At 73.2% G+C, this 114007-nt stretch carries 102 protein-coding genes, 1 tRNA gene and 2 pseudogenes (2 of these 105 cut by a window edge); 35 read left to right on the top strand and 70 right to left on the bottom strand.

From position 1 onward, the window contains the following. Positions 1-614, top strand: the 3' portion of a protein-coding gene (locus IPJ95_18785) for a DUF4097 family beta strand repeat protein (protein MBK7925648.1). It extends 157 nt beyond the left edge of the window; 614 of the gene's 771 nt are visible here — the last part of the coding sequence; its start codon lies off the left edge, out of view; the stop codon is at positions 612-614. Positions 615-672: 58 nt separating this feature from the next. On the opposite strand, the gene IPJ95_18780 is transcribed toward IPJ95_18785, so the two are convergent. Both IPJ95_18780 and IPJ95_18775 read right to left on the bottom strand, forming a co-directional pair. Next, positions 673-2010, bottom strand: a complete 1338-nt coding sequence (locus IPJ95_18780; GenBank protein MBK7925647.1) for an amino acid permease — start codon at positions 2008-2010, stop codon at positions 673-675. A 42-nt stretch (positions 2011-2052) separates the two neighbouring features. Beyond that, positions 2053-3654 (bottom strand): response regulator, encoded by a 1602-nt coding sequence (locus IPJ95_18775; GenBank protein MBK7925646.1) that lies wholly within the window; start codon positions 3652-3654, stop codon positions 2053-2055. 137 nt (positions 3655-3791) lie between these two features. On the opposite strand from IPJ95_18775, the gene IPJ95_18770 reads away from it, so the two are divergent. The 18 genes from IPJ95_18770 to IPJ95_18685 all read left to right on the top strand — a co-directional run bounded on the left by IPJ95_18770 (position 3792) and on the right by IPJ95_18685 (position 29568). After that, the gene (locus IPJ95_18770) at positions 3792-4271 is read left to right on the top strand and encodes an Lrp/AsnC family transcriptional regulator (GenBank protein MBK7925645.1); all 480 of its coding nucleotides are present in this window, start codon (positions 3792-3794) and stop codon (positions 4269-4271) included. After that, positions 4261-5223: an EamA family transporter gene (locus IPJ95_18765; protein MBK7925644.1), complete on the top strand. Its 963-nt coding sequence runs from the start codon at positions 4261-4263 to the stop codon at positions 5221-5223. Before IPJ95_18770 ends, IPJ95_18765 begins: the two co-directional genes overlap by 11 nt. A 195-nt stretch (positions 5224-5418) precedes the next feature. After that, positions 5419-6957 (top strand): sigma 54-interacting transcriptional regulator, encoded by a 1539-nt coding sequence (locus IPJ95_18760; protein ID MBK7925643.1) that lies wholly within the window; start codon positions 5419-5421, stop codon positions 6955-6957. Between the two features lie 221 nt (positions 6958-7178). Then, positions 7179-7775: a hypothetical protein gene (locus tag IPJ95_18755; GenBank protein ID MBK7925642.1), complete on the top strand. Its 597-nt coding sequence runs from the start codon at positions 7179-7181 to the stop codon at positions 7773-7775. Positions 7776-8086: 311 nt separating this feature from the next. After that, positions 8087-12658, top strand: coding sequence for an Ig-like domain-containing protein (locus tag IPJ95_18750; GenBank protein ID MBK7925641.1), 4572 nt, complete (start codon positions 8087-8089; stop codon positions 12656-12658). Then, a complete protein-coding gene (locus IPJ95_18745) occupies positions 12619-13827 on the top strand; it encodes a hypothetical protein (protein MBK7925640.1) in 1209 nt (402 codons plus the stop codon). The genes IPJ95_18750 and IPJ95_18745 overlap by 40 nt, the downstream gene beginning before the upstream one ends. Positions 13828-13846: 19 nt before the next feature. Beyond that, positions 13847-16123 carry a penicillin-binding protein 1C gene (pbpC, locus tag IPJ95_18740; protein MBK7925639.1) on the top strand — a complete coding sequence of 759 codons (2277 nt, stop codon included), beginning with the start codon at positions 13847-13849 and terminating at the stop codon, positions 16121-16123. A 51-nt stretch (positions 16124-16174) separates the two neighbouring features. Beyond that, a complete protein-coding gene (gene argG / locus IPJ95_18735; protein ID MBK7925638.1) occupies positions 16175-17359 on the top strand; it encodes an argininosuccinate synthase in 1185 nt (394 codons plus the stop codon). An 88-nt stretch (positions 17360-17447) separates the two neighbouring features. Next, positions 17448-18530, top strand: a complete 1083-nt coding sequence (locus IPJ95_18730) for a hypothetical protein (protein MBK7925637.1) — start codon at positions 17448-17450, stop codon at positions 18528-18530. A 5-nt stretch (positions 18531-18535) separates the two neighbouring features. Next, positions 18536-19582: an N-acetyl-gamma-glutamyl-phosphate reductase gene (gene argC / locus IPJ95_18725; GenBank protein ID MBK7925636.1), complete on the top strand. Its 1047-nt coding sequence runs from the start codon at positions 18536-18538 to the stop codon at positions 19580-19582. Positions 19583-19610: 28 nt separating this feature from the next. Then, positions 19611-20627, top strand: a complete 1017-nt coding sequence (locus IPJ95_18720; protein MBK7925635.1) for an N-acetylornithine carbamoyltransferase — start codon at positions 19611-19613, stop codon at positions 20625-20627. Between the two features lie 36 nt (positions 20628-20663). Next, positions 20664-21599 carry an acetylglutamate kinase gene (gene argB / locus IPJ95_18715; protein MBK7925634.1) on the top strand — a complete coding sequence of 312 codons (936 nt, stop codon included), beginning with the start codon at positions 20664-20666 and terminating at the stop codon, positions 21597-21599. Continuing rightward, on the top strand, positions 21577-22653 hold the full coding sequence (locus tag IPJ95_18710; protein ID MBK7925633.1) for a M20/M25/M40 family metallo-hydrolase: 1077 nt from the start codon (positions 21577-21579) through the stop codon (positions 22651-22653). Before argB ends, IPJ95_18710 begins: the two co-directional genes overlap by 23 nt. Then, on the top strand, positions 22650-24095 hold the full coding sequence (locus IPJ95_18705) for an argininosuccinate lyase (GenBank protein ID MBK7925632.1): 1446 nt from the start codon (positions 22650-22652) through the stop codon (positions 24093-24095). The genes IPJ95_18710 and IPJ95_18705 overlap by 4 nt, the downstream gene beginning before the upstream one ends. Next, positions 24092-24547: an arginine repressor gene (locus tag IPJ95_18700; GenBank protein ID MBK7925631.1), complete on the top strand. Its 456-nt coding sequence runs from the start codon at positions 24092-24094 to the stop codon at positions 24545-24547. Before IPJ95_18705 ends, IPJ95_18700 begins: the two co-directional genes overlap by 4 nt. Positions 24548-24557: 10 nt before the next feature. Continuing rightward, positions 24558-27089, top strand: coding sequence for a response regulator (locus tag IPJ95_18695; GenBank protein MBK7925630.1), 2532 nt, complete (start codon positions 24558-24560; stop codon positions 27087-27089). Between the two features lie 14 nt (positions 27090-27103). Next, the gene (locus IPJ95_18690; GenBank protein MBK7925629.1) at positions 27104-29149 is read left to right on the top strand and encodes a cation:proton antiporter; all 2046 of its coding nucleotides are present in this window, start codon (positions 27104-27106) and stop codon (positions 29147-29149) included. Beyond that, positions 29146-29568, top strand: coding sequence for a hypothetical protein (locus IPJ95_18685; GenBank protein ID MBK7925628.1), 423 nt, complete (start codon positions 29146-29148; stop codon positions 29566-29568). Before IPJ95_18690 ends, IPJ95_18685 begins: the two co-directional genes overlap by 4 nt. Positions 29569-29580: 12 nt before the next feature. Here IPJ95_18685 and IPJ95_18680 read toward each other — a convergent pair whose 3' ends face one another. The 9 genes from IPJ95_18680 to IPJ95_18640 all read right to left on the bottom strand — a co-directional run bounded on the left by IPJ95_18680 (position 29581) and on the right by IPJ95_18640 (position 36912). After that, positions 29581-32073, bottom strand: coding sequence for an ABC transporter permease (locus tag IPJ95_18680; protein MBK7925627.1), 2493 nt, complete (start codon positions 32071-32073; stop codon positions 29581-29583). A 126-nt stretch (positions 32074-32199) separates the two neighbouring features. Beyond that, positions 32200-32688 carry a GNAT family N-acetyltransferase gene (locus IPJ95_18675; protein ID MBK7925626.1) on the bottom strand — a complete coding sequence of 163 codons (489 nt, stop codon included), beginning with the start codon at positions 32686-32688 and terminating at the stop codon, positions 32200-32202. Between the two features lie 15 nt (positions 32689-32703). Further along, positions 32704-33162, bottom strand: coding sequence for a hypothetical protein (locus IPJ95_18670; GenBank protein ID MBK7925625.1), 459 nt, complete (start codon positions 33160-33162; stop codon positions 32704-32706). Continuing rightward, entirely contained in the window at positions 33159-33830 is a 672-nt protein-coding gene (locus tag IPJ95_18665) for a hypothetical protein (protein ID MBK7925624.1), read from the bottom strand. The genes IPJ95_18670 and IPJ95_18665 overlap by 4 nt, the downstream gene beginning before the upstream one ends. 27 nt (positions 33831-33857) lie before the next feature. Next, positions 33858-34388, bottom strand: coding sequence for a DinB family protein (locus IPJ95_18660; protein ID MBK7925623.1), 531 nt, complete (start codon positions 34386-34388; stop codon positions 33858-33860). Continuing rightward, positions 34385-34771, bottom strand: coding sequence for a cupin domain-containing protein (locus IPJ95_18655; protein MBK7925622.1), 387 nt, complete (start codon positions 34769-34771; stop codon positions 34385-34387). The genes IPJ95_18660 and IPJ95_18655 overlap by 4 nt, the downstream gene beginning before the upstream one ends. 32 nt (positions 34772-34803) lie before the next feature. Beyond that, the gene (locus IPJ95_18650; protein ID MBK7925621.1) at positions 34804-35631 is read right to left on the bottom strand and encodes a hypothetical protein; all 828 of its coding nucleotides are present in this window, start codon (positions 35629-35631) and stop codon (positions 34804-34806) included. A gap of 290 nt (positions 35632-35921) precedes the next feature. After that, entirely contained in the window at positions 35922-36362 is a 441-nt protein-coding gene (locus IPJ95_18645) for a hypothetical protein (protein ID MBK7925620.1), read from the bottom strand. Positions 36363-36423: 61 nt separating this feature from the next. Then, positions 36424-36912 carry an MOSC domain-containing protein gene (locus tag IPJ95_18640; GenBank protein MBK7925619.1) on the bottom strand — a complete coding sequence of 163 codons (489 nt, stop codon included), beginning with the start codon at positions 36910-36912 and terminating at the stop codon, positions 36424-36426. 125 nt (positions 36913-37037) lie between these two features. On the opposite strand from IPJ95_18640, the gene IPJ95_18635 reads away from it, so the two are divergent. Next, entirely contained in the window at positions 37038-38288 is a 1251-nt protein-coding gene (locus IPJ95_18635; protein MBK7925618.1) for a hypothetical protein, read from the top strand. Here IPJ95_18635 and IPJ95_18630 read toward each other — a convergent pair. From IPJ95_18630 to IPJ95_18530, 21 genes and pseudogenes are all read right to left on the bottom strand, one after another. Then, the gene (locus IPJ95_18630) at positions 38224-38886 is read right to left on the bottom strand and encodes a hypothetical protein (protein ID MBK7925617.1); all 663 of its coding nucleotides are present in this window, start codon (positions 38884-38886) and stop codon (positions 38224-38226) included. The genes IPJ95_18635 and IPJ95_18630 overlap by 65 nt on opposite strands. Positions 38887-38989: 103 nt before the next feature. After that, a complete protein-coding gene (locus IPJ95_18625; GenBank protein ID MBK7925616.1) occupies positions 38990-39349 on the bottom strand; it encodes a hypothetical protein in 360 nt (119 codons plus the stop codon). A gap of 129 nt (positions 39350-39478) precedes the next feature. Continuing rightward, positions 39479-39717, bottom strand: a pseudogene (locus tag IPJ95_18620) (hypothetical protein). 25 nt (positions 39718-39742) lie between these two features. Continuing rightward, positions 39743-40321 (bottom strand): hypothetical protein, encoded by a 579-nt coding sequence (locus IPJ95_18615; protein MBK7925615.1) that lies wholly within the window; start codon positions 40319-40321, stop codon positions 39743-39745. A 56-nt stretch (positions 40322-40377) separates the two neighbouring features. Further along, complete coding sequence (locus IPJ95_18610; GenBank protein MBK7925614.1) at positions 40378-40695, bottom strand: hypothetical protein; 318 nt, start codon at positions 40693-40695, stop codon at positions 40378-40380. A 134-nt stretch (positions 40696-40829) separates the two neighbouring features. Further along, a complete protein-coding gene (locus tag IPJ95_18605; protein MBK7925613.1) occupies positions 40830-41396 on the bottom strand; it encodes a histidine phosphatase family protein in 567 nt (188 codons plus the stop codon). Continuing rightward, positions 41393-41917 carry a hypothetical protein gene (locus tag IPJ95_18600; protein ID MBK7925612.1) on the bottom strand — a complete coding sequence of 175 codons (525 nt, stop codon included), beginning with the start codon at positions 41915-41917 and terminating at the stop codon, positions 41393-41395. Before IPJ95_18600 ends, IPJ95_18605 begins: the two co-directional genes overlap by 4 nt. A gap of 218 nt (positions 41918-42135) precedes the next feature. Beyond that, on the bottom strand, positions 42136-42534 hold the full coding sequence (locus tag IPJ95_18595) for a hypothetical protein (protein MBK7925611.1): 399 nt from the start codon (positions 42532-42534) through the stop codon (positions 42136-42138). Positions 42535-42590: 56 nt separating this feature from the next. Then, positions 42591-43232: an alpha/beta hydrolase gene (locus IPJ95_18590; GenBank protein ID MBK7925610.1), complete on the bottom strand. Its 642-nt coding sequence runs from the start codon at positions 43230-43232 to the stop codon at positions 42591-42593. Between the two features lie 34 nt (positions 43233-43266). Next, positions 43267-43821 (bottom strand): hypothetical protein, encoded by a 555-nt coding sequence (locus IPJ95_18585; GenBank protein MBK7925609.1) that lies wholly within the window; start codon positions 43819-43821, stop codon positions 43267-43269. 206 nt (positions 43822-44027) lie between these two features. Then, positions 44028-44555: a GNAT family N-acetyltransferase gene (locus IPJ95_18580; GenBank protein MBK7925608.1), complete on the bottom strand. Its 528-nt coding sequence runs from the start codon at positions 44553-44555 to the stop codon at positions 44028-44030. Between the two features lie 102 nt (positions 44556-44657). Beyond that, positions 44658-45017: a hypothetical protein gene (locus IPJ95_18575; GenBank protein ID MBK7925607.1), complete on the bottom strand. Its 360-nt coding sequence runs from the start codon at positions 45015-45017 to the stop codon at positions 44658-44660. Positions 45018-45206: 189 nt separating this feature from the next. Beyond that, the gene (locus IPJ95_18570; protein ID MBK7925606.1) at positions 45207-45470 is read right to left on the bottom strand and encodes a hypothetical protein; all 264 of its coding nucleotides are present in this window, start codon (positions 45468-45470) and stop codon (positions 45207-45209) included. Between the two features lie 123 nt (positions 45471-45593). Next, complete coding sequence (locus IPJ95_18565; protein MBK7925605.1) at positions 45594-47009, bottom strand: aspartate aminotransferase family protein; 1416 nt, start codon at positions 47007-47009, stop codon at positions 45594-45596. A gap of 81 nt (positions 47010-47090) precedes the next feature. Further along, complete coding sequence (locus tag IPJ95_18560; GenBank protein MBK7925604.1) at positions 47091-47642, bottom strand: hypothetical protein; 552 nt, start codon at positions 47640-47642, stop codon at positions 47091-47093. A gap of 543 nt (positions 47643-48185) precedes the next feature. After that, on the bottom strand, positions 48186-48941 hold the full coding sequence (locus IPJ95_18555) for a CPBP family intramembrane metalloprotease (protein MBK7925603.1): 756 nt from the start codon (positions 48939-48941) through the stop codon (positions 48186-48188). 122 nt (positions 48942-49063) lie between these two features. Continuing rightward, positions 49064-49429, bottom strand: coding sequence for a hypothetical protein (locus tag IPJ95_18550; GenBank protein ID MBK7925602.1), 366 nt, complete (start codon positions 49427-49429; stop codon positions 49064-49066). Positions 49430-49437: 8 nt separating this feature from the next. Next, complete coding sequence (locus IPJ95_18545) at positions 49438-50004, bottom strand: hypothetical protein (GenBank protein MBK7925601.1); 567 nt, start codon at positions 50002-50004, stop codon at positions 49438-49440. A 178-nt stretch (positions 50005-50182) separates the two neighbouring features. Further along, positions 50183-50554 carry a VOC family protein gene (locus tag IPJ95_18540; protein MBK7925600.1) on the bottom strand — a complete coding sequence of 124 codons (372 nt, stop codon included), beginning with the start codon at positions 50552-50554 and terminating at the stop codon, positions 50183-50185. 90 nt (positions 50555-50644) lie between these two features. Continuing rightward, the gene (locus tag IPJ95_18535) at positions 50645-51811 is read right to left on the bottom strand and encodes a serine hydrolase (GenBank protein MBK7925599.1); all 1167 of its coding nucleotides are present in this window, start codon (positions 51809-51811) and stop codon (positions 50645-50647) included. Positions 51812-51968: 157 nt separating this feature from the next. Further along, positions 51969-52415, bottom strand: a complete 447-nt coding sequence (locus tag IPJ95_18530) for a DUF1801 domain-containing protein (GenBank protein MBK7925598.1) — start codon at positions 52413-52415, stop codon at positions 51969-51971. A 1226-nt stretch (positions 52416-53641) separates the two neighbouring features. Here IPJ95_18530 and IPJ95_18525 point away from each other — a divergent pair. After that, positions 53642-54100, top strand: a complete 459-nt coding sequence (locus tag IPJ95_18525; protein MBK7925597.1) for a hypothetical protein — start codon at positions 53642-53644, stop codon at positions 54098-54100. A 196-nt stretch (positions 54101-54296) separates the two neighbouring features. On the opposite strand, the pseudogene IPJ95_18520 reads toward IPJ95_18525, so the two are convergent. The 11 genes and pseudogenes from IPJ95_18520 to IPJ95_18470 all read right to left on the bottom strand — a co-directional run bounded on the left by IPJ95_18520 (position 54297) and on the right by IPJ95_18470 (position 63806). Next, a pseudogene (locus IPJ95_18520) lies at positions 54297-54649 on the bottom strand (hypothetical protein). 20 nt (positions 54650-54669) lie between these two features. Continuing rightward, positions 54670-54993 carry a hypothetical protein gene (locus IPJ95_18515; protein MBK7925596.1) on the bottom strand — a complete coding sequence of 108 codons (324 nt, stop codon included), beginning with the start codon at positions 54991-54993 and terminating at the stop codon, positions 54670-54672. A gap of 149 nt (positions 54994-55142) precedes the next feature. Further along, positions 55143-55808 carry a cyclase family protein gene (locus tag IPJ95_18510; GenBank protein ID MBK7925595.1) on the bottom strand — a complete coding sequence of 222 codons (666 nt, stop codon included), beginning with the start codon at positions 55806-55808 and terminating at the stop codon, positions 55143-55145. A gap of 121 nt (positions 55809-55929) precedes the next feature. After that, positions 55930-59412 (bottom strand): ankyrin repeat domain-containing protein, encoded by a 3483-nt coding sequence (locus IPJ95_18505; GenBank protein ID MBK7925594.1) that lies wholly within the window; start codon positions 59410-59412, stop codon positions 55930-55932. Positions 59413-59632: 220 nt separating this feature from the next. Continuing rightward, a complete protein-coding gene (locus IPJ95_18500) occupies positions 59633-60055 on the bottom strand; it encodes a hypothetical protein (protein ID MBK7925593.1) in 423 nt (140 codons plus the stop codon). A gap of 38 nt (positions 60056-60093) precedes the next feature. Beyond that, a complete protein-coding gene (locus tag IPJ95_18495) occupies positions 60094-60609 on the bottom strand; it encodes a hypothetical protein (GenBank protein MBK7925592.1) in 516 nt (171 codons plus the stop codon). Then, a complete protein-coding gene (locus tag IPJ95_18490; protein ID MBK7925591.1) occupies positions 60606-60875 on the bottom strand; it encodes a hypothetical protein in 270 nt (89 codons plus the stop codon). The genes IPJ95_18495 and IPJ95_18490 overlap by 4 nt, the downstream gene beginning before the upstream one ends. Before the next feature lie 56 nt (positions 60876-60931). Continuing rightward, a complete protein-coding gene (locus IPJ95_18485; GenBank protein MBK7925590.1) occupies positions 60932-61636 on the bottom strand; it encodes an endonuclease/exonuclease/phosphatase family protein in 705 nt (234 codons plus the stop codon). Positions 61637-61784: 148 nt separating this feature from the next. Continuing rightward, a complete protein-coding gene (locus tag IPJ95_18480) occupies positions 61785-62393 on the bottom strand; it encodes a hypothetical protein (GenBank protein MBK7925589.1) in 609 nt (202 codons plus the stop codon). 66 nt (positions 62394-62459) lie between these two features. Then, complete coding sequence (locus IPJ95_18475; protein ID MBK7925588.1) at positions 62460-62693, bottom strand: hypothetical protein; 234 nt, start codon at positions 62691-62693, stop codon at positions 62460-62462. A 126-nt stretch (positions 62694-62819) separates the two neighbouring features. Next, positions 62820-63806, bottom strand: coding sequence for an amidohydrolase family protein (locus IPJ95_18470; protein ID MBK7925587.1), 987 nt, complete (start codon positions 63804-63806; stop codon positions 62820-62822). 72 nt (positions 63807-63878) lie between these two features. Here IPJ95_18470 and IPJ95_18465 point away from each other — a divergent pair, with 72 nt between their 5' ends. Beyond that, positions 63879-64379, top strand: a complete 501-nt coding sequence (locus IPJ95_18465; protein MBK7925586.1) for a VOC family protein — start codon at positions 63879-63881, stop codon at positions 64377-64379. 885 nt (positions 64380-65264) lie between these two features. Here IPJ95_18465 and IPJ95_18460 read toward each other — a convergent pair. The 5 genes from IPJ95_18460 to IPJ95_18440 form a co-directional block, all read right to left on the bottom strand. Next, positions 65265-67781: a zinc-dependent metalloprotease gene (locus IPJ95_18460; GenBank protein ID MBK7925585.1), complete on the bottom strand. Its 2517-nt coding sequence runs from the start codon at positions 67779-67781 to the stop codon at positions 65265-65267. Between the two features lie 164 nt (positions 67782-67945). Further along, a complete protein-coding gene (locus tag IPJ95_18455) occupies positions 67946-69586 on the bottom strand; it encodes a D-aminoacylase (protein ID MBK7925584.1) in 1641 nt (546 codons plus the stop codon). Between the two features lie 80 nt (positions 69587-69666). Beyond that, positions 69667-71349, bottom strand: a complete 1683-nt coding sequence (locus tag IPJ95_18450; protein ID MBK7925583.1) for a serine hydrolase — start codon at positions 71347-71349, stop codon at positions 69667-69669. After that, a complete protein-coding gene (locus tag IPJ95_18445) occupies positions 71346-71957 on the bottom strand; it encodes an NAD(P)H-binding protein (GenBank protein ID MBK7925582.1) in 612 nt (203 codons plus the stop codon). Before IPJ95_18445 ends, IPJ95_18450 begins: the two co-directional genes overlap by 4 nt. 90 nt (positions 71958-72047) lie before the next feature. Further along, a complete protein-coding gene (locus tag IPJ95_18440; GenBank protein ID MBK7925581.1) occupies positions 72048-73091 on the bottom strand; it encodes an XdhC family protein in 1044 nt (347 codons plus the stop codon). Between the two features lie 114 nt (positions 73092-73205). Between IPJ95_18440 and IPJ95_18435 the strand changes: the two genes are divergently transcribed. Continuing rightward, entirely contained in the window at positions 73206-74486 is a 1281-nt protein-coding gene (locus IPJ95_18435) for an ArgE/DapE family deacylase (protein MBK7925580.1), read from the top strand. On the opposite strand, the gene IPJ95_18430 is transcribed toward IPJ95_18435, so the two are convergent. Genes IPJ95_18430 through IPJ95_18410 form a run of 5 tightly spaced genes read right to left on the bottom strand, consistent with a single transcriptional unit; the run spans position 74440 to position 79996 of the window. Continuing rightward, positions 74440-75624, bottom strand: a complete 1185-nt coding sequence (locus IPJ95_18430) for a VWA domain-containing protein (GenBank protein ID MBK7925579.1) — start codon at positions 75622-75624, stop codon at positions 74440-74442. The genes IPJ95_18435 and IPJ95_18430 overlap by 47 nt on opposite strands. Positions 75625-75680: 56 nt before the next feature. Continuing rightward, positions 75681-76430 (bottom strand): hypothetical protein, encoded by a 750-nt coding sequence (locus IPJ95_18425; protein MBK7925578.1) that lies wholly within the window; start codon positions 76428-76430, stop codon positions 75681-75683. Between the two features lie 40 nt (positions 76431-76470). Next, positions 76471-77358 carry a MoxR family ATPase gene (locus tag IPJ95_18420; protein ID MBK7925577.1) on the bottom strand — a complete coding sequence of 296 codons (888 nt, stop codon included), beginning with the start codon at positions 77356-77358 and terminating at the stop codon, positions 76471-76473. Continuing rightward, on the bottom strand, positions 77355-78431 hold the full coding sequence (locus tag IPJ95_18415; protein MBK7925576.1) for a hypothetical protein: 1077 nt from the start codon (positions 78429-78431) through the stop codon (positions 77355-77357). The genes IPJ95_18420 and IPJ95_18415 overlap by 4 nt, the downstream gene beginning before the upstream one ends. After that, positions 78431-79996 (bottom strand): GMC family oxidoreductase, encoded by a 1566-nt coding sequence (locus tag IPJ95_18410; GenBank protein MBK7925575.1) that lies wholly within the window; start codon positions 79994-79996, stop codon positions 78431-78433. The genes IPJ95_18415 and IPJ95_18410 overlap by 1 nt, the downstream gene beginning before the upstream one ends. 182 nt (positions 79997-80178) lie before the next feature. Between IPJ95_18410 and IPJ95_18405 the strand changes: the two genes are divergently transcribed. The 5 genes from IPJ95_18405 to IPJ95_18385 all read left to right on the top strand — a co-directional run bounded on the left by IPJ95_18405 (position 80179) and on the right by IPJ95_18385 (position 84452). Beyond that, a complete protein-coding gene (locus tag IPJ95_18405) occupies positions 80179-81069 on the top strand; it encodes an ArsA family ATPase (GenBank protein ID MBK7925574.1) in 891 nt (296 codons plus the stop codon). Further along, positions 81066-82124, top strand: coding sequence for an ArsA family ATPase (locus IPJ95_18400; GenBank protein ID MBK7925573.1), 1059 nt, complete (start codon positions 81066-81068; stop codon positions 82122-82124). The genes IPJ95_18405 and IPJ95_18400 overlap by 4 nt, the downstream gene beginning before the upstream one ends. A gap of 128 nt (positions 82125-82252) precedes the next feature. Further along, positions 82253-82720: a hypothetical protein gene (locus IPJ95_18395; GenBank protein MBK7925572.1), complete on the top strand. Its 468-nt coding sequence runs from the start codon at positions 82253-82255 to the stop codon at positions 82718-82720. A 59-nt stretch (positions 82721-82779) separates the two neighbouring features. Then, positions 82780-83199, top strand: a complete 420-nt coding sequence (locus IPJ95_18390) for a phasin family protein (protein ID MBK7925571.1) — start codon at positions 82780-82782, stop codon at positions 83197-83199. An 11-nt stretch (positions 83200-83210) separates the two neighbouring features. Beyond that, positions 83211-84452: a patatin-like phospholipase family protein gene (locus tag IPJ95_18385; GenBank protein MBK7925570.1), complete on the top strand. Its 1242-nt coding sequence runs from the start codon at positions 83211-83213 to the stop codon at positions 84450-84452. Here the strand turns inward: IPJ95_18385 and IPJ95_18380 are convergent. From IPJ95_18380 to IPJ95_18340, 9 genes are all read right to left on the bottom strand, one after another. After that, positions 84438-85727: a DUF1298 domain-containing protein gene (locus IPJ95_18380; GenBank protein MBK7925569.1), complete on the bottom strand. Its 1290-nt coding sequence runs from the start codon at positions 85725-85727 to the stop codon at positions 84438-84440. The two genes, IPJ95_18385 and IPJ95_18380, sit on opposite strands and share 15 nt — an antisense overlap. A 2-nt stretch (positions 85728-85729) precedes the next feature. Then, complete coding sequence (locus IPJ95_18375; protein MBK7925568.1) at positions 85730-87415, bottom strand: AarF/ABC1/UbiB kinase family protein; 1686 nt, start codon at positions 87413-87415, stop codon at positions 85730-85732. Further along, complete coding sequence (locus tag IPJ95_18370; protein MBK7925567.1) at positions 87399-88940, bottom strand: hydroxymethylglutaryl-CoA reductase; 1542 nt, start codon at positions 88938-88940, stop codon at positions 87399-87401. The genes IPJ95_18375 and IPJ95_18370 overlap by 17 nt, the downstream gene beginning before the upstream one ends. 67 nt (positions 88941-89007) lie before the next feature. Beyond that, positions 89008-89835, bottom strand: a complete 828-nt coding sequence (locus tag IPJ95_18365; protein MBK7925566.1) for an alpha/beta fold hydrolase — start codon at positions 89833-89835, stop codon at positions 89008-89010. Continuing rightward, the gene (locus tag IPJ95_18360; GenBank protein MBK7925565.1) at positions 89832-90380 is read right to left on the bottom strand and encodes a carbon monoxide dehydrogenase subunit G; all 549 of its coding nucleotides are present in this window, start codon (positions 90378-90380) and stop codon (positions 89832-89834) included. Before IPJ95_18360 ends, IPJ95_18365 begins: the two co-directional genes overlap by 4 nt. After that, a complete protein-coding gene (locus IPJ95_18355) occupies positions 90380-90889 on the bottom strand; it encodes an NTP transferase domain-containing protein (GenBank protein ID MBK7925564.1) in 510 nt (169 codons plus the stop codon). The genes IPJ95_18360 and IPJ95_18355 overlap by 1 nt, the downstream gene beginning before the upstream one ends. A gap of 119 nt (positions 90890-91008) precedes the next feature. After that, positions 91009-91869, bottom strand: a complete 861-nt coding sequence (locus tag IPJ95_18350; protein MBK7925563.1) for a xanthine dehydrogenase family protein subunit M — start codon at positions 91867-91869, stop codon at positions 91009-91011. Beyond that, positions 91866-94220: a molybdopterin-dependent oxidoreductase gene (locus IPJ95_18345; GenBank protein MBK7925562.1), complete on the bottom strand. Its 2355-nt coding sequence runs from the start codon at positions 94218-94220 to the stop codon at positions 91866-91868. Before IPJ95_18345 ends, IPJ95_18350 begins: the two co-directional genes overlap by 4 nt. Positions 94221-94232: 12 nt before the next feature. Beyond that, on the bottom strand, positions 94233-94724 hold the full coding sequence (locus IPJ95_18340; GenBank protein ID MBK7925561.1) for a (2Fe-2S)-binding protein: 492 nt from the start codon (positions 94722-94724) through the stop codon (positions 94233-94235). A gap of 358 nt (positions 94725-95082) precedes the next feature. On the opposite strand from IPJ95_18340, the gene IPJ95_18335 reads away from it, so the two are divergent. Then, a tRNA-Asn gene (locus IPJ95_18335) sits at positions 95083-95155 on the top strand. 38 nt (positions 95156-95193) lie between these two features. On the opposite strand, the gene aceB is transcribed toward IPJ95_18335, so the two are convergent. Genes aceB through IPJ95_18320 form a run of 3 tightly spaced genes read right to left on the bottom strand, consistent with a single transcriptional unit; the run spans position 95194 to position 98747 of the window. Beyond that, positions 95194-96774, bottom strand: coding sequence for a malate synthase A (gene aceB / locus IPJ95_18330; protein ID MBK7925560.1), 1581 nt, complete (start codon positions 96772-96774; stop codon positions 95194-95196). A 28-nt stretch (positions 96775-96802) separates the two neighbouring features. Beyond that, entirely contained in the window at positions 96803-97189 is a 387-nt protein-coding gene (locus tag IPJ95_18325) for a DUF779 domain-containing protein (GenBank protein MBK7925559.1), read from the bottom strand. A 4-nt stretch (positions 97190-97193) separates the two neighbouring features. Beyond that, positions 97194-98747: an aldehyde dehydrogenase gene (locus IPJ95_18320; protein ID MBK7925558.1), complete on the bottom strand. Its 1554-nt coding sequence runs from the start codon at positions 98745-98747 to the stop codon at positions 97194-97196. Positions 98748-99102: 355 nt separating this feature from the next. On the opposite strand from IPJ95_18320, the gene IPJ95_18315 reads away from it, so the two are divergent. From IPJ95_18315 to IPJ95_18300, 4 genes are all read left to right on the top strand, one after another. After that, entirely contained in the window at positions 99103-100494 is a 1392-nt protein-coding gene (locus IPJ95_18315; protein ID MBK7925557.1) for a GAF domain-containing protein, read from the top strand. 48 nt (positions 100495-100542) lie between these two features. After that, a complete protein-coding gene (locus IPJ95_18310) occupies positions 100543-101784 on the top strand; it encodes an MFS transporter (GenBank protein ID MBK7925556.1) in 1242 nt (413 codons plus the stop codon). Further along, positions 101781-102665 carry an NAD(P)-dependent oxidoreductase gene (locus IPJ95_18305; protein MBK7925555.1) on the top strand — a complete coding sequence of 295 codons (885 nt, stop codon included), beginning with the start codon at positions 101781-101783 and terminating at the stop codon, positions 102663-102665. The genes IPJ95_18310 and IPJ95_18305 overlap by 4 nt, the downstream gene beginning before the upstream one ends. A 62-nt stretch (positions 102666-102727) precedes the next feature. Beyond that, positions 102728-103876 (top strand): glycosyltransferase family 1 protein, encoded by a 1149-nt coding sequence (locus IPJ95_18300; GenBank protein ID MBK7925554.1) that lies wholly within the window; start codon positions 102728-102730, stop codon positions 103874-103876. A gap of 75 nt (positions 103877-103951) precedes the next feature. Here the strand turns inward: IPJ95_18300 and IPJ95_18295 are convergent, their stop codons facing one another. The 5 genes from IPJ95_18295 to IPJ95_18275 all read right to left on the bottom strand — a co-directional run bounded on the left by IPJ95_18295 (position 103952) and on the right by IPJ95_18275 (position 111561). Continuing rightward, on the bottom strand, positions 103952-104980 hold the full coding sequence (locus tag IPJ95_18295; protein MBK7925553.1) for an inorganic phosphate transporter: 1029 nt from the start codon (positions 104978-104980) through the stop codon (positions 103952-103954). 3 nt (positions 104981-104983) lie between these two features. Next, positions 104984-105601: a DUF47 family protein gene (locus tag IPJ95_18290; GenBank protein MBK7925552.1), complete on the bottom strand. Its 618-nt coding sequence runs from the start codon at positions 105599-105601 to the stop codon at positions 104984-104986. A 137-nt stretch (positions 105602-105738) separates the two neighbouring features. Beyond that, positions 105739-106389 (bottom strand): HAD-IA family hydrolase, encoded by a 651-nt coding sequence (locus tag IPJ95_18285; GenBank protein MBK7925551.1) that lies wholly within the window; start codon positions 106387-106389, stop codon positions 105739-105741. Beyond that, positions 106344-108086 carry a hypothetical protein gene (locus IPJ95_18280; protein MBK7925550.1) on the bottom strand — a complete coding sequence of 581 codons (1743 nt, stop codon included), beginning with the start codon at positions 108084-108086 and terminating at the stop codon, positions 106344-106346. The genes IPJ95_18285 and IPJ95_18280 overlap by 46 nt, the downstream gene beginning before the upstream one ends. 457 nt (positions 108087-108543) lie before the next feature. After that, on the bottom strand, positions 108544-111561 hold the full coding sequence (locus tag IPJ95_18275; GenBank protein ID MBK7925549.1) for an N-6 DNA methylase: 3018 nt from the start codon (positions 111559-111561) through the stop codon (positions 108544-108546). Positions 111562-111697: 136 nt separating this feature from the next. Here IPJ95_18275 and IPJ95_18270 point away from each other — a divergent pair, with 136 nt between their 5' ends. Further along, positions 111698-112342 carry a hypothetical protein gene (locus tag IPJ95_18270; GenBank protein ID MBK7925548.1) on the top strand — a complete coding sequence of 215 codons (645 nt, stop codon included), beginning with the start codon at positions 111698-111700 and terminating at the stop codon, positions 112340-112342. A gap of 14 nt (positions 112343-112356) precedes the next feature. Further along, positions 112357-114007, top strand: partial view of a PAS domain S-box protein gene (locus IPJ95_18265; protein ID MBK7925547.1) — the 5' portion only. It continues 458 nt past the right edge of the window; 1651 of the gene's 2109 nt are visible here — the first part of the coding sequence; it begins with the start codon at positions 112357-112359; its stop codon lies off the right edge, out of view.

Below are 114007 nucleotides of genomic sequence, written 5' to 3'. Positions count from 1 at the left end.
AGGCCCTGGTCACCGCCACCAAGCGGGCCAAGGACGACGATCCGGACTCGGTGGAGATCAAGGTGGTGGAGCACGCCGGGGGCGTGACGATCTGCGCGGTGTATCCCTCGCGCCGGGGCGGGCGGGCCAACGAGTGCCGCCCGGGCGGTGGCACGATGAACCCCCGCGACAACGACGTCGAGGTGCTGTTCGAGGTGCAGGTGCCCGCCGGCGTGCACTTCGAGGGCAGCAACGTCAACGGCGACGTGACCGGCGAGTCCCTCCCCGCCGACGCGGCCATCAGTACCGTCAACGGCGACGTGAGCGTCTCCGCGGCCGGGATGGTCGAGGCCACCACGGTGAACGGCTCGATCGACGCCAGCCTGGGCAGCCGAGTCCTGGAGCGGTCCGTGAAGTTCACCACCGTCAACGGCGGGATCACCGTCACCCTGCCGGCGGGGGCGAGCGCCGACGTCGAGGCGAGTACGGTCAACGGTGCGATCGACACCGACTTCCCCATCAACGTGACGGGCCGGGTGAACCCGCGGTCGCTGCGCGGCCGGATCGGGGAGGGCGGACGCACGCTGGAACTGACCACCGTCAACGGCGGGATCCGGATCCGGCGCGGCCGCTGAGCGGCGGGCCCCGGCAGCTGCCTGCGGCGCCCCCGGTGGCCGGGGGCGCCGCGCGCGTTCAGGGCCCGGGCGGCGCGGCCCGGGGCGGCCGCCGCTTCCAGAACAGGAATACCGGGATCCCGAGCAGGAGGATGGCCGTGCCCAGCAGCGCGTTCCGCGGGTTCGAGATGATGGACCCCCCGACCACGTACAGCGAGGCCGCGATGAACAGCAGCGGCGTCACCGGCCATCCCGGCACCCGGAAGGCCGCGGTGCGCCCCGCCGCGGCATCGCGCCGCCGGATGGCGAACAGCGCCACCACGCACAGCCCGAAGAAGATCCAGTCGCAGAACACCACGTAGTCGAGCAGCTGGCCGTACCGCCCGGTGAACAGCAGCAGCTCCGCCCACAGTCCCTGGAACAGGATGGCCGTCCCCGGCGTGCGATGCGTCGGGTGCAGTGCGGCGAACGCCGGGAAGAAAAGCCCGTCGGCCGCCAGCGTGCGGTACACCCGGGGCGAGACCATGATGACCAGGTTCAGGAACCCGAAGGTCGAGGCGGTGATGCCGAGGCTGATCACCAGCGCCCCGGCGGGACCGAGCGCGGCGCGCATCGCGTCGGCCGCGGGCGCCGCGCTCGCGGCGAGCCCGGCCGGCCCGAGCATACGCAGGTAAGCCACGTTGGCCAGCAGGTACACCGCCACCACGATCACCACCCCGAGCACCAGCGCCCTGGGCAGGTTCCGGAGCGGGTCGATGATCTCCTCGGCGATGAAGTTGGTCTGCTGCCAGCCGCCGTAGGCGAAGAGCACCGGCACCAGCGCGGCGGCGATGGCCACCGCGGGGTGGGCCGGCGCCGGAGGGGCGGGGGCCGCCGCGGCCGGCGCCGCCCACGCCACCCCCACCGCGATCAGGAAGCCGAGCGCCACCAGCTTGAGCACGGTGAAGATGTTGGTGGTGAAGGCGCCCGGGCGGATGCCGAGGTAGTTGATGCAGGTGAGCGCCGCGATCGCGGCGGCCGCGAGGGGGCGGCCCCAGCCGGGCGGCAGCCCGAGCAGCGGCACCGCGTAGCTCGCGAACGTCACCGCGACCGCCGCGATGGCGCCGGTGGCCATCACCAGCAGCAGGGCCCAGGCATACAGGAACGCGGGGAGCGCCCCGAGCCCCTCGCGCAGGTAGACGTAGCTGCCGCCGGCCTGCGGCCGCCGCTGCCCCAGCTCCCCGAAACAGAAGGCGCCGATGAGCGCGATACCGCCCCCGAGGATCCAGATCCCGAGCGTCAGGGGCGCGGTCCCGACGCGCTGGGCCACGATCGCGGGGTTGATGAAGATGCCGGAGCCGATGATGCCGCCGACGACGGCCATGGTGCCGGAGAAGAGCCCGAGGGTGCGGCGGTAGCTGACGGGAGGGGAGGTCATGCCCCCAATGTACCGGCGTGGGGGGAGGGCGCCACCGCCGCGTCAGGCCGCGGGGACCCCCGCGAGGCTCGGGCGACGCAGCAACCGGCGCACCCGGACCACGAGTTCGCGCATCGAGGCCGGCTTGGTGAGGTAGTCGTCGGCGCCGAGCTCGAACGCGCGGACGATGTGGGCCTCGTCGCCGACCGCGGTCAGCATCATCACGGGGATATGCAGCAGGTCGGACTGCTCCCGCAGCGCGCGGAGGAACGCGAGCCCGTCGAGGTTGGGCATCTGGATGTCACTGATGATGAGGCTGGCGCCCGAGGTGGGCAGGGCGGCGAGCGCCGCTTCACCGTCGGGATAGGCCACCACCTCGAAGCCCTCCCGGCGGAGGTGCTGGGTCACCAGGCGGCGCATCGCGGGGTCGTCCTCGGCCAGCAGCACGCGGCGGGACGGGACCGCGAGGCTCGCCTCGCCGGAGACCACCCGGTTCCGGCCGGACGCCTTGGCCACGTACCGGAGCCGGTCGGCCTGCGCAAGACCCTCCTCGATGGCCTGCCCGGCCTCGAGGTCCACCACCCCGGCGGAGAAGCTGACGGTGAGCGGCGCCTCTGGCGTGGCGCGGAAGTCCACCCGGCGAAGCATGCCCCGCGCCTGATCCACGATCACGGCCGCCTCCGCCGCGGTCCGGCCCGCGAAGAGCGCGATGAACTCCGCCCCGTCCCAGCGGGCAAACACCGCCGCCTGCCGCAGCACCATGGCCAGCCGGATCCCGGCCCGGCGGAGCACGCTGTCCGCGAACTGGCGTCCCCAGGTCTCCTCGATCCACCGGAAGTGATCGAGGTCGAGGACCGCGAGGGCGAAGCGGGTGTCGGCCGGGCTGGCGTGGCGCAGGTGCGCCAGGCGCTCGAGGAACGCCGCCCGGTTGGGCAGGCCGGTGACCGGATCCCGCCGGGCCAGCTCCGCCTGAGTGGCGTGCCGCTCCAGCCGGGAACTCACCGCCACGGCGAAGGCCTCGAAATCGAGCGGCTTCTCGAAATAGGCATCAGCCCCGAGGGCAAAGCACTCCGCCTTGGTCTGGCTGCCGAGTCGGGCGGAGACCACGAAGACCGGCACCCCCGAGCTCCGGGGATGGGAGCGCAACTCCACGAGGAGGGCCCGGCCGTCGTCGTCGGGCAGGATCAGGTCCAGGAGCACGAGGTCGACCGGGGTCTGGCGCAGGACCTCCCGGGCGCCGGCGGCGGTCCCGACCGTCACCACCCGGCGGCCGTGGACGCTGAGCCCGCGTTCCAGCGCGCGGGCAAAGAGCACGTCATCCTCCACGATGAGGATGATCCCCCCGGCCCGGGCACCAGGGGCCTGGACGGCCCGGTGGAGCAGGCTCACCAGTCCCGCGGTCGCGGCGGGGAGGGCCTGGGGGTCGGCCTGGAGGACCGCCTCGGCGGCCCCCAGTTGCTCCGGCCGACCTTCGAGCGCGCCCCCTTCCACGAGGGCACGGGCCAGGCGCCGCACCGTCCCGTCGGCCTCCGCGCGGTCGGCCTCGGAGTCGAACCGACGCACGGCGGCCTCGAGGGCGGCGAGGGCGGCGGTCACGCCGCCGCGGCGGCCCGGGGCGGGGCCGCTTCCCGGGGCGGCATCGGCCGAAAAGGAGGCAGGGCGCATCACCCTCCAGTATCGGCGGGGGCCGGGTGGGGATGAGTCCGCCGATCGGGCGCCCGGGATGGTTGCTCGCCGACGATTGTTCGGTATTTTCAGCAATGAGCCGAACGTTCGTGGGTGCCCGCGCCCTGGAGACCCCGATGCCCGATGCCACCGACCTGGCCATCCTGCAGCTGCTGCAGGCCAACGCCCGCACCAGCAACGCGGACATCGCCCGCCGCCTCGACATGGCGCCCTCGGCCATCCTCGACCGGATCCGGAAGCTCGAGCAGAAGGGCATCATCCAGGGGTACACCGCCCGGATCGCCCCGGGCGCCGTCGGCCTCGGGCTCACCGCGTTCATCCTCGTCCGCACCGAGGAGCGGGTCGGGCTCGGCACCATCGGCCAGGCGCTCGCCCGGGTCCCGGAGGTCCTCGAGGTCCATCACGTCGCCGGGGAGGACTGCTACCTGGTCAAGGTCCGGGTCCCCGATACCGCCGCGCTGAGCCGCCTGCTGCACGAGCGCTTCGGGCGCCTCAAGGGCGTCCGCAACACCCGCAGCACCATCGTGCTGGCCACCGTCAAGGAAGGCGCGCCGCTCCCGCTCCCCACCGGCAAGGGGGTGGACCATGACGCCTGAACAGGCCGCGCGGCACCGCCTCACCCTGCTGCTCGCGTTCGCGGCGATCTACCTCATCTGGGGCTCGACCTACCTTGCGATCGCCTTCGCGATCCACACCATTCCGCCGCTCCTCATGGCGGGGGTCCGGTTCCTCGTGGCCGGCGGGCTGCTCTACGCCTGGTCCCGGCTGCGGGGCGCCCCGCGCCCCCGGCCGGTGCAGTGGGGCTGGGCCTTCCTGCTCGGGGCGCTGTTCTTCCTGGTGGGCAACGGCGCTGTGGTGTGGGTGGAGCAGTCCATTCCCTCGGGCCTGGTGGCCCTGATCGTGGCCATGGTCTCGGTCTGGACCGCCCTGCTCGAATGGCTCCGTCCCGGGGGCGCCCGGCCTACCGGCATGGTCCTCGCCGGCATCGCCCTGGGGTTTGCCGGGGTGGCCCTGCTGGTGCTCCCCGGCCAGGGCGACGCGGGGCACGCCGACCCCGCCGGGGTGGCCCTCCTCATGTGCTCCACCTTCGCCTGGGCCCTGGCGTCGGTACTGTCCCGCACCGCCGACCTGCCCGCCAGCGCCCCGCAGGTCTCCGGCATGGAGATGCTCGCCGGCGGGGTGTGGTTGTTCGGCGCGAGCCTGCTGCACGGCGACCCGCGCCACTTCGACCCGGGGCTGGTCACGCTCAAGTCGGGGCTGTCGGTCCTCTACCTGATCGTCTTCGGGTCGCTGGTCACCTTCACGGCCTTTGCCTGGCTGCTGCAGGTCACCACCCCCAACAAGGTGGCCACCGCCGGCTACGTGAACCCGATGGTGGCGGTCTTCCTGGGCTGGGCCTTCGGCGGCGAGGCGCTCACCCCGCGGGCCCTGCTGGCGTCGCTGGTGATCGTGTGCTCCGTGGTGCTGATCATCACCGGGCGTGAGTTCTCGCTGTCCCGGCTGCGGCCGGCGGTCCGGCGCGCCGCCTCCGCCCCCAAGCCGCGTTGACGCCGCCGCCCCTCCCCCCTATTCTTGCATTCATGTCGCCTCGCGCCGCCGGTCACGCCCTGGTCACCCCGAATAATTGCCGGGGTAATGGGATTCCTTGACCCGGAGCGTGGCCGGCGCCTGGCGCCCTGATGCATTCAGCGGCCCGCTCCTCCCTCGAGCGGGCCGTTCGCTTTGTCAGCCCTGGAGGTATCCATGACGATGTCCGCCGCGTTGCCCGTCCACCCCCCCGAACCGGTCGAGGAGCTGGTCGAGCTTGCCACGCTGTTCGACGTGAGTGAGGCCCTGGGCGGGTCCACCCCGCTGCACGACGGGCTCCGGGAGGTGATGGCGCTGCTGCGCCGCCACCCGGGAGCCCTCCGCGGCTCCCTCACCCTGCTGGACGAAGAGACCGGGGAGCTCTACATCGAGGCCTCCCTCGACCTGCCGCAGGAGGGCCGGCTGGCCCGGTACCAGGTCGGGGAGGGGATCACCGGAGAGGTGGTCGCGACCGGGCGGCCGATGGTAGTGCCGGACGTGGCCCGGGAGCCGCGCTTCCTGCACCGCACCCTCCGCCGGGGCCTGCATCCTGCCGACGCGGTGACCTTTGCCTGCGTGCCCATCCTGGTGGACCACCGGGCCGTCGGCGCCCTCTCGGTGGACCTGCCCCACCGCCCCGGCGACGACACCGCCCCGCTGGTCAAGTTCCTCCACGTGGTGGCCGCGCTGGTGGCGCTCCGGCTCAAGACCCAGCGGCCCCTGGAAGAGGAGAACCGCCGCCTCAAGCAGACCCTGCGGGAGCGCTACGACTTCAGTCACCTGATCGGCACCAGCCGCCCGATGCGCGACGTGCTCGCGCAGGTCTCCCAGGTGGCCGGCACCCAGACCACCGTCCTCATCCGGGGTGAATCCGGCACCGGCAAGGAGCTGATCGCCTCGGCGCTGCACTTCCACAGTCCCCGCGCCGCCGGGCCCCTGGTCAAGGTCAACTGCGCCGCCCTGCCCGAGACCCTCATGGAATCCGAGCTCTTCGGGCATGAGCGCGGGGCCTTCACCGGGGCGCTGAGCCGCAAGGCGGGGCGGTTCGAGCGGGCCCACGGCGGGACCATCTTCCTTGACGAGATCGGGGAGCTCTCCCTGGCCACCCAGGCCAAGCTGCTGCGGGTGCTGCAGGAGCGGGAGTTCGAGCGGGTGGGTGGCGGCGACCCGATCCCGGTCGACGTCCGCATCATCACCGCCACCAACCGCGACCTCGAGGAGGCCATCCGCCAGCGGACCTTCCGGGAGGACCTCTACTACCGGCTCAACGTCTTTCCGGTGTTCCTGCCGCCGCTCCGCGACCGGAAGACCGATATCCTGCTCCTGGCCGACCACTTCATCGAGAAATACGCCATGGCGCACCAGAAGCCGGTCACCCGGCTGACCACTCCCGCGATCGACATGCTGATGCGGTACCACTGGCCCGGCAACGTGCGCGAACTCGAGAACGTGATCGAGCGCGCCGTCGTGGTGGCCGACGGTCCCGCGATCCATGGCCGTCACCTGCCGCCCTCGCTCCAGGTGCCCGAGCTGGCCGGGCCGCCGCGCGGCCCCATGAAGGCCATGGTCGAGCGCTTCGAGGCCGACATCCTCGTCGACGCCCTCAAGGAGGCCCGGGGCTCCGTGGCCGAGATCACCCAGGCGCTGGGGAGTACCGAGCGGATCATCCGCTACAAGCTCCGGAAGTACGGCATCAAGCCGGGCCGTTATACCTGAATCGACGCAACCGATCACCCCATTTGTGTGCCGGGTGGGTCGGGCAGGAACAGAAATGATGGTGACGGGTTGCCAGGCCCGTCCATCATCGCTCTCACCGCAGGATCGCTAACCCCTTCCATCATCATCGTTTTCCGGGTGCGTACCGCACGAGCGGCCGCCACCCGGGGCCGCGGCACGGGACTTGTCCTAGGGGATCCCATCACTCGCTGGGAGATCCGATGCGTGCCACGTTCCGCGTACTGCTGTTCCTTGCCCAACCACTCGTCACCGCCGCGCCGCTCGCGGCGCAGGCGGAGGTCGCCCTGGCGGCGCCGTACCCGCTGTCCCCGTCACCCGGGGACACCCGGCCCGCCGTCCGCGCCATCTGGGGCGTGCGTCTCACCAGCGACTGGCCGCAGTATGTCTCCGGTGCCGAGTGCGTGAACGGCGGCAGCGAGACCCTGACCGGCACCTTGATCCGGGACGCGGCGGGAGGGTTCCGCGGGCTGCTGGAGCGCTCCGCCGTGATCCGGTTCTGCGGCCAGCACGGGCAGGCCGCGACGGCCTGCACCCTGACCCTGACCAGCACGGGTGTGGTCGAGGCCGTGGCGCGGGAACAGCGGGATGGGGCGGAGACGTGGCTCGCCCTTTCGTGGGCGGCACCGGAGGGGGGGGCGGAGGCCCAGGTCACCGGGAGCTGCCCCGCGGCCTTCCAGGCTGCGGTGGAGCGGCTGTACCTGTCGGTGGGCCACACGCTGGAGGTCCCCCTGACGGCCGGCGGCGGAGCCCAGGTCGTCCGGCTGGAGGACTACGGGTGGATCGCGGAGCTCCGCTGAGCGCCGTCCGGGGTTCCTGGCCCCGAACCCAGGGCACTTCCGCGCGCAGGCGCGCGCGCCGGCACCGGCGTGCTGGCGCCCGCCTGCCGCGGTCGCCCCGGGAGAGGTGACCAGGCGGATCCTGACGGGCGCCGGTCCGCGTCCGGGAGCATCGCTGGAAGGGGAGGAAAGGTGGCAGGTCGCAGGCGTTCGCGTGGCGGTGCGGGGACCGTCCATGCGTGGCGCCTGCGTCCTGTCACTTTTTCGCGTGTTGACCGTCTCCCCCGGGTCGACGATCTTGTGCGCTCCCGCCCTCTCCGGAGTTCTCCCCGATGTGGTCCCCGCGAGTCCTCGCCGCCGTGGTGCTTGCCGTCGCGGCCACCGAGCCGCCCACGCCGCTCCGTGTGCTGTCCTCCTCACCCTCCGGCGAGGCGCTGCCCACCGCGCCGATCCAGGTGATCTTCGACCGGCCCGTGGCGGGCTCGCTCGACCGCGCCGTCGACCCGGCGGGGCTGCTGCGGATCACGCCGGCGCTCGCCGGCCGCGCGGAATGGCGGGACCCGGTGACCCTTCGATTCCTGCCGGCGGCCCCGCTCACCCCGGGCACCAGCTACACGGTCACCATCGCCAGCACCTTCGAGGCGATGGACGGGAGCCGGCTGGCGGAGCCCTACGTGTACTCCTTTGCTGTCAGCGGACCGACCCTGCTGACCGGCCTGCCGGTGAGCGAGGGGGAACATCCCCGGTTCCTGACGCCCGAATCCACCTTCGAGGTGGTCTACTCCACGCCCCTGGGCGCCGAGGCCGCGCGCCAGCTCGGCTACGTGGAATTCAGCTCCACCTGTCGCGCGCCCGGCGCCATCCCGTTGCGGGTCCGCGGCCAGCGCCCCATCGATGACGAGGCGCCCTGGCAGTTCCAGGAGGCCGGCGGGTGGGACCGCGACCACGGCGCCGACTCGCTCCGCCGGATCGTTGAGCTGGTGCCGGTGCGGCCCCTCCCGCTCGACTGCGCCGGGGAGCTGGTGCTGCCCAGCAGCATTGATCCCGAGAACACCCGGCCCTTCGTCCGCTGGGGCTTCCAGACCTATACCGGATTCCGCCTGGTGGGCGCGAGCTGTGGCGGCGGCGACGTCTGCCCCGCCGGCGGCATCCGGCTCGAGTTCTCCACCCCGGTCCGGGGCGCCGACGTGGAGCGGGGCATCGGCATCCTGCCCAAGGTGTCGTTCTCGGTGTCGGATACCTCCGAGACCTCCGAGACCTGGTACCTCGAGACCACGCTGACGCCGCACACCGCCTACGCGGTGAGCGCGGCGCCCACCCTCACCGACATCTTCGGGCAGCGTCTCACCGGCAATCCCGCCGCGGGCTTCCGGACCACCGGCTATGCGCCGCTGGTGGAGCACGAGTACGGCCGGATGACCGTCGAGCGGGCGCCGTTCCGCACCCTCGCCGTCAAGTACGTGAACGTCGACACCCTGGCCGTGACCATCGCGCCGGTGCCGGCACGGCTGATCCCGGCCATGCTGCAGTACAACCGCTGGAACCAGGACGACAGCGCCCTCGCCGCAGTGCTCAAGGGCGCCAGCACCACCCGCATCCGGGTGACCGGGCCGCGCGATCGGGTGCGCATCTTCGGCGTCAAGCTGCCGCTGTACAACATGCAGCGGCCCAGCGCGCCCATCCTGCAGCTGGTGAAGGTCACCAGCCCGACGCTCTCCGAGGACTGGCAGGCCAACCAGCCCTACGCCATCGTGCAGGTGACCGACCTCGCCGTGCACGCCAAGATCGGCCTCTCCGGCGGCGTGGTCTGGGTCACGGGCGTGTCCGACGGCAAGCCGCGGGCGGGCGCCACGGTGACGCTCTACGGCACCACCGGGAAGGTCCGCGCCACCGCCCGCACCACCGCCGACGGGATCGCGGTCCTGGGTCCCTACGTCACGGACTCGAGCAGCAGCGAGGAGTACGGCTTCCAGGGGTACGTCGTGGCGAGTGATGGCAACGACAAGGCCCTCACCAGCATCTCCAGCTACGACCCCGACCTTTCGCCGTGGCGCTTCAACGTCAGCTCCGCCTACGGCACCGACCGCTACCCGCTCGCGGCGGCGGTCTTCACCGAGCGGGGCATCTACCGCCCGGGCGAGCCGGTCTACGCCAAGGCCATCGTGCGGAACGGCAACCTCGGCACGCTCACCGTGCCGGCACGCACCGACAGCCTGCACTGGATCTTCCAGGACCGCGAAGGGAGCACGCTGCGCGAGGTCACCGTCGCGCCGACGGCGTTCGGCACCTCCGCCCAGAGCTTCACCATCCCGGCGGGCTCGCCGCTCGGCAGCTACTCGGTGCGGCTGCAGCTCAAGCGCGGAGGCGAGTGGCAGGACTTCGCCTCCGCCGACTACCGGGTGGCGGAGTACCGGCCGCCGGAGTTCCTGGTGACGGCCACCGCCGATTCCGCACCCCGCTTTCCGGGCGATTCCGCCACGGCCGCCGTGGAGGCCCGCTACCTCTTCGGCGCCCCCATGGCGCGCGCGGTGCTCACCTGGTCGGCCCGGCAGACTTCGCTCGGCTTCGGCGCGGTGGAGATCCCCGGCACCGAGGGCTACTACTTCGGCGATGGCGGCTGGTGGTGGGAGGAGGAGGAATCGGGCGGGGTCACCACCCTGGCGCAGGGCACCGACACCCTCGATGGAAAGGGACGGGCCACCATCCGTTTCCCGGTGGGGCCGGCGGTGAAGGGCCGGCCGGCGCGGGCGGTGCTCGAGGCCTCGGTCACCGACGTCAACCGGCAGTCGGTCGGCGCGCAGGCCAGCGTCCTGATCCACCCCGCTTCCTTTTATATAGGCGCCAGGCCGCTGGGCCAGAGCTACTTCTGGACCGCGGGGCAGCTGCAGGCCGTGGCGCTGATCGCGGTCCGGCCGGATGGGCGCCGGGTGGAGGGCATCAAGGTGAAGGGCACCGTGGTACGGCGGGAGTGGCACCGGGTGCACCGCACGCGCGGCGGGTACAGCGAGGTCTACGGCGAATGGGTCTCGGACACGGTCGCGCGCTGCGGCGTGGAGACCGAGCGTGAGCAGCCGGTCAACTGCCGCTTCACGCCGCCGGGCGGCGGCACCTACATCCTCACCTTCGAGGCCCAGGACCGGCAGGGCCGCGCCGTCTCGACCAGCGTCTACCGCTGGGCCACGGGCAGCGACTACGTGCCGTGGAACGACGAGTCGCAGTTCAAGATGGACGTGGTGCCCGACAAGTCCCGCTACAGCGTGGGCGACACCGCGACCGTGCTCTTCGCCTCGCCCTTCACCGACGCCGATGCCTGGGTGACCGTGGAGCGCGAGGGGTTGATCGAGCAGCGTCGCATCCACATCACCAGCGGCTCCACGACGCTCAAGTTCCCCGTGACCGAGGCGTGGGCCCCCAACGCCTTCGTGTCCATCGTGGTGGCCCGCGGCCGCAGCGCCGCGCCGGGCCCGCTCGACGACCCGGGCCGCCCCACCATGCGGGTGGGCTACGCCGACCTGCGGGTGACGCCCGAGGTCAAGCGCCTGACGGTGGCCGTGGCGCCGCTGCGCAGGGAGTACCGTCCCGCCGATACCGCGCGGGTGCAGCTCAAGGTCACCGACCGCAACGGGCGCGGGCAGCGCGCCGAGGTCACGCTCTGGGCGGTCGACGAGGGCGTCCTGGCGCTGACCGGGTACCGCACCCCCGACCCGCTCGACCTGCTCTATCGCGAGCGGGGCCTCGGCCTCCGGCTGGCGAGCAACCTCACCACCGTGGCGCCCCAGGTGCCCGAGGGCGAGAAGGGCAACCGCGCCCCCGGCGGCGGCGGTGGCCAGGGCGAGGCCGACCTGCTCCGTTCCCAGTTCAAGACCACCGCGTTCTTCCTGGGCAGCGTGCTCACGGATTCCACCGGCGCCGCGACGGCCGCCGCCAGGCTGCCGGACAACCTCACCACCTTCCGGGTGATGGCGGTGGCGGTCACCGCCGGTGACCGCTACGGCAAGGGCGAGTCGCCCATGCTCGTGACCCGCCCGCTCCTGGCGCGGCCCGCGCTGCCCCGCTTCATCCGCGAGGGCGACCGCTTCGAGGCCGGCGTGGTGGTGAATCAGCGCGCTGGCGGCACGCCCACCGTCACGGTGAAGGCCGAGCCGCGCGGCGCGGAGCTCACGGGCGCGGCGAGCCAGACGGCCACCCTCGAGGCCGGCCGCGGCCGCGAGGTGCGGTTCGCCTTCCGCCAGCCCGGCGGCGACCCGGTGGGCGGCGGCGACAGCGCCGCGTTCCGGTTCCGCGTCACCGGCGCCGGCGACGCCGACCTGGTGGAGCAGCGGCTGGCCGTGCGTCCGGCCTTCCGTCCGCGCGCCTGGACCATCGCCGGGGTGCTGCTCGACACCGCCACGGCGCGGTTTGCCCTGCCGGAGGGGCTCGACCTGGCCCGCTCCCGGCTGAGCCTCACCCTGGGCAGCTCGCCGCTGAGCGTGGTCCGGGGCCTGTCGTGGGAGCTCCGGGTGTACCCGTACTACTGCACGGAGCAGGCCTCGAGCGCGGCGCAGCCGATCATCGCGCTGTACCGCGCGCAGCTGGAGACGAAGACCACCCTGCTCAAGGGGAACCCGAAGCGGGAGATCGAGACCGCGGTAGGGATCCTGAGCCGGCGCCAGCGCGCCGACGGCGGGATCGGGTACTGGGGCAGCACCGACTGGACCACGCCGTGGCTCAGCGCCTACGCCGGGGCCACGCTGCTCGACGCCCGCGCCGCCGGCATCGCGGTGGACGACAGCGTTCTCGCGCGGCTCGGTGGCTACCTGCGCGCGGCGCTCGATGACCCGAGGCCATCGCCGCGCCGGTCATCGGCTGGTATGAGCGGGTGCAGGTGCGGCTCGCCGACCAGGTGGCGGCGGTCGACTACCTGAGCCGCCTGGGCAAGCCCCACATCGCCGCCGAGAACGAGCTGCTGCGGAACGCGGCGCAGCTGGCGTGGGAGGACCGGGTGCGCCTGGCGGAGGTGCTGGCGCGGCGGAAGGCGTTCCGCGCGGCCCGCACCCTGCTCGAGCCGGCGTGGAAGTCGGTGAAGGTCGAGGGGCGCCGCGCGGTGATGCCGGAGGTTGCGCTCCGCGACGTGCACTACTTCACCAGCCGCAGCCGGCCCTATGGCCGGCTGCTGCAGGCCACGCTGGCCGTCGACTCGGCCAGCCCCCTGGTGGGACCGCTGGTGGAGACGCTGGTGCAGCAGGGCCGCGCCGGCACGCTCGACTACTGGAACACGCAGGACTACGCGTCCATCGTGAGCGCGCTCGCGGCGTTCGATCGCCGGTCGCGGGCCGCGGCCGCGCGGCCGTTCGCGGTGAGCGGCGCGGGGCGGACGCTGCTCTCCTCCGCCGGGGCGCCCGCGGCGAGCGCGCGAGGGGCCATGCGCGACTCGAGCGTGGCGCTCACCGGGCTGGTGGACGGCCGCACGCTGGCCGTGCAGCTGGCGGCCACCGGACCCGGGGCGCCGATCTACTACTACCTCACCGTCCACGAGGTACCGAAGGAGCGTCCGGTCAACCCCGAGGAGCAGGGAATCCGGGTGGAGCGGTGGTACGAGCGGTACGACCGGGCCGAGCCGGTGAGCTCCGTCGCCGCCGGGGAACTGGTGCGGGTGCGGCTGCGGGTGACCGTCCCCGAGGAGCGGCAGTTCATTGTGGTCGATGACGCGCTCCCGGCCGGCCTCGAGGCGGTCGACCTGAGCCTCCGGACCGCGAGCCTGACCCCGGGCCCCGGTGTCGACCAGGCGACCACCTACCTCTCGCCCGAGCAGGCGGACGAGGAGGGAGGGGAGGACCAGGCGCCGGGCGGCTACTGGTACTACGGCCGCTGGGACGCGGGGTGGTGGTCGCCGTGGGAGTTCCGCGAGATCCGCGACGACCGGGTGCTCTACTCGGCCACGGTACTCTGGAAGGGCACCTACACCATGAGCTACATCGCGCGCGCCACCACCCCGGGGACGTTCGTGCGGCCGCCGGCCCACGCCGAGGAGATGTACAACCCCGCGGTCTACGGGCGCAGCGACGGCGGGAGCTTCACCGTCACGGTGAAGTGAGCGGGGGCTCCCGGTGCTGATGCGGCTGGTGCGCGGGGCCCTTGCCGCGGGGGCCCTGATCGGGCTCATGGCGGCGGGGTGGGTGGCGTGGCCGCTGCCCCCTGCGCTCCTGGCGCCCGAGGCGCAGCAGAGCCTCACCCTGGAAGACCGGCACGGGCTGGCGCTGCGCTCGACCCGGGCCGGCGATGGCTCGTTGACCCGGTGGTTCCGCCTCGACGAAATGGATCCCGACCTGCCGCGGGCGTTCGTGGCCGTGGAGGACCACCGCTTCTACCAGCACCGCGGCGTGGACGTCCGCGCCATCGGGCGGGCGCTGCGCGACAACCTGCGCCACGGCGGCGTGGTTTCCGGCGCCTCCACCATCACCATGCAGCTGGCGCGGCTGCTGCGGCCCATCGGCCATGGCGCCGGCGGCAAGCTGCTGCAGACCGCCTGGGCGCTCCGCCTCGAGGCGCACCTCGACAAGGCCGGGATCCTGGAGCAGTACCTCAACCGGGTGCCGATGGGGCAGGGCGCGGTCGGCGTGGCCGCGGCCACCCGCCTCTACTTCGGGCGGGCACCGACGGAGGTGAGCCTGGGGCAGGCGGCGCTGCTCGCGGGGCTGGCGCGGGCGCCATCCAGCCAGAATCCGCTGGTGGATCCGGCGCGGGCGCAGCGCCGGCGCGAGGCCGGCCTCTCCCGCCTGGTGGCGGATGGCTACGCCACGCCGGAGGAGGTGGACCGGGCGCGGCACGAGCCCCTCCTCGGTGGCGATCGGGGCCGTCCGTTCCTCGCGCCCCACTTCACCAGCCGCGTGCTGCTCGACGGTGCCGCGTCCGGCCGGCGCGCGGCGGGCACCTGGCGGACCTCGCTTGACCTGGCGCTGCAGGCCGCGCTCGAGGACGAGGTGCGCCATACCGTGGACCAGCTGCGCGACCGCGGCGCCCGGCAGGCGGCGCTGGTCGTCCTCGACAACCGCTCCGGCGAGATCCTGGCGTGGGTGGGCAGTCCCGACTTCTGGGCCGATAGCGCCGGCCAGGTGGACATGGTCGTGAGCGGCCGGCAGCCCGGCTCCGCCCTCAAGCCGTTCCTCTATGCCCTGGCCTTTGATCGGGGAGCGACCGCGGCCACCGTGCTCGCCGATGTGGCCACCACCTACCAGACCGGTGGCGGCCCATATCACCCGCGCAACTACGACCGCACCTTTCACGGCCCGGTGCGTGCCCGCGAGGCGCTGGCCAGCTCCTACAACGTTCCCGCCGTGGAGCTGGCGAGCCGGATCGGCTACGCCACCCTGCTACATGGGCTCCAGGCGGGCGGCTTCGCCTCGCTCGACCGCAGCCCCGAGCACTATGGCCTCGGCCTCGCGCTCGGCAACGGCGACGTGACCCTGCTCGAGCTCGCCAACGGTTACCGTGCGCTCGCCAACGGCGGCGTGTGGACCCCGGCACGCTGGTGGTCCGGTGACGCCAACCAGCCCAGTGGCGAGGGCCACCGGGTGGTCTCACCGCGGGCGGCGGCGCTGGTGCTCGACATCCTCGCCGACCCCGAGGCGCGGATCCCCGCCTTCGGCATCGGCACGCCCTTCGACTGGCCCTTCCGTGCCGCGGCCAAGACCGGCACCAGCCGGCACTTCACCGACAACTGGGCGGTGGCGGTCACCGCCGGCTTCACCGTGGGTGTCTGGGTGGGGAACTTCGACGGCCGGCCGATGGAGGGGGTCAGCGGCATTACGGGGGCGGGACCGCTGCTGCACCGGGCGGTGCTGGTCACGGCGCAGCGCTATGTGGCGGGCGCCCTGCCCACCGCGGCCGAGGCGGGGTTGCTGCCCGCCCGCATCTGCCGGCTTTCCGGCGCGCTGGCGGGCGCGGAGTGCCCCACGATGACCGAGTACTTCCTGCCGGGGACGATGCCGACGGCCACCTGCCGCTGGCACCAGGAGGGGCGCGTGGAGCTGCCGGTGGAGTATGCCGAGTGGCGGGCGACGACTGCCGGGGGCACCGCGGCGCCCCGGCCGGCCGCGATGACCCAGGCACCGGCCGGCCGGGTGCCGGCCGCGCCCACCGCGCGCCTGACGATCACCTCGCCGCAGCACGGCGATCACTACCAGATCCCGCCGGGGTTCGAGGGTCGCTACGCCACGATCCCGTTCCGGGCGGCGGGGGTCCCGGCTGGCGCGCCGCTGCGGTGGCTGCTCGATGGCCGCCCCGTGGCCGCCGGCCGCTGGACGCTGGTGCCGGGACGGCACCGGGTGCGGGCGGTGGCGGGCGCGCTGTCCGACGAGGTGGAGATCACGGTCGCGGCAGCCGGGGGGTGAGCGGGCCGGCCCCCCTTGCGGTGGAAGTTGCATAATGCATATTTATCCCCCATGAAGACCTGCGTCCTCGCCTTCTCCGGCGGCCTCGACACCTCGTTCTGCGTCCCGCACCTGGCCGAGCAGGGGTGGACCGTCCACACCGCCTACGTGAACACCGGTGGCGCCACCGCCGCCGATCTCGAGGCCATCGCCCGGCAGGCGGCGGCGGTCGGGTCGGTGCAGCACCACACCGTCGATGCCCGGCAGGCGGTCTTCGACCGGTTCGTGCGCTTCCTCATCCAGGGCAACGTGCTCCGCGGCGAGGTGTATCCCCTCTCCGTGGCCGCCGAGCGCACCCAGCAGGCGCTCTCGGCCATCGCGGTGGCGCGCCAGGTGGGCGCCACGGCCGTAGCCCACGGCTCCACCGGCGCCGGCAACGACCAGGTCCGCTTCGACATCGCGTTCCGGGTCCTCGCCCCGGACCTCGAGGTGCTCACCCCGATCCGCGAGCTCGGGCTGCAGCGCGACCAGGCGATCGCCTATCTCGAGGCGCGGAAGCTCCCGGTGCCGCCCAAGGCCGGGGCCTACTCCATCAACCGCGGGCTCTGGGGCACCACCTGGGGCGGCGGCTGGACCCACGACACGTGGGCCGGCCCCCCGGACGAGCTGGTGGACCCGCCCGCCGGCGCCCCCGCCGCGCGCGAGATCACGCTGGGATGGGACCAGGGGATCCCGGTGAGCCTCGATGGCGCGCGCATGGGCGGCCCCGAGCTCATCCGCCTGCTGGGCGACCTGGGCGAGGCCTACGGCTTCGGCCGCAACATCCACGTGGGCGAGACCGCGCTCGGCATCAAGGGCCGGATCGGGTTCGAGGCCGGCGCGGCGCTGCTGCTCATCGCGGCCCACCGCGAGCTGGAGAAGCTGGTGCTCACCAAGTGGCAGGCCTTCTGGAAGGACCAGCTGGCGCGCTTCTACGGCGACCGCCTGCACGAGGGGCACTACTTCGATCCCGCGCTCCGCGACATCGAGGCGCTCCTCACCAGCAGCCAGCAGCGGGTGAGCGGCGAGACCCGGGTGCGGCTCGCGCCCGGCCGCTTCCAGGTGGTCGGGACGCGGAGCCCCTTCTCCATGATGGACCGCAGCGTGGCCACCTACGGCGAGGAGAACCGGCTGTGGACCGGCGCCGAGGCGCAGGCCTTCAGCCGCGTGTCGGCCATTCCCGAGCTCCTGGCGGAGCGGGTCCTCCAGAAGAAGTAGGCGGCGGCAGCGCGCCGGCGCGGGGCGGGATGGGCAGTCCATCCCGCCGGCACCGGTCATCCCCATTCGCATGGCTGGAGGAGGTCCCATGGTGAAGACCACCCGCATCCGGCTCGACAAGATCTCGTCGAGCACCCGGAACGCGCACCTGACGGCGGAGGTGATCCTCGGCGACGAGATCATCGCGGCCGAGGGGTATGTGCTCGCGGTGCGCATCCTGCATGACAAGTCGAGCTACAACACGATGGAAGACCTGTCGGGCCGGATGGTCTCCCTCCGCGCCGGCGACGTGCTGGCGGGCACGCTGGGGCACCGCCGCGCGCTGCGCGGCTACGCCGGCGTGGTGCCGAGCCACGTGGCCGTGGGCGACACCATCGAGGTGCTCAACCTCGGCGGCATCCTGGGTCGCTGCACCAGCGCCAACCCGGAGAACGGCATGCCGTTCAAGGCGGAGGTGCTGGGCGCCATCCTGACCTTCCCCGCGCTCGGCGACCGCATCGGCCACCCGGCCCACATCAAGGACCATGCGGTCCCGGTGGCGGAGCGGCTGGAGAGCCAGGTGCCGGTGGTCTACATCGCGGGCACCTGCATGAACGCGGGCAAGACGGTGGCCGCCACCGAGCTGGTGCGGGGGCTGAGCCGCTCCGGGCTCCGGGTGGCCGCCAGCAAGCTGACCGGCGTCTCGCTCATGCGCGACGCGCTCTCCATGCTCGACGCCGGCGCCGTGGCCGCGCTGACGTTCAATGACATCGGGATCGCGACGACGCGCGCCGGGCTGACCGTCACCGCCGCCAAGGGGATCTTCAACCGCCTCGCGGCGAGCAAGCCCGACGTGATCGTGGCGGAGCTCGGCGACGGGATCCTTGGCGAGTACGGGGTGCAGGACATCCTCCGCGACCCGGAACTCACCGCGGTGGGCGCCGCGTACGTGATGGCCGCCCCCGACCCGGTGGGCTGCTGGGGGGCCGTGACGCTGATGCGCGACCTCTTCGGCCTCCCGGTCACCGTGCTGACCGGGCCGGCCACCGACAACGAGGTGGGCCGTGACTACGTGAAGGCCGAGCTCCGGCTGCCCGCCTTCAACGCGCTGCGCGAGGCGCCGGCCCTGGTCGAGGTGGTGCGCCAGGCCCTCGACGCGCGGCTCGCGGCGCCGGCGCTGGCGGGAGCGTAGGGCCGGTGGCGCTCCGGGTGGCGGTGATCGGGGCCGCCGGGTACGTCGGCGGCGAGCTGCTGCGGCTGCTGGCGGAGCATCCGGAGGTCGGCTCGGTGGTGGCCACCAGCCGCAGCAAGGCCGGCACGCCGGTCGCCGAGGTGCATCCGCAGCTGGCGCCGCTGACCGACGCGCGCTTCTCCGGCGCCACGCCCTCCGAGGCCGCCGCCGGGGCGGACGTGGTCTTCCTGGCGCTGGAGCATGGGGAGTCGTCGAAGGTGGCCGCCGAGATCCTCGATGCCGGCGCGCCGCTGGTGATCGATCTCGCGGCCGACTTCCGGGTGCAGGACCTCGAGCTCTATGCCCGTTACTACGGGCAACACCCGGCGCCGGCGCTGGTGCCGCAGTTCACCTACGCGCTGGCCGACGTGCTCGGGGAGGGGCTGCGGGGCAGGCGGGCGCTCGCGGCCCCGGGGTGCTTTGCCACCGCGGCCGAGCTGGCGCTGTACCCCTTCGGCGGACTGGGCGCGGGGCTCCTGCCGGCGCTGTTCGGGGTCACCGGGTCGAGCGGCAGCGGGGTGCATCCCAAGGCCACCACGCATCATCCCGCGCGGGCGCACAACCTGTTCGCCTATTCGGTGCTGGGGCACCGGCACGAGGCGGAGATCCTCGAACGGTGGCGCGCCTGGACCGGGGCGCCCGGGGCGCGGGCGCGGCTCATGACCCACTCCGGCCCGTTCGTCCGCGGCATCCACCTGACGCTGCACGTGGACCTGGAGCCGGCGCGCGCTGCCCACGGCGCGGTGGACGTGCGAGGCCGCTTCCGCGAGGCCTACGCCGGGCGGCCCTTCATCCGCCTGGTGGAGCAGCCGCCCGAGCTGACCCACGTGCTCGGGACCAACTACGCCCTGATCCACGCGGCGCAGTCGGCGGATGGCCGCGAGGCCCAGGTGATGGTGGTGGTGGACAACCTGGTGAAGGGCGCGGGCGGGCAGGCCATCCAGGCGATGAACCTGTCGCTCGGGCTGCCGGAAACGGCGGGGCTCCGCTTCGGGGGGCTCTACCCGTGCTGAGTGCGGTTCCCTGCAAGGAGGTGCCGGCGTGACCAAGCGTGACTTCATCACGGTCGAGGACTGGTCGGCCGAGGAGATCGATGCCCTGCTGGCGCTGGCCGCGAAGGTCAAGCGCGGCGAGGTGCTGGGCGGCCTCGAGCGAAAGGTGATGGCGATGGTCTTCATGGACCCGAGCATGCGGACCCGGACCAGCTTCGAGACCGCCATGTACCTGCACGGCGGCCACGCGGTGGTGCTGGAGCCGGGCAAGAGCAGCTGGAGCCTGGAGACCGAGATGGGGGCCGTCATGGACGGCACCACCGTGGAGCACCTCAAGGATGCGGCGCGGGTGCTGGGGCGATACGCCGACGTGGTCGGGGTGCGCTCGTTCCCGCGGGGCGACGACTGGGCCAGCGTCCGGGAGGACCGCATCATCCGGGACTTCGCGCGGTACTGCGAGAAGCCGGTGATCAACATGGAGTCCACCCGGCGGCACCCGTGCCAGCAGCTGGCCGACGCGATGACCCTGCGCGAGAAGCTGGGCGACCCGCGCGGCAAGCGGTTTGTCCTGCTGTGGGCCTGGCACCCGAAGGCGCTCCCCACCGCGGTCCCGGCCAGCGCGGCGCTTGCCGCGGCGCACCAGGGGATGGAGATCGTCATCGCGCGGCCGGACGGCTACGAGCTCGACCAGGAGGACACCGCGCTGATCCGGCGGATCGCGCAGGCGCGGGGCGGCGAGTTCGTGCACATCATCAACGACCCCGACGAGGCGCTGGTCGGGGCCGACGTGGTCTACGTGAAGAGCTGGGGCGCGGTGAAGCAGTTCGGGAAGCCGGAGGAGGAGGCGGCGCTCCGCCGCGGCCTGCGCGACTGGCGCCTCACCGCCCCGCGGCTCCGCTCCACGCGGGGCGGGAAGGCCACCGTGATGCACTGCCTCCCGGTGCGGCGCAACGTGGAGATCGACGACGCGGTGCTCGACGGCCCCGCCTCGGCGGTGGTGGATGAGGCGGAGAACCGGCTGCACGTGCAGCGGGCCCTGCTGCTGGAGCTGATCGGCGGGCGGTAGGCGGACGTCACACTTCCGGGGACCAGGATGACACGGATGAGCATCGACACCTCGAAGGGCATCACCGGGCTCAAGGGCGCGCTCCGCTACGTGCGCGCCTACCGGGACAACGTCTTCGTGGTGAAGCTGGGCGGCGACGTGCTCGCCGACCCCGAGGCGCTGGACCGGGTGGCGGGGCAGATCGGGCTGCTCTCCTCGCTCAACATCCGCATCGTCATGGTGCACGGCGGCGGCCCGCAGGCTACGGCGCTCTCCCGCCGGCTGGGCCAGGAGCCCACGATCGTGGCCGGCCGGCGGGTCACCGACGACAGCGCGCTCGACGTGGCCAAGATGGTCTACGCCGGCACGCTCAACGTGAACCTGCTGGCCGCCCTCCGCGCGCACGAGGTGCAGGGCGTCGGGCTCTCCGGCGTGGACGCCGACCTGATCGCGGCCCGGCGCCGCCCGCCGGTCACGGTGGTCGACGACGCCGGCGTCTCGCGCGAGGTCGACTACGGCCACGTCGGGGACGTGGACCGGGTGGACCCGCGGGTGCTGCTCACCCTGCTCGACGCCCGTTTCGTGCCGGTGGTGGCCAGCCTGGCCGGCGACGGCGAGGGCCAGGTCTTCAACGTCAACGCCGACACCGTCGCGGAGTCCCTCGCGGTGGCGCTCAAGGCGCAGAAGCTCCTCTTCCTCACCGGCGCGCCCGGGGTGCTGCGTGACCGCGCCGACCCCTCGAGCCTGGTCACCTTCGCCGATCCCGACGACCTCGCCGCGCTCATGTCGAGTGGCGCGGTCGCCGGCGGCATGCGCCCCAAGGTGGAGGCCTGCATCCGCGCCGCCACCGGAGGGGTGGAGCGCACCCACATCATCGATGGCCGCCTCCCCGACTCCATCCTGCTCGAGGTGTTCACCGGGGCCGGGTGCGGGACGATGATCGTCGGCCGCAAGGAAAAGGCGACCTATCTTGGCGTGGACCTCGCGACCTGAGATCGCGCTCCTCCGCGACCTGGTCGCGATCCCCTCGGTCAGCGGGACCGAGGAGGGGATCGCGCGCTGGGTGGTGGAGTGGGCGGAGGCGGCCGGCCTCACCGCCTCGCGCGATGACGCGGCGGTGGCCATCACCGTGCCCGGCCGCGCCGGCGGCCCGACGCTGGCGTTCGTGTCGCACCTCGACACCGTGCCGGCGGGGGAGGGGTGGAGCCGCCCGCCCTTCGCGGCCACGCTCGAGGGGGACCGGCTCTACGGCCGCGGCTCCGGCGACGCCAAGGCCTCGGTGGCCGCGATGCTCCTGGCCGCCCGTGACCTGGCGGAGGCGGGCGGCCCCGCGCGGGGTCGCCTGCTGGTCATCCTCGGCTACGAGGAAGAGACCAAGCACACCACCATGGGCGCCGCCGTGGAGCGGCTCGGCTCCATCGACGCCGCCGTGGTCGGCGAGCCGACCAACCTCGAGCCGGCCATCGCCCAGCGCGGGCTCATGATGGCCGACCTGGTGGCGCGCGGGGTGCAGCGCCACGCCGGCTACGCCGCCGACAACCCCGACTTCACCAACGCCATCGTGGAGCTGGGCCGCAACGTGGCGAAGCTGCCGGCGCTCTTCCGCGACCGGGTGCATCCCATCCTCGGCATCGCCACGGCCACGCCCACCATGCTCGAGGGGGGCGTGAGCCGGAACGTGACCCCGCCGGTGGCGCGGGCGGTGCTCGACGTGCGCAGCACCCCCAACTGGACCCACGCCGAGCTGGCCGACGCGCTCCGCGCGGCGCTCGACGTGGAGGTGGTGATCACATCGGACCGGCTGGTCCCCTGCGAGACGCCGCCCGGCTCCCGGCTCCTGGCGCTGGCCCAGGCCATCCGGCCCGAAGGGAAGCCGTTCGGTTCACCCACGTGCTCCGACTGGGTATTCTTGCGAGACAGGGACGCCATCAAGTGCGGGCCCGGCACCAGCCGCCGGTCGCACACCCCGGACGAGTACGTGGACCTCCCCGAGGTCTCCGCCGCCCGGGATTTCTACCGCCACCTCGCCCAGGCCTATCTCGCATGAGCAAGCCCAAGAAGCCCCGCCCCTCGGGCCACCGGCCGGTGGCCGCACCGGCCCCCGTCCTGCCGACCACGCTCTGGGTCTCGAGCAACTCGCTGGACCGCCAGATGCTCGACTACACCGCCACCGAGGACCGGCTGTGGGACGGGCGGCTCATCGCCTGGGACATCCTCGGCAGCCTGGGCCACATCGAGGGGCTCCGCGCCTCGAAGCTCCTCTCCCAGGGCGAGTACCTGAAGATCCGCGCCGGCCTGCGGCTGGCGCTGCGCGAAGTGGACGAGGGACGCCTGCTCGTGGGCCCCGAGCACGAGGACGTGCACACCTGCGTGGAGGACTGGCTGGTGCGGCGCACCGGGGCCGCCGGGGAGCGGCTGCACACCGGCCGTTCGCGCAACGACCAGGTGGCCTGCGATCTCCGGCTCTACCTCAAGGACCGGCTGCTGCTGCTCTCCGGTGAGGCGCTCGACCTGGCCGAGAGCCTGCTGATCTTCGCCACGCGGTACCAGCGGGTGCTGTGGCCCGGCTACACCCACACCCGGCGGGCCATGCCCAGCTCGGCCGGCCTGTGGGCCGCCGCCTTTGCCGAGGGGATCCTCGACGTGGTCGAGGCGCTGCCCGCGGTGTGGGCCAAGGTGGACCGCTCCCCGCTCGGCAGCGCGGCCGGCTACGGGGTGCCGCTCCCGCTCAAGCGGGAAGCGGCCGCCAAGGCGCTCGGCTTCGGCGCCGTGGAGCACAACGTGGCGCTGGTACAGAACAGCCGCGGCAAGCTCGAGGCGCTGGTGCTCTTCTGGTGCGTGCAGCTGGGGCACGAGCTGGGCAAGCTCTCCACCGACATCATCGCCTTCAGCTCCGACGAGTTCGGCTTCCTGGTGCTGCCGCCCGACCTGGCCACCGGCAGCAGCATCATGCCGCACAAGCGCAATCCCGACCTGTTCGAGCTCACCCGCGGGCGCGCCGCCGCCCTCGAGGGCGACCTCCTGACGGTCTTCCAGGTCAAGAGCAAGCTCGGCAGCGGGTATCACCGGGACTTCCAGCTGATCAAGGAGCCGGTGATGCGGGGGGTGGACCGCCTCGAGGGGATGCTCTCCATGCTGGCGGTGGCGGTGCCGCGGCTCGGGGTGGACGCCTCGGTGGGGCGCCACATCCTCTCCGGCGGGCCGCTGGCCACCGACGAGGTCATGCGGCGGGTCGAGGGGGGGAGCGCCTTCCGGTCCGCCTACCGCGAGGTGGCCGCCGCCATCAAGGAAGGTGACTGGTGGCGCGAACCAGCCACCGACGAGATCATCAGCCGTCGCCGCAGCACCGGCGGGCTGGGCAACCTGGGCCTGGGCCTGGTGCGGGGACGCCTGCGCGCCTGCCGGCGCTGGGCCGACCGGGAACAGCGCCGGTTCGACGGCGCCATGAACACGCTCGCCGGCCGGAGCAGCGCCCGCGGGCGGTCATGAGCGGCGACCGGCGGAAGCGGCTCCTCAAGATCCTCGAACTCATCAGCACCCGCCCGGTGCGGACGCAGGAGGAGCTCGCGGAGGCCCTCTCCGCCGAAGGCTGGAAGGTCACCCAGAGCTCAGTCAGCCGCGATATCACGGCGCTCAAGCTGGTGAAGGTCGACGGCGCCTACCAGCGTCCGGCGCGCATCGCGGCCGTGCCGGAGCATCCCGACGAGCGCCGCATCAGCGAGGGGGTGCTCACCGCCGACCCGGCTGGCGATGCGCTGCTGGTGCTGCATACCCCCGCGGGCGAGGCCAACCGCGTGGCGGTGGCCATCGACCGGCTGGCCTGGCCCGACGTCATCGGGACCATCGCCGGGGATGACACGATCTTCCTGGCCGTGAAGCACGGCGCCGCCCAACAGCGCATCCTGCGCCGCCTCCGCCAGCTGGCCGACACCCAGCGCTAGGGTGACCCCCGTGCCCGCCGCCGACATCCCCCGGGCCGCCAGACTCCGCACCATCGCCGCCGTCGTCACGGCGCTCGGCTACCCGGTCCTCATGGGGTGGCTCGGGCGGGGGCATCCCGCCTGGGCCGTCGTCAGCTACGCGATCTTCATCCCGCTGGCCCTGCTGGCGCTCTGGTCGTTCCTCGCGGCCGCGGGGCAGGCGCCCGACCCCGGCATCCGGCGCGGCCTGCGGCTCTACGCCGCCTCGCACGCGGTGACGGCCCTCGGCAACCTCATCTGGTGCTGGCAGCAGTTCGTCCTCGGTACCGACCCCTCCGCCTCGTGGGCCAACCTCGCCTACCTGCTGAGCTACCCGCTGGCCATCGCGGGGGTGCTGGCCTTCCCGGTGGTGCGGGCGGGCAGCGAATCCCGCGGCCGGCTGGTGGTCGACGCCGCCATCGCGATCGTGGCGGGGTGCGCCATCACCTGGCTGCAGGTGGGCCGCCCGCTGGCCGCCGTCCCGATGTCGCTGCTGGAGCGCCTGGTCACGTTCACCTTTCCCGTCGGGGACCTGGTCATCTTCGCGGTGATGGTGCCGCTCCTCCTCGAACGTGTCGGGGGGGCCGGGCGGGCGCTGCTGCCCCGACTGGCCACCGGCCAGCTGCTCTACCTCGCCGGCGACCTCGGGTACCAGCTCAATGCCCGCTCCCCGGCCTGGATCCCGGTGGACTGGCCCGACCTGCTGTTCCTCGGTGGCTACGCCGTCATGATCTGGGCCATGGAACGGGCCGGCGACGCCGAGGGGCCCGACGCCCCTGATCGTGAGCCGCGCCTGCCGCGCAACCTGCTGCCGCTGCTGCTCGGGGTGACGGTCTACGGCCTGCTGATCCGGGAGGCCGCCCGGGCCGGTGCGCAGGTGGTCTGGGTCCTCGCGATCGTCACGGTGGCCGTGACCCTCCTCATCCTGCTCCGGGAGATCCTCACCGAGCGGCAGAATGCCAGGCTGGCCCGCGCGCTCGAGGTGTCGCGGGGGGAGGCGCGCTTCCTCGAGGTGATCCGGCACCTCACGGTGGGGGTGGTGGTCCAGGATGCCCAGGCGCGGCTCCGCCTGGCCAACCCGGCGGCGCTCGAGCTCCTGGGCCTCACCGAGGTGGACTTGCTCGAGCGCACCTCGTTCGACCCGGCGTGGAACGTGGTGCATGAGGACGGGTCGCCCTTTCCCGGCGAGACCCACCCGGTGCCGGTGGCCATCCGCACCCGGCAGCCGGTCCACAACGTGGTCATGGGCGTGCACCGTCCGCGGACACGGGACCGCGTCTGGCTCCTGGTGAACGCCGACCCCTCGTGCCGGCCGGATGGCGCGGTCGAAGAGGTGCTCTGCAGCTTCCAGGACATTACCGAGCGCCGGACCCTGGAGGATCGCCTGCGCCACTCGCAGCGCATGGAGGCAGTGGGGCAGCTGGCCGGTGGCGTGGCGCATGACTTCAACAACCTGCTCACGGCGATCATCGGCTATGCGGCGCTGGCCCAGGCCGACCTCGCGCGCGGGGCGCCCCGGTCGGAGGATATCGAGGAGATCCGGAAGGCCGCCGACCGGGCCGCGGCGCTCACCCAGCAGCTCCTGGCCTTCGGGCGCCGCCAGATGCTCCGGCCGGTGCTGCTCGACGTGAACCTGGTGGTGCACGAGGCCGGGCGGCTGCTCGCGCGGCTGCTGGGCGAGGATATCCGGATCCGGACCGAGCTGGCGGGCGACCTCGGGCTGGTGAAGGTGGACCGGGGCCAGCTGGAGCAGGTGATCGTCAACCTGGCCGTGAACGCGCGTGATGCCATGCCCCGCGGCGGGACCCTCAGCATCCGCACCCGGAAGGCCCGTGCCGGCGCGCCCGGGCTGCCGCCAGGCATCGAGGTGCCGCCGGCCGGCGGCGTGCTCCTGGCCCTGCAGGACACCGGCGTGGGCATGGACGAAGCCACCCTGAGCCGTGCCTTCGAGCCGTTCTTCACCACCAAGGCCCTCGGCAAGGGGACCGGACTCGGGCTCTCCACGGTCTACGGGATCGTGCGACAGAGCGGTGGTGACGTGCGGATCGAGAGCGCGCCGGACCAGGGCACGACCGTGACCGTCTGCCTGCCGCTGGCCGCCGACGGCGACGCCGCGGGCGAACCGACCCCGCTGCCCTTGCCCAGCGGGGGGCAGGAGACGATCCTCGTGGTGGAGGACGAGGAGGCGCTGCTCAGGGTGATGCAGCGGGCGCTCGAGGGGCGGGGCTACCGGGTGCACGCGGCCAGCACGCCGGACGCCGCGCGCCGCTGGCTCGACCAGCACCAGGGCCCGCTCCACCTCCTGCTGACGGACGTCGTCATGCCCGGTGGCAGCGGCCCGGAACTCGTGGCCCACGCCCGCCAGGCGCGCCCGGGGCTCCCGGCGCTGTTCATCAGCGGGTACGCCGACGAGGCGACCCTGCGCTATGGCCTCGATCAGGAGAACGCCACCCTGCTGCCCAAGCCCTTTCCCCCCGAGAAGCTCGTGGCGCAGGTCCGCGAGGTGCTGGACCGGACGGGCTGAACGGCGCCACGCCGATGACCTCGCCCGAGCACTTCCTCCGCGACCTCGCGGTGGTGCTGGTGACCGCCGGGGCCACCACCGTCCTGTTCCAGCGGCTGCGCTGGCCGGTGGTCGCCGGGTACCTGGTGGCCGGCGTGATCGTGGGCCCGAGCGTGCCGCCGAGCTGGGTCTCCGACGAGGCCAGCATCCGGCTGCTCTCCGAACTCGGCGTCATCCTCCTCATGTTCTCCATCGGGCTCGACTTCCGCCTGGGCCGCCTGGCCCGGGCGGGCGCCACCGGCGCCGTGGCCGCCGTGGTGGAGATCGGCCTCATGCTGGCGCTGGGCTTCGCGGTGGCGGGCCTGTCCGGCTGGAGCCCGATCGGCAGCCTCTTCTTCGGCGGGGCGGTGGCCGCGTCCAGCACCATGGTCATCGCCAAGGTGCTGGAGGAACACCCGGTCGAGCCCGAGCTGCGCGAGACGGTCTTCCAGCTCACGCTGTTCGAGGACCTTGGCGCGATGCTCATCATCGCGCTGCTCACGGCCGCGGCCTCCGGCGAGGGGCTGAGCGGCGGGGCCCTGGCGGCGGTGGTGGGGCGCCTGGTCGGGCTGCTGGTCCTCTTCCTGGTGGCGGGGCTCGCCCTGGTGCCCCGCGCCGCCCGCGCCATCATCGGCCTGCGCAAGCCGGAGACCATGCTGGTGAGCATGGTCGGCTTCGCGTTCCTCATGTCGTCGCTCGCCGGCCTGGCCGGGTTCTCGGTGGCGCTCGGCGCCTTCCTCGGCGGGCTGCTGGTGGCCGAATCCGGCGCCGGCCGCCTGGTGGAGCGGGAGATCCGCCCGCTGCGCGACGTCTTCGCGGCCATCTTCTTCGTGGCCACCGGCATGCAGCTGGACCTCCGGATCCTCGCGGAGTCCTGGGGCCTCGCGCTCGCCATGCTCGGCGTGGTGCTGCTCGGGCGTCCGGTGGCGATCACGGTGGGGGTGTTCCTCTCCGGCCGCTCACTGCGCACCGCGGTACGCGCCGGGCTCTTCACCTCCCAGATCGGCGAGTTCTCGTTCATCCTGGCGGGGGTCGGGGCGGGGTTCGGCGTAGTGCCACCGGCGTTCGTGGCGGCGGCGGTCACGGTCTCGGTGATCACCGCGCTGCTTTCCGGGCGGCTGGCCCGCGCGGCGGACCCCATCGCCCAGTGGGTCGATGCCCGACTGCCCCACCGGGTGCAGATGGTGGCCTCGCTCTACGGCGCCTGGGTCGAGGCGCTGCGCGCGGCGCCGGCCGGCCGTTCCCCCTGGGCCAGCGCCCGCCGCTCGGCCCGCTGGCTGGCGCTCGACGCCGTGGTGGTGGCGGGCCTGGTGATCGGCGGCGCGTGGGTGCGGCACCACCTGGCCGAGCTGCTGCTGGCGCGGGGCGTCTCGGCGACGCTCGCCTCCTGGCTGATCGCCGGGGTGACCGCCGCGCTGGTGAGCCCGTTCCTCTTCGGGATCCTCCGGATCACCCGCGGCCTCGGCGAGGAGCTGGCCGAGATCGCCATCCCTGGGCCGGGTCCGGGACGGGTGGACAACGGCCGCGCGCCGCGCCGGGTGCTCGGCGTCGCGGTGCAGATCGTGGCCGTGCTGCTCACCGCCGTGCCGCTCCTCCTGGTCACGGCGCCCGTCCTGCCGCCGCTGGGCGGCCTGCTGGTGCTGCTGCTGGTGCTGGGGCTGCTCGGGATCGTCTTCTGGCGCCGCACCACCGACCTCTTCGGCCACTTCCGCGCCGGCGCCGAGGTGGTGGTGGCGATGCTGGCCAAGCAGTCGCACGCGGAGGATCCCAAGATCGACCTGGTCCGTTCCCTCCTCCCTGGCCTGGGCGACTTTGCGCCGGTGCGGGTGGGGGCGGGCTCGGAGTGCGCCGGCCGGACGCTCGGGGAGCTCAACCTGCGCGGCCGCACCGGGGCGACCGTCGTGGGGCTGCTGCGGGGGGAGGAGCAGGTGGCGTTCCCGGAGGCGCACGAGCGGCTGGCCGCCGGCGACCTCGTGGCGCTGACCGGCAGCCACGACGCCATCGATGCCGCCACGATCATCATCACGGGGGAGGGTGCGTGAGGTACCGCCTGCTGCTCGCCGCCACACTGCTGGCCGGGTGTGGCCAGTCCACCGCCACCCTGCCGGCGGCGCTGGAGGAGCGGTTCCAGTCGGAGGGCGTGGTGCGGCGCGCCGACGACCAGGTGTTCCGCTATACCTACTACTCGCGCAGCACGCGGGGAAACCGCTGGGAGGACCGCGACGCGTCGATCATCGTCACGGCGCGGAGCGTCTTCGTGCACAAGAACGGCACGGTGGGGCTCGACCTCACCCCCGCGAGCCGGAAGGAGAATGCGGTGCGGCGCGAGGGGGATCGCGTGGTCATCAGCTCCGGGAGCGGCCAGTCCCGGGTGAGCTGGTCGTTCCGGCCGCCGGAGGATGCCCCCGGGTGGACCGAGGACATCCGCCGGGTCCTGGCCGCCGCCGACTCGGCCCGCTAGGCGGCGCCGGGCCTACTCGTAGCGCAGCGCCTGCATCGGGTCGACCCGGCTGGCCCGTCGCGCCGGCAGGTAGCCGGCGCCGAGGGCCACGGCGGTGAGGGTGAGGAGCGACGCCGCGAAGACCACCGGATCGTGGCCCTGCATGCCGTAGAGCAGTGAGCGCGCCGCGTAGCCCGCGCCCAGGGCGGCGAGCGCCCCGAGGGTCCCCCCGACGGCCACCATCACGCCCACCTGCCGCAGCACCAGTTGCCGCACCGCGCCGGCATCGGCGCCGAGCGCCATGCGGACCCCGATCTCCCGGGTGCGCTGGGCCACGGTGTAGGCGAGCACCCCATAGAGGCCCACCGCGGCGAGCAGCGTCGCCAGGGTGGCGAAGGCGGTGGACAGGATGCTGATCATCCGGTCGAGGAAGATGTTCTCCCGGATCTGCTGCGGCATCGTCTTGAGCTCCTCGATGGGGAGGCCCGGGTCGATGCGCTTCATCAGGGGGGGGATCACCTTGAGGATCTGCTCCGGCGCCAGCGCCGTCCGCACGTAGAAGTTGAGGCCCCACACGTTGCCGTCCTGCCGCCAGGGCGTGAAGAAGAGCGGCGGGATCTCGTCCTTCACGTCGCTGTACTTGGCGTCCTGCACCAGCCCGACGATCTCGATGTTGAGGGAATCGGGCCCGCCCTCGGACATGAACTTGCCCACGGCGTTGTTCCCCAGGTTGAACTTCCTGGCGAAGGCCTCGTTGACCACCGCCACCCGGGCTCCGCCCAGGCGATCGGCGTCGCTGAACTCGCGGCCCGCCAGCAGCGGCATCCCGAAGAGGGAGAAGTAGCCCGCCCCCACCCGGTTGAGCCGCGAGTTGTTGTCCACGTCGGGCCCGCTCGGGAAGCCCTGGACGTGCACGTCGGTGCCCCAGTTGCTGCCGGCGAGCAGCGGCACCGACGAACTGGTGACCCCGGTGACGCCGGGCAGCGCGGCCAGCTCCTGTTCCACCCGCTCATAGAGCTGGGCGGAGGCCAGGCTGTCGTAGCCGGTGCGGGAGGGGCTGATCGCGAAGGTCACCACGTGGTCCACCGTGGCGCCGATGTCGACCTTGCTCACGTTCACCAGGCTCTTGAGGAACAGGCCGGCGCAGATGAGCAGGCCGGACGCGAGGGCGATCTGCGCCGTCACCAGGCCCAGGCGGAAGCGCGCGGCCCCCCGGTGCCCCAGGATCTGGCCGGCCCCGGCGCGGATGCTGGTGATCAGGTCGGCGCGGGTGCTGTGCAGCGCCGGGAAGAGCCCGAAGATGAGGCCGGTGGCCACCGACAGGAGTGCCGCGAAGGCGAGCACCGACGGCTGCAGCGTGAATTGCAGCGCGAGCGTGGCCTCGGATGGCAGCAGCGCGGAGATGCCGTCCAGGGTCCACCGCGCCACCAGCAGGCTCGCCGCGCCACCCAGCAGCGCCAGCAGCACCGCCTCCGTCAGCAGCTGGGCCACCAGCTGGCGCCGTCCCGCGCCGAGCGCCAGCCGCACACCCATCTCCGTGGCGCGGCCGGCGCCCCGGGCCAGCAGCAGGTTCGCGATGTTGGCGCAGGCGATGAGCAGGACCACGCCCGTCACCCCGAAGAGCATGTAGAGCGGCACCCGCGCCTGCTCGTGCACCGAGCTCTGTCCCTGCCGTCCCGGCAGCACGCCGATCTGCTTGGCCTTGAAGCGGGCCATCGTCGCCTCGCTCATCCCGGCCTGCAGTGGGGCCTCGACGTCGGCCAGGATCGGGGTGTACAGCCCGTTGAGCGCCGCGCTGGCCTGTTCCAGCGACACCCCGGGCTTGAGCCGCCCGAACACGTAGGCCCAGTAGCTCCGCCGGTTGTCGAACCCGCCGTAGCCCAGCAGCGCCTCACGCATGGTGAGCGGCACGTAGACCAGCGGCCGCGCGCCGAGGGTGGTGCCCTCGAAGCCGCGCGGCGCCACCCCGATGATCTCGAAGGGCTTGCCGTTGATCACCAGCGTCTGGCCCACCACCGCGGGATCCGAGGCGAAGTGCGCCTGCCAGTAGCTGTACGAGAGCACCGCCACCGAGTGCCCGCCGATGCTCTGGTCCTCGCCCGGCCCGATCAGCCGGCCGCGGGCCGGGGTGAGCTGCAGCGTGGGAAAGTAGGAACCGGAGATGAACACCCCGTCGCCGGTGAGCGGCTCGTTCTGGTAGGAGAGGCTGGCCCCGAACAGCACGTGGGCCGCGAGCCCGGTCATGACCGTCTGACCCCGCTCCAGGTCCCGGAACATCTGGTAGCTGAAGATCTCGTCGCACCCCCCGGCCTGGTTGCACGACTGCGACCCCGGGTTGGGCCCCGGGGCGGTCAGCCGGACCAGCTGCTCCGGTCCAGGCACCGGCAGCGGCCGCAGCAGCATCTGGTCGAAGAGGGAGTAGATCGCCGCATTGGCCCCGATCCCCAGGGCCAGGGAGAGCACCGCGACCGCGGTGACGAACGGGGTCCGGAGCAGGGTCCGGAGCGCGAGCTTGAGGTGTTGCATCGAGGGCTCGTCGAGGGGGAACGGAGGTCTGTCCTGGGCTCCCGGACATGACTGCGGGCGGCCGTCCGGGGTTTCAGGTTGGACCGCGGAGGGGCGGAAAGGGTTGCAGTCCCGATGGCGGGCCGGTCAGCGGAGGGGTCGGGTGTAGCGCATCTCGTTGGTCCGGACAAAGCCGAGCCGCTCGTAGAGGGGCCGGCCGGCCTCCGAGGCGTGCAGCACCAGCCGGTCCAGGCGCTCCGCCCGGGCCCAGCCGAGCACCGCCTCCATGAGGGACTCCGCCACCCCCTGGCGGCGCCAGCGGGGTTCGGTCCACACGTTGAGGACGATCGCGTGCCGCCCCTCCGCCACCCCGCCGGTCCCGTCGGGGTGCGGCAGCACCTGGCGCCGCTGGGCCCCGGCCCCGCCCGCGATGGCCTGCGGCGCGTCAGCAGGCGCCGCGAGCCACCCCACATACTCCCCGGTCGCCAGCATCGGCTCGAGCAGCGCCTCGGCGTGGGCCACCAGGGCCGGCATCGAGGCCTCGGGGAGCTGGCCCATCTCATGGAACATCAGCGCCCGGTGGGTCGCGATCTCGCGGGCATCGGCCACGGTGGCCTGGCGGATGCGCAGTGGCATGGGCGCGTCCCCGGCCTACGACTGAAAGAGCGCGGCGAACCGCCGCTTGAATTCCGCCTTGCGGAGCTCGGGGCCCTCGGCGGTGAGGCCGGCGCAGCGGTGGGCCGCGTGGGCGTCCCATCCCTCCGGCCACCGCACGAAGACCTTCTCCCCGCAGGCCGGGCAGAGCACCCGCTGGTGGGTCAGGTGATCGGCGGTGAGGCTCGCGGCGTTGGTGATGGTACCATCGGGGCGGCGCTCCACCGTGGCGCCGAGCGGGGTGCGGAGCCCCTCGTCGAGGTGGGCCTGGAAGCAGGAGGCGTGGCAGAAGTACTCGCTGGCGAGCCGGTCCCGGGCCTCCGTGCCGCGCTCGAACGACAGCCGGCAGGGATCGCCGTCGGCCACCCGGATCGGCTGGCCGCAGAAGCAGCAGGGATCCCAGTGGAACTCGGTGCGGGCGGGCTTCATCGCGGCCAGCAGCTCACGGATGTTCATGGCCGGGCTCCGGGCGCGGACGAGAGGCCGCGGGTCGACTCGATCCACCACGCCCACGGGACCACGATCCAGCCCACCAGCGCAAAGACCGCGAGCCCGGTCACGGACGGCGGAGGCGGGCCGAAGGGCCCCGCGGCCCACATCCCGGTGCACAGCAGGACGAACGACCAGAACGCCGCCCGTCCCGCGCGGCTGTGCGTCACCGTGCATCGCAGGTAGATCACGAGCCCCGCCACCCACAACAGCCCCTCGACCAGGTAGGTGCCGGCCAGGGAATTCCACAACGACAGCCCCAGCCGCGGGGAGGGGCCCGGCCACAGCGGCAGGTCGGGGACGTGGGTGATGACATCGAGCACCCAGTGGCTTCCCACCAGGAGGACCAGTACACCGAGCGCCCGCCCATCGACGCCGCGCCACCGCGCCAGCCCCGCGAGCACCACGCCCCACGCCACCGCCATCACCAGGCTGTGTGACCAGGGATACGACTCGAAGACCAGCGGGTTGAAGGCGGTCGCCCCGGGGCGGATCTGCACCTGCTCGACTCCCGCCAGCAGGAAGAGCGGCCACACCAGGTCGAGCGCGGTGACGGCCGCGATGAACCAGGGCAGGGGAGTGGTGGGGCAGGTGCGCTTGGCCGCGAAGCCGAGCGCCAGGTGACCGACGAACATGCGCCGCTCAGGAAGAGTGTGGAGCCGTCAGTGCCCCGGGGCGGAGAGCTGCGCCGTATGGTGCCGGTTGTGGACGGCGAGGAAGCGCAACGCCTCGGCCGGACTCAGGCGCCCGAAGACGTGGTGCGTCACGCCGTCGCCGCCCCCGCCGTGGCGCGCCGTGAGCGCGGCACTGACGGCGGCGGCGCCGGCGTCCAGCGCGGCCAGCACCGCCGCGCGCGGGAACGGGCCGTCCCCGGGCCGCACTTCGCGTGGGGCGCGGGCGTTCGCCGGGATCCGGCCCTGGCGCAGCACGCCCGGCAGGAAGCGCAGGCGGAGCAGCGGCCGCAGCCACCAGGGCGTGCGCAGACGCAGCCCCGTGCCGCCCGCCAGCTCCCGCCCCAGCACCTCGTACGAAAGCCGCAGGTGTTCCGCGACCTGGGCCGGCGTCCACTTCCCGGGGCCCAGCGGGGCCTCCCAGGCTTCGGGCGTCCACCGTGCGGCGGCGGCATGAAACGCCGCGAGGGAGGCGGCGTGGTCCGCCTGCAGCTCGCTCCAGGCCACCACCGGTGACGTCACGGGGTGGGGAGGTGCGCGGTCTGCTCCGCCACGCTGCGGGTCCGGTCCGTCTGGACCTCCCCGGTGTGCGCCGTCTGCGCCGGCTCGAACAGCGCGAGCCAGCACTCCTCGAGCGCCACCGGGCGATGCCGCACCCCGCGCGGTACCACCAGGCACTCCCCCTCGCGCAGCACCACGTCGCCCTCGCCGAACTGGATGCGGAGCGAGCCCTTGATGATGAGGAAGAGTTCGTCCTCGGCCTCGTGCTGGTGCCAGACGAACTCGCCCTGGACCTTCACGACCTTGAGGTACTGACCATTGAGCGCGGCCACGACCCGCGGGGCCCAGTGCTCGCGCACCTGGCCCAGTTCGTCGAGGAGGCTCGTCGGGGTGGGGAGGGACATGCTGATAGCATAAGCCGCCCCGGCCTGATGGGCTACGGGTCCCGCCCGGCTTGTCCTGACGCGGCCCGCTCGCGCACGTAGTGGGCGCGGCGGTACCCGACCGTGAACCCGAGCGCCTCCCAGTGGTCGTAGGCCGGGCCGCTGCGGCCGGGCTGCACCGCCGCCAGGTCCGCCACCGCCAGCTGCGTCTCGCGCCGCGCCGCCAGCCCGAGCAGCGCCCGCACCAGGCGGTCATCGTCGGCGAACCCCGGCGCCATCACGCCGGGCACCGGCGCCTCGATGCCCAGCCAGGCCGTGCGCTGCGGGCCGAGGTACATGCTGCGCGCCGCCCGGATCTCGTCCTGCTGCACCAGGACGGCGTGGTGCCACCCGTCGCGGCCCACCAGCTCCTGCAGCCAGGGCGCGGTGGGCAGGCCATACCAGCGGTCCAGGAACCGCGTCCACCGCGGGGCCATCCGGCTGTCCACGAACGCCACCTCGGCGTCCTCCACGGCGTGCCCCGCGAGCGGGGCCGTCCGGAACACCCGGTCCCAGCCTGGCCGTTCCGTGAAGCCGCGCGCGGTGAGCCAGCCGGGGAGTCCGGCCGGCTCCGAGTAGGGCAGGGTGAGCACCGTGACCCGGGCAATGCCCACCGCCTCGTACGCGGCGAGCAGGGCATCCAGCATCTCCTCGGTGGCGGGCGCGCCGAGGCCCAGGTTGAGCACCGAGTTGAAGTGCACGAACGGGATGGCCCGGCAGCGGGTGTAGGCCACGTCCCCCTGCTCACGCAGCTCGGGACGGAATTCACGGGTGAAGGCCGGGGGCAGCGCCCGGTACATGTCGCCCCATGCCTCCAGCTCCGCCCGCTCGATGGCGTGCACTTCCGCGGGCGTCAGCGGTCGCGGCTGGGGAGGTGGGGAGGTGCGGGGTGGTACGGACATGGCGGCCCGGGGATGGCGGGGGACGTCGTCGGCCCTCGCGGGCCGGTGTCGCAACCTACTCCACTGGGCGGCGTTCGGCCATGCGGGGCCGGGCCATGGCCACGTAGCGGCCCGTGAAGCTGGCGGCCGGGCCGGTCCCGTCGGCGAGCGCTACCTCCAGGGTGAGGCGGGCCCGGCCGCGGGCGGTGGAGCGACGCCAGGAACCGGGGCCTGCGGTCTCACGCGGTGGCTCAGATCCGCCGGGTGTCGGCGCGCCACTGGGTCACCATGGCCTTGATCTCCTCGCGCCCGGCGACCTTCTCGTCGAGCACCCGGCGCACCAGCGCCGGCAGCTCCGCGTCCGAGGCGAAGCGCAGCGCGATCAGCTGGCCGGGCCGGAGCGTTGCCGCGCGGGCGGCCAGGTCCGCCGGCAGCAGGCGGGCCATCCGCAGCTGCTCCTCGAGGCAGATCACCCGGTCCTGCACGCCGAGCGGAAAGAACCGGACATACCAGAAGAGGGCCAGCAGGGCGAGCGACCCGGTCAGGGCGCCCAGGGTGCCGAGGCCCGGCGCCCGGATCAGCTGCGCCAGGGCCAGGAGGCAGGTGAGGAGCACCAGGGCGAACGAGACGCCGTGGAACCCCGGGACGTAGCGCTTGTGCTGCTGGAACGACTGCGGTGCCGCGTCGGCCATGCGGACCTCGGTGCGGGGGATGGAACGACCGGCGGCGCCGGCGGCGCCCCCGGGGACAGTGTCAGGCGTCCGCCAGGCGGACCGGGTCGCCGGGCCGGAGCTCCCCACCGGCCAGCACGCGCGCGTACCAGCCGCGGCGCCCCGTGGCGGCCTTCAGGAAGGCCGGCCCCCGCTCCGTGCCGACATACGGCAGGGTGTAGAGCTCGCGGCAGGGCACGCAGGCCTTGGTCACCTCGAGCCGCACCGCATCGGCCTCGAGCCGCACGCCCGCTCGCAGCGCCGACTCCGCGAGGCCGCGCAGGGTCACGTTCTCCCCGAGGTCACCGGGGGCCACCGGCCAGCCGGCGGCATTGAGCGTGGCGAGCAGGTCTTCCGTGACGAGCAGCAGCGCCTGGTCGGGATCGCCGGCGAGGGACTCCATCCGGTAGCGATTGTAGTCGCCCGCCGCCCCGGCCGGGGAAACCGAGAGCACCGGCACGGCGGCCTTGGGGAGGCCCACCTCGCCGGGCACCCGCCCCTTGATGCTCACCCGCGCGATCGAAGCGCGCACATCGCCCCCAGGTGGGAAAGTGGTGGACACCGCTTGCGCCCTTCGAACCTACGGCGCTGGCATCCGCGCAACCACCCCCGGGGTCGTTCCGTAGGGGAGGCGCCCTCACCCCCCGGAGCCTGCCCGTGCCACGCCTGCGGCGACTGCCCGCCGTCCTGCTGCCCCTGCTTGCCTTCGCGCCCGGCTCCCTGCCAGCCCAGGACGCCGACCTGGTCCGCCTGGAGGGGCTCCACGCACGGGATCCGCAGGACGCCGTGGTCCTCTTCAACCTGGCCGCGGCCCATGCCGCGGCGGGGCACCGCGCCGAGGCCCTGGCCGCGCTCATGGAAATGAGCCGGGCGCCTGGTGGCCTGGATCCCGGGTTCTACCGCGGGTTCTTCTTCCTGCATGCCGACGCCACCTTTCGCCGGATTGTCGCCGACATCCGCGCGGCCCACCCGCCGCTGGTCCACGGCGCGCCGGCATTCGTCATTCCCGAACGGGACCTGCAGCCGGAGGGCATCGCCTTCGATCCCTGCTCGCGGGCGCTGTTCGCGGGGAGCTTCAAGGGGAAGATCGTGCGGGTCGACCCGGACGGCAGCGTGACGGATTTCGCCGCGGCGACCGAGCCCGGGGTGCGCCGGGTGGTCGTGGGGCTTCGGGTGGACCCGCTGCGCCGGCAGCTCTGGGCGGTGGTCGACGATCCCCGGGCCTTCGCGGATCCTGCGCTGGGCGGCGCCGCGCTGCACCGGTACTCCCTCGATGATGGCCGCCTGCTCGCGCGCTATCCGGGTCCCCCGACCGGGGCGCTCAATGACGTCGCCGTGCTCCCGGACGGCATGGCGTGCGCCACCGGCACGTCCGACGGCTCCCTCTGGTGCCTCCGCCCCGATCGCCCCCGCATGGAGGAGTTCCTGCCTCCAGGCACCATCCCCGAGGCCAACGGCCTCGTCGCTGGCCCCGACGGCCGGACACTCTACGTGGCCGGGTGGCACGATATCCACCGGGTCGACCTCGCGTCCCGGGTCGTCCGGACGCTGCCCGCCCCGCCGGGCTTCCCGACCGGCAGCTTCGACGGGCTCTACTGGTACCGGGGCGGGCTGGTGGGCATCCAGAACGGGATCCATCCGGGGCGGGTCGTGCGGCTCAGGCTCGATGCGCCGGGCGATCGCATTGTCGAGGCCGAGGTGCTCGAACGCTACCATCCGCTGTTCAACGGGATGACGACGGGGGCGCTCGATGGCGACAGCTTCCTCTACATTGCCAACACCCAATCCCGCGCCTTCCGCGGCGATGGCACCCCGATCGACCCCGCCGCGCTGGCGGACATCGTCATCCTGCGGCTGGCGCTGGCGCCGGACGGCGCAGCGCCGCCAGCCACCCCGCGAGGACCATGACCCCGCCAGCCGCGCCGGCCAGAAGCCCCGGCAGCGTCACCCCGTGTGGGACCAGGCTCCGGGTGGCCGCCAGGACCACGAGACCAGCGGCGGTCACGATCACGTACCCGGCCAGCTCCAGCCGCGCCACCGGGACCGGCGCCGGCACTGGCGGGACGGCACGTGCGGCAGGGAAGACGATGGCCTTGAGCCGGTGATAGTCCCAGCAGAGCAGGAAGAGGGCGGCGAGCACCATCGGGCCGGTAATCCATGGGGTGCCCTTGAACTCGAGCGCGACGGTGATGACGAAGATGTTGAGGACGATCGGAAAGAACAGGATGGCCCCCACCAGCGCGGTGCGCGGGACGAGCAGCAGCGCCCCCGCCACCAGCTGCGCCCAGCCGATGAACCGCCAGTACCCACCGGTCCGGTGCATCGCATCAAAGAAGTAGCCCACCGGGGTGTCCGTGCCCATGACCGTGAAGGGCAACCCCTGCACCTTCACCAGCGCGGTCGGCACGAAGGCCAGGGCCAGCAGGATGCGGGAGAGGATCGCGAGGCGCTGCAGCGGGAACCAGCCGCGCACGCGGGCGTGCAGCCGGTCGAGGTGGGCTTCCATGGGACGCCTCCCTGGGTGGTGAGGGGATTCCGGGCCGCCCCCGATAACGCGCAGAGGGGGCCGCGCGTTTCAGCGCGGCCCCCCCGGTGGGTCCCGCTCGCCGCTAGAAGGCGGGCGTGACGGGCTTGAGCTCGAACGGCACCTTCTGCTTGGGTTCCAGGGTGGCCAGGACCCCTTCCCGGGCCAGGCGCTCCTCGGCAAAGAACAGCAGGGCGCGCACCTTCCGGCCGTGGGCCAGGATCTCTTCCTCGGTGCAGCCCGTCTCGGCGGTGAGCTCCTTCATCAGCTCATCGACCGGCTTGCGGGCCTTGGCCTTCACCTCAGGCACCGAGACCACGAAGCACGACTGGTCAAACGGGCTTGCCCAGGTGACGTCCAGCACACCCGCCGCGGGGGCGGGGCCGGGGCGCACGGCGAACTGGGCGGCACGTCGGCGCTTCGTGGTCGAGTCTGATGCAGTCATGGAGTCCTCGAACGGGTGAGCCACCTTTCGGTCCGGCACCGAAGGCGATGGAGCGGCTGCGTACGGAAAGATAGCCGGTTGGACCGCCCGGCGGACGGGGTGGGCCCCCCCCCGGGGGGGGGACCCGGGTCAGGTGGCCTCACACCGCCGCTTGAGCCCCGCGGCCTCCATCCCGATGTCCCGATCGTTGACCCCCCGGGTCAGCCAGGCCGGCACCCCTCCGACAGGGCCGTCACCTCCCACACCGCCGGGGGGAGCCCGGGCTGGAACACCCGCGCCCGCGCCCCGACCGCGAGCGGGCCATCGTCCAGGCGCTGTCCCCGGCGGATGGATTCCGTCCACTCGGGCCAGCGGTCGACATCGACCATGACCGCGCGCACCCGTTCCGGCGCGCTACCCGGCCCGGAGCCGGCGCAGGAGCAGGAGATGGGTGGCCAGGAGGAGCGGCACCAGAAAGGTCGGGAGCAGGCTGAGCGGGAGCCGGAGCAGCGGGGCCATGGATGGGAAGTCGGTCATGGCGATCCAGCTTGCCGTGGCGACGACCAGCAGCAGGTCGGCGAGGCCGAGCCAGTTCCAGGCGCTCAGCCAGGCCCGCCGGGCGGCCAGGTCGGGGACCAGGAGCACCAGGCCGAGGGCGCCCGTCGCCACGGCGATATCACCCCAGCCCCCCGGGACCGCGAAGGCGAACGGCAGCTCTCCCCGTCCGTACAGCACCAGGAAGTAGATCCCGACGAACCGCGTGAGGTGCAGGGCCACGATCTGCCGCAGGTTGAGCCCCGCGATCCAGACCCGGAACCCGGGCAGCAGGGTCCCCGCCAGGATGAGCAGTGCGGTCAGGCCTCCGAGCACCAGCTGGGGGACGGGTGGGCGGAGCCGCGCGACCTGGCCCGTGGCGCCGAGGACGATGGCCGTGATCAGCCACACCATCCCGATGCCGAGATAGAGGAGGGGACGTACCCGTGTCGTGGTCATGTGGGGCTCCGGTCAGGAAGCCAGCAGGAGCCGGGACCGGGGTCCCGGCCTGGGGGTCAGTTGGTCCCCCACCAGTTCTCGTTGCCCTTGTTCCGGGGGACACTGCGCGGCGGCGTGGCGGTCGCCGTCGCGCCGGGCGGGCTCACCGCGTTCTCCTCGGCCCACAACAGGAGCGCCGCATCGACCTGGTCGGTGGTGAGGTTCGGGTCGCAGGGAGAGACCGGCCACCGCCGGCCGCCAACCATGGCGTACCACATCGGCGGGGTGGCCGCGATGTCCCGCTTGGGGTTGGCCGGCACGCCCTCGTACGACACGAAATGGAAGCTGCGGCCACCGATCGTCAGGTGACGTTGCTGCGACTTGAAGGCGGACATGAATCAGCCTCTCCGGCGGGGGAATCCTGCACCGGAGTTGGCAACGCGACGCCAGCAGCGGATCGGGCGGGAACACCGGAAAGCTAACCCCGCGTACCCGTCGGCGCTGGGATCGCGTCCGCGGCCCGCGGCCATCAGGAGGGCGGGGCCGGGTGGCAGTCGCCGGCGCCCGGCGGATCGGGGGCGCCGTACCGGGCCCGCAGCAGGCGTGGCGCCCCGTCAGGCGGGAGCTCCAGGACAAAGAGCGTCGCGTACTCCCCGTCACAGGGGTCGGGGAGGACGGGGCCACCCAGCGCCGCGATGATCGGCCCGAGCGTGTTGCTGTGCCCCACCACGAGCGCCGCGGTGCCCGCCGGCACCGCGCCGAGGGCCCGCGCCACCGCCGCGGCGTTGCTGTCGGCGCCACTCCGCGCGGCCACGACCACCGGTACCAGCCCCCGCGCGGTGGCCAGCGGAGCGGCCGTCTCGCGGGTCCGGCGGTACTCCGAGGTGATGATCGTGGTGACCGGGAAGTCCACCAGGGCCGCGCCCAGCGCCGCGGCGCGGGCCTGGCCCGGGGCGGAGAGGGGCGGGTCGCCGGACGGCGCCGCCTTCTCGGCGTGGCGGACGAGGATCACCGTGGCCGCCTGCGCCGTGAGGCTGACGGGCAGGAGGAGGCACGCGGCGAGCGCGGGCGCGCAGAGCCGACCGGCCGGGCTCATGGCGTCACGGTGGGCAGTTCCCGCGCCAGCAGCCCGAGCAGCGCCACCTGGTCGGCGCCGAAGGGCGCCCGCACGCCGCCCACCTGCACCTCCGCCGTGCCGCACCGGCCCAGCGCCAGGTAGGTCGCGAGCGGGATCTCGAACGTGAGGTAGTGGCTCGAGGCGAGGATGCCGGGCACCACCCGTGAGGTCGGCAGCCCGTCGGCCATGCGCGTGGCGCCGTCACAGGTGAGCTGCAGGTGGTTGTCGAGCACCGCCTGCGGCGTCTGGGTGCGGAACACCAGGTACATGACTTCCGGTCGCGTGGTGGGCGCCTGGCCCGCGTGCACAAAGAAGAAGGTGAGCCGCGGCTTCTGCGCCCACAGGAAGTACTGGCCCCGGTGCGTGGTCACGGACACCCGCGTGACATTCTCCCCCGGGTCGTATTCCCGCACGATCGGCGACGTCGCCAACTCACTCGCGGGGGCCGCAGTGGCCGGCGCGCCGCCCGGCTGCACGTAGCTCCGGCTGATCGGTGGCATCACCGGCGAGAGGGCGCAGCCTGGTGGCGGCGGCCGCCAGGACCAGTGCGGAGTGGATACGCATCGAGCAGCTCCCGGCGTGGGCGTGGGGTGCGGACGGCTCCCGCCAACCTACGGGCGGGCGCGCGGGCCGGCAATCGATGCACCTGGGCGCGGCGGGCCCGACGCAGGATCATCGATCACTGGCCCGCGGGCCCTCCGGGCGCGCCGCGGGCGGTTCAGCCCGGCGTCGCCGCGGTGGCCCGTGGCCGGGCCCGCAGGGCGAAGACGACGATGCCCGCCAGCAGCAGCAGTCGCAACGTCCAGATCGGGCCGGGCAGGCCGAGGTCCGTCCCGCCATCGCGCAGCACGCCGCCCAGCCGCCCGGCGAGCCGCGCGCCCGCCAGCAGGGCCAGGCCGATGCTGCCCCACCACCGCCCCCGCCAGAGGCCGACCAGCAGCACCACCGTCAGCGCCGTGAAGCCGAGATCCGTCAGGATGTTCGGGAGCGGATACCCCTCGCTGCCTCGCCGGAGCCCCTGCAGTCCCGAGAGCGACAGCGGGATGTACAGCGCGGCGAGGACCGTGGTGATGCGGCGGGCGGTGCGGGATGGATCGGGGGCGGCGGGGCCGGGCATGCGGGTCCTTTGGCTGAAGGGAGCGGGTGTGGGGGGCACGAGGCGGCTTGCACCCCTCAAGTGGACGGGCCGCCGGGCGGGTCGCGGTCGCCGTCAAGCAGCTGGAGCACGATCCGCTGCAGCTGCGGGTCGTTCATCATGAAGGTGTGGTCCACCGGCAGGAGCACCGGCTGGTCGGCGTCGCGGATCAGCGTCTCGCCCACCGCCACGAATCCGTCGTGCGGCTCGCCCCGAAACGGGCGGCCCAGCAGCCGGTATCCCGCGGTCCCGGAGATGAGGGTGTACGGCACCCGGGGCTCGGGGATGTCGGCGTAGGCACGTTCGGAAGCCAGCACCGCGCCGCAGCTTCGGGCAAAGACCCGGAACGGCAGCCAGCGGATGGCGCGCACCGCGCGCCGCGGCGGCCGGTTGGGCGTGCCCAGCATGATGAGGTGATGCACCGGCAGGGTGGGGACGTCCGCGAGGGCGTGGCGGAGCAGCAGCCCGCCCAGGGAGTGGCCGATCAGGGCCACCGGGTCCGGCGCCGCGGCCCACGTCTGCAGCTGCGCCACCAGGCGGCGCCGGATCCCCTCATACGACTGGGCAAAGGCATAGTAGGCAAAGGAGGCCGGCGCGTGCCCCGCCCGCCGCAGCGCCCGGTGCAGCAGGGCGAGGCTCGCGGGGGTGCGGCCGAGGCCGTGGACGAGGAGGACGCGCATGCAGGAATCTAGGGGATTCCCGCCGCGAGGCGCCCTAGTCCACCGCCGTCGTCCGGGTTACCCGCAGGCTTCCCGCGTGGAGGCTGTCGGCCAGGTACCCGTTGGCGAGCAGCGTGGAATCGCTCGCGAACGGCAGCGTGGCGGGGCAGCCCCAGGTGCCGGTCCAGGTGTCGCCACCGGGCGCGTCCAGCGTCCCGGGGATGTCGAGCGCCAGGGGCGGGCCCAGCCGCAGCGTGAGGTGGGTGGCGTCGGCGCGCACCCACTGTACGGCCAGCGAGGCGAGCAGGGTGTCGCGCTGGACCCCCGGGGACGCGTTGGTCAGCACGGTGTCGAAGAACACCGACCGGGTGAAGTAGAGCGTGGCCGTGTCAGCGCTCGTGCTGTCGGGCCACCGGGGCATCGGCCAGCTTCCCGAGAGCGTGCAGTAGTGCCGGCGGCCATGGGTGCTGTCGTCGTAGCGGGCGAGGGCGTTGAGCAGCGCCACCCGCGGGTGGGCGCGATCGGGGCCCGTGCTGTCGCACGCCACGAGCAGGCAGAGGGCCAGGGCGGCGAGGACGGGACGCGGGACGCGGCACAGGATCGATGACATGTGGCAACCTTCCGGTGAAGCGACAGTTCCCGGTGCCGCCCGCGTCGCCGCATCTGCGGCAGGCGCCATCGCGCTCCGGACGGAACTGACCCGGCTCTTCACGGAGCACCACCGCGCCACCGACGGCGGCACCGGAGTGCTGGGCGAGTACCTCGACGCGCAGGTACCGGTCCCGTGGCCGCTTGCGCTGGAGTTCCCCTGCCGACTTACCGCAGGTGCTTGTAGAAGAACACCGATTCCTGTGGCGACCCGTCCGGGTTGATGGCAAAGCCGGGGATCGACCCCATCTCGGTCCACCCCAGCCTCCGGTACAGCCGCTCCGCGGCATCGCCCCGCTTGGTGTCGAGTGTGAGGAGGGTGAGCCCCGCCGCCCGAGCCGCCGCTTCCGCCGCCGCCATCAGCCGGGTGCCCAGCCCCTGGCCCCGCGCGCGCCGGTGCACGATCAGCTTGGCGATGTCCCCCCGATGCGGCTGGTTGGGTGCCCACGCGGGGTGCACCTGCACGCTCCCCGCGATGCCCGCCGCGTCGCGCGCCACCAGGACGGCCACCCCGGGGCCGGCGTCCGTCAGGCACTCCCGCCACCACGCCAGCGCCCGTTCCACCGACAGCGGAGGGAGGAAGCTGACCGCCCCACCCGCGTTCACTGCGTCGGCCAGCAGCTCGGCCAGCGCGCGCAGGTCGGCGTCGGACACCGGGCGTGTCAGGGGTGCGATGGCGAGGGGATGGTCAGGCATGGCGGCGGGGTGCGGGGGCACGGGAGAACCCATGGCCGCGAAAGCTGGCGGGCAGCGGCGGCGCCGGCAATCCCCGGGGCGGGGTGCCGGCGGCCGCGGAGTCTAGAAGCTCTGGGGCACGGGCGCCAGGCGGTACGGGTGCCGCTGGTTGCCCGGGAGCCGCGCCATCACGCCCTGCCGGGCCAGCTTGTCCTCCGCGAAGAAGAGCATGCTGCGCACCTTCTGGCCGTGGGTCAGGACCTCGTCCTCGGAACACCCGGTGCCTTCGGTCAGCTCCGCGAGGAGGGCGTCGTAGCGCTCGGGGTGCTTGCGCGGCATCGCGGGCGCCGCGAGATCGTAGCAGAGCCGGTCGAACGCGCTCCCCCACTGCACGTCGAGATTGCCAGCGATGGGATCGGCCGGGCGGGGCGCGGCGAGGGTGGTGGCGCGGGCGCGCTTCTCGGCGGAGGTCGGTTCGGGCATGACAGGTCTCCTGGTAGGGCGAGGGATCGCCAGAGCAGGAGCGTCGCTGGTCTGGGGGCGGGGCGGAGGAATGATACCCCGGCGGACAGTTGCCCGCTGGCGGTGGTGGCGAGCCGGGCGACCAGGCTGTCCGCCGGGCGCCGCGGTGATGGTGCCGCCAGTGGGGTCAGGCCGTCCCACCGACGGCGGTTACCAGCGCGCGGTCCGCCGCGTGAACCCGCAGGAGTGCGCCTCCGGGCCGGCCGGTCCGGGGACCAGTGCGTCGACCCGGGCGGTGTCGGCCGCGGTGCGCGCCGCGCCGTAGCGTGCAAGGCACTCCCTGGCCCCGCGCGTCTGGTACAGGCCGAGGAGCATCCACACCGCGAGCGCCCCCAGCGCCAGCGCGCTGGCGGCCATCGCCACCCGCGGTACTGGGCGGCCCGGGAGCGGTTCGGTGGCGGTCGGTGCTGTCATCATGCCTCCGTGCCTCTGTCGATGTGCACCACGGACGCCGCGGGAGTCCGGCGAGTGACGTTCCGGGGCGCCGTCTCACTCCCGCCCTGCCGTAACCTACCCCGCCGCCCGCCGCCGGCAATCTCACCCCGCGCTGGCGGCGGCCGCGGCCGCCACCGCGCGGTCCACGTCGGCCGCGGTGGTGCGCCAGTTGGAGACCGACACCCGCATGCACCGCGTGCCCCGCCAGGTGGTGCCGGTGAAATAGGCCTCGCCACTGGCGTTGATGGCCGCGATCACCGCGTCGGTGCGCCGGTCGTGGTCCATGTCGGTGGCGCCTGGGGCGGGGTCGTGGAATCGCACCAGCCCCTGGTTGATCTCCGAGACCGCCACCGCCCGCGCGTGTGGCAGCGCCCCGATCCGGGTCACCAGCTCGCGCGCCTGCCGGCTGTTGCGTTCCACCAGCTCGGCCACGCCGGCACGCCCCAGCTCCCGCAGCGCCGCGTACGTGGCAAAGCCCCGCGCCCGCCGCGAGTGCTCCGGGGTCCAGTCGAGCTGGTCGCGCACGTCGTCGGCGTGCACCAGGTAGCTGGCGCGGTGTTCCATGCCCGCGCGGTGATGCTCCGGGTGCGCCACGAAGGCGTAGCCGCAGTCGTACGGCACGTTGAGCCACTTGTGGCCATCGCTGGCCCAGCTGTCTGCCTTCTCCACGCCGGTGAGCAGGTGCCGGAGCGCCGGCGAGGCGCCGGCCCACAGGCCCATCGCGCCATCCACGTGCACCCAGGCGCCCGCCTCGTGGGCCCGCGCCACGAGCTCGGGGAAGGGGTCGAAGGCGCCGCAGTTCACGTCGCCGGCCTGCAGCACCACGACGGTGGGGCGTCCCGGCTCATGTGCCAGCGCCTGCCCCAGCGTCGCCGCGGTGAGCCGGGAATCGGCGTCACTGGGGAGCAGGCTGATGCTCGCGGTGCCGAGGCCGAGCAGCTTGGCGGCCCGCACCGTGGTGCCGTGGACCGCGTCGGAGGTGAGCAGCCGGATGGCCGGCGCGCCGGAGAGTCCGTCGCGGTTCACGTCCCAGCCGGCCCGCGCGAGCAGCGCATGCCGTGCTGCGGCCAGGCACGTCACGTGCGCCATCTGGCATCCGGTGACCAGCGCGAACGAGGCCGACGACGGCAGGCCGAGCAGGTCCTTGAGCCAGTCGCCACACACCTCCTCCACCACCGCGGCCGCGGGGCCGCAGGCGTAGAGGCCCGCATTCTGGTCCCAGGCCGACGTGAGCCAGTCGGCGCCGAGCGCCGCCGGCAGCCCGCCGCCGATCACCCACCCGTAGAACCGGCCCCCGGCGCTGCCGAGCAGCCCGCCGGCGGTGTCCCGCGCGAGCTCCTCGACGACCGTGACCGGGTCCATGCCGGCCTCCGCCAGCGGGCGCGCCAGGCGCCGGCGCAATTCCGCCAGCGGGGTGGTGGTGCCCACCCGGGCGGCGTCGAGCCCGCCCAGGTAGGTGAGGGCGAGTTGCGCGGCGCGCTCGAGGGTGGCGCGTTCGTCTCGGGAAGGGAGGGGCATGGCCGGTTCAGTCGGAGCGGGTGAGGGTCGGGGGACGTCCGCCGGTGGGCGGTCCTGCAGGGAATGCGGAGGCCCGCGGCGTCACCCGACATTTCCCGGCCGGCGGGCCGCGGCGTCCACGGCCGCCACCCGCCGCGCGGCCTCCCTCCAGTCCACCCGTGGCGCCACGCCGGCGGCGTCGAGCTCGAGGGAGGCCAGCGCCCGCGCCACCACGACCGCGCCCTCGGGCACCGCGCGGCCAAAGGCGAGTTCCGCCCGGCGGCACAACCGTTCCTCCCGGGCGCGCGCGTCGAGTGGCGTGGTCCCGCACCACGAGGCCACCCTGGCATGGGTGGCCTCGTGCACGATCGACGCGGCGATCTCGGGCAGGCCGTGCGCCGGGTTCACCGTGAAGGTGAGCTCCACCAGGCAGAGGCGGGTGTCAGGAAAGTAGGCGCCGCGGCAGGCAAAGCGCTCCACCACGAACCCGGCGAGGTCCACCGGCAGGCGCCGGTACACCCGCGGCGCGTGCGCGGCGACCAGGTCGAGCGCGGCGGACAGCCGCGCCACCACCTGCGCGGTGTCGATGTCGGGGCGGGTGTTGAGGATGCGGACGGGCAGGCCATGCACCGTGCGCAGGTCAGGGTGGGCCACGAGGGTTCCGTTAGGGGGTGGCCGGAGTGGGGCGGTCGCGGTGCTTCCGTGATCGCCCCGGGCTTCGGGTCCCCGCGGTCTGAGGACGACTTAGAGCTGCTTGACCAGCCATCCCAGCAGCCTCTTGGCCTCGGCGGGGGAGAGCTTCTTGCCGCGCCCGCCGCGCTTCTTCCCCTTGCCTGCCCCGATCCGGATGACCTTGATGGGGCCAAAGGTCACATAGACGTGATCGTGCTGCTTGCCTGTCGTGGGGCTGTGGCCGCCGTGATCGGCCTTTCGAGTACCGCGTGGCTTTCCTGCCATCTCTGGCTCCGGGAAGGGGTGGTGGCAACCTACGCACCATCACCCGGGGGCGCCACCGGGGCCCATGGCTCACGGGGGCCATGCGTGCGGTTCGCGGCTCCCACGCTGAGGGAGGCACCCCCTGCATCACTGGCCTCACCACGCCCTGCATAGACGGCTGCGTCGATAGTCAGGTCACGACGGAGCGCGGCATCGTTCCCGCGCGCGGCCACCACCACACCACCCCGGCCGCCAGCAGCGTCACCACCAGCCCGATCGTCGGCGCCGATGTGGCCAGCCGCGCGGCGGCCGCCTCGTCCGCCACGATCGTCCAGAGCGGCGTGTTGCCCCGCTCCCCGTGGCCTCCCGGGCAAGGTTCATCGCCGCGTGCACCCCGGTGGGCATGGCCAGCCCCCCCGACCGGTGGGCCACCGCCCCGAACAGCCCCGCGCTCGGCAACACGCCGTAGAGCACCTGGTTCCACTCCCACCCGAACGCGAGGTGCGACAGCCCGAACGCCAGCGCCACCAGCCCCTGTGCCGGCCACGTCCCCAGCGCGCCCTGGAGCGCCCGGAGCGTGTAGCCACGGAAGCCCAGCTCCTCCATGTAGGCGAGGACGAAGACCGTGCCCACCGCGAGCAGCAGGGGCCCCGCCGCCGGCGCCGGGGCCGCCGCCAGCCGGATCGGGGTCACCAGCAGGGAGATCGCCACCAGGACCGCGGCGTAGCTCGCGAAGCCCAGGAGCATGCCGCCGAACAGCGGCACCACGTCATGTCCGGCGGGCGACGCCCCGATCGTGCCGAGCGCCGGCACCTCCCGCCGCGCGAGGAACACCGCGAGTGCCAGGAGCGGCGGTGTGGCCACCAGGCCCCACGCCAGCTGGGCCCAGGGCGGCGGGGCCATGCCTCGCGGAATGGCGGCGAGAAACAGGATGACGAAGTAGGCGACCCAGAACAGCGCCACGCGGCGCAGGACCGGGACGGCGCCGGTGGAAGACGCGCGGTGGGACGCAGGCATGCGGGGCATACGGCCGGTGGCGGGGATTGGTGTCGGCGGACCAGCAGGGGCCGGGCCCTGCCGGTCAGTCTCGAGTTGCCTCCCGCCGAGCCGCCGCTGCTGCGGGGCGCGTGATCGCCGCGTTACTGCGCCTCTCGCACGTAGATCACCCGTCGCGTTGCCTCGAACGCCGGCATCATGATCTCGAGGTACCAGCCGGGGTTGATGCCCAGCGCCGCCTCCATCTGTCCGAAGAGGTCGGCGAAGCCCGGGCAGTCCTCGGAAAGGAGCACGGGCTCCTCGCTCGACCGGGTGGCGTCGATGGCGAGCACGATCCGGTCGTGGCTTCCCAGGTCCTGCTTGAACGCCGCGATCCGCTGGATGGCGCTCCACGGGATGGCGCGGCTCACGCCGCCGATCGTGAGGCTGATCCCCGTGACGTCCGCCGCGATCGTCGGGAGGGGCGGGGAGTCCCCCCGGGCCAGGAGGCGTTGCAGCCACTCGAGCATCGGGCGGGTTACGACGGCCGCGTGAGCCGCGCGATCGCCACCCCGGTGGCCAGCCCCAGGGCCAGTCCACCGCCCGTCATGGTGCCAAGATAGAGCGCCGCGCCGCCCAGGCCGCGCAGTGTCCCGCCCCGGCTCAATCGGTCGGCGTACGCGGCGGTGACCGCCGCGAGGGCCCAGCCCGCGGCGCTCGCCGCCACCCACCACCCCGCCCCGGGCACCTTGCCGCGGAGCAGCAGCGCCTGCCACACGCCGACGATCAGGCCGCCGCTGATCACGCACCAGGTGAGCGAGTAGGCGAGGTCCCAGTGCCGCAGGCCGGCGATGTCGGTGACCAGGAAGGGCAGCGCAAGCCCCACCGCCGTGGCCACCGCCCATGGCACCGCGCGGCCCAGGATACCGCGCAGGGCCCGGCCCTGGAGCAGGCCCACCCCGGCGCCCATCCCCAGGCCCACCATGACCTGCGCACCACCGATGCCGAGGGACTCGCCGAGCAGCGCGAAGAGGATCACGAACGGGATCCCGAGGATCCAGCCGAGCCAGGTGGCGCGAAGCCAGGCGGGGAGGCTCACGGGCATGCAACAGCTCCGGTGTGAGACAGCGTGATGCCATGGCCCTGCGGGTCACGCTGTGGTGCGAGGTGCCGGACCAGTTCCGCGCGGCACCTGCACCCCGTCGGGGGAAGGCCTGAGGCGCAGCTGATCGTCTCCCGGAAATCTGGTGTCCCGGACGCGCCTGGCAAGCGCGGCGGCCGGCTCAGCGGTGCTGGTCCACGAGGACCGGGTTGCCGTCGGGGTCCACGGCCACGAAGCTCGCCGGGCCCGTGGTGCCCTCGTCGGCCTCGGGCATGAGCGTGACGCCCTGCGCCTTGAGCTGGCGCTGCAGCTCGCGCACGTCGGTGAAGCTGGGCAGGGGCTGGGCGCTGGTGTCCCAGCCCGGATTGAAGGTGAGGATGTTCTTGTCGAACATCCCCTGAAACACCCCGATCAGGGCGTCCCCGTTCTTGAGGATGGCCCAGCGGCGTTCGGGGTCGCCGCCGAAGACCCTGAACCCGAACTTCTCGTAGAACGCGATCGAGGCGTGGATATCCTTGACGGCGAGGCTGATGGAGAATGCACCGAGCTGCACGTCCCGCTCCGGGGTTGGGGGAGGGCCGAGGATAGCATCCGGGGGGCCGGCGCGCGTCACCCGAACGGGTGATCGGACGCCACCGGGGCCCTATCGCCCCACCACCGCCCGCGCCAGCCGCTCCCGCAGCTGCCGGATCGGCAGGCCGCCGCGCCCGGGCAGGATATTCCAGCTGTTGAACACCACCACCAGGTCGAGGTCGGGAAAGGCCATCGGCCACTGGCCCCCGAAGCCGGACCCGCCCCAGATGGACCTGGCATCGTCCAGCGGATCCGGGTAGAGCCACCAGAGGTAGCCGTACTTCGGGGCCCCGGGTGCCGGGCTCACGCTGACCGCCGGCGTCACCGACGCCCGGACCCACTCCGGCGAGACCACCCGGGTCCCGTTCCACTCGCCCGCCCGCAGGAACAGGTACCAGATCCGCGCCAGGTCGCGAGCCTCGAGGTACAGGCCGCCCTCGGTATCCGCGGTGCCGCTCGGCGAGCGCTTCCAGAACCACTGGCGGATGCCGAGCGGGCCGAAGAGGTGTCGCGCCGCGTACTCCTCGATGTCCATCCCGGTGGCCCGCCGGAAGACGTGCGCCAGCAGCGCGCTCTCCCCGCTGCTGTAGTTGAACTCCGTCCCCGGTTCCCGCATCATCGGCCGGTCGATGGTGAACTGCACCCAGTCGGGGCTTGCCTCGAGCGCGCTGCCGGTGTTGTTGGGGTCGATATAGGGCAGGTTCTCGTTCCAGGAGAGCCCGCCGGTCATGGTGAGCAGGTGGCGCACCGTCATCCGGCGCTTGCGCTCGTCGATGTTGGCCACCCTCGCGGTATCGAACCAGGCCAGCACCGGCGTGTCGATGGAGGGAAGTCCCCCGCGCGTCACGGCCACCCCGATGATCACCGAGGTGATGGTCTTGGTCACCGACTGCAGGGTGTGCAGGGTGCCGCGGCGGTAGTACGGATGCCACCACGGATTGAAGTAGTTGTAGGGGCCGCTCAGGTCGCCGGCGTTGAGGGGATTGGTCGCCCGGGCGGAGTCACCGTAGGCGGCGTCGTAGTCCTGGACGTAGGACCGGTCGTACGCCACGGTGCCGTGCCGGATCACCAGCATCCGGTCCACCAGGCCATACCTGCCGGCCGTGATCTCGGCGTCGATCGAATCGAGCACGGCGGCGTTGAGCCCTACCCGCGCCGGCGCGGCGGTAGGCCAGTCGCGGCCCGGTGCCGGCTGTTGTGCCGGCGCGGCCTCCACGTTGAAGGCCGCGAGAAGCATCAGCAGGGCGGGGGCGCCATGGCGCCAGGCGGTCGATCGGGCAGGGTGGGGCAGGCGCATCGGGTGGTCCATCAGAATAGGGAAGGAACGTGACGGGTGCCGGGAAGCTACCGCTGGCCGGTGACTGCAGCGCCGGCCTTACCGGGTTCGTACCGTGCTACCGCGATGCCCCTTTTGCCGGCGCGTACCGCTTGCGGGTGTCGGCCACCGAGCGGCTGATCAGTTCCTCCAGCGCCGCCAGGTCCACCCCCGCGAGCCCGGGCAGGTAGAGGCACGCCTTGCCGGTCTTGTGCTTGCCCAGCCGCTTGAGCAGCCGCTGGGCCGTGGCCGACTCGTAGCCGCCGAGCAGGTAGACGCTGATGTCGCCCTTGCGGTTGGAGAATCCCACCACGCAGCTGTCACCCTCGTGCCCGCTGGCGTACTTGTAGTGGTACTGGTCGAACCCCACGATGCTCGCGCCCCACAGCACCGGCTTGCAGCCGGTGACCCGCGTCATGAGCGTCGCGAGGGTCTTGCAGTCCTTCCGTCGCGCCGGGTCCTTGATAGCGTCGAGGTAGCTGGCCACGCTCAGCTTCGTGGCCTTGGTCTTGGCTTCGTATGCCACGGAACGTCTCCGGGAGGGGATGGACTGCTGCGAGGATCGGGGTTGCTGCCAAGCTACGGGAAGCTGGGGCCACGCCGCCAGTCGAAGGCCGCCCTAGGGGTGCGGCCCCCGAACCGACCAGCCGGGACAGGCTGAGCAGGGTGACCACGAGGAGGGTCCAGAACGCCACGGTGGGAACGGCCGGCGGAGTCCGTCCCCGCGACGCCAGCCGCAGCACGCCGTACACCACCCCGCAGAAGATGAGCGCGCCGATCGCCACCCCGATCACGTGGCCCACCAGGAACGACGTCCCCCGGGCCGCCTCCCCGGCACCGGGGGGTGTCAGGAACACCAGGAGGCCGAGCAGGACTGCGGCGCCCAGGGCAAAGGGCCACTGGGGCCGGCGCGTGGCCGGGCTCGGCGCAGGGGGTGTGGCGGTCATGGCGTGGCCTCCCGCGGGTGGTGGGGCTCCATCAGGGCCTGCGCATGCTGCGACGGCGCCTGGCAGGGCGTCCCCCTCCGGGTGCTCAACCGTGTAGTGCTGGCCGAGGGGGAGGCGGAAGGCGCCGGACACCTGGTAGGTGATCGTGGGCGAGAGGTAGGACACCAATGCGAACGCGAAGCGGCCCGCCACCAGGCTGTCGCCGAAGTCCACGCCGCTGATCGTCAGGTGACCCGGGCTGAGCGAGTCGGTCCGGTACGCCAGCCCCGCCGGCCCCAGGAAGTGGGTGCGCGCAAAGCTGCCGGAGACCGGGTCGCCCAGCGGGAACCGGCCGGCGCGCCGCAGGTCGGCCACGTGGATCTCGAGCACGTCGGCATCGGGAATCGGCGGATCGAGCTGGGCCACGAGGAGCGTCATCCCGAAGTCGCCGCACCCCGCCTGCGAGACCAGGGACCCGAGGGTGTCGCCATCCACGACGATCCGCAGGAACGGGTCTCCGGCGAGCGTCGGCCCCTGGCTCTCGCCGCAGCCCGCGAGGAGCAGGGGCGGGAGCAGCACCCACGCGGCGAGGGTCCTTGGGCGGCGCGCGGGTCGCGGCGTCACTGGCGCGGGGTGGGCGGGCATCGGGAATCCCCTGGGCATCGTGGCTGGCGGGCCGCCCACCGTGGCGCCGGGCGACCGGTCCCAAGCTACCGGCCGTCCGGTGCGCCGTCCATCACCGGTGCGACCCGAAGGGACGATGGCGCATCCCATCCTGCAACCCGCCACTCCGGCGGCCCCCTCACCCTATCCCGTGGAGCCCCCGATGTTCCGTTCGGTCGTGTGCGCCCTCCTGCTCGGCACCACCACGCTCAGCGCCCAGCAGCCGGCGCTGGTGGGCACCTGGCGCCTGACGTATCCCGCCGGCATGCGCATCGAGAACGGCGTGGCCACCCCCATCATCTCGGAAGGCACCCTCACCGTCACGGCCCAGGGCGACTCCCTCATCGGCAGCCTGCTCACCGATCCCATCCCGGACATGCCGGCCCGGCCGGCCGCCCGGCTGGCGGCGCCGACGTCCGCCGGCGACGAGGCGGTCTTCACCGGCCGCTCCGAGGCGACCCTCAACATGAACGGGGAGGAACAGAAGGCCACCGTCGTCAGCACCTGGAAGCTGGTGGCGCGGGGCAACGGCGTGACCGGCACCGTCGAGCGCCGGATCGAGGGCATGGAGATGGGCGGGGGCGGTCCCCAGCCAGTGACGGGCACGCGCGCCACGAGCTGAGCGGTGCTCTGCCGCCGGTCCGCCGCGGGTCACCGGCGGTCGCCGCCGGCGAGGACCAGCGTCGTGGCGAGAACGAGCGACCGATGACGCACGTGTACTCAGGGGTGGGAGGGGGCCGGCGCCCCGGATGGCGACGCAGGCCTGAGCTGTGGCGGGCGGGGCTGCCGACAAGGGCACCGGCCCGGCGGGTGGCGAGCTACACCCACCCCCGCCATCGCGCCAGCGCGAGGAGCACGCCCGCGAGGAACAGCGTGCCGAAGACCTCCTTGTTGTGGCGCGCCAGCCACTCGGGGAGATAGATGTCGAAGTTGGGCCGGCGGTCGGCGGTGTAGCGCGCCGCCACGGCGGTGAGGGGCAGGTCCAGCGGTTGGCCATGAGGATCACCACTTCCACCGCCACGATCCCCATGCAGGTGAACGCCACCGCGTGCCGGCCGAGCAGCGCGCCCGCCCATACCCCGAGGATCGAGGCCACGAAGAAGGCCCACACCGAGGAGTGCAGCAGCTTCACCAGGCGCAGCCGGCCGGGATCCTCACGGGGCGGCTTCATGGGTCCTGGGGGGGCGGGGCTCATGCCTCCCCTGCAGGCGCCCACCGGCCTGCCCGGGCCCCCACCAGCCCGCACATCCCCACGAGCACCAGCCATCCCGCCGTGACCAGCGCGCGCAGGAAGAGCGGCAGCGCCGTCGCCGGCGCGTCGCCACCGAACATCATCTGGTGCTCCGGTCCGAGCGGGAGGAACCGGGGCACCACCGGCAGCCGCAGCCAGGTGACGAGCCCGGCCGCGATGAGCAGCAGGGCGCCGAGCAGCAGCGCGAACGCCGACAGGCAGCGCAGCGCCTGGCGGCAGTCATCGGGGAGCAGGGGGGCAGGTCGGGCGAGGTCGGTGGTCATGGCACGAGTATGGTATCGTGGCCCTACGGGGCCGCCGCGAGACGGGGTTCAGCGGGGGGCCCCGGCACCGGCACGGGCACCTGCCACCACGAGCATGCCGCCGCCGGACACAAGGGAGGATGAAGCCGGGGTGAGGGCGCCGCGATCCGCTACGCCATCGCGAATGCCCGGATCGGGAAGGTCCCGAAGCCCTTCACCTTGACCGGGACGGCGAAGAACCGGCTGCCTCGGTCCGGCAGCTGGCCGAGCGCCGAGAGGTGTTCCACGATCGGGATGTCCTGCCCGAGGAGGGTGGTGTGCACCGGCCGCTCGCCGGTGTCCACGCTGTCGATGTTGAAGGAGTCGATCCCCACCAGCGTCACCCCCGCCCGCGCCAGCCATTCCGCGAGCTCCCCGGTGAGGTACGGGTGCCCCTCGAAGTACTGGTCGGTCCGCCAGTGCCGGTCCCAGCCGGTGTGGATCAGCACGGCCTTGCCACGGACCTCGTCGGCGCGGAACGGCAGCCGGTCGATGGCGCGGCCCTGCCCCGGTTCCACCCGCGCCACCAGGCAATCGAGGTCGGCGAGGGAGGTGAGGGGGAGCGCCGCGAGGTCCTTGCCGTGCGCGTAGCGATGGAACGGGCTGTCGATGTAGGTGCCGGTGTTGGCCACCATCTCGATCTTGCCGATCTGGAACTCCGTGCCCGGCGCGTACCTTGCGCGCGAGGCCTCGCGGCTCAGGAAATCACAGATCACCGGGGCCGGGAGGCCCTTGTAGGTGATCATCCCGTGTTCCACGGTGTGGCTCACGTCGATGAGCCGTGCGGGGGTGGCCATGGCATCCTCCCGTGGAATGGTGTCTGGTGGGGTGGTCCGGCTGTGGGCCGGCACGCCCACGCGCCTCCCGAAGGTACGGCCGGGTGTCCGACCCGTCCACCACGAGAGGCGCGCCGCGCGCTCACCAGCTCGAGTGTCGCACCCGGACCCCGTCCCCGAACGCACCAGCGAAGCTCCCCGTGACCCGGCGGCCGCCCGAGACCTTGAGGCTGCGGAGCCGCGGCAGGCGCGCCGGGTGGGTGAGGCCGGCGTCGGTGAGCCCCGCGCACGACGAGAACTCCACCTCTTCCAGTGCCTCGACCCGGGAAAGCAGCTCCGGCGTCCGGTCGGTGATCCGGGTGTAGCTGGCGAAGTACCGCCGGAGTCGTGGCATGCCGGCCAGGTGCCCGGTGGCACGGTCGCCGGTGTCCCGGCAGTACATGAGCACCACCGACTCCAGCGTCTCGCACCGGCCGATGTGCCGGTACCCCTCATCCGGGATGTCCATCGGCATCAGCTCGCGCAGGGCCGGGAAGCGGGGCAGCAGCGCCAGGGTGTCGTCATCCACGTGCCGGCAGTTCACCGACAGCCCCGCCAGCGCCGGCAGCTCCGCGAGTGCCCGGAACCCGCGGTTGCCGAGGTTGGGACAGTGCCGCCCCCAGATCCGCTCCAGCGTGCGCGAGCGGCTGAGCGCCACCCAGCCGTCGTCACCGGTGGCGGTGTCCTGCACGCTCAGGAAGCGGAGCGCGGGCAGCGCGGCGATGGTCAGCATGGTGGCGTCATCGGCCTGGCAGGCCAGCCACTCGAGGTGCGGCAGGGCCCGGAGCGGCGCCAGGCCGGCACCGGTGATGGCCAGGCCCGGGTCGTCCACGTTGAGAGAGTAGAGGCCGTCGAGCCCCACCAGGGTGGCGAGCCCCCGGTCGGTGAAGGTGCCCCGCAGCACCAGGTGGTTGGGCTGCGCCACCGGCGACAGCAGTTCCATCCGGCGGGGCTCGTCGTGCCACGTCCGGAACCCCGGCACCTGGTGCAGCAGCGCGAGCCCCGCGTCGGTGACGCCCCGGCCACTGTGGAACCGGCGCAGCCGAGATTTCCCCGCCAGCGCGGCGATCGCCCCGTCGCCGGTGGCGGTGCCGGTGAGGTCGAGGTGCACCAGGCCGTCGCAGGCCGCCAGGTGCGTCATCCCGGCGTCGGTGACCCGCGTCGAGCCCAGTTCGAGTACCTGGAGCGCCGGCAACTCGCGCAGCACGGCGAGCCCCGCGTCGGTGATGGGCGTGCCACTCAGGTTGAGCCGCCGCAGGCCCGGAAGCGCCGCCAGGCTCCGCAGGCCGCGATCGGTCACCCCGCGACAGCCCGACAGGTCGAGCATCTGCAGGGACTCGACCCGGGGGAGCTCGGCGAGCAGCGCGTCGGTCAGTTGCCCGTGGCCGCCGAGCCCGCTGAACGACTCCGTGACGAGCCGGTCCCGCACCCGGTCCCACTCCCGTTCCGGCGCCACCAGCTCGAGGTCGCCGCCCTCACCCACCCGGCCCAGCCCCATCGGCTTGGCCAGCACCATCCCGGCCCGCGGCGGTTGCGCCGTGAAGGCGGTGAGCGCCGCCCAGCCTTCGAAGCCGTACTCCCTCGCCACCAGGTACCGGGCGTCGTCCACGGTGAGGTCGGCCTCGAGGTCGGCGTCGCCCTCCTGCCGGCCGAGGTCGAGCTGCACGTAGCGCCGCATGCCCTCCCACGCCCGGCGGTGCCAGGTCTGCCGCCAGTGCCGCTCCATGGCCCGCGGGGTACCGGTGTGATAGGCCTCGAGCAGCGCGGCCACCTTCTCGTCGTAGTCGGCCTGGGTGGGGCGCGAGGTCCCCGCGGCCGCCTCACGGAGCACCCGCGCCAGGTCATACATCCCCACCGACTCGGCCCGGTCGGCGGCGGTCTGGCCATCCCGGTTCCGCGCGCCCGGGTCCGCGCCATGGGCCAGCAGCAGGCGCGCCAGCTCGAGGGCATTGGCCTCGTTGTCCGTGGGCAGCCACATGAGCGCTGACTCGCCGCCCCCGCCCGCCTTGCCCAGCTCGGGATGCTCGGCGAGCAGCTGTCGCACCCGCTCCACCTTGCCCACGAACACCAGCCGCCCGAGGTCCCGGCTGTGGCCGGCGAGCAGGTCGATCATGGCCTCGTGCCCCGCGTACACCGCGTGGCCCAGCGGCGTCCCTCCGTGGGCATGCTCCACCGCGTCCACCGCGGCCCCGCGCGCCAGCAGCAGCCGCACCACGTCGAGCGCGTTGCGGTACGCCGCCGCATGGAGCGGCCGGAACCCCCGCGGGCCCTCGATGTCGGGGGAGATGCCGGCGTCGAGCAGGACCTCCACCGCATCCGCCCGGTTCGCCTCCGCCGCATGGAAGATCGGATGGTGGACGGACCGGAGCCGGGGCGTCCCGGCCACCAGCCGCGCGGCCTCGGCGCGGTCGAGCCGCATCGCTGCACTCGCGAGCGCTCCCACGGGGTCGAGCCGGACCGGGCCGACCGTCGCGCCGTGCTGCGCCAGCAGCTCGGCGATGTCGGTGGCGCCGGCCCGCACCGCCGTCTCGTACAGGGAGTACTGGGGGAACATCGTGCTGCGGGCCGGCGCCGCGTTGGGATTGGCGCCGTGGGCCAGGCACCACGTGGCCAGCGGCAGGTCGTGGTGCTTGATCGCGATGTCCAGGTGCCACCGGGCTCCGCTGCCGTAGCCGCCCATGTCGAGGAACGGCCACTCCGGGTCGTCCCAGTCCGCGCCGCGCCCGAGGGCGACGGTGCGCTCATGGATGAGCTCGAGCCACCACAGTACGCGGCCATCGAGGTGCAGGTTGTAGATGACCTGGTTGTCGTAGGGGTCGGCGCCGCGCCACAGGAGCAGCCGGGCCAGCGCCTCGCGCGCCGGGTGCGGGGGCCGGTCCTCCTCGCCCTCGCCCATCACCCCCACGAGGGCGGTGTAGCGGCAGTCGCCGGCCGGGAAATAGGCGTTGGGATCGGCGCCGGCGTCGAGCAGCGCCGTCGCGATGGCCACCGCATTGGCTTCGGCCGCGGGCAGCGGCAGCCGGGCGTAGCACAGGTACAGCAGTGGCTCCCACCCCTTGGGGCCCAGGTCGCGGTAGAGGTCGCCGCTCTGCCCCACGCCGCCGCGGCCCGGCCCCGGCTCCCCGGCGCGCCGCCGGGCCAGCTCGGGCTGCTCCGCCAGCGCCTCCCGGACGGCGTCGAGGTCGCCGCAGACGATCTCGGTCTGGAGCGTGGCCCCGGCCAGGTCAGGGAAGCGATCGAGCAGCCGGAGCGCGGTGTGCCGCGCGCGCCGGAAGTCGGCATGTCCCCGCACGTGGTGATCGGGGCAGGCGTTGTCGAGGAAGCGGGAAATCAGGGTGGCTTCGCTCGGGTCGGCGGCGGGTCGCGTGGCCAGCGCCTCGCGGAGCGCGGTCCAGCCGGGCAGCCCGAACTCACGGGCGAGCGCGTGCTGGATGTCGCGCAGGGTGGGCGCGGTCGGCAGGTGCTCGAGCGCGCGGGCCAGCCGCGCGCGCGCGTCGGTGCTCCCGGCGCGGAGCGCCTTGAGCCAGCGCTTCGCTTCGCGGGTGAAATGCTCGAGACGGCTGTGGGGCGTGAGGGTCCTGGACATGACCTTCCTCCGTAGCGCCTGGTGTCCGCTGAGCACAGGCTTGGAAGAAGGTTCGGCGATGGATCCTGCGAACCAGACTGGGTGGAGGAATCCTCCTTGCCGCGGACCAGAGGTGCCCCAGCGCACGCTGGGACACAGGATGCCGCCGCGGGCGCGGGGTGTCAAGCCACGGGCGGGCACCCCGCGGCCGCGCGGCGTCCATCAGGCCTGCGTCGAGGCGCTACCGACTGCAGTCGCTCACGAGCACCGAGTCGGGCGCCGGCAGCTCACGGGTGGTCGTGCCATCCGGCGCCGGTGCGTCGAGGCGCACCGTCACCAGCTCGGTCACGCCATCGGGGCTGAGTCGCCCCGACATGACCCGGCCCAGCCGCTGCTCGTCGCCGGGGTGGTAGGCGCACATCGGCGGGCCGGCGCGCTTGGGAGCCTCCCCCGCCGGGGCGAGCGTCGAGTGGTGCACCAGGGGCGGGGGCCCAGGGGGGGCCGGTGACGGGGCGGTGCTGGCCGCGGCGCTGTCGGCCACCGCGACGGCCCGTGCCAGCCGCGCCTTCTCCCGTTCCTTGGCCTCTTCCCGGACGATGTTCGCCAGCACCGAGAGCAGGAACGCCAGCCCGAACAGCATGAGCGTCTTCTTGCGGGACAGCATCGATCCGCGTCCTCCCGGCCAGGGGGATGGCCCCGGGCCTAGTCCTTGAGGTACACCTCGCCCACCGTGATCTCGATGACCCGTCCTTCTTCCACCATGAGCCAGATCCCGCGCTGGTCATCCGGCCCCTCGTCCATGCAGAACAGGTACTCCTCGGCGAAGCACGAGGTTCCGTACAGCTCGACCGCGCGTTCCACGGTGTCGCCGACGCGCAGGCCACGCGCGGTGCGCGGACCAGGCCCAGTAATGTGGAGCTGCGAGATCCGCCCATCCCCCACCGAGAGGTCCATGGACAGCATCAGCCAGTGTCGGGTGCAGATCCAGTTGGGGTTGTACAGCGAGTCGGGTGGGCCGAGGATGCTGTCGATCAGGGCGTATGGCGCGTGATACGGGAGGCCGAGAACCGTGAGGTCCGCCGCGCTGAGGGGGGGCGGTGTCTGCGCTGCCGCCGGCGCCGCGAGCAGCAGGGTGGTGAGGAGCGCCGGGGGGAGGCTTCGTGGGAACGTCTTGCGGCCCGTCAGGGCCCGCAGGATGCGATGCCGGAAGCCGTTCACGCCCGCGGCTCCGGCGGCAGCGCCGGCCGCTCCCGTGCCTGCGCCAGCATCCGCTCCGCGAACTCGACCCGCTCCTGCAGCTCCGCCATCTCGCCCTGCAGCACCGCCACCTGGTGGGCCAGGGCGGCCGTCTCCTCGCCGTCGCCGGAGCGGAGCTTGGCCTCCTCCAGCTTCATCCGCTGCAGCTTGAGGATCACCGACGAGATGATCCCCGTGACCGCGACCCCCATGAGCATCACCGGGACGAGGACGAACAGGCCGTTCATGTCGGTGCCACCAATGGCAGGAAGTGGAAGCCGGGCCGCGCACGGACCGGAGAAAGTTACACGCGATCCGCGCCGGGCGCCGCCACGTCCACGATGAGCGGCATGTGGTCGCTGCTCCCCGCCCACTCGGCGTGCGCGCCGACCTCGACCCCGGTCACGCGGCCCGCCCAGGCGTGCGGCAGGAAGCAGTAGTCGAGGTGGTAGGGCCGGTGGGCGTGGCGATACTCGTAGAAGGTCGGCCGGCGCTCCTGTCCGTGCGGCTCGCCGGAGTGGTCGTGGTACGCGCTCACCAGGCCGAGGCCGTCGAGCACGCGGACCAGCGCGGAGTGGCTGAGGCCCGCGGGGTGCTCGTGGTCCCAGATCGCATTGGAGTTGAAGTCGCCGAGCATCACGGTGGGCGCGGACCCGATCAGCCGCCGGGACGACGCCACCGCCCGGTGCGTTCCGCGCACGTAGCGATCGGCGCCGTCGTGGCAGGCCCACACCGCCCACAGGAGGAACGACTCGGGCCCCGTCACCCGGAGCGGCAGCAGGTAGCGCGGCAGGTTGGTCCGCCGGGTGGCCCGGCGGATGCGCCAGGGCGGCCGCGCGATGACGCCGAGTCCCTTTCGCGGGTTGTGCCCGATCCAGACATGTGACCCGGGCGACTGCGGCAGGCGCGGGCACTCCGGGATCACGGCGAGGTCCGGCGCGAGCGCCGCAAGCCGGGCGAGCTTCCGCTCCAGCGGGCCGGTGCAGCAGTTCCAGGCGACGAGGCGCAAGTGGGGCGGGTCGGGGGCCTGACGCGGCGGGGCAGCGCCCCTCATGGAACCTGGAAGGTCACGCACGCCGGCGCCCGGTCCCGCAGCACGGCGTCCTGCGCGCAGCGCATGACGTAGACCCGCACCAGCTCCTCCACCGTCAGCCCGGCTATCGCCCCGCGGCCCCTGCCGCGTGCGCCTCCAGGGTCACCGGCGTTGCGAGCCAGGCCTGCACCCAGGCGCTCCAGGCGGCCTGTTGCTCCTCGTGGGTGCCGTGCGCGGTCTCGCGGTCGTACCGGTCCTGCAGCTGCCGTGACGCGGTGTCCAGGCTGTCGAACAACGCCCGCGCCCGGGCCAGGTCATGCGGGCACAGGCCGTCCGCCGCGCCAAGGGCACGGCGCAGCTCCCGGCCGAAGAGCTCGGTGAGGTCGAAGTGCGTCCGCTCGTGGCGCAGCATCGCGGCACTGGCCGCCGGATCGGCCCGCACGTCGGGGCGCACCCAGGATTCCATCGTGGAGAAGGTGGTGAGCACGGTGAACCGCGCCTCCTGCCCCAGGCACCCGATGAGGTAGGTGACCGTGCTGACGGTTTCCGCGGCCTTGAACAGGCCGGCGTGGGGTCGCGCCCGGAAGTCGCTCCAGGTGAGCGGGCGGGCGGAATCCCAGGCGACGTGGCCACCGGCCTTGGCGTGCTCCAGGGCCTCGCGCGCCAGCTGCTCCGTGGTCTGGGCCGCGCCGCGCGCAGGCACCCCGCACGCCAGGAGGCCCCACAGGAGCATCCCTCCGCGCCAGCGTCTTGCGAGGGAGACGCCCCGACCCGTCACGAGTCGCCCGGCGGTCACGCCCTACTCCGGATCCCGCAGCATGTCCCGCGCCCGCCGCAGGGCGTCCGCATACTCCGGCGACAACGGCTCCACCAGCTCCCGCTCCAGCAGGCACGCCAGGTTCCACAGCGCGCGCTGCTCGGCCTGGTCCGCGAGCGTGAGCGCCCCCGATGCGCTGAAGCGTTGCAGAAGGTCGTGCAGCACCAGCGCCTCGTCGTGGGTCAGCGTCAGGGTCACGGCGCCGTCGGTGGGCATGGGTGGGTCTCGGGCGGGAATCGGTGAGGCCGGGCGCGGAAGGCGGGGCAGGGGCGCCCCCATCGGCCTCGGCGATATCGCTAGGACGCGCGCGGGCGGGCGGCGTCGCACACGGCCGTGGGGGGCTCAGGGTAGGGGTGGGGCCTCGGGCTCCGGGCACGCCCACGGCGCGCACGACCGCACCAGCGTCGCACGTTCCTCCGCCGTGAGTCCCAGTCGGTCGAGCGCCCGCACCGCGTCCTCCACCGACTGCACGTCGAAGTCCGAGGCAAAGACGAACCGCTGGAGCCCGATCCGCCGGATCTCCCGCATCAGCCGGGTGGTGGTGGTCGCGTCCTCCCCGGGCGCCGGCACGAACGACAGGTCGAACAGCAGGCCCTGCGCCGCCGGTGTCCCCTCCAGGATGTGCTTCGCGAAGACCCGGAGCACCGCCACGTGATTGTCGCCGAGCAGCGGGAGGCCCCCGGCGCCGTGCGCGATCTGCACCGGCAGGCTCCCTGCCCGCGGCAGGACGTCGGCAATGAAGAACTCCGCCTCCCGCGCCCCGAAGGTCCCGCCCCCCACGTGGATGACGATCGGCATCCCCTGCGCCGTCGCCGTCCCGACCACCTCCGCCACCCGGGCGCGCTGGGCCGAGTCCGTGAGGTCCACGCCCAGGACGGTCAGGTGGAGCTTGAGGCCACGCAGCACCGGGCTGCCCCGCCAGTGCGCCAGCTCCTCAAGCGCCGACGGCTGCAGCGGGTCCACCGACAGGAATCCCGCCAGCCGGTCGGGGTACTGCGCCACCTCCGCCGCCGTGAACTCGTTTTCCCGCCGCACCAGCAGCGCCACGGAGTCGGGCGGGAGCCCGAGGCTCGGAAGGCCGTAGATGTAGGCAGTCGAGAGCACCACACCCCGTCGCACGTGTGCCTGGTCGAGCGCGCGGATCGCGTCGGCGGCGAGCACGGCCGGCGGGGCGGTGTGGAACGCGCCGCATTCGCCCACCCGGGCGCAGAGGTCAACGGAACCGAGGTGCATGTGGTGATCGGCGGGAAAGGCGGAGGTGGCCGGGCGATACCGCGCCAGGCGGTACCCGGCCAGCGCCAGCAGCAGCGCGGCGGCGAACGGAGCCACCAGTCGAACGCGCCCGGAACCTTTCCCGGCGTTGGTCCGTCTGTCTGCCCGGCCCACTACCCGGAGCATGGCATGGTCATCCGACGTTGCATCCTGATCCTCGGGCTGGCGCTCGGTCCCGGCGCGGCGGCCGCGCAGGTCGAGGTAGTGGGGCCGAGCTTCGCGGCGCTCTCCGTGCCGGACCTCGCCGCGAGCGTGCAGTGGTATCGCGACATCTTCGGCCTCGACGTGGTCTTCGAGGCCGCGGCCCCCGACTCATCCACGCGGGTGGTCCTCCTGGCCGGGCGCGGGCTCCGCGTCGAGTTCGTCTGGCACCGGACGGCGCGGTCCCTGTCGTCGTACGCCGGGGCCCCGACCGCCCCCGACCAGGTGTTCGGGCCCGCCAAGCTCGGCTTCTTCGTCGCGGACCTCGATGCGGCCCTGGCGTCGCTCCGGCGCCATGGGGCCACCATCGAAGGCCTGTGGCTCGAACGTCCCGGGCACGTCCCCCCCGAGGATACCCTGTGGACCAGGAACATCCTGGTGCGCGACAACAGCGGCAACTACCTCCAGCTGTTCGAGCGGCGGCCATGAGGACGCCCTGCGGGGGACCGTAGCGCCTCCGTGGCCCGGGACGTCAGCGCCGCGGCGGATCGCGCCTGCTCTTCCGCCACACGAACCCCACCATGAGCACCACGATCAGGATCACCCACCAGTACGCCTGGATGAACCGGATCATGTTGTTCTCCTTAGACGAGGATCTGGCGCATGCCGGCCGTGGGCGGATGGTGGAGAGGGTAACATGTGCCGGGCAGCGGGAGGATGCCAGACGCCTGACGTCGCCGACCTCGGGCCCGCACGGCGGTGCACGGCCGCGGAGGCCGCATCGCCGGCTCCCCAGGCTGATCGGGCCGCTTCCGGACGGGTGGCGCTGGCGTATCTGCGTGGTCCGGCAGTTTCCGACCGCGTGCAGCCGGTTGCTCGGGGCGGCCATGCGGCTTCCAGGCAGGTGGCGCCGGCGTATCACGGTGGTCGGGTAGTTCCCGGCCGCGGGTAGCCGGTATCTCAGCATGGTTACGCGGCTGCTCGACGTGTGCCGCTCGTTCCGCAGGCCGGTCGCGCGACTTCCGAACGCGTGCCGCCCGTTCCGCAGGCCAGGCACGCGACTTCCGAACGCGTTCCGGTGCGCTCGCCAGCCGTTCACGCGGCTTCGCAACGCATTCCGCCGCTTCCCAAAGCCCTTCACACCGGAGCGGAACGCGGTACAACGGGCCTGGCACGCCGCTCGACCGTCCCGAAGGGCGTGACGGTGCGTTCGCAGCTCCGATGCGCCCGTCCGTGACCGCCTTCGTCCCCGATCCCCGCCCGAAACGAGCGAAGGATCCCCGCAGATCCGTAGCCGGACCTGCAGGGATCCCTCGTGGTGCCCGGACGGTGGCGTACCGCCCTACCGCCCTACCGCCGTACCGCCGTACCGCCCTACTTCTCCGGATCCAGAATCGCCTCCACCCGCGCGACCACATCCCGCAGGTGCAGCACCGTCACCCGGTCCGTGGAGCGTGCCGCGGCGCTCGTGGCCTCCCGCTTGATCTGCTCCAGGTCTCCACGCGCGAAGGCGCGGATGTCGGACTGGCCGACGTTCACGTTGGTCACCGTGACGAACCGCGCGAACTCCGGCGGGATCGGCGGGAGCTCCTGGGTCATCAGGTACTGCATCCGGTCCAGGTAGCCGCGCTGCAGGTTGCGGCGGTACTCATCCACCGGTCGCGCCGCCGCCAGTTCACCCCACACCGCGGCGTGGGCGTCGGTGAACAGCTCTGCCAGCGTGTAGGCGTCCTTCCCCAGGGCCGCCTCGGACTCGATCAGGCGCTGCATCCGCCGCGGCTCGAGCAGGTTGCTGAGCACCGCCACCTGCCGGGCCCGCAGCCGGTCCACGGCGCCGGCGTGCTCGAACCGGCTCAGGATGTCGCGGTTGAGCATCCAGGTCGGCGTGGCGAAGGCCTGCTCCGCCAGGAACCGGACGGCGGCCTTCTGCCGGGCGCGGGACACGATGGTGTACACCGGCCCGTCCTGCCCCTGCGCCTTCCGGGTCTGCTCCACCCCGCCGACGATGGTGGTCGCGTGGCCCATGTACCGGCCCCACTGCACCAGCACCTGGAGGTACATCTCCTGCAGCTGGCTGTAGTCCTCGCCCTGCTCGAAGGCGTAGGTGGGCAGCTGCGGAACGATGCGCTTCAGGTTGGCGATGCCGTAGGTGCCGGCCTTCACGCCGTCGTCACCCAGGTCTTCGGTCTGGCTGGTCGGGTCGATGCTGCTCGGGTCGCCGAAGCGGTAGAGCGGGTCGCCGGCGTGCTCGAGGACCCAGCCGTCGAGCATCGGCTTCTCGGCGTCGGGCGTGGTGGCCCCGATGATGGGCCGGTAGCCCCACCGGATGGCCCACTTGTCGTACACCCCGATGGCCGGGTGGAAGCTCACCCCGGTGTCGCCCGGCTGCGCGATATAGTTGAACCGCGCGTAGTCCATGATGGAGGGCGCGGTGCCCATCCGCTGCGTGAAGCTCGCCGAGCGGAGCGAGTCGACCGGGTACGCGCTCGACGCCTTCATGTTGTGCGGCAGGCCGAGGGTGTGGCCCACCTCGTGGCTCGACACGAACCGCACCAGCTCGCCCATCACGGCATCGGCAAACGCCACCCCGCGGGCGTCGGGGTTCACCGCCGCGGTCTGCACCAGATACCAGTTGCGGAGCAGGTTCATCACGTTGTGGAACCAGCCGATGTCGCTCTCCAGGATCTCACCGCTCCGCGGGTCCACCACGCTGGGCCCGTAGGCGTTCTCGATGTCCGAGGGGTAGTAGCGGATCACCGAGTACCGGGCGTCCTCCGGGTCGAACTCGGGGTCCTCGGCGGCCGTCGGCGGGTCCCGGCCCACGATGGCGTTCCGGAATCCGGCCTCGGCGAAGGCGACGTTCCAGTCGTCCACGCCCTGCTTGAGGAAGGGGCGCCACTTGAGCGGGGTGGCCGGGTCGATGTAGTACACGATCTGCTTGACCGGCTCCACCAGCTCGCCCCGCTGGAACGCCGCCGTGTCCTTCGGCTCCAGCCGCCAGCGGCTGATGTAGCAGCGGTCCACCGCCCGCTGCGCGTCGATGCCGTAGTCGGTCTGGTCGATCGAGAAGAAGCCCACCCGCTTGTCGCAGCGTCGTGCCTGCATCGGGGTCGCCGGCAGCACCACCATCGAGTGCGCCATCTCCACCGTGATGGTGTTGGTCTCCGCGTTGCTCGGCGCCTTGCCGGCGTCGTAGGTGAGGACGGCCCGCACCTCGACGTTCTGCGGGTAGCTCCGCACCGCGCCCAGGTAGCTGCGGTTCTCGTCCAGCCGCCGCACCTGGTAGGCCTCACGCCGCCCCTTCTCGAGCCCGAACAGCGCCACGTCGGCGGTGTAGGTCTTCGAGATGTCGACGAGCACCGCCGTGGTGTCGCCGTTGTAGGCCACGATGGGGAGCGCCGCCACGATCGGCTCGAAGTTGGCCGCGCGCACTGCCCGGCTGATCGGCAGGGTGCTGTCGGCCACGTTCAGGTAGCTCACCGTGCGCAGCAGGATCTTGTCGCCCTGCCGCTCCCACCGCACCACCGACTCGTTGGTCTCCTCGCCGCCGTAGCCGATGTTGGTGGCCGTCCGCGCGATGCGGCTTACCAGCAGCATCTCGCGGCCCAGGGTGGCGTTGGGGATCTCGTAGAAGGTGGAATCGCCCTGGGTCCAGACCGTGAAGAGCCCGGAATCGGCCTTCGCCTTGTCGGTGATCAGGTCCTTGAACGCCTTGATCCTGGGCTTGGGCGTCTTGGTACTGTCGGCCCGGGCGCCTGCCGGACGGCCGCCATTGGCGCTGGTGGCCGGTGCGGCGCCGGGGGCCGGCGCAGGGGTCGTGGCGGGCTGGGCGGCGGCGCACGCGGCGGTGGCCAGCAGGAGTGCCGCGGCAGTCAGGCGATGCCGGATCATGCGGGTCCTCGATGGGGAATTGACGGGGCGTGAGACGGGCGGGAAGCTACGGGCCCGCGCGGCGACGGGGAAGGGGGATGCTTCGCCGCCCCGCATTCCGGGGCATCACGCGCTCGGCCTCTCCCCCCGCTTCCCGTTGCCCGCTCTCCGCGTTCCTGTCCGTCTCACGTCCCCCGCTTCACCACCCGGCCTGGCGTGAGGCCCGTGTGCTCCCCGTCGCGGATCACCTGCACCCCGTTCACGAACACCTGGCGCACCCCGGTCGCGTACTGGTGCGGGCGGTCGAAGGTGGCGTGGTCGGTGATCGTGGCCGGGTCGAACACCACCACGTCGGCGTAGTAGCCGGGCGTCAGGGTTCCGCGGCGCGCCAGGCGCAGGTTGCTGGCCGGCAGGCTGGTCAGCTTCCGCACCGCCTCGGGGAGCGACAGCACGCCCTCCTCGCGGGTGTACTTGCCGAGCACCCGCGCGAAGGTGCCATAGGCCCGGGGGTGCGGGTTGGACCTGAGGAACACGCCCTCCGGCGCGATCGACGACGCGTCCGAGGCGAACGAGAGCCAGGGCTGCACGATCTGCTTCCGGAGGTTCTCCTCGGACATCGTGAAGTAGATGCACTCGATCCGGCTCCGGTCGGCGATGATCAGGTCCATGGCGGCGTCCTCGGGGCTCTGGCCCCGCAGCTCCGCCACCTCCTTGAGCCGCTTGCCCACGTACTGGCGGAGGCTGTCCTGCTTGAAGCCCGCGAGCAGCACGCCCTCCGGGCCGCCCGGACCCGCAAAGGCGCCCCCGCGCCGGGCCCACTCCGCCTTGAGCCGCCGCCGCACCGCCGGGTCCATCAGCCGCGCCCGCCACTGGTCGAAGCCCCCCTCCCGCACCCACCCGGGCATGACCGCGTCGAGGCCGGTGGCGCTCGCGGGGTAGGTGTACATGTCGGCGGTGATCGTGCGCCCCGCCCGGTGGGCGGAGTCGATCCGCGCGAGCACGGTGTCCATCCGCCCCCAGTTGGCGCGGCCCGCCGCCTTGAGGTGATAGATCTCCGCCCGCACCCCCGCGTCCCGCGCGATGCGCAGGAACTCGTCCACCGCGTCGAGCAGCGAGTCGTTCTCGTTGCGGATGTGGGAGATGTAGAGGCCGTCGTACTGCGCCACCACCTTGCTCAGCGCCACCAGCTCCTCGGTGGTGGCGAACATCCCCGGCTCGTAGATGAGCGAGCTGCCGAGCCCGACCGCGCCGTCCTGCATCGCCTGGTCCACCAGCGCCGCCATCCGCGCCAGCTCCTCCGGCGTGGCCGCGCGCGACGCGTGCCCCAGCACGTGCTGCCGCACCGTCGCCGCCCCGACGAAACTGGCCACGTTGGTGGACACGCCCTGCGCCACCAGGGTGTCGAGATACCCGGCCAGGGTGGTCCAGGTGATCGGGAACCTCACCTCGCCCATCCCGGCCAGGTACTCGGCCTTCATGCTGTCGGAGAGGGGACCCATGGATTCCCCCTCGCCGAACACCTCGAGCGTGACCCCCTGCCGCAGGTCGCTCTGCGAGCGGCCGTCAATCAGCAGCGCCTCGGTGGCCCAGCTCAGCATGTTGATGAACCCCGGCGCCACCGCCAGGCCGGTGGCGTCGATGACCTGCCGGGCCCGCGCCCTGGAGAGATCGCCGACCGCGGCGATGCTGTCGCCCCGGAGGCCCACGTCGGTCACCACCGCCGCGGCGCCGCTGCCGTCGTACACCGTGCCGCCGCGGATGATGACGTCGTAGCCCGGACCGCCGCAGGCGGTGAGCAGGAGGGCGAGCAGGACGGCGGGGCGCATGGGGGCTCCCAGGGGGCGGTCAGGGCGATGAAGGCGGAAGGCGGTGCGCGGCGGGCGGCACGAGAGCGCCGCCGCGCCGCCTACTCCACGAAATATCGGTAGTACTCCATCCCGGAAAACGTCACCTGCAGCACCTGGCCGTCCACCACCGGCCCGAACCGGATCCGCTCGGCCGAGAGCGGGTCGCCGACGCGGTACTCCCCCGTGGGGAGCAGCGTCAGCAGCTCCTCCGAGCCGCCGGGGCTCACCCAGTAGAGCCGGTCCTTCCGGTGGATGATGCGGAAGTTGGGTTCCCACGGCTGCATGATCCGGTAGTGCCCCACGTAGGCGTCCCAGAGCCTCGGCGTGCTCCAGCGGGTGGGCCCGCGGTACCGGGCATTGCGATACCAGGCACCGCCCACGCTGACCTCGGTGACAGCGCCCGCGCTGTCACGATGGAACGCAATCGGGAAGATGGCGAAGTCCGGGCGGGGACCGAGGAAGGTGTCATCGCCGTAGCTGAGCAGGGCCACCACGGTGTCGCGGACCAGCAGCAACGAGTCACCGGCCGCGGTGAAGACCAGGGAATCGCCCGTCGGGCTGGTAAAGGTGCCGGCGTAGTCGCCGGCGTTGGCCGTCGCCAGCGGGTTGTCCGGGGCCGGAAGGTCGGGGAGGCTGTCGCCGGTCATGGCGGCCGAGAGGGCACGCACCGCGAATCCTGCCACGCCGCCGGCGCTGCCCGGGCCGTTCACGAAGGCCACGGCGCCGATGCCGAGCTGCGGCTCGCCGATCATCATGCTGGTGAAGCCGAGCATCCCGCCGCTGTGGGAGAAGATCGGCTTGCCGTTGAGGGCGCCCCCGAACATCCCGTAGCCATAGGTGCCCTCGCCCTCCCCGGTCCGGGCATGCGGCGCCATGATCCGCTGCCAGTCGGCCTCCTCGAGGATCCGGCCGGTCGGGGTGGCGCCGCGATTGAGCAGCATGGTGAGGTAGCGCGCCATGTCGGGGGCGGTGGAGACCAGCGCCCCGTCGCCCGAGCCGTACTCGATCCAGGGCGCCACCACCTGCGGGTCGCCGGGGTGCTCGGGGCGGTCGTCGTACAGCCCGGTATACGCCGTGGCCATCGTGAGGCGGGTGGCGTTGCTGAAGGTCGGGTCGGTCCGCGTCATGCCAAGCGGCGTGAGGATGCGGCGCCGGATGATCTCGCCGTAGTCGCCGCCGTCCAGCTTCATCAGGACCTGCCCCATCACCTGCCAGCCGATGTTGGAATACTCCCAGCGTGCCCCCGGCGCGGAGCCCATGGTCCGCTCCCGCGCCTTCCACGCCTGCGCCGGGCTGGACGGGATGTCGTCGCGATCGCGGGTGATGCCCGAGGTGTGGGTCATCAGGTCGTGGCCGGTCACCGGGCGCCACTTCGTCTTCGGGGTGAACCAGGGCAGGTAGCGCTGCGCCGGGAGCATCGGGTCAAACCTGCCCTCCGCCCGCAGCTGCATCAGCGCCACCGCCGTGAAGCTCTTGCTGATGCTGCCGATCTGGAACCGGGTCTCGGCGCTCACCGGGATGCGCCGCTCACGGTCCGCCCAGCCGTAGGTGCGCACCAGGAGCAGCCCGCGCCGGTCCACCAGCGCCAGCGCCAGGCCCGGGGTTCCCGCCTCGCGCATCATCTGCTCGGCGTAGCGGTCGATGAGCCGGAAGGCGGGGCGGAGCCCCATCGTGTCGCGCTGGGCGGCGAGGGGCGCGGCGCACAGCAGGGCCAGGGAGAGCACGCGGGTGACACGGATCATGGGCGGGATCGCTGGATATGGGGAACGTCCACGACGCGCCAGCCGTCGGCCGGCGCCTCCACCGCGGCCACCAGCGCCGCGAGCATCTGGTCGAGCGTCACCAGGCCGAGCCGGCGCGCGCCCTCGCGTGTCGGCGGAAGCACCCGGCCCAGGGCGTACCACGGGGTGAGCAGCACCGGCCACCAGTGCCCCGGGCCCAGCACGTACCAGGGCCGGAGGATCGTGGCGGGGAGTCCGCTGTCACGGATCAGGGCCTCGGCCCGGACCCGCGCGGCGATGTACGCCTGCATCAGCGGGGCCGGATGGGCCACGCTGACATAGAGGAAGTGCCGCACGCCCGCCGTGACCGCCGCCGGCACCGCCGCCGCCACCGAGGCCAGGTCCACCGAGAGGAACTGCTGCGCCTTGGCCGGGGAGGGGTGCGACACACCGACCAGGTGAATGAAGGTCTCGGCCGGTGCCACCCGCGCCGCGTAGGACAATCCGTGCAGCGCGTCGCCCCGCACCACCTCCACGCCCCCGGGCAGCCGTGCCTCCGAGCCGGCGCGGGCCAGCGCGCGCACCGCATGGCCCCGCGCCACCAGCCGCTCCGCCAGGCGGCGGCCCATGTAGCCGGTGCCGCCGGTCAGGAAGATCTGGCGCGGAGGGGTCGCGCGGGGTGGGGCTGGGGGCACGGCGAGAGAATGCGGCCGGATCGGCTACTTGGCAACCGCCCCGCCGCCGTAGCGCACCGCCGTCACCTGCGCCAGGATCGCCAGCGCCGTCTCCGCCGGCGCCCGGCCGCCCAGGTCGAGGCCGATCGGGCCGAAGAGCTTCGCCACTTCGGCGGCGGTGTAGCCTTCGGCAGCCAGCCGCTCCCGGCGCTTCGCCTGCGTCTTCTTCGAGCCGATGGCGCCCACGTACGGGGCGGCGGAGCGGAGCGCGATGCGCAGCGCCGGCTCGTCGAACTTGGGATCGTGGGAGAGCAGGCAGACGTAGGTGGCGGGGGTGATGCCCACCTGCCGGAACGCCTCCTCCGGCCACGCGGCCACCAGCTGGTCGGCGCCCGGGAAGCGCTCGGGGGTGAGGAACGCGGCGCGGCCGTCGGCCACCACCGTATGCCAGCCCAGCGCCCGGGCCAGCGGCACCAGCGCCAGGGCGATGTGCACCGCGCCGATGACGAACAGCACCGGCCGCCGGGGGAAGACCTCCAGGAACACCGCGCAGCTCCCACCAGCCGGCGTGGGGACCTCCACCGTGGTGCTCTGCTCCCGGCGGAGCGCCGCCAGCGCCGGCGCCCGGACCGCGTCGCCGAGCCACGCGAGCCCCGGATCGGCATCCACGGTTCCCGTCTCGTCCACGGTGAGCGAGCCGCCGCTCCCCGCCTCGCCACCCGTGAGGGTCCCGACGATCGTGCCGCCCTCTCCTCGGGCTGCCGCGAGGACACGGGCCGAGACCTCGCCCTCCACCCACACCCTGATCGTTCCCCCGCATGCCAGCCCCACCGACCAGGCCGTCTCGTCGCTTACCCCGAACGTGACCAGCTTCGGCGTGCCCCGCGCGATCGCCTCCTGGATCTCGGCCACCGTGGCGCCTTCCACGCAGCCGCCCGAGACCGAGCCGGCGATCCCGCCGGTCGCGGTCGCGAGGAGGCAGGCGCCCTCGGGGCGCGGGGCAGAGCCCCACACGCTGGTCACCACGGCGCGGCCCACGGGCGCGCCGGTGTCGCGCAGGCGCTGGTAGTCGGTGAGGAGGTCACGCATGGGCCGGTCCGGGTGGGGGAGTCGCTGCCCGAGTCTCGCGAGATCGGCGGGCTTCGGCAAGGTCCCCGCGGGTGGTTACCTTTGGGGCCGAATCCTCGAGCCTCGGAGCCTCCGGTGAGCGGCACCTCCCCATCCCAGCGCGTCGCGTCCATCCACCAGGCCGTCGAGGCGGCCCGGGACCGGATCCTGGCGCTGCACCAGTCGTACGTGCGGGTGCGCTCGGTGACCGGCACCGAGGGGGCCATGGGCGAACGGGTGGCCACGACCTTCCGCGAGCGGGGGCTGGCCACCGAGAGCTGGGCCGCCACGGCGGAGGAGATGCTCCCCTACCTCGAGCACGTCGGCGAGCAGCCGGGCTACGCCGGGCGCAACAACGTGGTGGGCCGGCGGGCCGGCGCCGGCGGCGGCCGGTCGATCCTCCTCAACGCGCACATCGACACCGTGCCGGAGGGCGATCACTCCCTCTGGACCCAGCCCCCCTTCGCCGCGCACTTGGTGAACGGTCGCGTCTACGGCCGCGGCAGCTGCGACATGAAGGGCGGCCTCACCACCCACCTGGCCGCGCTCGACGCCCTCGAGGCCTGCGGCCTCCGGCTCCAGGGCGACGTGACGATCGCCGCCACGGTGGGCGAGGAAGATGGCGGGATCGGGGCGCTGGCCACCGTGCTCCGCGGCTACCGCGCCGACGCGGCGCTGGTCACGGAGCCCACCCAGCTGGCCCTGGTCACCGCCTGCGAGGGCTCGCTGGTCTTCCGCCTGACGATCACCGGCCGCTCCGCCCACGCCGCCACCCGCGACGAGGGCGTCTCCGCGCTGGAGAAGTTCATCCCCATCTTCCAGGACCTGCAGCGGCTGGAGCAGGAGCGGAACCTCACCCTGCGCCACCCGCTGTACGACGTCTTCCCCAACAAGGTGCCCATCAACGTCGGCGTGGTGCGGGCCGGCAACTGGGCCAGCACGGTGCCGGAGATCCTCGAGGCGGAGATTCGCGTGGGCTTCCTGCCGGGGGAGGAACTCGAGGCGTTCAAGGGGCTGGTGGCCGAGCGCATCATGCGGGTGGCGGCGATGGACCCGTGGCTTCGCGAGCATCCGCCGGTGATCACCTACTTCGGCGGGCAGTTCATCGCGGCGGAGACGCCCGCCCACGCGCCGCTCGCCGGCGCCATCCGCGCCGCGCATCGCGCCGTCACCGGCCGCGAGGCCCCGGTCGAGGCCGCCACCTACGGCGCCGACATGCGGCACTTCGTCGCCTTCGGCGGGATGCCCTGCGTGATGTACGGCGCCGGCGACATCCGCGTGGCCCACGCGCCGGACGAGTACCTGGAGTTCGAGGAGCTGATCACCGCCATCAAGGTGGTGGCGGTGTTCCTGGCCGACTGGTGCGGGGTGGCGTGAGCGACGTCCGGATCGACTGAGCAACCGCTTTCCCGCTCCCCTGCTGCACCCCTCCCAGCACCACCGCCAGCCGCTCCAGCGACGCGATGTTCGCGCAGGGCAGGAAGTCGTCCACGTGCGGCAGCGCGGCCACCAGTCCCTGGGTGAGCGGCTCGAAACCGGCGCGACTGGCCAGCGGGTCCAGCCACACCAGCCGGTGCGTGTTCCGGTTGAGCCGGGCCATCTCGCGCTCCAGCAGCGCGGGGTCGCCCCGCTCCCAGCCATCGGAGACCAGCAGCGCCACCGCGCCGCTCCGGATGGTGCGCCGGGCCCACCGCAGGTTGAGCTCCCGGAGCGACTCCCCGATGCGCGTCCCCCCGCTCCAGTCCACCACCGTGTGCGCCACCCGGCGCAGCGCCTCGTCGGCGCTGCGCACCCGGAGCTGGCGCGTGATCCGGGTCAGCCGGGTGCCGAAGACGAAGACCTCCACCGGCGCGCCGCTGCGCGCCAGCGCGTGCGCAAAGCGGAGCAGGAACCGGCTGTAGCGTTCCATCGAGCCGCTGATGTCGCAGATCAGGATGATGGGGCGGGGGCGGCGGGTGCGGCGGATCCAGCGCCAGGCGAGCGGCTGCCCCCCGGTGGCGAGCGAACGGCGCAGCATCCGTCGCATCGCGAGGCGGCCGCCATGGCGGGCCACCCGCCCCCGCCGCGCCGGGCGCAGCGGCAGCCGGGGCCGGAGCGCGCTGATCATGCGGAGGGCGTCGCGCTCCTCCGCGGCGGTGAGCTCGCCGAAGTCGGCCAGCCGCAGCCGCTCCAGGCTGGAGCTGCCCCGCGGCACGAGGATCTCCACCGGTGCGCGCCGCTCCGCGCCCAGGCCGGTGTCGGCGGAGAGGTCGAGCCCGCCGGGCCGCCGCTCGCTCTGCACCAGCCGCGGCAGCCGCCCCGCGAGCGCGCTCCCGTAGGCGCGACGCCGCCAGAACAGCTCGAATGCCTCGTCGAAGGTGGGCCGGTCCTCGCGCCGCCGCACGTAGATCGCCCGGCCCGCGGCCCGCACGTCCCCCTTCCGCGCCACGCCGAGCAGTCCCAGGGCCTGCGTGAAGGTCCGGGTCTGGTCCGGGTCCACCGCGAGCCCGGCGCGCCGCAGCAGGCGGCCGAACACGATGCAGTTGGCCGCGAGGGCCTCGCCGTCGAGGCCCGTCAGCGCCTCGTCACCAGTCAGCGCACCACCTCGAGGCAGATGAGCGTCGCGTCCAGCTCCGCCAGGTGACGCTCCATATCGTCGCTTGCCGCCAGGTAGCGGGTCCGGTTGCTCGTCCGGTACCCCTGCGCGGTGTGGGCCGGCACGTTCTGCCACGCGGAGATGTACCGTGGCCACAGCGCCGCGATCTGGTTGCGGCTCATGGTCGTGCCGTCGGGCCCGCCCCCGCTCATGAGGCGCTGCTGGCTGCTGTAGGCTAACGACTCGCCGGTCGGCGAGGTGCCGGCCTCCCACGCCGCCCGGCGCAGCACGCGCCGCACCCCGGTGGCCTCCTCCGCCAGGCGCACCCGGAGCGCCTCCCGGGCGGCTGGATCGGCGGGGAGGCCCTCGGGTCCCGTCAGCGCGCGGCAGGCACCGGCCAGGCCGGCGTCCTCCTCGGTGGGCGTCCCGCTCAGGGCATCATGGAGCCCGTAGGCGGCCACGGCGGCGGGGAGCTGGCCAAGGCAATCGTGCGCCCGCGCCTTCACCAGCGCGATGCGCGGATCCATGGGGGCGCGGCTGCGCGTGCCACGATCGTACGCGGCATTGACCTGCCGCAGCGCGGCCCGGCAGTCGTGGTCCTGGTACAGCGCGTGCTCGGCCTTGTCCCGCTGCTCCTCGCTCCAGCTCCGGATCGGGCGTTCATCACGGCTCGGGCCCTGCGCGGCGAGCGCCGTCGCGCCGAGGGCCACGGAGAGCAGTGCGAGTCCTGCGAAGGCGTACCGCATGGAATCCTCCTCTGGTCTGGCGATGAAGCGGGGGGGAGGGTCAGGAGGCGCGGATCTCGTCCAGCAGGCCGCGGGCACCGGCACCCTTCATGGCGGAGACGTCCTCCTGGTACTTGAGCAGCACGCCCAGCGTCTCGTTCACCTGCCCGGATTCGAGCCGGCTGGCGCCCAGGGCCACCAGCGCCGCGGCCCAGTCGAGGGTCTCGGCGATCCCCGGCACCTTGGTGAGGTCGGCCTGCCGGAGCCGCTGCACGAATCTCACCACCTCCCCCGCCAGGAGTTCCGGCACCTGCGGCTGCCGTGCCAGCAGGATGGCGAGTTCCCGCTCCGCCGTCGGGTAGTCGATCCACTGGTACAGGCAGCGCCGCTTGAGGGCGTCGTGGATCTCGCGGGTGCGGTTGGAGGTGAGGATCACCCGCGGGGGGCGCTCCGCCCGCAGCGTCCCGATCTCGGGCACCGTGATCGCGAAGTCACTCAGCAGCTCGAGCAGGAACGCCTCGAACTCCTCGTCGGCCCGGTCCACCTCGTCGATCAGGAGCACCGGCGGGTCGCCGGCGCGCGGCTCGATCGCCCGGAGCAGCGGGCGCCGCAGCAGGAACGCCTCGCTGAAGATGTCCCGGGTGGCGGCGCCCTTGGCCTCGCCCCGCGCCTCGAGCAGCCGGATCTCGAGCATCTGCCGCGGGTAGTCCCACTCGTACACCGCCGTGCTCACGTCGATGCCCTCATAGCACTGCAACCGGATGAGCTCGGTGCCGAGCAGGCGGGCCAGCACCCGCGCCACCTCGGTCTTGCCCACGCCGGCCTCCCCCTCGAGCAGGAGCGGGCGGCCCAGGGTGAGTGAGAGGAACACCGCGGTGCAGAGCTCGCGGTCGGCGATGTACCCCTGCGCGGCGAGGCCCGCCTGGATGGAGTCGACGGTGTGGGTCATGGGTCGGCGGGGGTCTCCAGCTCCCTGGCGTAGTCGGGCAGGCGGAACCGCATCTCGCGGCCCAGCAGCCCGCCGTGGCCCAGGTCGGCCAGGGCGTCGGCGGTGATCATCTCGCCGGTGAGCAGCCGCGGCAGCACGAGGTCAGCGGCGGTCGCCATGCTGAACATCCCGCACTGCGGCAGCCCCATCAAGGTGGCGCCGCCCAGCCGCCCGAACCAGATCATGGAGCCGGGATGGGCCGGCACCCCGCGGCGGACGACTGCCCCACCGCGCGTGGCCAGCGCCTCGAACATCGGGGCAAGGGGATCGCCCGCGGAGACCCCGCCCACCAGGAGGATGCGCACCCCGCGCGCGCCGAGGTCATCCAGCACGGCGCCGAGGCCCATCGCCTCGTCCGTGTCGCCGGGCCGGCGGGCTGCCGGGTAACACCCCACGAATGTCCCGCCGAGCCCCTCGACCTTGGCCCGCGCCGCGCCCTCGAATCGCTCCAGGGCGCCCGTGGCCAGCGGTTCGGCCGCGATCGCCGCGACGGGCAGGGGCAGGTATGGCGCGACGTCCACCAGCGGGGCCGACGCCCGCGCGACCGCGATCCCCGCGGCCACCGCGTGCCCTGCCACGAGGTGCGGGGCCACCTTGGCGCTCGCCACCACCTGGCCCGCGCGCACCGCCTGGCCGTGGAACAGGGTGAAGACCTCCAGCGGATCCACCCGGTTGAGCCGCGCCAGCGCCTCGACCTGCACCCGCAGCACCCCGTCGGTGCGCGCGGTGAGGTCCACCCGGCTCTGCCGCGGGGCGCCGCGCGCCACCCCCGGGCCGGCGATCGCACCGGCGAGCGCGGCGGCGGCGGCGTCCTCGTGCAAGTCACCCGGGTCGGGCCAGGCCAGGCGGAGGGAGGCCGGGAGCCGCCCGCCCTGCGCCGCCTCATGCAGCTGGCGGGATGCCTCCGCGTCCAGCCGCGTGCCCTTCGCGATCAGCTCCGCCCCGAGCCGCACCGGCGCCAGCAGCACCGCGCCCGCCAGCCCGTCGCGGTCGCCCGACGCCAGGGCCTCCGCCGTGACGCGCTCGGCCCGCATCAGCCGGTGGCCGCGCGCGCCCGGGCCGCGGCCGGCACCCGGCTCATGGCGTACTCGGCCAATGCCGTGATGGTGAGGCTCGGGTTGACGCCGGGATTGGCCGGCATGATCGAGCCGTCCACTACATAGAGCCCCGGGTAGCCGTGCACCTGGCAGTCCGCGTCGATGACCCCCTCCTCGGCGTCGGCGCCAAAGGGCACCCCGCCCAGGATGTGCGCCGTCATCGGGATGTCGAACAGCGCCTCGTTCACCGACCCCATCGCGATGCCGCCCGAGCGCGCGGCGAAGGTCCGGGTCACCTGGTGGCCGACTTCGATCTTGGTGGGGATCGTCGCCTCGCGGTCCGGCTCCGACACCAGGTCATCGCGGAAGCCGGTGAAGAGGCTCCGCCCCGGCCGGAGCCGGATGCGATTGTCCTCCCACTGCATCGCCAGCAGGATCGTGGTCCGCTCCGCCCAGCCCGGCAGCAGGTGGGTGCGCAGGAAGTCGCCGGGCCGCCGCACGATCTCCAGCACCGACTGCCCCAGCCGCGACAGCAGCCCCCCCGAGTCGATCATCGGCCCGCCCAGGAGCCGCATGGCCGAGCTCCCGGCGGGGTACCGCACCGGCTCGATCGTGGTGACGTTGTCGGCGCGGAAGATCGACGTGATCGCGATCCCCTGCGAGTAATCTGTCGCGGCGGTGCGCGAGACGCTGCCCAGCAGCGCCTCGTTGTTGGTGCGCACCATCGTCCCCAGCCGCCGCGAGATCGCGGGGAGGGAACGGGTGCGATCACGGCAACGGAACAGCAGCCGCAGCGTGCCGAGGGTGCCGGCGGACACGATGACATGCCGGGCGCGGATCGGCGCCCCGTGGGGCCGGCTCCAGCCGCGGCTCCGCTGGTGGTGCACCTCGTAGCGTGCGCCGTCGGGCTGCAGCCCCGCCAGCGGGCGGATGTCGCGTACCGTGGTGTCGGGTCGGATGTCGGCGCCCCACTTCTCGGCGAAGTGGAGGTAGTTCTTGGGCAGGGTGTTCTTGCTGTTGTAGCGGCACCCCACCATGCAGCCGCCGCAGTGGGTGCAGCCCCGACGCGCCGGCCCCTCGCCGCCGAAGTAGGGATCGGGCACCTCCATCCCCTCCTGGCCCGGCGCCCCGAAGAAGGTGCCCACCGGCACCGGCCGGAAGCTCTCGCCCCGCCCCATGTCCGTGGCGATCTGCCGCAGCAGGTGATCCGCCGGCCACAACCGCGGATTCTCGGCCACGCCGAGCATCCGCCGGGCCTCGGCGTAGTGCGGCTTGAGCGCCTCGCCCCACGCCACCGGCCGCCGCCACGCCGGGGAGTCGAACGCCTCGCTGCCGGGTTCCATCAGCACGTTGGCGTAGCCCAGGCTGCCGCCGCCGACGCCGGCGCCGTGCAGCACGAAGACATTGCGGAAGGCGCTGATCTGCAGGATGCCGTGGCAGCCGAGGCTCGGCGCCCAGAGGTAACGGGGGAGGTGCCAGGTCGTGGGGGCGAACTCGTCGTCCGCGAAGCGGCGGCCGCGCTCCAGCAGGAGCACCCGGTACCCCTTCTCCGCCAGCCGCATCGCGGACACGCTCCCGCCGAAACCGGAGCCGATGATCACGTAATCGTAGGTATCGCGCACGCCGAAGCGTATGGGGCGGCTCAGGTGGCCGCAAGCACTCTTGACGAGACGTTGAACGCCGACTTGGCCCGCATCACGGTCGGTGGTAGCTTCGGCGGGCAACCGGCCATGCCCACACCTTCATGAAGCTCATCCAGCAGCTCGCGCGCCGCCGCCTCATCGTGGTGACGGGCAAGGGAGGCGTCGGAAAGACGACTCTCACGGCCGCGATTGGCCGCCTGCTGGCCGCCGCCGGCCGCAAGACGCTGCTGCTCGAGATCGATCCCCGCGAGAGCCTGCACCAGCTGTTCGGCACCGAGCCCTCCGCCGGCGCCATTATCAAGGTCTCCCCGAAGCTCGGACTCCAGAACCTCCAGCCCCACGCCGTGATCGAGTCGCTGGTGCGCGAGAAGGTCCCGCTCGCGCCGCTCGCCAACCGGATCATCGGCAGCCAGGTGTTTCAGCAGTCGGTGGCCGGCGCCCCCGGGCTCAAGGAGATGGCGGTGCTCGGCTACGCCCTCCGGACCGTCCTGGGCGAGTACCGCCACTCCGCCGACGTGGTGGTGCTCGACGCGCCCGCCACCGGTCACGGGGTCTCGATGCTCACGGCCCCGCTGCACCTGGCGGAGGTGGTGGCCGGCGGCCAGCTGGGCGAGATGTCGCAGCAGCTGGCGCGCTTCATCGCCGATCCCAACGCCTGCGGGGTGATGATCGCCACGCTGGCGGAGGAGATGCCGGTGCAGGAGACGCTGGAGCTGATCGCGCTCCTCAAGCAGCGCATGGGACGCCCGCCCGAGGCGGTGGTGGTGAACGGCCTGTACCCCGAGTTCCCGGCCGGCCCGCCAAGCCGCCCGGCCGCGGAGTCGCCGAGCCTCTCCCTCTGGCGCGAACGTCGCGCCGTCAACGAGCGCGAGCTGGCCCGCATCCGGCAGGCGTGGAAGGGACCGCGGCTCGAGCTCCCCCTCCTGCCGCTCACCCGTGGCCCCGCGCTGCTCGACCGCGTGGTGCAGCTGATGGAGCTGCCGCTCCCATGAGCCAGCTCGGCGTGCTCGACCAGCGACTGCTGGTGGTGGTGGGGGCCGGGGGCGTGGGCAAGACCACGCTGGCCGCGTCGATGGGGCTGGTCTCCGCCGCCGAGGGGGCCCGCACCCTCGTGATGACCTTCGACCCCTCGCTCCGGCTCAAGGATGCCCTCGGCGTGGGTGAGGAGGCGAAGGACCATCCCGTGAAGGTGGCCGGCGTGCGGGGCGATCTCGACGTGGCGCTGCTCGATGCCCGTGCCACCTTTGACCGCCTCATCAAGCGCTACGCCCCGAGCCCCGCGGCGGCCAATCGCATCTACCAGAACCGCTTCTACCGCGACCTCGCCGGCAACCTCGCCGGCATCCTCGAGTACATGGCGGTGGAACGGCTCTTCGAGGTGGAGTCGGAGGGGAAGTACGATCGGGTCATCCTCGATACCCCACCCACCCGGCAGGCACTCGACTTCCTCGAGGCGCCCGACCGCATCGTGGGCTTCCTCGACAGCGGGGCGGTCAAGATCGCGCTGGCGCCCTGGTGGGAGGAGGGGGGCGGGCTGGCGGCGCTGCCGCTGCGGCTCGCGGCCAGGGGCGCCGAGGGGATCGCCGACCGCCTCATCGGCGTGCGCCTGCTCCACGATACCGTGGAGTTCTTCCGGGCCTTTGCGCCGCTGTACGGCGGCTTCCGCGCCCGCGCCGGCGAGGTCCGCAAGCTGCTGCGGGCGCCGGACACGCTCTTTGTGCTGGTGAGCGGTCCCGGGGAGGACCGGATTCCCGACACGATGTTCTTCGCCCGCAAGCTGCGGGAGGCCGGCCACCGGGTGGGCCCGCTGGTCGTCAACCAGCTCCACCCCGAGGTCGCCGACGGCGCCCCGGTGCCGCCCGAATGCGCCGCCGGCATGGCGCTGTTCCGCTTCCTCGGGGAGCGCGACGCGCGGGGCCTCGCCCGGCTCCGCGCCCTGCTCGCCAAGGGAGAGCCGCTGCTCGCCCTTCCGCTGCAGGCGGCTCCCCCCGCCGACCTGGCCGGCCTCGCCGCGCTGGGCGGCCTCCTCACCGACCAGCTGGCGTAGTTCCGCCCGCTGGCGGGGTCACCCCCGCCAACTCCCGCTCCGACCGATACTTGCCGCACTGCGGTATCCGGGGCTTGCGTTTATGCCGCAGTGCGGTATATTGCTGGCGTCCCGAATGGAGGCGCAGCATGATCCGGCTCATCAAGCGGTATGGCGGCGGGAGCCGCAAGCTCTATGACACCGAGGAGAGCCGGTACGTCTCGCTCGACGAGATCGCCCTCTGGATCCGCGAGGGCCAGGAGCTCCGGGTGGTGGACAGCGGGAGCCACGAGGACGTGACCGCCCAGACGCTGGCCCAGATCATCTATGAGGACCACAAGCGCGGCGTCTCGTTCCTGCCGAGCGAGTTCCTGCACGACGTGATCCGGCGCGGCGGACGGGCCATCCAGGAGGGCGTGGAGACGGTGCAGTCCGGCGTGGACCGGCTGGTCCGCGCGTCGGTGGAGAAGATCACCCCGGTGACGGGGATGCAGGAGGAGCTGGACCTGTTGCGGTTCCGGCTGGCGGAGCTGGAGGCTTCCCTCGGCGAGCTGGAGACGCACCAACCGAAGGCCCGGCGGGCTACCCGCCGGCCGCGGACGTCGGAAACCCGGTAACACGCGCGCACGTCACCCATAGCACGACCGGCCCGAGTGCCGGGTACCCAGGAGGATGTATGGCGAAGAAGACCACCAAGAAGGCCCAGGCGCTCCCGATGTTCAAGGAGTCGGCGCACGACATCTGGCTCGCGGGCCTGGGCGCCTTTGCCCTGGCGGGCGAAGAGGGCGGCAAGCTGTTCCAGCAGCTGGTGAAGAAGGGTGAGGGGATGGAGAAGCTCAACAAGGCGCGCATCCACACCCTGGTGAGCCGGGCCGAGGACATGCGGGGCGAGGCCCGGACCGCCGTGGCGAAGATCGCCACTCCGATCGAGGCCGGGATGACCAACGCGATGCACCGGCTGGGCGTGCCCACCCGCAAGGAGATCGCGACCCTGACCAAGCGGGTCGAGGAGCTCACCAAGGTCGTGGCCAAGAGCCGCGGCAAGGCGCGCGGGAAGACCCGCCGTCCCGCCCGGGCCGAGGCGGTCGGGGCCTAGGTGAGGCGGCCGTGCCCACCGTCAGGCGGGGACGGCACAACCGCCGGCTGGGGCTCGCCCTGGCCGGCGGCGGACCGGCGGGCGCCGTGTACGAGGTCGGCGCCCTCCGGGCCCTCGAGGAGGCGGTCGAAGGGCTCGCCCTGACGGACTGCGGTGTCTACGTCGGCGTCAGCGCGGGGGCGTTCCTGGCCGCCTCGCTCGCCAACGGGCAGGACACCGTCCAGCTGGTCCGGGCGCTGGTGGCCGACACGTCGGACGATACCCCGTTCGACCCGGCCACCTTCTTCATCCCGGCGTATCGCGAGTGGGCCCGGCGCGGCGTGCAGCTGCCCAGGCTCTTCGCCGACGCGCTGTGGCAGTTCACCCGGTCTCCCGAGGACCAGACGCTGGTCGAGTCGCTGACCCGGCTCACCCGCGCCCTCCCGCTCGGCCTCTTCGACAACGAACCGATCCGGCGGTACCTGGAGGCGATGTTCGGCCGCCGCGGCCGCACCGACGACTTCCGCAAGCTGCGGCAGCGACTGTTCGTCATCGCCGCCGACCTCGAGGCCGGGGCGCCGATCGTCTTCGGCGGCCCGGGGTGGGACCGGGTGCCCATCAGCCGGGCGGTGCAGGCGAGCACCGCGGTCCCCGGCCTCTACCCGCCGGTGGAGGTCAACGGGCGGCTGTGCGTGGACGGGGTGCTGCTCAAGACCGTGCACGCCTCGGTGGCCCTGGAACACGGGGCCAAGCTGCTCTTCTGCGTGAATCCGCTGGTCCCGGTGAACGTGGCGGAGGGGGAGGCCAGCGGCGCCCTGCAGCCCGGGGCGCTGCTCAAGCGGGGCATGCCGGCCATCCTGTCGCAGACCTTCCGCACCCTGATCCACAGCCGGATGGTGGTGGGGATGGCGCGCTACCGCAGCCACTTCCCCGGCACGGACGTGGTGCTCCTCGAACCGGAGCGGAGCGAGTATCGGCTCTTCTTCAGCAACATCTTCAGTTTCAAGAGCCGCCGCGAGGTGTGCGAGATCGGCTACCGCGCCACCCGGCGGGACCTCTGGCGGCGGCGCCACGCGCTGGCCCCGGTGCTGGCGCGGCACGGGTACCGCCTGCGCACCGAGATCCTGGCCGACGAGGCGCGCAGCGTGTGGGATGGGGTGGGGCTGGTGAACGGGCGGAGCGGCGGGAAGCTCGCGGCGCGGCTGTCGGGGGTGCTGGCGCGGCTGGAACGGCCGGCGCCGACGCGTCGGCGCGCGCGGCTACAGCGCCCGTAGCGCCGCGAACTCCTCCTCGAAGGCCTCGACCAGGAGCCCCGCGTCGGGCAGCAGCCGCGCGTCGGCGATGACCCCCACCTGCACCTTGCCGGCGAAGCTCAGCACCGAGATCCCCACCCCGATGTCCGCCCGCTGGGGCACCCAGAACATCATGCCGCGCACCTGTCGCCCCGCCAGCGTCACCAGCCGCTGGGGCCCGGGCATGTTGGTCACCACCGCGGTGCACTTGTTGGCGAGGAAGTCGATCAGCCAGCGGCTGACCCCGTGCGGCAGCACGGTCAGCAGGGTGACCTGGATGCCGTAGACCACGATCGGCGCCACCGAGCGCTTGAGTTCGTCCATCCGCGCCTTCACGGCGGTGACTCGAGTGCCGAGGTCGCTGATCCCGGCCGGCAGGGTGAGGGGCACCGCCGCGAAGCGGTTCTCCAGCCGGAGCGGGGCGTCGGGGCGGCGCACGTTGACCGGCATGGAGATGCGGAACTGGGTGATGGACTGGCCCGCGTGCCGCGCCAGGTAGCGGCTCACCGCGCCCGACACCGAGGCCATCAGCACGTCGTTGACCGTGGCGCCCAGCCGGTTCTTGGCGGCCTTGACCACCGCGAGGTCGAGCGGGGCGGTCCAGGCCACCACCTTCTTCCCCGACACGGCCGGCCCGTGGAGTGCGTGGCGGTCGGGCCACCAGAGCAGCCGCTTGATCAGGATGCCCGGCGCGGCGAGGGGGATGAGCAGGGCCTTGAGCAGGCCGCGCCCCGGCGCCCCCGCCGAGGGGCGGATCCCGCCGCGGGCCGGCGCCGCGGGGTGCTCGGCCGTCATCTCCTCCATCAGGGCGAAGATCACCGCCACCAGCGCCATGCCGTCGCCGATGCAGTGGTGCACCCGCACGACCAGCGCGCTGCCGTCGCCCTCGAACTGCTCCACCAGCTGGATCTGCCACAGCGGGCGGTCCGCCGGGAGGGGCCGGCCGGCTTCCTCGCCCACATAGCGCTGCAGCGCCGCGCGGGTCTCGACGCCCGCTTCCCGCGCGGGGATGATCTGGCGTGCGATGTCGAAGTCGGGGTCATCCTCCCAGTAGGGCCGCGCCCCCTCCCGCCGGACCCGCTGGTGAAAACGGTCGTACCGGCGGCCGCCCTCGGCCTCGATGACCCGCACCCGGAAGGCCTCGCGCAGGGTGGCGAGATCCAGCCGGTCGGTGGTGATCACGGCGTTGATCACCATCAGGTTGGTGGCGGAGTCCTGCAGCCAGATGGCGTCGTTGCCGGCGACCGGCTCGCGCACGCTCAGCCCTTCCGCAGGGCGAGGAAGAAGGCGATGACGAACAGCGCGCCCCACACCGGCCAGGGGGCGCCGAATCCCATCGAGATGGCGCCCGCCACCAGGCAGGAGCCGGCGATCAGGGTGCCGCGGAGCCCCTTGAGCGGGTTCTCCGTCGGCTGCCGCGCCACCTTCTCCAGCACCCGGAGCCCGTCGGTGACCAGCAGCGGCATCTTGGCCATCGCGTCGACCAGGTCGGGGGCGCCGCGCATCCCCTCGGCCAGCAGGCGGAGCGGGGAGAACTGGTGCAGGAAGAGGGTGCGGATGTGCTTCTTGGACACCTCCGCCACGTCGAAGCCCGGCAGCAGCACGTGGCCCACGCCCTCGAAGGTCACCAGCGCCTTCACCATCAGCACCATCTCCACCGGGAAGTACATCCCGTACTGCGCCCCGCGGGAGACCGAGTCGAGGATGAGCTGGCCCAGCGAGTACTCCTCGAAGCTCGACGCGCGCTTCCAGCGGTTGGCGATCTCCGAGGCCTCGCGACGGAAGCCGTTGGGGTTGGCGTCGGGGCCCGGGGTGGCGATGGCGGAGAGGTAGCGGGCGGAGTTCTCCGCATCGCCCATCACCAGCGCGAAGTAGTAGTAGAGCAGGGTGCGGCGCAGCTCCTCGTCGAGCCGCCCGACCATCCCCAGGTCGATGAACCCGATCTTCGGGCCGGGGAGGATGATCAGGTTGCCGGGGTGCAGGTCGGCGTGGAAGAAGCCGTCCTTGTAGAGCATCCGGATGATGGCCTGCGCGCCGATCTCGGTGAGGTGCCGCCGCTGCTCCTCGGGCAGCTCCTGCGCCTTCGGGGAGTCGGGGTTCATCCCGTCGAAGAACTCCATCGTCAGCACGCTGCGGCCGGAGCAGGAGCGGTAGATGGCGGGGAAGACGATGTCGGGCAGGTCGGTGAAGTTGGCGGCGAAGCTCTCGGCGTTGTCGGCCTCGCGGCGCAGGTCGACCTCGCGCAGGGTGTAGTCGCAGAACTCGTTCACCAGCTGCCGGGGCTGGAACCGGGGGATGATCAGCTCGAGGATGCTGCCGAGCATGCGCAGCAGCTTCGCGTCACGCTCGAGCGTCTCGCGGATGCCCGGCTTGACGATCTTGATGATCACCGGCTCGCCGTCCAGCATGGTGGCGCGGTGGGTCTGGCCGATGGAGGCGGAGCCGAGCGGCTCCGGGTCGATGTCGAGGAAGAGCTCCTCGACCGGCCGCTTGAGGTCCTGCTCGATGAGGCCGACGATGCGGGGGAGCGGCACCACCGGGAGCCGGTTGAGCAGGTGCTTGAGCTCGTTGGTGATGTGGCGGGGGAGCAGGTCCTCCCGCAGGCTCAGGATCTGGCCCAGCTTGATGTAGGTGGGGCCGAGCCGCTCGAGGCGGCGCCGCAGCTGCACCGCGAAGGTCTCGTGCCGCAGGCTCCGCGACACGAAGGGGGTGGTCAGCGCCGCGAGCAGGCGGAGCAGCAGGAACTTGAGCCCCCGCCCGGTGCCCTCCGCGCGCTGCGCCCGCACGTGCGCGGCCAGCCCGCCGAAGAGCAGCCCGAGGAAGTGCTTCCAGGTGATCAGCAGCCGGCGCAGGAGGCCGGGCGTGCCGGCCTCCCGCATGACCTCGAAGCCCCGGGCGCGGAGTGCCTCCGCCTGCCCGGCGGCCTGTTCAGCGATTGCGCCCATACTCCTCGTGCGAACTGACCCACTCGAGCGAGGAGATGGCGGCCGCGAGCGAGATCTCGCCCGCCAGCACCACGCCCGCGACGATCTCGGCGAACTTGTTCACCTTCCCCTTGCCCACGCACCCCAGGATCTCCAGGCACTCCCGCTGCGTGGGGAGGCCGGTGCCGCCGCCGTGGGTGGCCACGATGAGCGACGGGATGGTGATCGAGAGGTAGAGGTCCTTCTCCTTGGTGAGCTCCACGTAGACGATGCCGGCCGAGCCCTCGGCCACGTTGGCCACGTCCTGCCCGGTGGCGATGAACATCGCAGTGATGGCGTTGGGGGAGTGCAGGCCGTTGTTGTTGGCGCCGGAGAGGATGGCGCCCACGTTGGCCACGCCCCAGTGATAGCAGAGGCTCTCCGGCTCCACCCGCATCACGTCGAGCAGCACCGAGCGCTTGATCACGCATTCCGCGGTGACCCGCTTGCCGCGGGTGCGCATGAGGTTCACCTGGCTCGCCTTCTTGTCGGTGGCGAGGTTCGACTCCAGGTAGAACCGGCGGATGGTCTTGTTGTGGTCGAGGATCCAGCTGCAGGCGGCGAAGGTGGCGCGCCCCACCATGTTCTGGCCCGCGGCGTCGCCGGTGGAGTAGTTGAACCGCAGGTAGGCGAACTTGCTGGCCAGGTAGGTGTCGATGTACTGCAGCTTGCCCACCCGGGTGGTCGCCTCCGCCTCGCGGCGCACCTCGGCCATGTGCTCGTCCACCCAGTCGCGGAAGGCCCGGGCCTCGCGCGCCGAGTCGAAGACGAACACCGGCGCCCGCTGCATGTGGTCGCCCTGGACGGTGCAGGTGACCCCGCCGGAGAGGTTGAGCACCTTCATGCCGCGGTTGTAGCTCGCCACCAGGGTGCCCTCGCTGGTGGCCATCGGGATGATGAACTCCCCCTGCGCGTGCTCGCCGTTGACCTGCAGGGGCCCCGCGAAGCCGAGCGGGATCTGGGCCACCCCGGTGAAATTCTCGATGTTCCCCTTGGTGACCTGCGGGTCGAACGAGAACTTGGTGAGGTGCTGCAGCCGGGCGCCGCTCACCTTCTCGATGAAGCGCTGCCGCTCCGCGATCACCGCCGGCGAGTAGTTGTCGTCCTTGGAGTAGGGCACCGAGCGCAGCCGGGCCTGCGGCTCCGCCACGTGGTCCTTGACCGTGAAGGCCAGCGCGCCGACCCCCTTCACCTCGATCCCGATCTCGATCTCGTGGGTGCCGTCGGGGAGGGTGTGCCCCCGCGCCCGCAGGTGGGCCACCTGCCGGAGCGCGAACTCGCGGGGCTGCTCCGGGGTCACCTCGGTGGCCGGCCGCCACTGCCCGTCGCCCAGGTCCACCTCGAGCATCGAGGCCGGGAACTCCTGGTGGTCGAACTTGACCCGCACGATCCGGGTCAGGGTCACGTCGCTGAGGCGGTTCTTGAGGCTGAAGCGGAAGCCGCCCGGTTCATTGGTGAGCGACCCGAAGGTATAGAGCTGCCGGAGCAGAAGCTGGGGGATCTTCATGGCATGGTCCGGGAGAGGTGAGGGCGCGACCCCGAAATGTGGCACGACCCGTCCCGGGCCGATAGAGTCACCGGTCGCCGGGGTAGCGGCCCGTCTCCAGCCCCCGGATCCAGGCGGCCACGTCCACCGGGCGCTCCATCGGGATGGCGTGGCCCACGCCGGGGAAGGCGGCCAGCCGCGCCCGGGGGATGCGGCGGGCCATCGCCAGCGACCAGCGGGGGTTGAGGATCCGGTCCTCGCTGCCGGTGATGATCAGGGTGGGCACCCGGATCTCCTCCAGCCGGTCGAGCCGCGAGGGCCGCTCCCCCACCGCCCGCAGCGCCGCCACCAGCGCCTCCCGGGGCATCGCCTGCACCGCGTGCTCCCACCGGGTGACCGCCGCCGGGTGCTCCTGGCGGAAGGCGGCGCTGAAGGTGGAGCGGGCCGCCTCGCGGCCCAGGAAGCGGGGCCGCCCCGCCTTGGCGATGAGCGTGGCCAGGGCCCGGATCTCGGTGACCCGGAGCCATTCGTCGGCCGCGGCGCTGGTGCCCATCAGCGCGAGCGCGCTCAGCCGGTCAGGGTAGCGCAGCGCGAAGTCCACCGCGGCCATCCCGCCCATGCTGAACCCCGCCACCAGCGCCCGCTCCACCTGGAAGTCGTCGAGCAGTGCGCGCAGGTCGTCGGCCAGGTCGGCGATGGTCCACGGGGCCTCGGGCACGGCGGTCCGCCCGTGGCCGCGCAGGTCAGGGACCAGCACCCGGTGGTCGCGGGCGAGGTCCGCGGCCAGCTCGGCGAACATGCTGGCGTCGCACCACATCCCGTGGGCGAGCAGGACCACCGGCCCCGCGCCCTGGTCGTCCACCAGGAACTCGAGGCCGTTGACGGTGCGGAGGTGCTCGGTGACCGGCGGGCTCACGCCGGCGCGGGCGGCTCGGTGGCGGGCGCGTCGGCCGGCGGGGGGGCCGGCGGCGCGGAGGGATCCGGGGAGAGGGGCGCGGGCTCGGGGGGCGGGCCGGCCTCACCGATGCTGGCGGCGAACCGGGTCCAGAACTGCTCGGTGAGCTTGCGGGCGGTGCCCTCCATCAGGCGCGCCCCCACGCTCGCCACGGTGCCGCTGATCTCGCTCTCCGCCGTCCAGCGGAGGCGGGTGCGGTCGGCGTCGATCGGCTCGAGCGCCAGATCCGCCGTGACCTCTACCGCGGAGCCGGGCGCCTTGCCCCGGACCTTCATGGCGAAGTAGTTCGGCGGGTTGACGTTCGACAGCTCCACGTCGAGCCCGAAGCGCAGCTTGATCGACCCCACCCCGAAGGCGCAGATCACCTTGAAGTGGTGCGGGTCGAGCACCTCGACCGACTCCACGCCGGGGCCGTGCCGGGCCACGAAGTGCGGGTCGAGCAGCCGGGGCCAGACGTGGGCGAGGGGGGCCAGGACCTCGGGCGCGCCCGAGAAACTCATCTTCATCAGTACTGCTCCTCCAGGGAGCGCAGGTCGCCCGGCGTGTCCACATCGGGATTGCCGCCCGGGACCTCGATGATCCGGAGCGCGGGATCGGCCGCGAGCAGCGGCCCCAGTCCCTGGTCGCCGGCCAGGCTGGCGGCGCGGGGCCACAGTCCCCGGTCCACCAGCACCGGGTGGCCCGGCGCCTCGGGCTGGGCCAGGTAGCGGGGTCGGATCGACGCGGGCGCGGCGCGCCACGCGCTCACCAGCGCCTCCAGCACTGGCAGGCGGAGCAACGGCTGGTCGGCGAGGATCACCAGCGCCGCGCCCGCCGGCGGGGTGCGTGCCTGCTCCAGCGCGGCCAGCCCGGCCCGGAGCGAGGTGGCGATTCCCTCCGCGGCGGCGGGATTCTCGACGATCTCGAGCCCCGCCGTGTCGAGCGGCCAGGCCAGCGCCGTGGCCGCGGGCCGCACCACCGCCACCCCGCCGGCCAGCAGGCCGCCGTGGATGGCCTGCGCCACGGTGGACGCCACGTGCCCCACCAGCGACGTGCCGCGGAATGGCGCCAGCAGCTTCTCGCCGCCGAAGCGGCGGCCGGCCCCGGCGGCCAGGACCAGGGCGTAGACCGCCGGGGCGGTCGTCAGGCCCGCGGTCAGGCGCCGGCGCGCTGGTACGCGGTCTCGACGGCGCGCACGATCGCCACTTGCGCGATGTGCCGGCGGTAGTCCGCCGGCGCGTGCACGTCGCCCGCGATGTCGAGTCCCGCCAGCGCCTCGGTGGCGGCCGCCGCCAGCGTGGCCGCGTCGCACTTGGTGTCCCGGACGCGCTCCAGCGCCGGCGCCAGGAACGCCATCTCGGCCACGCCGGTGATGGCCACGCGGATCTCCGAGATCGTCGCGCGCTTCCGCGCCACCACCGCGCACACCCCCGCCAGGGCGTAGCCCGAGGCGGCGGAGTCGAAGCTCACGTAGGCCGCCGCGAGGCGGCCCATGCCGCCGATGAGGATGTCGGTCAGCAGCTCGTCCTCCGTCATGGCGGTGGTGAAGGCGCCCTGGAAGAACTCCCGCGCCTTGGCCGTGCGCCGGCCGCCCTTCTTGGAGCGGAGCTGGAACTCGGCGTCGAGCGCCAGCATCACCGCCGGCATGTCGCTCGCGGGGTCGGCGTGCGCCAGGGAGCCGCCGATGGTGCCACGGTTGCGCACCTGGAGGTCGGCGATCTCCGCCGCGACCTCGGCCACCACCGGGCAGCGCTCCCGGAGCAGCGCGCTGCGGGCCAGCTCGGCGTAGGTCGTGGCCGCGCCGATCCGCACCCCCTTCTTGTACTCCTGCACCCCCTTGAGCTCCGCCAGGAGGGAGATGTCCACCAGCTTCGGCGCCTGGACCAGGCGGAAGCGCATCATCGGCAGCAGGCTGTGCCCGCCGGCGATCACCTTGGACCCGTCGCCGGCGGCGAGGAGCGACAGCGCCTCCTTGACCGAGCCGGCGCGGACGTAATCGAAGCTCGTCGGGATCATGCCTGGGCCCCCTTCGCCTTCTGGATGGCGGCCCAGACCCGGGCCGGCGTGAGCGGCTTGTCGATGTGGGTGATGCCGAAGGGCGCGAGCGCGTCACAGACCGCGTTCACCAGGCAGGCGGCGGAGGCGATGGTGCCGGCTTCGCCGCAGCCCTTCACGCCGAGCGGGTTGACGGGCGAAGGGGTGATGGTGTGCGCCACCTCGATGAAGGGCATCTGGCTGGCCTTGGGCACCGCGTAGTCCATCATGGTGCCGGTGACCAGCTGGGCCTCGTCGTCGTACACCGCGATCTCCTGCAGCCCCTCGCCGATGCCCTGGATCACGCCGCCGTGGATCTGCCCGTCCACGATCATCGGGTTGATCGGCGGGCCGCAGTCATCCACCGCGATGTAGCGCAGGATCTTCACCTCGCCGGTGTGGACGTCGACGTCCACGGTGCAGATGTGGGTGCCGAAGGGGTAGACGAAGTTGGTCGGGTCGAAGAAGGCCGTCGCCTCCATGCCCGGCTCCATGCCCGGCGGCATGTTCCACGCCACGTTGGCCATCAGCGCCAGCTCGGCCATCCCCTTGGCCTTGTCGGGGGAGCCCTTCACCCGGAAGGCGTCGTCCTTCCACTCGAGGTCGGCCTCGCTCACCTCGAGCAGGTGGGCGGCCAGCAGCTTCGCCTTCTCCTTGACCTTGAGCGCGGCGTTCTTGACCGCCGAACCGCAGACCGCGGTGGTGCGGCTGCCGTAGGTGCCCCATCCCTGCGGGGTGTTGTCGGTGTCGCCGTGGATGATCTCCACGCTCTCCACCGGGTAGCCGAACTCCTGCGCCACGATCTGGGCGAAGGTGGTCTCCTCGCCCTGGCCATGCGGCGAGGCGCCGATGTAGACCCGCACCACGCCCGTCGGGTACACCCGGACGATGGCCGAGTCGTACAGGCCGCCGCCGAAGCCCACGGCCCCGGCCACCTGGCTCGGGCCGAGGCCGCAGATCTCGATGTAGCTCACCAGCCCGAGGCCCAGGTACCGCCCGTCCTTGCGTGCCCTGGCCTGCTCGGCGCGAAAGGCCTTGAGGTCGAGGATGCCGAGGGCCTTGTCGAGCGCGCCCTCATAGTTGCCGGAGTCGTAGATGAGCCCGGTGGCGACGGTGTAGGGGAACTGGTCCTTGGGGATGAAGTTCTTGCGGCGCACCTCGATCGGGTCCATCCCGATCTTCCGGGCGTAGATATCCACCAGTCGCTCGATCAGGTACGCCGCCTCGGGGCGGCCCGCGCCGCGGTAGGCGTCGACCGGCGTGCCGTTGGTGTACACCCCGTGGATGGTCCCGTGGATGTTCGGGATCATGTAGCTGCCGGAGTAGACCAGCCCGTGCAGGATCGTCGGGATGCCCGGCGCCGCGGTGGAGGCGTAGGCGCCGAGGCCGGCATACACCTTGGTCCGCAGGCCGGTGATGCGGCCGTCCTTCGTGCCGCACATCTCGACGTACTCGATGTGGTCGCGGCCGTGGATGGTGACCTTGTAGTTCTCCGACCGGTCCTCGGTCCACTTGACCGGCACCCCGAGCTGCATGGAGGCGAAGGAGACCAGCGCCTCGTCGGGATAGGCGGGGATCTTGGAGCCGAAGCCGCCGCCCACCTCGGGCGCGATCACCCGGATGCGGTGCTCGGGAAGCTGCAGCATCACGGAGCAGAGGAAGCGATGGATGTGCGGGTTCTGGCTGGTGGCCCACAGGGTGAGCTGGCCGGAGCCGGAGTTGTACTGCGCCACCGCGGCACGGGGCTCCATGGCGGTGGGCAGCAGCCGCTGCTGCACGATCCGCTCGCTCACCGCCACCTCGGCAGTGTCGAAGGCCGCGGCCGCGTCGCCCCCGTTGACCACCCAGGTGAAGGCGATGTTGCCGGGCACGTCGGCGTGGAGCTGCGCCGCCCCCGGCTGGGTGGCCTTCTCGGGATCGGCGGTGGCGCCCAGCGGCTCATAGTCCACGTCCACGAGGTCCAGCGCGTCCCGGGCCTGCGCCCGGGTCTCGGCGACGATCATCGCCACCGCGTCGCCGGCGTAGCGCACCTTCTCCCAGGCGAGCAGCGGGTGGGCGGGGACCTTGAGGTCGCAGCCCGGGACGTTCCAGGCGCAGGGGACGGGGTTGAGCTTGTCCTTCACGTCCTGGCCGGTGTAGACGGCGATCACCCCGGGGGCGCCGCGGGCCGCGCTCACGTCCACGCGGGTGATCCTCGCGTGGGCGTAGGGGCTCCGCGCGAAGACCGCGTAAGTGAGGCCCGGGAGCTTCACGTCATCGACGTAGGTCGCCTTGCCGGTGATCAGGCGCGGGTCCTCGCGCCGCTTGATTCCGGAGCCGAAGAGGGTGGCCATGGGGATGCCTCCTCAGGCGGCGGCGCCGGCATGGCCGGCCCGCAGGGTGGCGGCCGCGGCCTTGATGGCGGCGACGATGTTCTGGTAGCCGGTGCAGCGGCAGAGGTTGCCCTCGATCGCCTGCCGGATCTCGTCGTCGGTGGGGTCGGGGTGGTGGGCCAGGAAGTCCATCGCCGTCAGGATCATCCCGGGGGTGCAGAAGCCGCACTGCAGCCCGTGCTTCTCCCAGAAGGCCATCTGCAGCGGGTGCAGCGTGTCGCCCTTGGCCAGCCCCTCGATCGTGGTGATGGCGCTGCCCGCGGCCTGCACCGCGAGCACCGTGCAGCTCTTCACCGCCTGGCCGTCGATCAGCACGGTGCAGGCGCCGCACTGGCTGGTGTCGCAGCCCACGTGGGTGCCGGTGAGGTTCAGGGTGTCCCGCAGCACGTGCGCGAGCAGGGCGCGTGGCTCCACCTGCACGGTGTGGGACTTCCCATTGATGGTCAGGGTGACGGGACGTTCCATGGGTGGCGGCCTCTCTCGGGGAGCAGGATGGCGCGGCGGCGTGGTGGCCCGGCGGCAGGGGGGGACCCGGGGCGCGTGGGGAAGGGGTAGGGTACCGTTCCCCGTGAAGAGGGTCAAGTTTCCGGGCCCTGCGGACGCGTGCCGTCCCCTCCCGGGGTCTGCGGGCTCTTGACCGGGTGCCGTCCTGCCGATAGTCTTACCGTCCCTATGCGCACCCGGCCGAACCGCAATCGCAATCGAAACTCGAACCGCATCCTCCGGGAGACGGGTCGGGCGTAGGCGATTGTCGTGATCGCGCTGGTACGCTCCGGACCCGTCGAGTGATCGACGGGTTTTCTGTTGCCGGACCGAGGACCATTGGGGTGTAGCTCAACTGGCAGAGCGCCCGGCTGTTAACCGGGAGGTTGCAGGTTCGACCCCTGCCGCCCCAGTCTGAAGGGCCACGGCCTCCGCCGTGGCCCTTCGTCCGTCAGGCCAGCCGCTCGTACGCCCCCAGCGTCAGGAACTCCTCCGGCACCGGTTCCTCGGCCAGCCGGTCGAGCAGCGCCGCCGCCTCCGCCAGGCGCCCCGGCTCGCCCCGCCGCGCCAGCAGCCCCGCCACCTCTTCCGACCGCATCCGCTCGTAGCGGGCGCGGTCGAGCGGCTGCCCGTCGTCGAGCGGCACCCCCAGGTGGATCCACTGCTGCAGCTGGCTGCGGGAGATCTCGGCGGTGGCGGAGTCCTCCATGAGGTTGTCGATCCCCACCGCGCCGCGCCCCTCCAGCCATTGCTCGATGTACTCCAGCGCCACCCGGACGTTGGTGCGGGCACCGGCCTCGGTGACCCGCCCGCCGGGGATGGCGACGTCGAGCAGCGCCTCGCCGCGCGGCACCACGTCCTCCCGCAGCCGTGCCTTCTGGTGGGGCCGCGCGCCGAGGACCGCGTCGAAGGCCGCCTGGGCCACGGGGACCAGGTCGGGGTGCGCCACCCAGGAGCCGTCGAACCCCATCCCCGCCTCGCGCTCCTTGTCCTCCCGCACCCGGGCGAGGGCGCGTTCGGTCACCTCGGGGTCCTTCCGCGAGGGGATGAAGGCGGCCATGCCGCCGATGGCATGGGCGCCGCGGCGGTGGCAGGCGCGCACCAGCATCTCGGTGTAGGCGCGCATGAAGGGCACGGTCATCGTCACCTGGGCCCGGTCGGGCAGCAGGAACTCGGGGCGGTGGCCGAAGTTCTTGAGCAGGGAGAAGATGTAGTCCCAGCGGCCGGCGTTGAGGCCGGCGGCGTGCTCCCGCAGCTCGTGGAGGATCTCCTCCATCTCGAAGGCGGCGAGGATGGTCTCGATCAGCACCGTGGCGCGGATGGTCCCGCGCGGCAGGCCGAGCGCATCCTGCGCAAAGACGAACACGTCGTTCCACAGCCGCGCCTCGAGGTGGCTCTCGAGCTTGGGCAGGTAGAAGTAGGGGCCGCTGCCGCGGCGGCGCAGCTCGGCGCCGTTGTGGAAGAGGTAGAGCCCGAAGTCGAACAGGCTGCCGGAGACCGGGACGCCGTCCTGCGTGACGTGCTTCTCCACCAGGTGCCAGCCGCGGGGCCGCACCACCAGCGTGGCGAGCCGCGGGCCCAGCCGGTACGGCTTGCCCTCGGGTCCGGTGAACTGCAGGGTGCGGCGGACGGCGTCCTGGCAGTTGGCCTGGCCCGCGACCACGTTCTCCCAGCTGGGCGAGAGGGCGTCCTCGAAGTCGGCCATGAAGACCCGCGCCCCCGAGTTGAGGGCGTTGATCATCATCTTCCGTTCCACCGGCCCGGTGATCTCCACCCGGCGGTCGTCGAGGTCGGCGGGGGCGGGGGCCACCTGCCAGGCGCCGTCGCGGAGGGCGCGGGTCTCGGGGAGGAAACCCGGGAGGGCGCCCGCGCGGTAGGCGGCGCGGCGGCGGCGGCGGGCGTCGAGCAGGGCCTGGCGGCGGGGCTCGAACAGCGCCGAGAGCCGGGCGATGAAGCGGAGCGCCTCGGGGGTGACCACCCGCCCGGCGTCGGGGCCGGCGGGGCCGTGCAGCTGCAAGGGGGCGGTGCTCATGGTCTGGGGCTCGTGGTGACCGTGCGGCCTACTCCGGGGGGCCGAGGCGCGGGGGGCAGGCGTCGAGCCAGGCCTGCTCCGTCGCGTCGAACACCCGCGATCGGGTCAGGAACCGCACCCCGAGCGGCGCCTCGAGGGAGAACCCTCCCCCGCGGCCGGGCACCACGTCGATCAGCAGCTGGGTGTGGCGCCACGCCTCGAACTGCAGCCCCCCGATGTACACCGGGACGCCATCGACGTCGCCAAGGTGCACATCCCGGGAACCTACCCGGAATTCCCGGGCGGGGTAGCACATCGGGGCGCTGCCGTCGCAGCAGCCGCCCGACTGGTGGAACAGCAGCGGGCCGTGCTCCGCCACCAGCTGGCGGAGCACGGCCCGGGCCGCGGGGGTGAGGTCCACCCGCGTCACGTCCATCGGCCTAGAAGAACCCGAGCTTCTTGGGGCTGTAGCTCACCAGCAGGTTCTTGGTCTGCTGGTAGTGATTGAGCATCATCTTGTGGTTCTCGCGGCCGATGCCCGACTGCTTGTACCCGCCGAAGGCGGCGTGCGCGGGGTAGGCGTGGTAGCAGTTGGTCCACACCCGGCCCGCCTTGATGGCGCGGCCCATGCGGTAGCAGGTGTTGACGTCGCGGCTCCACACGCCGGCGCCCAGGCCGTAGAGGGTGTCGTTGGCGATGGCGAGCGCGTCCTCCTGGGTCTTGAACTTCGTCACCGAGACCACCGGGCCGAAGATCTCCTCCTGGAAGATCCGCATCTTGTTGTGGCCTTCGAAGATCGTGGGCTGGACGTAGTAGCCGTCCTTGAGTTCCCCGGCGTGCACCCGGCGGACGCCGCCGGTGAGGACCTTCGCCCCCTCCTTCTTCCCGATGTCGATGTAGCTCAGGATCTTCTCCAGCTGGTCGTTGGAGGCCTGGGCGCCGATCATCGTGGCCGCGTCGAGCGGATTCCCCTCGACGATGGCCCGGGTGCGGGCCACCGCGCGCTCCATGAAGCGGTCGTAGATCGACTCCTGCACCAGCACCCGCGAGGGACAGGTGCAGACCTCGCCCTGGTTGAGGGCGAACATCGCGAAGCCCTCGAGGGCCTTGTCGAAGAAGTCGTCGTCGGCCTCCATCACGTCGGCGAAGAAGATGTTGGGCGACTTGCCCCCCAGCTCCAGGGTCACCGGGATCAGGTTCTCGGAGGCGTACTGCATGATCAGCCGGCCGGTGGTGGTCTCGCCGGTGAAGGCGATCTTCGCGATCCGCGGGCTCGAGGCCAGCGGCTTGCCCGCCTCCACCCCGAAGCCCTGCACCACGTTCACCACGCCGCTCGGCAGGATGTCCGCGATCAGCTCCATCAGCGCCAGGATCGAGACCGGGGTCTGCTCGGCCGGCTTGAGCACCACGCAGTTCCCGGCGGCGAGGGCCGGAGCCAGCTTCCACACCGCCATGAGCAGCGGGAAGTTCCACGGGATGATCTGGCCCACGACGCCGAGCGGCTCGTGGAAGTGGTAGGCGACGGTGTCCTGGTCCAGCTCGCCGAGGCTCCCCTCCTGCGCCCGCAGCACGCCGGCGAAGTAGCGGAAGTGGTCGATCGCCAGCGGGAGGTCCGCGTGCGTGGTCTCGCGGATGGGCTTGCCGTTGTCGATCGTCTCGATCCACGCGAGGGTGGCGAGGTTGGCCTCCATCCGGTCGGCGATCCGGTTGAGGATGATGGCCCGGGTGGTGGGGGAGGTGACGTTCCAGCTCAGCGCCGCCGCGTGCGCCGCGTCGAGCGCGCGGTCCACGTCCTCGTGGGTGGACCGCGCCACCTCGCAGAGCGGCTGGCCGGTGACCGGGGTGACGTTGGTGAAGTACTGGCCCCGGGCCGGGGCGCGGTACTCGCCGCCGATCCAGTTGTCGTAGCGGGCGCGGAGCGGGACGCTCGGGGTGAATCCGGCGGCGGACGCCGGCAGCGTGGCCGCGGCCTTCGGCGTGGTGGCAGTGCCCATGCGGACCTCCAGGAGATGATGGCGGGGAGCGGGCCCGGCGCTCGGACGTCGAGGGGTGAGCGGCCGGATCGCGCGGGGAAGTGCCCCGACGCTAGGAGCCGGCCGGAGGGGGGTCAAGCGGCGCGCGACAGATGTCGCGCCGAATCTGTCGCGCCACCCGCGGGGGCGGGTGCCGCCCCGTCCCCGGGCCGGGTGGCGCCGACGCCCCGGTGTTTCCGCCAACCCCCGTTCCCCGAGCGAGTTACCCCGGCCGCCGGGGGAAACGGCGCGGCGCCGCGCTTGCTCCGCGGCCTTCCCCGGACAAGATTGTCGACTGGCCGTCGCACCGCCCGTTCCCGCCGCCCCGAGTCCGCCGTTGCTCAACACCGCCGAGGGAATCCCGTTCGACCCCACCGCCCAGCAGGTGCTGGCGCGGCAGTGGGGCGCGCTGGTGGCCGGCCGGGAGCGGGGCAACGCGCTGATGCAGGCTGCGGGGGTGCGCGGGCTGGTGCGGGCCTCCTGGCATCGCAGCGCCGGCGCCGCGGTGCACCCCGCCCTGGACGCCGCGCCGGTGGTGCTCGACGCCGGGCAGGTGGCGGTCGTCTCCGAGGGCTCGGACTGGGTGGACGTGGCGCGGCAGTCGGTGGTGCGGCAGCAGCAGTCGTACACCGGCTCGGGGCACGTGCTCACGCTGTTCGACCACGAGGCGCGGATGCTCGCCTCCGACGGCGACCCTGCCGCCCTGGACGGGCTGGCCGAGATCAACTTCCGGCCCGGCGGGCTGTGGGCGGAAGCGGTGGTAGGCACCAACGGTCCGGGCACCGCCCTCGCCACCGGGCAGGCCACCCATATCGTGGGGGCCGAGCACTACTGCGAGCGGTGGCACCGCTGGCACTGCGCCGCCGTCCCCATCCGCGATCCCGCCACGGAGCGGATCGCCGGGGTGCTCGACATCAGCGGCTTCCGGGAGCAGGCCCACCCGCACACCCTCAACCTGGCCCAGGCGCTTGTGGTGGCCATCGAGCAGACGCTCGCCACCCGCGAGGTGGAGCGCCGCTTCCTCACGCTGCAGCACTTCACCAGCCTCACCGTCCGCTACCCCGGCGACCCGATCCTGGCGCTGGACCGCGGTGGACGGATCGTGGGCGCCACGCCCTCCCTCGCGCCGGCGCTGGCCGAGGCGCTCGCCGCCGAGGTGCGCCGGGCGGAACACCTCCCGCGCGAATCGGGGGTGCCGGTGCCGGTGGGTGACCGGGGCGCTGCGCTCTGGTTCCCGGTGCTGCAGGGCCGGACGATCGTCGGCGGCTGCCTGGTGCTGGCCGGCGGGGCGACGCTCGCGGGCAGCGAGGGGATTCCCTTCCGCCCCGGCGACGTGAAGGTGTACGCGCGGCGCTTCTTCGAGGCCGGCGCCCGCGACCTGGGGCGCCTGGCGGTGGAGGTGGAGCCGGCGGTCTACGACGCGCTGCAGGCCTACGACTGGCCCGGCAACGTGCGCGAGCTCAAGAACGTGATCCGCCGGGTGCTGCTCGCCACCACCCGCCAGGTGCGGCTGCACGACCTGCCCCGGAGCATTCGTGAGGCCTACGCCGGCAGCTGCGACGCGCCGAGCTCCGCGATCGACCGCGAGGACGCCCTGCTGATGGAGGTGGTGAACAGCTCCACCACCATGGCGGAGGCCGCCGCGCGGCTGGGCATCACCCGCAGCACCCTCTACCGGCGGATGGCCCGCTTCGGGCTCACGCCCACCCGCGTGGTGCGGCGACAGTAGGCCGCCGCCGGCCTCGGCGCGTTGCGCGCGCCCGGTTACCTTGCCCGGGTGACCACGCCCCCGGCCCCGCACGACGCCTACGCCGCCCTCCGGGTCCCGGACTTCCGGCGCTTCATCCTCTTCCTGCTGGCCCAGACGCTCGCCACCATGATGCAGGGCGTGGTGGTGGGGTGGCAACTCTACCAGGTGACGCGGGACCCGCTCGCGCTCGGCCTCGTCGGGCTGGCCGAGGCGGTGCCGTTCATCGCCTGCGCGCTCCCGGCCGGCCAGCTGGCCGACCGGCTCGACCGCCGCCACATGTGCCTGGCGGCGCTGGTGGTGCTGACCGGGTGCAGCGCCGCGCTGTTCGGGATGTCGCGCGCCGGGCTGGTGCGGGCCGACACCGCCTGGGCGGTGTACGCGGTGATCTTCGTGAGCGGGATCGCGCGCAGCTTCCTGCAGCCCACCCGCACCGCGCTCGCCGCCGACCTGGTCCCACGCGACCTCTACGTCAACTCGATCACCTGGCGCAGCTCCACCTGGCAGTTCGCGGCCGTGGCCGGCCCGGCGCTGGGGGGCGTGCTGCTCGGCCTCGCGGGGCCCACCGTCACCTACGGGGTGGCCACGGCGCTGATGGCGGGCGCCTGGCTCTGCCTGGCCCGGGTGGCCACCCGGCTGCGCCCGGCCGCGGCGGATGGCGCCGCCGGCCTCGCGGGCCTGCTCGAGGGCGTGTACTTCGTGCGCACCCAGCCGGTGCTGCTCGGCGCCCTCACGCTCGACCTCTTCTCGGTGCTCTTCGCCGGCGCCGAGGCGCTGCTGCCGGTGTTCGCGGCGGAGATCCTGCACGTGGGCGCGCCGGGGCTGGGCGTGCTGCGTGCCGCGCCGGCCGCCGGCTCGGTGCTCATGTCGGTGTACCTGTCGCACCGGCCGCTGCGGGGCCGGATGGGCCGGACGCTGCTCTGGTCGGTGGTGGCCTACGGCTTCTGCATCACGGGGTTCGGGCTGTCCACCAGCTTCCTGCTCTCGGTGGCGCTGCTGGCGCTCTCGGGAGTGTTCGACAACGTGAGCGTGGTGCTCCGCTCCACGCTGCTGCAGACCCTGACCCCCCGGCACCTGCTGGGACGGGTCGCCGCGGTCAACGCGGTGTTCATCGGGTCCTCCAACGAGATCGGCGCCTTCGAGTCGGGCGTGGCCGCGCGGCTGGTCGGCACCATCCCCGCCGTGGTGGCGGGCGGGCTGGTGCCGGTGCTGGTGGTGGCGCTCATCGCCTGGCGGGTGCCGGCCCTCCATCGCCTGGAGACGGTCACATGACCACCCTCGCCTTCCTCGGCCTCGGCGCCATGGGCGCGCCGATGGCCGCCAACCTCGTGGCCGCGGGCTTCCGGGTGCGCGCCTGGAACCGCTCCGCCCACCGCACCGAGTCCCTCGCCGGCGCCATCCCCTGCCGCACCCCGCGCGAGGCAGCCACCGGCGCCGAGTTCGTGCTCACCATGCTGGCCGATGACGCCGCCGTGGAGGCGGTGACCTTCGGGCCGGACGGGCTGCTCGCCGCGCTTGGCGGGGAGGCGCTGCACCTGGGCATGAGCACCCTGTCCGTGGCGGCGGTGCGCCGGCTGGTGGCGGCGCACGCCGACCATGGCCGGGTGTACCTCGCCGCGCCGGTGTTCGGCCGGCCCGAGGCCGCAACGGCGCGGCAGCTGTGGGTGGTGCCCGGGGGCGACGCGATCGCCCTGAGCCGTGCCGCCCCGGTGTTCGAGGCGCTGGGGCAGGGGACCTTTCCCTTCCCGACCGCGGAGCAGGCGGCGCTGGCCAAGCTGGCCGGCAACTTCCTGCTCGGCGCCACCGTGGAGGCGCTGGGCGAGGCGCTGGTGCTGGCCGAGAAGGGCGGGCTCGACCCGGAACAGTTCCTGGCCCTCATGACCGGCACCCTTTTCGGCACGCCGGTGCATCGCAACTACGGCGCGCGCATCGCCCGCACCGAGTTCCTCCCGGCCGGCTTTGCGCTGGCGCTGGCGCGCAAGGACTTCCGCCTGATCACCGCGGCGGCGGGCGAGACCGGCACCGCCATGCCACTCGCGGAGCTGGTGCTCGAGCGGCTCAACCAGTGCGTGCAGCTGGGCCGCGCGGGGTATGACTTCGCCGGGCTGACCAGCGTGATCCGGGAGGAGTCCGGCCTCCCCGAGCGGCGCTGAGGCGCTGGGCGCGCGGGCGGCCGATCTTGTGTCCCGTGCGCGTCGCGGCTAGCCTGTCCCCTATGCGGATTGCGCTCTTCTCCGAGGTCTACTGGCCCATGGTGAGCGGGGTCGGGGTGACCCTCGACCGGCTGGTCCAGGCGCTGGAGGCGCGGGGGCACGCGGTCCGGGTCTATACCGGGAGCTACCCGGTGCCCGACGGGGTGCCGGACCGCCCCGAGGTGCACCGCTCCCCGAGCGTGCCGCTCTTCCTCTATCCTGATGTGCAGTGGGCCTTCCCGCGGCCGCGGGAGCTCGTCGCCGACCTGGCGCTGTTCCGCCCGGACGTGGTGCACGTGGCCACCGAGTTCGCCATGGGGCTCGCGGGGGTGAAGGCGGCCGCGCAGCTGGGGTTGCCCATCCTCGCCTCCGCCCACACCGACTACCACAAGTACGCCACCCGCTACGGGGTGCCCTGGGTGCTCAGCGTGGGCTGGATCTACCTGCGCTGGTTCTACCGCCACGCGGAGCGGGTGCTGGTGCCCTCGAGGGTATACGAGCGGTTCCTCAACTCGCGGGGCGTGACCCACACCGGGCTGTGGACCCGCGGGGTGGACCCGGCGCACTTCCACCCGCGGTTCCGCTCCGAGGCGTGGCGGGCGCGGTTCGGCGTGGGCCCCGACGACCTGCTGGTCACCTACATCGGCCGCCTGGCAAAGGAAAAGGACCTGCTGCGGCTGGTCGCCGCCTGGCAGGCGCTGCGGGCGTCACGGGGCAACGCCCAGCTGGTGCTGGTGGGGCGGGGGCCGCTGGAGGAGGAGCTGCGGCAGGCGCAGATCCCCGGGCTCCACGTGGCGGGACTGCTGGAGGGGCGGGCGCTCTCGGAGGCCTACGCCAGCGCGGACCTCTTCGCCTTCCCCTCCGCCACCGAGACCTTCGGCAACTCGCTCCTCGAGGCCATGGCGTCGGGGCTGCCCTCGCTCGCGGTGCGGGCCGGCGGGGTCATGGAGTTCGCCGAGCACGGCGTCAACGCCTGGCTGGCGCCGCCCGGCGATACCGGGGCGCTGACCCAGGCGCTCGGCCGCCTGCTCGCCGCCCCGGCGCTGCGGGCGCGGCTCTCCGCCGGGGCGCAGGCCACCGCGGCCGCGCGGGGGTGGGACGCGATCTACGATGGGCTGTTCGCGGAGTATGCGCAGGTGGCCGCCGGCCGGCGGGAGGTCCGCGCGGCCTGAGCCGGGAGGACCGTGGGGGGAACGACGAACGGCCGGGCGCGATGCCCGGCCGTTCGTCGTCCCGGGCGTCGCCGGTCAGCGCACGATCAGGTACGTGAGCCCGGCCATCGCGGCGGCCATCGGGATGGTGAAGATCCACGCCCACACGATCCGGCCCGCGACGCCCCACCGCACCGCCGAGATCCGCTGCGTGGCCCCGACCCCGACGATGGCGCCGGTGATCGTGTGCGTGGTGCTCACCGGGATGCCGAAGTGGCTGGCGATGAGCAGCGTCATCCCGCCGGCGGTCTCGGCGCAGAACCCGCCGAAGGGGCGCAGCCGGGTGATCTTGGCGCCCATGGTCTTCACGATCCGCCAGCCGCCCATCGCGGTGCCCGCCGCGATCGCGGCATGGGCGGAGAGCACGATCCACATGGGGATGTGGTCGGCGGTCTTGAGGTAGAGGTGGGACATCCAGCCGGTCTGGTGCTCGAACGACGCCTGCCCCGCCACCAGGAGCCCGACGATGATGCCCATGGTCTTCTGGGCATCATTGCCGCCATGCCCGATCGAGTAGAGCCCGGCCGATACCAGCTGCAGCCGGCGGAAGACGCGATCGATCGGGCCGGGGCTGCCCCGGCGCAGCAGCCACGACAGCGCCACGGTGAGGAGCAGCGCCAGGCTGGTGCCGATGAGCGGCGACAGGAAGATGAAGCTGACGGGCTTGACCCAGCCCCCGGGGATGAGCGCCACCACGCCCGCCTTGGCGATGGCCGCGCCGCCGAGGCCGCCCATGAGCGCGTGGCTGGATGAGCTGGGGAGGCCGAGCCACCAGGTGATCAGGTTCCAGATGATCGCGCCGGTGAGCGCGGCCAGGATCACGTCGGTGTCGAGCACCGCCGGGTCGACCAGGCCCTTGCCGATGGTCTTGGCCACGGCGGTGCCCATCACGAACGCGGCGATGAAGTTGAAGAACGCCGCCCAGATCACCGCGGCGCCGGGGGAGAGCACCCGGGTGGCCACCACGGTGGCGATGGAGTTGGCGCTGTCGTGGAACCCGTTGATGAAGTCGAACGCCAGCGCCACGACGATGACCACCAGGATATAGGCGACGGTCGCGTCCATGGCTCAGCCGTGCTTGATCGAGATGGACTCGAGGACGTTCGCCGCGTCCTCGCAGTAGTCCAGGGTCTTCTCCAGGTTGTCGTACAGCTCCTTCCACTTGATCACCAGCAGCGGGTCGGGATTGCCCTCGAAGACCCGGCCCAGCCACTCGTGGTAGAGGCTGTCGCCCTCCTCCTCGTGCCGCTTGAGCGCGATGCAGGCCGTCAGCACCGCGCCGTCGTTCTTCGAGAGGTTCTTCACCGCGATCACCAGCTGCTCGCAGGCCCGCTTCACCACCTCCGCCATCAGGATCGCCCCCGTGGGCGCCTCGCCGAGGTGGAAGATCTGGGAGCGCCGCGCCAGCCCGTCGATCAGGTCCACCACGTCGTCCAGGCCCGAGGCCAGCGCGTGGATGTCCTCGCGGTCGAGCGGGGTGATGAAAGTGCGGTCCAGCCGGGTGATCACCTCGTGGGTGACCGTGTCGCACTCGTGCTCCAGCCGCTTGATCGACTCCACCAGGAAGTTGCGCCGGTCGGGCGGGGCCTTGAGCAGTTCGACCATCAGGCCCGCGGCCTCGACGCTCCGCTCGGCCACGGCAGTGAACAGCTCGAAGAAGCGCTCGTCACGGGGAAGCAGGCGCACGGCGGTGCTCCGGGGCGGATTGTCACGGAAGGGTCACGACGGGCGGGGAATGTAACGGCCGTGGAGGGCTGGGGAAGGGGACGGGCGTGAGTCGGGGGTGGGGCGCGGCGGTGACCTCGCCCCTATGTTCGCCGTAGCTACTTGGGGAGTAACAACTTACGCAGCTGCTCGGGGCGCTCGAACCAGTAGTCCGGCGTGGCCGGTTCCAGCTCCACCCGGGAGAACGGCCCCCACAGCACCGCCCCGGTCAGCACCCCCGCCCCGCGCCCGCTGTGGAGGTCATGGATGCTGTCCCCGATGTACAGGGTGCGCGCGGGGTCGGCGCCCAGCGCCGCGACGGCCCGTTCCACCGGCTCCGGATGCGGCTTGGGGTGCTGCACGTCGTCGGCGCAGACCAGGACCTCGATCGCCTCCACCAGCCCCACCAGCTGCAGCCCGCGCTGGGTCCCGTAGCGGTTCTTGCTGGTCACCACCCCGGTGCGGTACCCTGCGGCGCGCAGCTCGCGCACCAGCTCCGCCACCCCGGGGAACGGCCGGATCATGGTGTCGTGGTTGGCGAGGTTGTACTCGCGGTACGTCTCGACCAGCACCAGCAGGTCCTCCGGCGAGCGCGCGGCCCGCTGCAGCTGCACCCGGAGCGGCGTGCCGACTCCCGCGAGCCATTCACTGTCCGGGATCGGTTCCCGGCCGTGCACCTCGAGGGTGTGGCGGTAGCTGGCCAGGATGAGGTCGACGGAATCGATCAGGGTGCCGTCGAGGTCGAACAGGATGGTGGCGAGGGTGCGCATGCCGGGAAGGTAGCCACCCGGACAATCCCGTCGAGCCGCGGCAGCGGGGCCGGTGGCACCGGCGGCCGGGGCGGCAGGCGGGCCAGCTCCGCCAGCAGCGCGGGACGCGGCAGGGCGAGCCACGCGCCCGCGCGCTGCTGTTCCCCCGCGCGGAGGCCGCCGGCCAGCCACGCCAGGCCGCGTTCCACCGCCGCCAGCCCGCGCCGGTCCCGCCGCCGCGCGCACCAGCCGGCCAGGCGCACCAGGCGGCGCCACAGGCGGCGCTGCTCGCGCGGCCGCCCCGGCGCGCGCCACCGTTCTCCGTCCAGCGCCGCGAGCAGGGGCCTCAGCGCCGGCGCCACGGCCTCCGGGAAGCGACGCCGCTCCGCCTCGGTGAGCGGGCGGTGTGCGGCCCGCCGCGCATCGAGCAGCCGCGGGATCGTCTCCGCCGGCGCGTCGGTCACCCCGCCGTCGTCACCGATCCAGAGCAGGCGTGCCGGCGCCGGGCCCGGCGTCATCCCCGGGAGTCCCACCGCGACCAGCCAGCCCGCCTCCGTGCCCGGCACCGCCGTGGCGCCCGCGGCCCGGGGCCCGCGCGCGAGCGGGGCCAGGTCGGCGCGCCAGCGGTAGAGCCAGCCGCTCCGCTCCTCCAGGCCCGCGTGTCCAGGCAACCGCTGCTTGCCGAGCAGCCGCTCCAGTCGGCGCTGCCGCCGCTCCACCTCCGGCGGCGGCAGCAGGCTCACCACCGTGACCGCCGCGTGGGCGCTGGCCAGTCGCCGCACCCGGCCGGCCCGCTGGGCCAGCCGCGTCGCGGTCCAGGGGAGGTCGTAGTGCACCACCCGCGCGGCGCGCTGCAGGTCGAGGCCCTCCGCCGCGACATCGGTGGCGAGCAGCGGCGGCAGGGTCCCGGTGCCGGCGGGCCCGTAGCGCGCCAGCACCGCCCCGCGCGGGAGGCGCGCCGCGCCGATCCCCGCCCCATCGCCGGCCAGCCAGGCCGGCCCGAGGTCCGCGAGCCGTGCCCGGAGCCACGCCAGCGTCGCCGTGTTGCCGGTGAACACGACGGTCGGGATGCCGTCGGACAGGAGCGCGCGGAGCCAGGTCACCCGCGGGTCGGCCGCCGCCTCGCGCGCCCGGGCCAGTCGCAGCAGTTCCTGCACGGCGGTCTCGTCCTCGCCCGCGACCTCCGCGGGCCCGTCGCCGTCGGGGAGCAGCGCCCACAGCACCAGCTGCGCGGTATCGGCGCCGGCGGCTTGGCGCAGCGTCCGGCGCGGCAGCGTCCGTCCCGCGGCCACCGCGTCGGCGGCCTGGGCCAGCAGGTCGCGATAGCGTTCCACCGCGCGGCGGAAGGCGCGGGGACTCGAGGCGAGCGCCGCCAGGAGGCCGCCGCGGAGCAGCGCCGCGATCCCCGGCTGGCGCGAGAGCCGGAGTGCATCGAGGCGGGCGAGCAGCCGGCGGTCGTCCGGGGCGAGCGGCAGGGTGGCGCGGTGCCGCGTGAGCGCCGGGAGGCCGGCCGGTGCGCCGCGGCAGAGCACCACCTCCCCCAGCGCCGCGGGGGCATGGCCACCGCCGAGTGCGACGCGGAGGCTGGCACAGCCGGCGGGGAGCAGCGCATCGTCCGGCAGCGCGAGCAGGAGCTGGTGGGTGAGGTCCTCGAGGCGGTTCACCACCGGCGTGGCGCTCAGCAGCAGCACCCGTGCGGACCCCAGCCATGGCGCCACGGCCCGGTAGCGCCGGCTCCCGGGTGCGCGGAACCGGTGGCTCTCATCGATGATGACCAGCCCGGGCGTGCGGCACGGCAGCGCGCCGCGACTGGCCCGCTCATGGCTGTGCACCAGGACGGGCACGCCCACCCGCGCGGCGGTGCCTTCCCACTGGCCGCGCAGCACCGCCGGCGCGAGCACCACGGTGGGGAGGCCGAGCGCGTGCGCCACCGCCAGCGCCACCCAGGTCTTGCCGCTGCCCACGGGATCGGCGAGCAGGGCGCCGCCGTAGCGCGCCAGCGCGGCGTGCACCCGCCGGAACGCCACCGGCTGGTCGTCGCGGAGCCACGGGGGCGGGGTGCCGCTCTCCGCCGGCAGCAGCGCCGCGACGATGCCCGTGACCACGGCCGGGCCCGGCGCGTCGGGGCCCGCATCGAGCGCGGCCGCGAGCGGGTCGTGGACCTCGCGCAGCGCCTCAGCCACGATCCGGGGCGTGGGCTCCGGGGGCGCGGGCCAGTAGTGCCCGCACCGCGGGCGGCAGCGCGAGGTGCGCGGCGGCGAGGTCATCGAGGGCCTCCTGGATCGGCTCGCCACGGGCGCCGCGCTCGGCGAGCGCCACCAGGCGGGCGTCGGAAGGGACGGCGTCCGGCAGCGGGAGGCCACCAACGACCCGCGCGTTGAACCGCGCGAAGCCGCTGGCCGCCACGTCGGCGGCGGCGCGTGCCGCCACCCGGAGCCAGGTGGTGTTGAGCCAGGCGGTGAGGGCAAGCGCGGTGCGCCGGTCCGGCACCGCGAGGACATAGCAGGTGTTGAGCGGCACCAGGCCACCGGCGCCCGGGCCGCCGAGCGCCACCGCGGCCAGCGCGCGCGCCAGGTCGGGCCACACCACGCGATGCGCCGCGAGCGCGGGCCGCACCCGGAACAGCGTCCACGGCGGGCCGCCGTCGTAGTCCACGCGCGCCCGCAGGATCGCCTCGTGCGGGCGCAGGTAGCGCGCGGCTCCCTCGGGCAGGCGCCCGAACGGCTGCCCCGTGGCGTCGTGCGGGAAGAACAACGGCACCCCCGGCCCGTGGCGGAACGGCGCGAGGTCACGGCCCCGGAGCGCGCGGCGCAGCAGCGCCGGTTCGATGCCGGGCGGGGGATCCAGGAAGACGGCGTTGGCGCCGGTCTTCACGCCCAGCTGGGGCGGGTAGCGCTCGCCCAGGCGGGGATGGTCCCCATGCAGCGTGGCCAGCGCCTCGAGCAGGGCGGGATGGGCGATGATCCACGGCCCCGACTGGCGGAAGCGCTCCTGTGGCCAGTCCACCCCCGCGGCCGGACGGAGCGCCAGCTGCACCCGGTGCGCCGCCGGCGGCGCCCGGCGCGCCGCCACCAGCGCCAGCGGGTAGGCGGTGGCGTCGAAGGCCGCGGCGGGATCGCGGGTGAGGTCCGCCAGGGTGTGCAGGGTGCACTGCTCGGCCAGCGCCCGGCGCATCGTGGCGGCGTAGGCCGCGGTGGCGAGCTTGGCCGGCAGCAGCAGCGCGAGCACCCCGCCCGGCGCCAGCAGCTCGACGCCACGCTCCACGAAGGCGAGCGCGAGATCCGGCTGGTGCGCGAAGCCGGGCCCCCGCGCCCGCCACCAGCGGTAGCGCGCGTCGAGCGCCGCGCGGGTGCCGGGCGCCAGTTCCTCGGCGCGCACCCACGGCGGGTTCCCCACCACGAGGTCAAAGCCCCCGCGCGCCAGCACGTCGCCGAAGTGCACCTCGTAGCTGAACCACGGCACCTCGCCCTCACGGACCAGGCGCCGCCGCAGCCGCCGCACCTGCGCCAGCTGCGCGCGCAGGCGGCGCAGCTCGCGCCGCAGCGGGGCGTCGAGCCCGCGCCGCCCGCCGAAGAGGGTCGGCGCCCGCGCGGCGAGCAGGCAGTCGGTGATGCCCGCCTCCAGCGATGCCCCCGCCAGCTGCAGGCACTCCTCGAGGGCGCGGGCCTCCGCGTGGCGGAGCCGCGCCAGCAGGGCCCGCTTGTCCTCGCCGCGCGCGCCCACGAACGCCTCCCGCAGCCGGCGCAGCTCCGGCGCGCTCCGCACCGGCCGCGCGCCGAGCCGGGCGAGGAACCCCGCCGGGTCGAGGAGGCTGTCCCCCTGGCGGATCAGGCCGTCGAGGTTGGGGAGCGGGGCCACCGCGGCATCCGGGCCCGCCGGCTCCACGGCGATCACCGCGAGCCACAGCCGGAGCTCCGTGAGCCGGACCGCCATGGGGTTGAGGTCCACCCCGTGGAGGTTGCGGGCCAGGATGCTCCGCCGCAGCGCCGCCGGCGGTCCCTCCCCGGCGCGCAGCCCGGCAAGCCGCTCCAGCGCGCCGAGCAGGAAGGCGCCCGACCCGACCGCGGGGTCGAGCAGGCGGATGTCCGCGAGCACGGCGCCGAGCCCGGGGTCGGCCCGTGCCAGCCGCTCCCGCGCCGCCGCCGGCCGCACCCCCGCCTGCTCGGCCACCCAGCTGGTGAGGGCGGCATCCACCAGCTGGCGCACCACCGGCGCCGGGGTGTAGAAGGCGCCGCTCTCCCGGCGCTCATCCGGCGCCATCAGCCCCTCGAAGACCCGCCCCAGCATGTCCGGGGCGATGGCGCCCGGCACCTCGTCCTCCGCCACCACGAAGCGAAAGCGCTCGAACAGCGCGTCGAAGGCGTCGCGCCAGCAGGCCGTGGGCACGTCGCCGCGCCAGGCACGTTCCAGCGGGTGCGGCTCGAACAGCCCGCCGTTGAGGAACGGAATCCGGCCGAACCGCCGCGCCCGGCGGCGGCGCTCCGGGGGCTGGTTGAGGGTCCCGAAGAAGAGGGGGCGGAACAGGTCCCGGTGCAGCGAGCGGCGGGACGCGAGGGTGTCGTCCACCGACCGGCGCAGGAAGTCGGGCCGGCCATCGAGCCACCCCCGCGCCTGCACAAAGTAGAGAAAGAGCACCCGGGTGAGCTGCACCAGCGCCAGGGTGCGGCCCGTGCCGCGGGGCGGTGCCGGGGTGAGCCCTTCCGCCATCCGGTCGGCCACCGCCTGGAACGCGCGGAAGAAACGGTGCCCGACCTCCTCGGTGCCCAGCAGGTCGGCCAGCGCCAGCGCGGCGGCGAGCGGGGCGCTCGCGGACTGCGCGATGGCGCCGATCCCCGCCAGCCGCTGCAGGTCGGCGCCGCTCGGCGCGTCGAGCGGGACGGCGAGGCCGCGGTACCGGTCGAGGGTGAGCGCGGCGGCCAGCTGGCGGCCCACCGGGTCCAGGGCGAGCACGCCGGCCAGCCGGCCCTGGGCCTGCAACGCCTGGCTCAGGTGCCGCGCACCGGTGAGCGCGCCCCGGGTCAGGACGCCGATCCAGGGCAGCCGCCCCGGCAGCCCGAACTCGACCGCCTCCGACACCGGGAGTGGAAGCGTGCCGGGGGGCAGCGGCCGCGCCGCGCCCAGGCCGCCGCCGGGCGCGAACAGCCCCGGCAGGTCGGCGGCGCAACGGAGCTGGCGGAGGCGGGCGGCGTCCATGGAATCCCCTGGCGGTCGGGGGTCCATGGTAGTGGTGACGCGAGTGTAACTTGGTAGCCGGGCCGATGCGGCGGGGTGCCGAATAACCCGTGTCCGTCGGCCGGTTCCCATCGCCGATGCCGGAGAGGAATTCCCGATGGTCCGTCCGCCGCTGCTCGCCGCGTTGCTGCTCGCCGCCCTGCCGCTGGCCGCGCAGGAGGCGACCACCTTCACCATCACCCGGGACGCCGATACCGTGGCCAGCGAGGCGTTCGCCCACGCGCCGGCCGAGCTGACCGGGAGCCTCACGCGGGTGAGCGGCACCGTGCGCGAGCGGGTGCGCTACCGCGCCACGATCGTGGACGACCAGAGCGCCCCGCTGCTCGAGCTCACCGCCTGGCGGGCCGACGATCCCGAGGAGTCGCCGGCGCGCCAGACGGTGCGGGTGATCTTCAAGGACGACAGCGTCGCGGTCGACGACGTCAACCGCTGGGGCGGGGTGATGACCCGGGTCCTCCCCACCCGGCCCGCCGCGGTGCCCTACCTCAACCTGTCCATCGGCTTCCTCGAGCTCGCCACCCGGCGGCTGGCCGCGAGCCGCGTCGACAGCCTGCCGGTGCCGTTCTTCAACCTGGGCGGCGGGCAGACGGTCGTGGGCGGGGTGCGCCGGCTGGGCGCCGATTCCGCCGCCGTGCGCCTCGGCGCCGTCGAGTTCCGGGTCGCGGTGGATGCGGCCGGCCGCATCCTGGGCGGGCGGGTGCCGTCGCAGGGGCTGCTCATCGCGCGCGGGACGGCCCGCTGACCGGTTCGTCGCCGATGCCCGCGCCCCCGGTCTCCCGGCCGCGGATCCCGGTCGCGATCGCGCTGGGGTACATCGCCTTCGGGGTGGTCTGGATCCTCTTTTCCGACGGCCTGGTGGAGGGGATCCCCGACATCTCCCCCGCCACGATGGCGCGGCTGCAGACCCTCAAGGGCATGGTCTTCGTGACCCTGTCCGGGGGGCTCATCTGGTGGCTGGCGCGCCGCGGCATGGGCGCCGTCACGGAGGCGGAGCGGGCACGGCAGGAGAGCGAGTCGCGGTATCGCCAGATCTTCGAGAAGTCGACCTCCGTCTGCCTCCTCGTGGACGTCGACACCACCCACCTGGTGGACGTGAACCCGGCGGCGGTGCTGTTCTACGGCTGGTCCCGCGAGGAGCTGATCGACAAGGCCCTCGGCGAGATCGACATCATGCCGGACGTGGAGCTGCGGCGCGCGATCAACTCCGCGTGGCTGGAGCGGCGGAACTTCTTCATCTTCCGCCACCGTCTCCGGTCCGGCTCCACCCGCGACGTCGAGGTGCACTCGAGCCCGATCGTCCTCAACGGCCGCCCCACCCTCTTCTCGATCGTCCACGACATCACCGACCGGGTGCGGGTCGAGCGGCAGCTGGTCGAGTCCGAGTCCAACTACCGCCGGGCCCTGCAGCAGGCCTCCGACGCCATCGTGGTCAGCGACCGGCAGGGCGTGATCCTCGAGGTCAACGCCCGGGCCGAGGAGCTGCTCGGGTTCCCCTGGGAGGAGATCCGCGGCCGCCGCATGGAGGACTTCGTGGCGCCCGAGGACCGCGACCGGCTGCCGCTCAGCCTGCGCGACCTGCTGGAGGGACGCGCCACCCTGCACGAGCGCCGGCTGGCCCGGAAGGGTGGCGGCCTGGTCGAGGTGGAGATCAGCGCCCGCGACCTCGGCGACGGCCGCTTCCAGGCCATCGTGCGCGACATCTCCGAGCGCCGCCGCCTGGAGGAGCAGCTCCGTCAGGCGCAGAAGATGGAGGCCGTGGGCCAGCTCACCGGCGGCATCGCCCACGACCTCAACAACCTGCTGACCGTGGTGCTCGCCAACAGCGAGATGATGGCGGGGGCGCTGCCCACCGGGCGGCAGGACCTGCAGGACGACCTCGAGGAGCTCCAGTCGGCGGCGCGCCGCGGCGCGCAGATGATCCGCAAGCTGCTCTCCTTCAGCCGCCACGCCCCGCTCACCTACCAGGTGCTCGACCTCGGCCGCCTCGTGGGCGACCTGCTCGGCACCCTGCGCCGCCTGCTCCCCGCCCACATCGAGGTGCGGATGCAGCGCGACGGCAGCCCGGTCAAGTCGCTCGCCGACGCCGGCGCCATCGAGCAGATCCTGCTCAACCTCGCCACCAACGCCCGCGACGCGATGCCCCGCGGCGGGGAGCTGGTGCTCGAGGTGCGCAAGGTGGACGTCGCGCGGCCCCCCGCCGGCGCCCTCCCCGGCAGCTACGCCTGCCTCACCGTCCGCGACAGCGGCGTGGGCATGGACGAGCGGGTGCGGGCCCGCATCTTCGAGCCGTTCTTCACCACCAAGCCCCCCGGCGAGGGCAGCGGCCTCGGCATGTCGATGATCTACGGCCTCACCCAGCAGCATGGCGGGTTCGTGGAGCTCGACAGCGAGGTCGGCAAGGGCACCA

Source organism: Gemmatimonadota bacterium, from assembly GCA_016713785.1.
Classification (GTDB): Bacteria; Gemmatimonadota; Gemmatimonadetes; order Gemmatimonadales; family GWC2-71-9; genus JADJOM01.
This window is presented reverse-complemented; position numbering and strand designations above follow the sequence as displayed.

Excerpts from the sequence above, each read along its gene's own strand:
- IPJ95_18515 (MBK7925596.1), bottom strand. The coding sequence starts at position 54,993 with ATGACCACCGACCTCGCCCGACCTGCCCCCCTGCTCCCCGATGACTGC.
- IPJ95_18590 (MBK7925610.1), bottom strand. The coding sequence starts at position 43,232 with ATGCGCGTCCTCCTCGTCCACGGCCTCGGCCGCACCCCCGCGAGCCTC.
- IPJ95_18665 (MBK7925624.1), bottom strand. The coding sequence starts at position 33,830 with ATGTTCGTCGGTCACCTGGCGCTCGGCTTCGCGGCCAAGCGCACCTGC.
- IPJ95_18455 (MBK7925584.1), bottom strand. The coding sequence starts at position 69,586 with ATGCGCCCCGCCGTCCTGCTCGCCCTCCTGCTCACCGCCTGCGGCGGT.
- IPJ95_18425 (MBK7925578.1), bottom strand. The coding sequence starts at position 76,430 with ATGCGGTACGCCTTCGCAGGACTCGCACTGCTCTCCGTGGCCCTCGGC.
- IPJ95_18275 (MBK7925549.1), bottom strand. The coding sequence starts at position 111,561 with ATGGACGCCGCCCGCCTCCGCCAGCTCCGTTGCGCCGCCGACCTGCCG.
- IPJ95_18475 (MBK7925588.1), bottom strand. The coding sequence starts at position 62,693 with ATGCCCACCGACGGCGCCGTGACCCTGACGCTGACCCACGACGAGGCG.
- IPJ95_18320 (MBK7925558.1), bottom strand. The coding sequence starts at position 98,747 with ATGGGCACTGCCACCACGCCGAAGGCCGCGGCCACGCTGCCGGCGTCC.
- argG (MBK7925638.1), top strand. The coding sequence starts at position 16,175 with ATGAAGACCTGCGTCCTCGCCTTCTCCGGCGGCCTCGACACCTCGTTC.
- IPJ95_18525 (MBK7925597.1), top strand. The coding sequence starts at position 53,642 with ATGTTCCGTTCGGTCGTGTGCGCCCTCCTGCTCGGCACCACCACGCTC.
- IPJ95_18760 (MBK7925643.1), top strand. The coding sequence starts at position 5,419 with ATGACGATGTCCGCCGCGTTGCCCGTCCACCCCCCCGAACCGGTCGAG.
- IPJ95_18325 (MBK7925559.1), bottom strand. The coding sequence starts at position 97,189 with ATGGACGTGACGCGGGTGGACCTCACCCCCGCGGCCCGGGCCGTGCTC.
- IPJ95_18605 (MBK7925613.1), bottom strand. The coding sequence starts at position 41,396 with ATGAGCCCGGCCGGTCGGCTCTGCGCGCCCGCGCTCGCCGCGTGCCTC.
- IPJ95_18360 (MBK7925565.1), bottom strand. The coding sequence starts at position 90,380 with ATGAAGATGAGTTTCTCGGGCGCGCCCGAGGTCCTGGCCCCCCTCGCC.
- IPJ95_18565 (MBK7925605.1), bottom strand. The coding sequence starts at position 47,009 with ATGCCCCTCCCTTCCCGAGACGAACGCGCCACCCTCGAGCGCGCCGCG.
- IPJ95_18755 (MBK7925642.1), top strand. The coding sequence starts at position 7,179 with ATGCGTGCCACGTTCCGCGTACTGCTGTTCCTTGCCCAACCACTCGTC.
- argB (MBK7925634.1), top strand. The coding sequence starts at position 20,664 with ATGAGCATCGACACCTCGAAGGGCATCACCGGGCTCAAGGGCGCGCTC.
- IPJ95_18370 (MBK7925567.1), bottom strand. The coding sequence starts at position 88,940 with ATGAAGATCCCCCAGCTTCTGCTCCGGCAGCTCTATACCTTCGGGTCG.
- IPJ95_18585 (MBK7925609.1), bottom strand. The coding sequence starts at position 43,821 with ATGTCATCGATCCTGTGCCGCGTCCCGCGTCCCGTCCTCGCCGCCCTG.
- IPJ95_18410 (MBK7925575.1), bottom strand. The coding sequence starts at position 79,996 with ATGCGGCTGGCGGAGAAGGGGTACCGGGTGCTCCTGCTGGAGCGCGGC.
- IPJ95_18575 (MBK7925607.1), bottom strand. The coding sequence starts at position 45,017 with ATGCCCGAACCGACCTCCGCCGAGAAGCGCGCCCGCGCCACCACCCTC.
- IPJ95_18445 (MBK7925582.1), bottom strand. The coding sequence starts at position 71,957 with ATGGGCCGCCGCCTGGCGGAGCGGCTGGTGGCGCGGGGCCATGCGGTG.
- IPJ95_18270 (MBK7925548.1), top strand. The coding sequence starts at position 111,698 with ATGGTCCGTCCGCCGCTGCTCGCCGCGTTGCTGCTCGCCGCCCTGCCG.
- IPJ95_18625 (MBK7925616.1), bottom strand. The coding sequence starts at position 39,349 with ATGACTGCATCAGACTCGACCACGAAGCGCCGACGTGCCGCCCAGTTC.
- IPJ95_18765 (MBK7925644.1), top strand. The coding sequence starts at position 4,261 with ATGACGCCTGAACAGGCCGCGCGGCACCGCCTCACCCTGCTGCTCGCG.
- IPJ95_18550 (MBK7925602.1), bottom strand. The coding sequence starts at position 49,429 with ATGCTCGAGTGGCTGCAACGCCTCCTGGCCCGGGGGGACTCCCCGCCC.
- IPJ95_18460 (MBK7925585.1), bottom strand. The coding sequence starts at position 67,781 with ATGATCCGGCATCGCCTGACTGCCGCGGCACTCCTGCTGGCCACCGCC.
- IPJ95_18655 (MBK7925622.1), bottom strand. The coding sequence starts at position 34,771 with ATGTCCCTCCCCACCCCGACGAGCCTCCTCGACGAACTGGGCCAGGTG.
- IPJ95_18535 (MBK7925599.1), bottom strand. The coding sequence starts at position 51,811 with ATGCTTCTCGCGGCCTTCAACGTGGAGGCCGCGCCGGCACAACAGCCG.
- IPJ95_18415 (MBK7925576.1), bottom strand. The coding sequence starts at position 78,431 with ATGCGGGCCGAGCGCGTCACGGCGGAGGCCCTGGCGTCGGGCGACCGC.
- IPJ95_18780 (MBK7925647.1), bottom strand. The coding sequence starts at position 2,010 with ATGACCTCCCCTCCCGTCAGCTACCGCCGCACCCTCGGGCTCTTCTCC.
- IPJ95_18510 (MBK7925595.1), bottom strand. The coding sequence starts at position 55,808 with ATGGCCACCCCCGCACGGCTCATCGACGTGAGCCACACCGTGGAACAC.
- IPJ95_18670 (MBK7925625.1), bottom strand. The coding sequence starts at position 33,162 with ATGAACATCCGTGAGCTGCTGGCCGCGATGAAGCCCGCCCGCACCGAG.
- IPJ95_18405 (MBK7925574.1), top strand. The coding sequence starts at position 80,179 with ATGAAGCTCATCCAGCAGCTCGCGCGCCGCCGCCTCATCGTGGTGACG.
- IPJ95_18545 (MBK7925601.1), bottom strand. The coding sequence starts at position 50,004 with ATGCCCGTGAGCCTCCCCGCCTGGCTTCGCGCCACCTGGCTCGGCTGG.
- IPJ95_18400 (MBK7925573.1), top strand. The coding sequence starts at position 81,066 with ATGAGCCAGCTCGGCGTGCTCGACCAGCGACTGCTGGTGGTGGTGGGG.
- IPJ95_18730 (MBK7925637.1), top strand. The coding sequence starts at position 17,448 with ATGGTGAAGACCACCCGCATCCGGCTCGACAAGATCTCGTCGAGCACC.
- IPJ95_18615 (MBK7925615.1), bottom strand. The coding sequence starts at position 40,321 with ATGACCACGACACGGGTACGTCCCCTCCTCTATCTCGGCATCGGGATG.
- IPJ95_18775 (MBK7925646.1), bottom strand. The coding sequence starts at position 3,654 with ATGCGCCCTGCCTCCTTTTCGGCCGATGCCGCCCCGGGAAGCGGCCCC.
- IPJ95_18750 (MBK7925641.1), top strand. The coding sequence starts at position 8,087 with ATGTGGTCCCCGCGAGTCCTCGCCGCCGTGGTGCTTGCCGTCGCGGCC.
- IPJ95_18600 (MBK7925612.1), bottom strand. The coding sequence starts at position 41,917 with ATGCCACCGATCAGCCGGAGCTACGTGCAGCCGGGCGGCGCGCCGGCC.
- IPJ95_18500 (MBK7925593.1), bottom strand. The coding sequence starts at position 60,055 with ATGCTGTCCCGCAAGAAGACGCTCATGCTGTTCGGGCTGGCGTTCCTG.
- IPJ95_18570 (MBK7925606.1), bottom strand. The coding sequence starts at position 45,470 with ATGACAGCACCGACCGCCACCGAACCGCTCCCGGGCCGCCCAGTACCG.
- IPJ95_18770 (MBK7925645.1), top strand. The coding sequence starts at position 3,792 with ATGCCCGATGCCACCGACCTGGCCATCCTGCAGCTGCTGCAGGCCAAC.
- IPJ95_18630 (MBK7925617.1), bottom strand. The coding sequence starts at position 38,886 with ATGGAAGCCCACCTCGACCGGCTGCACGCCCGCGTGCGCGGCTGGTTC.
- IPJ95_18300 (MBK7925554.1), top strand. The coding sequence starts at position 102,728 with ATGCGGATTGCGCTCTTCTCCGAGGTCTACTGGCCCATGGTGAGCGGG.
- IPJ95_18580 (MBK7925608.1), bottom strand. The coding sequence starts at position 44,555 with ATGCCTGACCATCCCCTCGCCATCGCACCCCTGACACGCCCGGTGTCC.
- IPJ95_18505 (MBK7925594.1), bottom strand. The coding sequence starts at position 59,412 with ATGTCCAGGACCCTCACGCCCCACAGCCGTCTCGAGCATTTCACCCGC.
- IPJ95_18610 (MBK7925614.1), bottom strand. The coding sequence starts at position 40,695 with ATGTCCGCCTTCAAGTCGCAGCAACGTCACCTGACGATCGGTGGCCGC.
- IPJ95_18690 (MBK7925629.1), top strand. The coding sequence starts at position 27,104 with ATGACCTCGCCCGAGCACTTCCTCCGCGACCTCGCGGTGGTGCTGGTG.
- pbpC (MBK7925639.1), top strand. The coding sequence starts at position 13,847 with ATGCGGCTGGTGCGCGGGGCCCTTGCCGCGGGGGCCCTGATCGGGCTC.
- aceB (MBK7925560.1), bottom strand. The coding sequence starts at position 96,774 with ATGAGCACCGCCCCCTTGCAGCTGCACGGCCCCGCCGGCCCCGACGCC.
- IPJ95_18595 (MBK7925611.1), bottom strand. The coding sequence starts at position 42,534 with ATGCCCGGCCCCGCCGCCCCCGATCCATCCCGCACCGCCCGCCGCATC.
- IPJ95_18295 (MBK7925553.1), bottom strand. The coding sequence starts at position 104,980 with ATGGACGCGACCGTCGCCTATATCCTGGTGGTCATCGTCGTGGCGCTG.
- IPJ95_18420 (MBK7925577.1), bottom strand. The coding sequence starts at position 77,358 with ATGACCCACACCGTCGACTCCATCCAGGCGGGCCTCGCCGCGCAGGGG.
- IPJ95_18395 (MBK7925572.1), top strand. The coding sequence starts at position 82,253 with ATGATCCGGCTCATCAAGCGGTATGGCGGCGGGAGCCGCAAGCTCTAT.
- IPJ95_18555 (MBK7925603.1), bottom strand. The coding sequence starts at position 48,941 with ATGCCTGCGTCCCACCGCGCGTCTTCCACCGGCGCCGTCCCGGTCCTG.
- IPJ95_18645 (MBK7925620.1), bottom strand. The coding sequence starts at position 36,362 with ATGGCCGACGCGGCACCGCAGTCGTTCCAGCAGCACAAGCGCTACGTC.
- IPJ95_18345 (MBK7925562.1), bottom strand. The coding sequence starts at position 94,220 with ATGGCCACCCTCTTCGGCTCCGGAATCAAGCGGCGCGAGGACCCGCGC.
- IPJ95_18440 (MBK7925581.1), bottom strand. The coding sequence starts at position 73,091 with ATGCGTGACCTCCTCACCGACTACCAGCGCCTGCGCGACACCGGCGCG.
- IPJ95_18490 (MBK7925591.1), bottom strand. The coding sequence starts at position 60,875 with ATGAACGGCCTGTTCGTCCTCGTCCCGGTGATGCTCATGGGGGTCGCG.
- IPJ95_18675 (MBK7925626.1), bottom strand. The coding sequence starts at position 32,688 with ATGCCACTGCGCATCCGCCAGGCCACCGTGGCCGATGCCCGCGAGATC.
- IPJ95_18705 (MBK7925632.1), top strand. The coding sequence starts at position 22,650 with ATGAGCAAGCCCAAGAAGCCCCGCCCCTCGGGCCACCGGCCGGTGGCC.
- IPJ95_18390 (MBK7925571.1), top strand. The coding sequence starts at position 82,780 with ATGGCGAAGAAGACCACCAAGAAGGCCCAGGCGCTCCCGATGTTCAAG.
- IPJ95_18450 (MBK7925583.1), bottom strand. The coding sequence starts at position 71,349 with ATGATCCGTGTCACCCGCGTGCTCTCCCTGGCCCTGCTGTGCGCCGCG.
- IPJ95_18305 (MBK7925555.1), top strand. The coding sequence starts at position 101,781 with ATGACCACCCTCGCCTTCCTCGGCCTCGGCGCCATGGGCGCGCCGATG.
- IPJ95_18480 (MBK7925589.1), bottom strand. The coding sequence starts at position 62,393 with ATGCTCCTGTGGGGCCTCCTGGCGTGCGGGGTGCCTGCGCGCGGCGCG.
- IPJ95_18285 (MBK7925551.1), bottom strand. The coding sequence starts at position 106,389 with ATGCGCACCCTCGCCACCATCCTGTTCGACCTCGACGGCACCCTGATC.
- IPJ95_18680 (MBK7925627.1), bottom strand. The coding sequence starts at position 32,073 with ATGCAACACCTCAAGCTCGCGCTCCGGACCCTGCTCCGGACCCCGTTC.
- IPJ95_18465 (MBK7925586.1), top strand. The coding sequence starts at position 63,879 with ATGGTCATCCGACGTTGCATCCTGATCCTCGGGCTGGCGCTCGGTCCC.
- IPJ95_18375 (MBK7925568.1), bottom strand. The coding sequence starts at position 87,415 with ATGGGCGCAATCGCTGAACAGGCCGCCGGGCAGGCGGAGGCACTCCGC.
- IPJ95_18350 (MBK7925563.1), bottom strand. The coding sequence starts at position 91,869 with ATGATCCCGACGAGCTTCGATTACGTCCGCGCCGGCTCGGTCAAGGAG.
- IPJ95_18700 (MBK7925631.1), top strand. The coding sequence starts at position 24,092 with ATGAGCGGCGACCGGCGGAAGCGGCTCCTCAAGATCCTCGAACTCATC.
- IPJ95_18340 (MBK7925561.1), bottom strand. The coding sequence starts at position 94,724 with ATGGAACGTCCCGTCACCCTGACCATCAATGGGAAGTCCCACACCGTG.